The 111,595-nt window shown below is 70.5% G+C and carries 112 protein-coding genes (2 of these 112 cut by a window edge); 65 read left to right on the top strand and 47 right to left on the bottom strand.

Annotation, left to right across the window (positions count from 1 at the left end; all coding sequences use genetic code 11):
* Positions 1–1,674, top strand: partial view of a hypothetical protein gene (locus AC6RUA_RS01435; RefSeq protein ID WP_499814182.1) — the 3' portion only. It extends 393 nt beyond the left edge of the window; only the last 1,674 of its 2,067 coding nucleotides appear in the window; its start codon lies beyond the left edge, outside the window; its stop codon occupies positions 1,672–1,674.
* Between the two features lie 6 nt (positions 1,675–1,680).
* Here the strand turns inward: AC6RUA_RS01435 and AC6RUA_RS01430 are convergent, their stop codons facing one another.
* Positions 1,681–1,821 carry a hypothetical protein gene (locus AC6RUA_RS01430; RefSeq protein ID WP_499814181.1) on the bottom strand — a complete coding sequence of 47 codons (141 nt, stop codon included), beginning with the start codon at positions 1,819–1,821 and terminating at the stop codon, positions 1,681–1,683.
* Between the two features lie 199 nt (positions 1,822–2,020).
* Between AC6RUA_RS01430 and tbsP the strand changes: the two genes are divergently transcribed.
* From tbsP to AC6RUA_RS01400, 6 genes are all read left to right on the top strand, one after another.
* Complete coding sequence (gene tbsP / locus AC6RUA_RS01425) at positions 2,021–2,836, top strand: transcriptional regulator TbsP (protein ID WP_499814180.1); 816 nt, start codon at positions 2,021–2,023, stop codon at positions 2,834–2,836.
* Between the two features lie 76 nt (positions 2,837–2,912).
* The gene (locus AC6RUA_RS01420) at positions 2,913–4,604 is read left to right on the top strand and encodes a YcaO-like family protein (RefSeq protein ID WP_499814179.1); all 1,692 of its coding nucleotides are present in this window, start codon (positions 2,913–2,915) and stop codon (positions 4,602–4,604) included.
* A 157-nt stretch (positions 4,605–4,761) separates the two neighbouring features.
* Positions 4,762–6,171, top strand: coding sequence for a bifunctional metallophosphatase/5'-nucleotidase (locus AC6RUA_RS01415; RefSeq protein WP_499814178.1), 1,410 nt, complete (start codon positions 4,762–4,764; stop codon positions 6,169–6,171).
* A gap of 32 nt (positions 6,172–6,203) precedes the next feature.
* Positions 6,204–6,632: a universal stress protein gene (locus AC6RUA_RS01410; protein WP_499814177.1), complete on the top strand. Its 429-nt coding sequence runs from the start codon at positions 6,204–6,206 to the stop codon at positions 6,630–6,632.
* Between the two features lie 84 nt (positions 6,633–6,716).
* Complete coding sequence (locus tag AC6RUA_RS01405; protein ID WP_499815470.1) at positions 6,717–7,664, top strand: biotin--[acetyl-CoA-carboxylase] ligase; 948 nt, start codon at positions 6,717–6,719, stop codon at positions 7,662–7,664.
* A 68-nt stretch (positions 7,665–7,732) separates the two neighbouring features.
* Positions 7,733–8,977 (top strand): outer membrane protein assembly factor BamB family protein, encoded by a 1,245-nt coding sequence (locus tag AC6RUA_RS01400; protein ID WP_499814176.1) that lies wholly within the window; start codon positions 7,733–7,735, stop codon positions 8,975–8,977.
* A 20-nt stretch (positions 8,978–8,997) separates the two neighbouring features.
* Here AC6RUA_RS01400 and AC6RUA_RS01395 read toward each other — a convergent pair whose 3' ends face one another.
* On the bottom strand, positions 8,998–9,438 hold the full coding sequence (locus AC6RUA_RS01395; RefSeq protein ID WP_499814175.1) for a universal stress protein: 441 nt from the start codon (positions 9,436–9,438) through the stop codon (positions 8,998–9,000).
* A 126-nt stretch (positions 9,439–9,564) separates the two neighbouring features.
* On the opposite strand from AC6RUA_RS01395, the gene AC6RUA_RS01390 reads away from it, so the two are divergent.
* Positions 9,565–10,668, top strand: coding sequence for a DoxX family protein (locus AC6RUA_RS01390; RefSeq protein ID WP_499814174.1), 1,104 nt, complete (start codon positions 9,565–9,567; stop codon positions 10,666–10,668).
* Here the strand turns inward: AC6RUA_RS01390 and AC6RUA_RS01385 are convergent.
* Entirely contained in the window at positions 10,649–10,924 is a 276-nt protein-coding gene (locus AC6RUA_RS01385; RefSeq protein ID WP_499814173.1) for a hypothetical protein, read from the bottom strand. The two genes, AC6RUA_RS01390 and AC6RUA_RS01385, sit on opposite strands and share 20 nt — an antisense overlap.
* An 85-nt stretch (positions 10,925–11,009) precedes the next feature.
* Here AC6RUA_RS01385 and AC6RUA_RS01380 point away from each other — a divergent pair, with 85 nt between their 5' ends.
* Entirely contained in the window at positions 11,010–12,515 is a 1,506-nt protein-coding gene (locus tag AC6RUA_RS01380) for an RtcB family protein (protein WP_499814172.1), read from the top strand.
* Positions 12,516–12,582: 67 nt separating this feature from the next.
* Here AC6RUA_RS01380 and AC6RUA_RS01375 read toward each other — a convergent pair whose 3' ends face one another.
* Together AC6RUA_RS01375 and AC6RUA_RS01370 are read right to left on the bottom strand one after the other, a co-directional pair.
* Positions 12,583–12,819 (bottom strand): amphi-Trp domain-containing protein, encoded by a 237-nt coding sequence (locus tag AC6RUA_RS01375; protein ID WP_499814171.1) that lies wholly within the window; start codon positions 12,817–12,819, stop codon positions 12,583–12,585.
* Between the two features lie 42 nt (positions 12,820–12,861).
* Positions 12,862–13,233: a DUF7969 family protein gene (locus tag AC6RUA_RS01370; protein WP_499814170.1), complete on the bottom strand. Its 372-nt coding sequence runs from the start codon at positions 13,231–13,233 to the stop codon at positions 12,862–12,864.
* A gap of 108 nt (positions 13,234–13,341) precedes the next feature.
* Between AC6RUA_RS01370 and AC6RUA_RS01365 the strand changes: the two genes are divergently transcribed.
* Both AC6RUA_RS01365 and AC6RUA_RS01360 read left to right on the top strand, forming a co-directional pair.
* Positions 13,342–13,773: a nuclear transport factor 2 family protein gene (locus tag AC6RUA_RS01365; RefSeq protein ID WP_499814169.1), complete on the top strand. Its 432-nt coding sequence runs from the start codon at positions 13,342–13,344 to the stop codon at positions 13,771–13,773.
* Positions 13,773–14,006 carry a DUF8527 family protein gene (locus tag AC6RUA_RS01360; protein ID WP_499814168.1) on the top strand — a complete coding sequence of 78 codons (234 nt, stop codon included), beginning with the start codon at positions 13,773–13,775 and terminating at the stop codon, positions 14,004–14,006. The genes AC6RUA_RS01365 and AC6RUA_RS01360 overlap by 1 nt, the downstream gene beginning before the upstream one ends.
* Positions 14,007–14,060: 54 nt before the next feature.
* Here AC6RUA_RS01360 and AC6RUA_RS01355 read toward each other — a convergent pair whose 3' ends face one another.
* The gene (locus tag AC6RUA_RS01355) at positions 14,061–15,017 is read right to left on the bottom strand and encodes a zinc-dependent metalloprotease (RefSeq protein ID WP_499814167.1); all 957 of its coding nucleotides are present in this window, start codon (positions 15,015–15,017) and stop codon (positions 14,061–14,063) included.
* A gap of 93 nt (positions 15,018–15,110) precedes the next feature.
* Here AC6RUA_RS01355 and AC6RUA_RS01350 point away from each other — a divergent pair, with 93 nt between their 5' ends.
* Entirely contained in the window at positions 15,111–16,496 is a 1,386-nt protein-coding gene (locus AC6RUA_RS01350) for an NAD(P)/FAD-dependent oxidoreductase (RefSeq protein ID WP_499814166.1), read from the top strand.
* A 30-nt stretch (positions 16,497–16,526) separates the two neighbouring features.
* On the opposite strand, the gene AC6RUA_RS01345 is transcribed toward AC6RUA_RS01350, so the two are convergent.
* Entirely contained in the window at positions 16,527–17,477 is a 951-nt protein-coding gene (locus AC6RUA_RS01345; RefSeq protein WP_499814165.1) for a D-2-hydroxyacid dehydrogenase, read from the bottom strand.
* Between the two features lie 89 nt (positions 17,478–17,566).
* Complete coding sequence (locus AC6RUA_RS01340) at positions 17,567–18,283, bottom strand: fumarylacetoacetate hydrolase family protein (RefSeq protein WP_499814164.1); 717 nt, start codon at positions 18,281–18,283, stop codon at positions 17,567–17,569.
* A 194-nt stretch (positions 18,284–18,477) separates the two neighbouring features.
* Here AC6RUA_RS01340 and AC6RUA_RS01335 point away from each other — a divergent pair, with 194 nt between their 5' ends.
* Complete coding sequence (locus AC6RUA_RS01335; RefSeq protein WP_499814163.1) at positions 18,478–21,498, top strand: FAD-binding and (Fe-S)-binding domain-containing protein; 3,021 nt, start codon at positions 18,478–18,480, stop codon at positions 21,496–21,498.
* A gap of 52 nt (positions 21,499–21,550) precedes the next feature.
* On the opposite strand, the gene AC6RUA_RS01330 is transcribed toward AC6RUA_RS01335, so the two are convergent.
* The 3 genes from AC6RUA_RS01330 to AC6RUA_RS01320 form a co-directional block, all read right to left on the bottom strand.
* Positions 21,551–22,441, bottom strand: a complete 891-nt coding sequence (locus AC6RUA_RS01330; protein WP_499814162.1) for an aldo/keto reductase — start codon at positions 22,439–22,441, stop codon at positions 21,551–21,553.
* A 58-nt stretch (positions 22,442–22,499) separates the two neighbouring features.
* Positions 22,500–23,540, bottom strand: a complete 1,041-nt coding sequence (asd, locus tag AC6RUA_RS01325) for an aspartate-semialdehyde dehydrogenase (protein WP_499814161.1) — start codon at positions 23,538–23,540, stop codon at positions 22,500–22,502.
* 123 nt (positions 23,541–23,663) lie between these two features.
* The gene (locus AC6RUA_RS01320) at positions 23,664–24,833 is read right to left on the bottom strand and encodes a cystathionine gamma-synthase (RefSeq protein WP_499814160.1); all 1,170 of its coding nucleotides are present in this window, start codon (positions 24,831–24,833) and stop codon (positions 23,664–23,666) included.
* A 367-nt stretch (positions 24,834–25,200) separates the two neighbouring features.
* On the opposite strand from AC6RUA_RS01320, the gene AC6RUA_RS01315 reads away from it, so the two are divergent.
* From AC6RUA_RS01315 to AC6RUA_RS01300, 4 genes are read left to right on the top strand one after another with little or no spacing between them, the layout of a single operon-like run.
* The gene (locus AC6RUA_RS01315) at positions 25,201–25,725 is read left to right on the top strand and encodes a transcriptional regulator (RefSeq protein ID WP_499814159.1); all 525 of its coding nucleotides are present in this window, start codon (positions 25,201–25,203) and stop codon (positions 25,723–25,725) included.
* 51 nt (positions 25,726–25,776) lie between these two features.
* On the top strand, positions 25,777–27,015 hold the full coding sequence (locus AC6RUA_RS01310; RefSeq protein ID WP_499814158.1) for an alanyl-tRNA editing protein: 1,239 nt from the start codon (positions 25,777–25,779) through the stop codon (positions 27,013–27,015).
* Between the two features lie 59 nt (positions 27,016–27,074).
* Complete coding sequence (locus AC6RUA_RS01305; protein ID WP_499814157.1) at positions 27,075–28,229, top strand: acyl-CoA dehydrogenase family protein; 1,155 nt, start codon at positions 27,075–27,077, stop codon at positions 28,227–28,229.
* Positions 28,226–28,771 (top strand): HAD family hydrolase, encoded by a 546-nt coding sequence (locus tag AC6RUA_RS01300; RefSeq protein WP_499814156.1) that lies wholly within the window; start codon positions 28,226–28,228, stop codon positions 28,769–28,771. Before AC6RUA_RS01305 ends, AC6RUA_RS01300 begins: the two co-directional genes overlap by 4 nt.
* Before the next feature lie 32 nt (positions 28,772–28,803).
* Here the strand turns inward: AC6RUA_RS01300 and AC6RUA_RS01295 are convergent, their stop codons facing one another.
* Entirely contained in the window at positions 28,804–29,037 is a 234-nt protein-coding gene (locus AC6RUA_RS01295) for a DUF5822 domain-containing protein (protein WP_499814155.1), read from the bottom strand.
* A gap of 113 nt (positions 29,038–29,150) precedes the next feature.
* On the opposite strand from AC6RUA_RS01295, the gene panB reads away from it, so the two are divergent.
* Positions 29,151–29,963: a 3-methyl-2-oxobutanoate hydroxymethyltransferase gene (gene panB, locus AC6RUA_RS01290; protein ID WP_499814154.1), complete on the top strand. Its 813-nt coding sequence runs from the start codon at positions 29,151–29,153 to the stop codon at positions 29,961–29,963.
* Between the two features lie 169 nt (positions 29,964–30,132).
* Here the strand turns inward: panB and AC6RUA_RS01285 are convergent, their stop codons facing one another.
* Positions 30,133–30,903 carry an alpha/beta fold hydrolase gene (locus AC6RUA_RS01285; protein WP_499814153.1) on the bottom strand — a complete coding sequence of 257 codons (771 nt, stop codon included), beginning with the start codon at positions 30,901–30,903 and terminating at the stop codon, positions 30,133–30,135.
* Positions 30,904–31,056: 153 nt separating this feature from the next.
* Between AC6RUA_RS01285 and AC6RUA_RS01280 the strand changes: the two genes are divergently transcribed.
* Positions 31,057–31,305, top strand: a complete 249-nt coding sequence (locus tag AC6RUA_RS01280; protein ID WP_499814152.1) for a DUF7127 family protein — start codon at positions 31,057–31,059, stop codon at positions 31,303–31,305.
* Entirely contained in the window at positions 31,302–33,560 is a 2,259-nt protein-coding gene (locus tag AC6RUA_RS01275) for a CDC48 family AAA ATPase (protein ID WP_499814151.1), read from the top strand. Before AC6RUA_RS01280 ends, AC6RUA_RS01275 begins: the two co-directional genes overlap by 4 nt.
* A 37-nt stretch (positions 33,561–33,597) precedes the next feature.
* On the opposite strand, the gene AC6RUA_RS01270 is transcribed toward AC6RUA_RS01275, so the two are convergent.
* A complete protein-coding gene (locus AC6RUA_RS01270) occupies positions 33,598–33,840 on the bottom strand; it encodes a DUF7976 family protein (protein WP_499814150.1) in 243 nt (80 codons plus the stop codon).
* A 594-nt stretch (positions 33,841–34,434) separates the two neighbouring features.
* A complete protein-coding gene (locus tag AC6RUA_RS01265) occupies positions 34,435–35,193 on the bottom strand; it encodes an IclR family transcriptional regulator (protein WP_499814149.1) in 759 nt (252 codons plus the stop codon).
* A gap of 282 nt (positions 35,194–35,475) precedes the next feature.
* On the opposite strand from AC6RUA_RS01265, the gene dgoD reads away from it, so the two are divergent.
* Positions 35,476–36,672, top strand: coding sequence for a galactonate dehydratase (gene dgoD, locus AC6RUA_RS01260; RefSeq protein ID WP_499814148.1), 1,197 nt, complete (start codon positions 35,476–35,478; stop codon positions 36,670–36,672).
* Positions 36,673–36,801: 129 nt separating this feature from the next.
* Here dgoD and AC6RUA_RS01255 read toward each other — a convergent pair whose 3' ends face one another.
* Positions 36,802–39,939, bottom strand: coding sequence for a glycoside hydrolase family 2 TIM barrel-domain containing protein (locus tag AC6RUA_RS01255; RefSeq protein WP_499814147.1), 3,138 nt, complete (start codon positions 39,937–39,939; stop codon positions 36,802–36,804).
* A 128-nt stretch (positions 39,940–40,067) separates the two neighbouring features.
* On the opposite strand from AC6RUA_RS01255, the gene AC6RUA_RS01250 reads away from it, so the two are divergent.
* The 7 genes from AC6RUA_RS01250 to AC6RUA_RS01220 all read left to right on the top strand — a co-directional run bounded on the left by AC6RUA_RS01250 (position 40,068) and on the right by AC6RUA_RS01220 (position 47,982).
* Complete coding sequence (locus AC6RUA_RS01250) at positions 40,068–41,171, top strand: Gfo/Idh/MocA family protein (RefSeq protein ID WP_499814146.1); 1,104 nt, start codon at positions 40,068–40,070, stop codon at positions 41,169–41,171.
* Positions 41,171–41,923 (top strand): hydroxypyruvate isomerase family protein, encoded by a 753-nt coding sequence (locus AC6RUA_RS01245; protein ID WP_499814145.1) that lies wholly within the window; start codon positions 41,171–41,173, stop codon positions 41,921–41,923. Before AC6RUA_RS01250 ends, AC6RUA_RS01245 begins: the two co-directional genes overlap by 1 nt.
* 167 nt (positions 41,924–42,090) lie before the next feature.
* A complete protein-coding gene (locus tag AC6RUA_RS01240; protein ID WP_499814144.1) occupies positions 42,091–43,479 on the top strand; it encodes an extracellular solute-binding protein in 1,389 nt (462 codons plus the stop codon).
* Between the two features lie 148 nt (positions 43,480–43,627).
* Positions 43,628–44,653: a carbohydrate ABC transporter permease gene (locus AC6RUA_RS01235; protein WP_499814143.1), complete on the top strand. Its 1,026-nt coding sequence runs from the start codon at positions 43,628–43,630 to the stop codon at positions 44,651–44,653.
* Complete coding sequence (locus AC6RUA_RS01230) at positions 44,646–45,482, top strand: carbohydrate ABC transporter permease (RefSeq protein WP_499814142.1); 837 nt, start codon at positions 44,646–44,648, stop codon at positions 45,480–45,482. Before AC6RUA_RS01235 ends, AC6RUA_RS01230 begins: the two co-directional genes overlap by 8 nt.
* Before the next feature lie 10 nt (positions 45,483–45,492).
* Positions 45,493–46,620, top strand: a complete 1,128-nt coding sequence (locus AC6RUA_RS01225; protein ID WP_499814141.1) for an ABC transporter ATP-binding protein — start codon at positions 45,493–45,495, stop codon at positions 46,618–46,620.
* 180 nt (positions 46,621–46,800) lie between these two features.
* A complete protein-coding gene (locus AC6RUA_RS01220; protein ID WP_499814140.1) occupies positions 46,801–47,982 on the top strand; it encodes an ABC transporter ATP-binding protein in 1,182 nt (393 codons plus the stop codon).
* 65 nt (positions 47,983–48,047) lie between these two features.
* Here AC6RUA_RS01220 and melA (AC6RUA_RS01215) read toward each other — a convergent pair whose 3' ends face one another.
* Positions 48,048–49,355: an alpha-galactosidase gene (gene melA / locus AC6RUA_RS01215; RefSeq protein WP_499814139.1), complete on the bottom strand. Its 1,308-nt coding sequence runs from the start codon at positions 49,353–49,355 to the stop codon at positions 48,048–48,050.
* 165 nt (positions 49,356–49,520) lie between these two features.
* On the opposite strand from melA (AC6RUA_RS01215), the gene AC6RUA_RS01210 reads away from it, so the two are divergent.
* From AC6RUA_RS01210 to AC6RUA_RS01200, 3 genes are read left to right on the top strand one after another with little or no spacing between them, the layout of a single operon-like run.
* Entirely contained in the window at positions 49,521–50,924 is a 1,404-nt protein-coding gene (locus AC6RUA_RS01210; RefSeq protein ID WP_499814138.1) for an extracellular solute-binding protein, read from the top strand.
* A gap of 1 nt (position 50,925) precedes the next feature.
* The gene (locus AC6RUA_RS01205) at positions 50,926–51,846 is read left to right on the top strand and encodes a carbohydrate ABC transporter permease (protein WP_499814137.1); all 921 of its coding nucleotides are present in this window, start codon (positions 50,926–50,928) and stop codon (positions 51,844–51,846) included.
* 43 nt (positions 51,847–51,889) lie between these two features.
* Positions 51,890–52,774: a carbohydrate ABC transporter permease gene (locus tag AC6RUA_RS01200; RefSeq protein WP_499814136.1), complete on the top strand. Its 885-nt coding sequence runs from the start codon at positions 51,890–51,892 to the stop codon at positions 52,772–52,774.
* A gap of 145 nt (positions 52,775–52,919) precedes the next feature.
* On the opposite strand, the gene melA (AC6RUA_RS01195) is transcribed toward AC6RUA_RS01200, so the two are convergent.
* Positions 52,920–54,248 carry an alpha-galactosidase gene (melA, locus tag AC6RUA_RS01195; RefSeq protein ID WP_499814135.1) on the bottom strand — a complete coding sequence of 443 codons (1,329 nt, stop codon included), beginning with the start codon at positions 54,246–54,248 and terminating at the stop codon, positions 52,920–52,922.
* A 515-nt stretch (positions 54,249–54,763) separates the two neighbouring features.
* On the opposite strand from melA (AC6RUA_RS01195), the gene tenA reads away from it, so the two are divergent.
* Together tenA and thiD are read left to right on the top strand one after the other, a co-directional pair.
* Entirely contained in the window at positions 54,764–55,453 is a 690-nt protein-coding gene (gene tenA, locus AC6RUA_RS01190) for a thiaminase II (protein WP_499814134.1), read from the top strand.
* Positions 55,411–56,796, top strand: coding sequence for a bifunctional hydroxymethylpyrimidine kinase/phosphomethylpyrimidine kinase (gene thiD / locus AC6RUA_RS01185; RefSeq protein WP_499814133.1), 1,386 nt, complete (start codon positions 55,411–55,413; stop codon positions 56,794–56,796). The genes tenA and thiD overlap by 43 nt, the downstream gene beginning before the upstream one ends.
* A gap of 101 nt (positions 56,797–56,897) precedes the next feature.
* Here the strand turns inward: thiD and AC6RUA_RS01180 are convergent, their stop codons facing one another.
* From AC6RUA_RS01180 to AC6RUA_RS01160, 5 genes are all read right to left on the bottom strand, one after another.
* On the bottom strand, positions 56,898–57,785 hold the full coding sequence (locus AC6RUA_RS01180) for a class I SAM-dependent methyltransferase (RefSeq protein WP_499814132.1): 888 nt from the start codon (positions 57,783–57,785) through the stop codon (positions 56,898–56,900).
* Between the two features lie 4 nt (positions 57,786–57,789).
* On the bottom strand, positions 57,790–58,167 hold the full coding sequence (locus tag AC6RUA_RS01175) for a 6-pyruvoyl trahydropterin synthase family protein (protein ID WP_499814131.1): 378 nt from the start codon (positions 58,165–58,167) through the stop codon (positions 57,790–57,792).
* A gap of 81 nt (positions 58,168–58,248) precedes the next feature.
* Entirely contained in the window at positions 58,249–59,247 is a 999-nt protein-coding gene (locus tag AC6RUA_RS01170; RefSeq protein WP_499814130.1) for a zinc-dependent alcohol dehydrogenase, read from the bottom strand.
* 87 nt (positions 59,248–59,334) lie between these two features.
* Complete coding sequence (locus tag AC6RUA_RS01165; RefSeq protein WP_499814129.1) at positions 59,335–60,165, bottom strand: CDP-alcohol phosphatidyltransferase family protein; 831 nt, start codon at positions 60,163–60,165, stop codon at positions 59,335–59,337.
* Positions 60,162–62,144 (bottom strand): aldo/keto reductase, encoded by a 1,983-nt coding sequence (locus tag AC6RUA_RS01160; RefSeq protein ID WP_499814128.1) that lies wholly within the window; start codon positions 62,142–62,144, stop codon positions 60,162–60,164. Before AC6RUA_RS01160 ends, AC6RUA_RS01165 begins: the two co-directional genes overlap by 4 nt.
* Before the next feature lie 107 nt (positions 62,145–62,251).
* Here AC6RUA_RS01160 and AC6RUA_RS01155 point away from each other — a divergent pair, with 107 nt between their 5' ends.
* The 5 genes from AC6RUA_RS01155 (at position 62,252) to AC6RUA_RS01135 (ending at position 66,499) form a co-directional block, all read left to right on the top strand.
* Positions 62,252–63,394, top strand: coding sequence for a glycosyltransferase (locus AC6RUA_RS01155; RefSeq protein ID WP_499814127.1), 1,143 nt, complete (start codon positions 62,252–62,254; stop codon positions 63,392–63,394).
* A 32-nt stretch (positions 63,395–63,426) separates the two neighbouring features.
* Positions 63,427–63,801 carry a DUF7475 family protein gene (locus AC6RUA_RS01150; RefSeq protein ID WP_499814126.1) on the top strand — a complete coding sequence of 125 codons (375 nt, stop codon included), beginning with the start codon at positions 63,427–63,429 and terminating at the stop codon, positions 63,799–63,801.
* A gap of 64 nt (positions 63,802–63,865) precedes the next feature.
* Positions 63,866–64,552, top strand: coding sequence for a hypothetical protein (locus AC6RUA_RS01145; RefSeq protein ID WP_499814125.1), 687 nt, complete (start codon positions 63,866–63,868; stop codon positions 64,550–64,552).
* Between the two features lie 75 nt (positions 64,553–64,627).
* Positions 64,628–65,281, top strand: a complete 654-nt coding sequence (gene rdfA, locus AC6RUA_RS01140) for a rod-determining factor RdfA (protein WP_499814124.1) — start codon at positions 64,628–64,630, stop codon at positions 65,279–65,281.
* A gap of 195 nt (positions 65,282–65,476) precedes the next feature.
* The gene (locus tag AC6RUA_RS01135) at positions 65,477–66,499 is read left to right on the top strand and encodes an NAD-dependent epimerase/dehydratase family protein (protein WP_499814123.1); all 1,023 of its coding nucleotides are present in this window, start codon (positions 65,477–65,479) and stop codon (positions 66,497–66,499) included.
* Positions 66,500–66,584: 85 nt separating this feature from the next.
* Here AC6RUA_RS01135 and AC6RUA_RS01130 read toward each other — a convergent pair whose 3' ends face one another.
* A complete protein-coding gene (locus AC6RUA_RS01130) occupies positions 66,585–67,580 on the bottom strand; it encodes a zinc-dependent alcohol dehydrogenase (protein WP_499814122.1) in 996 nt (331 codons plus the stop codon).
* Between the two features lie 157 nt (positions 67,581–67,737).
* Here AC6RUA_RS01130 and AC6RUA_RS01125 point away from each other — a divergent pair, with 157 nt between their 5' ends.
* Positions 67,738–68,700: an aldo/keto reductase gene (locus AC6RUA_RS01125; RefSeq protein WP_499814121.1), complete on the top strand. Its 963-nt coding sequence runs from the start codon at positions 67,738–67,740 to the stop codon at positions 68,698–68,700.
* Positions 68,701–68,813: 113 nt separating this feature from the next.
* The gene (locus tag AC6RUA_RS01120) at positions 68,814–69,026 is read left to right on the top strand and encodes a DUF8074 family membrane protein (RefSeq protein WP_499814120.1); all 213 of its coding nucleotides are present in this window, start codon (positions 68,814–68,816) and stop codon (positions 69,024–69,026) included.
* A gap of 27 nt (positions 69,027–69,053) precedes the next feature.
* On the opposite strand, the gene AC6RUA_RS01115 is transcribed toward AC6RUA_RS01120, so the two are convergent.
* The 3 genes from AC6RUA_RS01115 to AC6RUA_RS01105 all read right to left on the bottom strand — a co-directional run bounded on the left by AC6RUA_RS01115 (position 69,054) and on the right by AC6RUA_RS01105 (position 71,398).
* The gene (locus tag AC6RUA_RS01115) at positions 69,054–69,410 is read right to left on the bottom strand and encodes a hypothetical protein (RefSeq protein WP_499814119.1); all 357 of its coding nucleotides are present in this window, start codon (positions 69,408–69,410) and stop codon (positions 69,054–69,056) included.
* A gap of 486 nt (positions 69,411–69,896) precedes the next feature.
* Positions 69,897–70,976, bottom strand: a complete 1,080-nt coding sequence (locus tag AC6RUA_RS01110) for an Mrp/NBP35 family ATP-binding protein (protein ID WP_499814118.1) — start codon at positions 70,974–70,976, stop codon at positions 69,897–69,899.
* Positions 70,977–71,065: 89 nt separating this feature from the next.
* Positions 71,066–71,398 carry a DUF7344 domain-containing protein gene (locus tag AC6RUA_RS01105; RefSeq protein WP_499814117.1) on the bottom strand — a complete coding sequence of 111 codons (333 nt, stop codon included), beginning with the start codon at positions 71,396–71,398 and terminating at the stop codon, positions 71,066–71,068.
* 170 nt (positions 71,399–71,568) lie between these two features.
* Here AC6RUA_RS01105 and moaA point away from each other — a divergent pair, with 170 nt between their 5' ends.
* The gene (gene moaA, locus AC6RUA_RS01100; protein WP_499814116.1) at positions 71,569–72,537 is read left to right on the top strand and encodes a GTP 3',8-cyclase MoaA; all 969 of its coding nucleotides are present in this window, start codon (positions 71,569–71,571) and stop codon (positions 72,535–72,537) included.
* Positions 72,538–72,624: 87 nt separating this feature from the next.
* On the opposite strand, the gene AC6RUA_RS01095 is transcribed toward moaA, so the two are convergent.
* Complete coding sequence (locus AC6RUA_RS01095) at positions 72,625–73,134, bottom strand: DUF6069 family protein (protein ID WP_499814115.1); 510 nt, start codon at positions 73,132–73,134, stop codon at positions 72,625–72,627.
* 195 nt (positions 73,135–73,329) lie between these two features.
* Between AC6RUA_RS01095 and AC6RUA_RS01090 the strand changes: the two genes are divergently transcribed.
* Genes AC6RUA_RS01090 through AC6RUA_RS01080 form a run of 3 tightly spaced genes read left to right on the top strand, consistent with a single transcriptional unit; the run spans position 73,330 to position 75,912 of the window.
* Positions 73,330–73,524 carry a hypothetical protein gene (locus AC6RUA_RS01090; protein WP_499814114.1) on the top strand — a complete coding sequence of 65 codons (195 nt, stop codon included), beginning with the start codon at positions 73,330–73,332 and terminating at the stop codon, positions 73,522–73,524.
* Positions 73,521–74,354, top strand: coding sequence for a beta-keto acid cleavage family enzyme (locus tag AC6RUA_RS01085; protein WP_499814113.1), 834 nt, complete (start codon positions 73,521–73,523; stop codon positions 74,352–74,354). Before AC6RUA_RS01090 ends, AC6RUA_RS01085 begins: the two co-directional genes overlap by 4 nt.
* Before the next feature lie 46 nt (positions 74,355–74,400).
* Positions 74,401–75,912 (top strand): amidase, encoded by a 1,512-nt coding sequence (locus AC6RUA_RS01080; protein WP_499814112.1) that lies wholly within the window; start codon positions 74,401–74,403, stop codon positions 75,910–75,912.
* Here the strand turns inward: AC6RUA_RS01080 and AC6RUA_RS01075 are convergent.
* Both AC6RUA_RS01075 and tmcA read right to left on the bottom strand, forming a co-directional pair.
* Positions 75,844–76,335: a DUF456 family protein gene (locus tag AC6RUA_RS01075; protein ID WP_499814111.1), complete on the bottom strand. Its 492-nt coding sequence runs from the start codon at positions 76,333–76,335 to the stop codon at positions 75,844–75,846. The two genes, AC6RUA_RS01080 and AC6RUA_RS01075, sit on opposite strands and share 69 nt — an antisense overlap.
* Positions 76,336–76,456: 121 nt before the next feature.
* The gene (gene tmcA / locus AC6RUA_RS01070; protein ID WP_499814110.1) at positions 76,457–78,781 is read right to left on the bottom strand and encodes a tRNA(Met) cytidine acetyltransferase TmcA; all 2,325 of its coding nucleotides are present in this window, start codon (positions 78,779–78,781) and stop codon (positions 76,457–76,459) included.
* Between the two features lie 280 nt (positions 78,782–79,061).
* Between tmcA and AC6RUA_RS01065 the strand changes: the two genes are divergently transcribed.
* The 6 genes from AC6RUA_RS01065 to AC6RUA_RS01040 all read left to right on the top strand — a co-directional run bounded on the left by AC6RUA_RS01065 (position 79,062) and on the right by AC6RUA_RS01040 (position 84,920).
* On the top strand, positions 79,062–79,391 hold the full coding sequence (locus AC6RUA_RS01065; RefSeq protein ID WP_499814109.1) for a 4Fe-4S dicluster domain-containing protein: 330 nt from the start codon (positions 79,062–79,064) through the stop codon (positions 79,389–79,391).
* A gap of 115 nt (positions 79,392–79,506) precedes the next feature.
* The gene (locus AC6RUA_RS01060; protein ID WP_499814108.1) at positions 79,507–80,358 is read left to right on the top strand and encodes an electron transfer flavoprotein subunit beta/FixA family protein; all 852 of its coding nucleotides are present in this window, start codon (positions 79,507–79,509) and stop codon (positions 80,356–80,358) included.
* Positions 80,359–80,360: 2 nt separating this feature from the next.
* Positions 80,361–82,067, top strand: a complete 1,707-nt coding sequence (locus AC6RUA_RS01055) for an electron transfer flavoprotein subunit alpha/FixB family protein (protein ID WP_499814107.1) — start codon at positions 80,361–80,363, stop codon at positions 82,065–82,067.
* Complete coding sequence (locus AC6RUA_RS01050; RefSeq protein ID WP_499814106.1) at positions 82,051–83,739, top strand: FAD-dependent monooxygenase; 1,689 nt, start codon at positions 82,051–82,053, stop codon at positions 83,737–83,739. Before AC6RUA_RS01055 ends, AC6RUA_RS01050 begins: the two co-directional genes overlap by 17 nt.
* A gap of 1 nt (position 83,740) precedes the next feature.
* Positions 83,741–84,127 (top strand): DUF8055 family protein, encoded by a 387-nt coding sequence (locus AC6RUA_RS01045; protein ID WP_499814105.1) that lies wholly within the window; start codon positions 83,741–83,743, stop codon positions 84,125–84,127.
* A 61-nt stretch (positions 84,128–84,188) separates the two neighbouring features.
* A complete protein-coding gene (locus AC6RUA_RS01040; protein ID WP_499814104.1) occupies positions 84,189–84,920 on the top strand; it encodes a GNAT family N-acetyltransferase in 732 nt (243 codons plus the stop codon).
* A 21-nt stretch (positions 84,921–84,941) separates the two neighbouring features.
* On the opposite strand, the gene AC6RUA_RS01035 is transcribed toward AC6RUA_RS01040, so the two are convergent.
* Positions 84,942–85,106 (bottom strand): DUF8014 family protein, encoded by a 165-nt coding sequence (locus AC6RUA_RS01035; protein ID WP_499814103.1) that lies wholly within the window; start codon positions 85,104–85,106, stop codon positions 84,942–84,944.
* A gap of 277 nt (positions 85,107–85,383) precedes the next feature.
* On the opposite strand from AC6RUA_RS01035, the gene rpl7ae reads away from it, so the two are divergent.
* The 12 genes from rpl7ae to AC6RUA_RS00975 all read left to right on the top strand — a co-directional run bounded on the left by rpl7ae (position 85,384) and on the right by AC6RUA_RS00975 (position 93,977).
* Positions 85,384–85,746 (top strand): 50S ribosomal protein L7Ae, encoded by a 363-nt coding sequence (gene rpl7ae, locus AC6RUA_RS01030; protein WP_499814102.1) that lies wholly within the window; start codon positions 85,384–85,386, stop codon positions 85,744–85,746.
* Positions 85,747–85,752: 6 nt separating this feature from the next.
* Complete coding sequence (locus tag AC6RUA_RS01025) at positions 85,753–85,977, top strand: 30S ribosomal protein S28e (RefSeq protein ID WP_499814101.1); 225 nt, start codon at positions 85,753–85,755, stop codon at positions 85,975–85,977.
* A 3-nt stretch (positions 85,978–85,980) separates the two neighbouring features.
* Entirely contained in the window at positions 85,981–86,157 is a 177-nt protein-coding gene (locus AC6RUA_RS01020) for a 50S ribosomal protein L24e (RefSeq protein ID WP_499814100.1), read from the top strand.
* Positions 86,154–86,633, top strand: coding sequence for a nucleoside-diphosphate kinase (gene ndk, locus AC6RUA_RS01015; RefSeq protein WP_499814099.1), 480 nt, complete (start codon positions 86,154–86,156; stop codon positions 86,631–86,633). Before AC6RUA_RS01020 ends, ndk begins: the two co-directional genes overlap by 4 nt.
* Positions 86,634–86,897: 264 nt before the next feature.
* Positions 86,898–88,745 (top strand): asparagine synthase-related protein, encoded by a 1,848-nt coding sequence (locus AC6RUA_RS01010; RefSeq protein WP_499814098.1) that lies wholly within the window; start codon positions 86,898–86,900, stop codon positions 88,743–88,745.
* Positions 88,746–88,875: 130 nt separating this feature from the next.
* Positions 88,876–89,085, top strand: a complete 210-nt coding sequence (locus tag AC6RUA_RS01005; protein WP_499814097.1) for a TOBE domain-containing protein — start codon at positions 88,876–88,878, stop codon at positions 89,083–89,085.
* 43 nt (positions 89,086–89,128) lie between these two features.
* Complete coding sequence (cofD, locus tag AC6RUA_RS01000) at positions 89,129–90,124, top strand: 2-phospho-L-lactate transferase (RefSeq protein ID WP_499814096.1); 996 nt, start codon at positions 89,129–89,131, stop codon at positions 90,122–90,124.
* Positions 90,121–90,900, top strand: coding sequence for a tRNA-dihydrouridine synthase (locus tag AC6RUA_RS00995; protein WP_499814095.1), 780 nt, complete (start codon positions 90,121–90,123; stop codon positions 90,898–90,900). Before cofD ends, AC6RUA_RS00995 begins: the two co-directional genes overlap by 4 nt.
* Positions 90,897–91,742 (top strand): triphosphoribosyl-dephospho-CoA synthase, encoded by an 846-nt coding sequence (locus AC6RUA_RS00990; RefSeq protein WP_499814094.1) that lies wholly within the window; start codon positions 90,897–90,899, stop codon positions 91,740–91,742. The genes AC6RUA_RS00995 and AC6RUA_RS00990 overlap by 4 nt, the downstream gene beginning before the upstream one ends.
* The gene (locus AC6RUA_RS00985) at positions 91,739–92,377 is read left to right on the top strand and encodes a DUF447 domain-containing protein (RefSeq protein WP_499814093.1); all 639 of its coding nucleotides are present in this window, start codon (positions 91,739–91,741) and stop codon (positions 92,375–92,377) included. The genes AC6RUA_RS00990 and AC6RUA_RS00985 overlap by 4 nt, the downstream gene beginning before the upstream one ends.
* Positions 92,378–92,498: 121 nt before the next feature.
* Positions 92,499–92,696: a 30S ribosomal protein S17e gene (locus AC6RUA_RS00980; RefSeq protein ID WP_499814092.1), complete on the top strand. Its 198-nt coding sequence runs from the start codon at positions 92,499–92,501 to the stop codon at positions 92,694–92,696.
* A gap of 105 nt (positions 92,697–92,801) precedes the next feature.
* Positions 92,802–93,977 carry a DUF63 family protein gene (locus AC6RUA_RS00975; RefSeq protein WP_499814091.1) on the top strand — a complete coding sequence of 392 codons (1,176 nt, stop codon included), beginning with the start codon at positions 92,802–92,804 and terminating at the stop codon, positions 93,975–93,977.
* Positions 93,978–94,043: 66 nt separating this feature from the next.
* On the opposite strand, the gene AC6RUA_RS00970 is transcribed toward AC6RUA_RS00975, so the two are convergent.
* From AC6RUA_RS00970 to AC6RUA_RS00915, 12 genes are all read right to left on the bottom strand, one after another.
* Positions 94,044–95,879 (bottom strand): acetyl-CoA carboxylase biotin carboxylase subunit, encoded by a 1,836-nt coding sequence (locus AC6RUA_RS00970; protein ID WP_499814090.1) that lies wholly within the window; start codon positions 95,877–95,879, stop codon positions 94,044–94,046.
* A 153-nt stretch (positions 95,880–96,032) separates the two neighbouring features.
* On the bottom strand, positions 96,033–96,221 hold the full coding sequence (locus tag AC6RUA_RS00965; RefSeq protein ID WP_499814089.1) for a hypothetical protein: 189 nt from the start codon (positions 96,219–96,221) through the stop codon (positions 96,033–96,035).
* Positions 96,222–96,391: 170 nt separating this feature from the next.
* On the bottom strand, positions 96,392–96,673 hold the full coding sequence (locus AC6RUA_RS00960) for a hypothetical protein (RefSeq protein ID WP_499814088.1): 282 nt from the start codon (positions 96,671–96,673) through the stop codon (positions 96,392–96,394).
* A 100-nt stretch (positions 96,674–96,773) separates the two neighbouring features.
* Positions 96,774–97,091, bottom strand: coding sequence for a DUF8022 family protein (locus tag AC6RUA_RS00955; RefSeq protein WP_499814087.1), 318 nt, complete (start codon positions 97,089–97,091; stop codon positions 96,774–96,776).
* 4 nt (positions 97,092–97,095) lie between these two features.
* A complete protein-coding gene (locus tag AC6RUA_RS00950) occupies positions 97,096–98,640 on the bottom strand; it encodes an acyl-CoA carboxylase subunit beta (protein WP_499815469.1) in 1,545 nt (514 codons plus the stop codon).
* Positions 98,641–98,994: 354 nt separating this feature from the next.
* On the bottom strand, positions 98,995–99,867 hold the full coding sequence (locus AC6RUA_RS00945; protein WP_499814086.1) for an ATP-dependent ribose-1-phosphate kinase: 873 nt from the start codon (positions 99,865–99,867) through the stop codon (positions 98,995–98,997).
* A gap of 181 nt (positions 99,868–100,048) precedes the next feature.
* Positions 100,049–100,426, bottom strand: coding sequence for a DUF7522 family protein (locus tag AC6RUA_RS00940; RefSeq protein ID WP_499814085.1), 378 nt, complete (start codon positions 100,424–100,426; stop codon positions 100,049–100,051).
* Positions 100,427–100,487: 61 nt separating this feature from the next.
* The gene (locus AC6RUA_RS00935; protein ID WP_499814084.1) at positions 100,488–101,561 is read right to left on the bottom strand and encodes a methionine synthase; all 1,074 of its coding nucleotides are present in this window, start codon (positions 101,559–101,561) and stop codon (positions 100,488–100,490) included.
* Positions 101,558–102,577 carry a 5-methyltetrahydropteroyltriglutamate--homocysteine methyltransferase gene (locus AC6RUA_RS00930; protein WP_499814083.1) on the bottom strand — a complete coding sequence of 340 codons (1,020 nt, stop codon included), beginning with the start codon at positions 102,575–102,577 and terminating at the stop codon, positions 101,558–101,560. Before AC6RUA_RS00930 ends, AC6RUA_RS00935 begins: the two co-directional genes overlap by 4 nt.
* A gap of 103 nt (positions 102,578–102,680) precedes the next feature.
* Entirely contained in the window at positions 102,681–103,346 is a 666-nt protein-coding gene (locus AC6RUA_RS00925) for a HemK2/MTQ2 family protein methyltransferase (protein WP_499814082.1), read from the bottom strand.
* Positions 103,343–104,782: a mechanosensitive ion channel family protein gene (locus tag AC6RUA_RS00920; RefSeq protein WP_499814081.1), complete on the bottom strand. Its 1,440-nt coding sequence runs from the start codon at positions 104,780–104,782 to the stop codon at positions 103,343–103,345. Before AC6RUA_RS00920 ends, AC6RUA_RS00925 begins: the two co-directional genes overlap by 4 nt.
* Positions 104,782–105,648: a 16S ribosomal RNA methyltransferase A gene (locus AC6RUA_RS00915; protein WP_499814080.1), complete on the bottom strand. Its 867-nt coding sequence runs from the start codon at positions 105,646–105,648 to the stop codon at positions 104,782–104,784. Before AC6RUA_RS00915 ends, AC6RUA_RS00920 begins: the two co-directional genes overlap by 1 nt.
* Before the next feature lie 289 nt (positions 105,649–105,937).
* Between AC6RUA_RS00915 and AC6RUA_RS00910 the strand changes: the two genes are divergently transcribed.
* The 3 genes from AC6RUA_RS00910 to AC6RUA_RS00900 all read left to right on the top strand — a co-directional run bounded on the left by AC6RUA_RS00910 (position 105,938) and on the right by AC6RUA_RS00900 (position 108,280).
* On the top strand, positions 105,938–106,084 hold the full coding sequence (locus AC6RUA_RS00910) for a hypothetical protein (RefSeq protein WP_499814079.1): 147 nt from the start codon (positions 105,938–105,940) through the stop codon (positions 106,082–106,084).
* A gap of 94 nt (positions 106,085–106,178) precedes the next feature.
* On the top strand, positions 106,179–107,750 hold the full coding sequence (locus tag AC6RUA_RS00905; protein WP_499815468.1) for a sodium/proline symporter: 1,572 nt from the start codon (positions 106,179–106,181) through the stop codon (positions 107,748–107,750).
* Between the two features lie 86 nt (positions 107,751–107,836).
* The gene (locus AC6RUA_RS00900; RefSeq protein ID WP_499815467.1) at positions 107,837–108,280 is read left to right on the top strand and encodes a hypothetical protein; all 444 of its coding nucleotides are present in this window, start codon (positions 107,837–107,839) and stop codon (positions 108,278–108,280) included.
* A gap of 37 nt (positions 108,281–108,317) precedes the next feature.
* Here the strand turns inward: AC6RUA_RS00900 and AC6RUA_RS00895 are convergent, their stop codons facing one another.
* The 4 genes from AC6RUA_RS00895 to AC6RUA_RS00880 form a co-directional block, all read right to left on the bottom strand.
* The gene (locus AC6RUA_RS00895; protein WP_499814078.1) at positions 108,318–108,992 is read right to left on the bottom strand and encodes a DUF655 domain-containing protein; all 675 of its coding nucleotides are present in this window, start codon (positions 108,990–108,992) and stop codon (positions 108,318–108,320) included.
* Between the two features lie 62 nt (positions 108,993–109,054).
* The gene (locus AC6RUA_RS00890; RefSeq protein WP_499814077.1) at positions 109,055–109,411 is read right to left on the bottom strand and encodes an RNA polymerase Rpb4 family protein; all 357 of its coding nucleotides are present in this window, start codon (positions 109,409–109,411) and stop codon (positions 109,055–109,057) included.
* Positions 109,412–109,705, bottom strand: coding sequence for a 50S ribosomal protein L21e (locus AC6RUA_RS00885; RefSeq protein ID WP_499814076.1), 294 nt, complete (start codon positions 109,703–109,705; stop codon positions 109,412–109,414).
* A gap of 109 nt (positions 109,706–109,814) precedes the next feature.
* Positions 109,815–111,595, bottom strand: the 3' portion of a protein-coding gene (locus AC6RUA_RS00880; RefSeq protein WP_499814075.1) for a DUF7282 domain-containing protein. Its footprint extends 478 nt past the window's final position; the window shows 1,781 of its 2,259 coding nt (coding positions 479–2,259); the start codon falls outside the window, past its right edge; it ends in the stop codon at positions 109,815–109,817.

Genomic DNA, 111,595 nt, shown 5'->3' with positions numbered 1-111,595 from the left:
ACGGCGGTCGAGGTGGGGTTCGTCCCCCGCGTCGCCGAGGCGGTCGAGACGGTCACCGTCCCCCGGACGCCGCAGGGGGTGGCGACGGCGGTGTCGGTGCTCGGAGCCGGCAACCGCACGGGCACCCCCGACCGGACGTTCCCGACGATGCGGGGGCCGGCGCCGCGCGTCGAGTTCGGTGCGGCGAACGTCCCCGCGGAGGTGTCTGACCGGGCGAGCCGGACCGGCGTCGAGGTGACCGTCCCCCCCGACCTCCGCTACCTCTTCGTCGTCGCCCCGCTGGCGACCTACCTCGACGCCGACGTGACGCTCGGCGAGGCGGGTCAGCCGGCCCTCAGTGCCGCCGGGGAGACGTGGACGCTCCCGCCGTTCCCCTCGTTCCCAGACCGGGTCTCGGACCTCCTCAGGCGGGTGTTCTTCCTCGACTGTCTCGCCCGAGCCGCGGGACCGTACGAACAGGGATTCGACCAGGCCGCCCTGTTCGAGGAGGTGGGGCTCGACGCCGAGACGGTGTACCCCCTGCCGCTGGGCGAACGGGTCGCGACGTACCTCTCGGCCCCGTTCGAGGCGGTGTCGGACCGGCTCCCCGAGTGGCACCTCTCGATGTACGTGAAGCCGACGTTCGAGCACGTCGCCGCGCTCCCGTACCTCGTCTCGGACCTGCCGTACGTGTTCCTCCCGGACGCCACCGACCTCGCGAGCGACGAGTGGCTCGACCGGTCGCTGGACGACTTCTACCGGGTCGGGCACGGGAACGTCGCCTCCATCGACCTGGTGCGGCCGACGCTCGGCCCCGGCCGGACGCACGGCTGGCTCGCCGACGGCGTCCCCATCGACGTGTTCAAGACGGTGACCGCGGCGTACGAGCACCGCGAGCGCTTCCTCGACGCCGCCGCCGAACCGCTCTCCGTGTTCGCGGTGCTCAACGACAGCCGGATGCGCGCGGAACACGACGACGCCGCGTCCCGCTACCGCGAACGGGCCGAGGAGTTGAACATCGACATGGAGGTCCGCGAGGACCTCTCGGTCGCCGAACTCGCGCGCGTCTTCGAGAGCCGCCACGACCTGGTCCACTACATCGGCCACTGCGAGACCGACGGCCTCCGGTGTACGGACGGCGCGCTCTCGGTGTCGAGCATCGACGAGTCGAACGTCCAGACGTTCTTCCTCAACGCCTGCGGGTCCTACTACGAGGGGATGGAACTGGTTCGCAAGGGGAGCGTCGCGGGCGGCGTCACGCTCAACGAGGTGCTCGACAGCCACGCGGCGACCGTCGGGACGACGTTCGCCCGGCTGATGACCCGCGGGAACTGCATCGAACGCGCGCTCGACAAGGCCCGCCGCCGCATCATGACCGGGAAGGACTACGCGGTGGTCGGCGACGGGACCCACGTGCTCACGCAGTCGTCGTCCATCGTCCCGGCGGACGTCGAACTCGAACGCCTCGGCGACGACGAGTTCCGCGTCACCTACCGGGTCGACGGTCCGCGTATCCCCGGCGCGACACACCACTGCTTCCTCCGCGACGACGACGGGAGCAGCCTCCTGCGGACGACCGAGGAGTACGTCATCGACGGGTCGAAGCTCCGGGAGTTCCTGAGCTACTGCGAGGAGCCGGTCGTCTACGAGGGCGACCTCCGCTGGGTCGAAGAAATCGAGGAGCTGCTGTTCTGACGCCGTTCAGGGACCGACGTTCGTCGTCCCCGTCGAGGAGGGAGTGACCGTGCCGACTTCGGCCGCCGCTCCCTGCGTCGCGAGCGTGACGAGCAACACGAGCGCCATCAGCACGACCCGCGGATGGCGTCCGGCGAACGATACCACTGCCCCGCCCGGAGGTGTATCTCCCCCCACACTACGTGGCATACTGTCACCATTCGGTCGCTACGATAATACATTGCGTCGGCTGTGGTCCGTTCGTGTTTACATCGGCTGTGGGCGGGCAATTCGCACGCGAGACGGCTTGGTTCCCGTATTTCCCGTTAGTATTAAATATCTATCCACCCCTTCCATAGGTATACGAATGGCCTCGAATTTACTCGAAGGAACGACGGAAGACGTTCTCCGCGCCGTCCTCGACCGAAGCGACGACGAACTGGTCGTAGTCGACCCGAGCGCGACGGTGCTCGAATCGCTCGTCGCGCTCGGCTCCGACGACGACGCGCTCCCGACGATGAACGTCGTCGCGGACGAGCGGCTGATGAAAGACGTGTTCGACGACTTCCTCGTCGCCTCCGAGGCGGCGGACCTGGTGACGGCCGACCGGCTCACGCTGCGCAGCCTGGCGTCCGACGTGGACAACACGCTCCTCGTCGGCGAGGAGGCGATCTACGCGCTCGTCACCGCCGACGACCACGTCGCGGCGCTCACGGCCGAGGACGACGGGTTCATCGCCGACGCCTACGAGACGTACCGCGCGCTCTGGGAGGACTCGGAGCCGTTCAACCTCCGGACGCCGGCGCTCTCGCGCATCCGCGACACGCTGAGCGCCGACATCGGCGACGCCGCCCGCACCGACTTCGACGGCGTGCTCGACTCGCTCGAGACCGCCCGCGGCGACGGCGACGGCCTCGACGAGGTCACCATCAGCCTGCTCGTCGCGGCGAAGAACGACGTGCTGCTGTACGACATCAGCAAGTGGGGCGAGGACGTGGGTATCGCCTCGAAGGCGACGTTCTCGCGGACGAAGACGCGCCTCGAGGACATGGGTCTCATCGCGACCGAGAAGGTCCCCATCGACGTGGGGCGCCCGCGTCTGCGCCTGAAGCTCGGCGACGACCGGCTCCGACGGGCCAACACCGACGAACTCGCGGGCGTCGCCCGCAGCATGCTGAACTGAGCGGACGAGAGCGCGACCGGCGACCGACCGACTGCGCTTCTTCGGCTTTTTCACCCCGCCACCCGACGGGTTCCGTATGGATATCGCCATCGTCGCCCCTGAACCCGCCGCAGCGGCGCTCTCCGGGGCGTTCTCCGACATCGACGCGAACGCGATGCGGGTCGAGGCGGGGCTGGTGGACGGGTTCGACTTCGCCGCCGTCGTCGGGACGGCCGGCGACGACCGCTTCCGGACGGCGAACGCCGCGCTCGACTCGTGGGTCGCCGTCGAGATCGGCGGCGTCGGCGGTCGACCCGTCGAGGGACTCAACGCGGCCGTCTCGCTGTTCTCCGCCGAATCGGGCTGTTACGACTGCCTCCGCGACCGGGCGGCCGCGAACGTGCCGGAGACCGACGCCGACCCGCAGGGGACGAAGAGCGCCGTCCGGTACGCCGGCGCGCTCGCGGGGCGACGCGCGATGCGCCAGTTCTCCGGCGAGGACCTCGGCGGGACGACCGTCGAGGTGCCCGGCCGGGAGCGGACGTTCCTCCCCTCGCCGGGGTGTGACTGCGGAGACCGCCCCGCGGGCTTCGAACTGTCGTTCCGCGACGCGAGCCTCGACGACGCCGTCGACCGGATGGACCGCGCGGTCGACGACCGCCTCGGCGTCGTCACCGAAATCGGCGAGCGCGAGTCGTTCCCCGTGCCGTACTACGTCGCCCGGACGACCGACACGACCGCGTTCTCGGACGCGCGGTGCGCCGAGTTCGCCGCCGGCGTCGACGCGGGCTGGGACGCCGCCTACGCGAAGGCCATCGGCGAGGCGCTCGAACGCTACTGCGCCGGCGTCTACCGGACCGAGCGCTTCCGGCCGGCCCCGACCGAGGGCGTCATCGACGCGGTGCCCGTCGAGCGGTTCGTCCGGCCGGCCGACGCGCCCACGCCGGCGCCCGACGAGCGGGTGCAGTGGGTCGACGGCCGCGACCTCCGGACGGGCGAGTCGGCGTCGCTCCCGGCGTCGTTCGTCCACTTCCCGCCGCCGGACGAGCGGTACAAGCCGGCCATCACGACCGGGCTGGGACTGGGGAACTCGACGGTCGAGGCGGTCCTCTCGGGGCTGTACGAGGCCGTCGAGCGGGACGCGTCGATGCTGGCGTGGTACTCGACGTTCGACCCGATGGCGGTCGACGTGGACGACGAGCGGTTCGAGACGCTCCGGAAACGCGCCCGGGCCGAGGACCTGTCGGTCGCGCCGCTGCTGCTCACGCAGGACGTCGACGTGCCCGTCGTCGGCGTCGCCGTCCACCGCGACGGCGACTGGCCGCGGTTCGCGATGGGGTCGGCCGCCTCGCTCGACGCGGCCGGCGCGGCGGCGTCCGCGCTGGCGGAGGCGCTCCAGAACTGGACCGAACTCAGGTCGATGGGGGGTGAACGGGCCGCGGCGCAGGAGGGGGCCATCGGCGAGTACGCCGAGTTCCCCGACCGGGCGCGCGCGTTCGTCGACGCCGAGGCGTCGGTCCCGGCCGCGGGACTCGGCGCGGACGCGGCCGGCGAGGCGGAACTGGAGACCCTCCTCGCCCGCCTCGCGGACGCGGGCCTCGACGCCTACGCCGCTCGGCTCACGACGCGCGACGTCGCTGCGCTGGGGTTCGAGGCGGTCCGCGTGCTCGTCCCGGAGGCGCAGCCACTGTTCACGGGCGAGGCGTACTTCGGCGAACGGCTGGAGCGCGTCCCCGAGTCGATGGGGTTCGAGCCCCGGCCCGACCGCGCGTACCACCCGTTCCCGTGACGGCGCGCTCCGTCCCGGCCGGCCCGACCGCCGGCACACGCGGTCGACCGGGGTCGGATTCCGGCGACCCGCCCGACGCTCGCGGCGAGGGACCCGCCGGTCGCCCGCCGGTGCGTTCTTCACGCCGCGTCCCGAATCGACACGCTCCACGCATCCGATGGTCCGCCTGCTCCACTACTCCGACATCGAGAACGTCTACGACGACCCCGAGCGCGCCGGACGGCTCGCGGGGCTGCTCTCCACGCTCGACGGCGAGGACGCGCTCGTCGTCGGGACCGGCGACGACACCGCGCCGGGCGTGCTCGCGCTCGTGGCGCGGGGGCGACAGGCGCTCGACTTCTTCGAGGCGGTCGGCACCGCCGTCGAGACGTTCGGCAACCACGACTTCGACTTCGGACCCGAAGAGACGCGCACCCTCGTCGCCGACGCCCCCCAGACGTGGGTGAGCGCGAACGTGTACGACGACCCCGACGCCTCGGAGCCGTTCGGGGCCGCCGAGGGGGTCGTCCCGTGGACGGTCGAGGCGGTCGACGGCGAGCGGGTCGGCTTCTTCGGCGTCACCGACCCGACGACGGACTCGCTCAACCCGATGGCGGCGGACCTGACGTTCACCGACCCGGTGGCGGCGGCCGAGCGCGCGGTCGACGCGCTCGACGACGCGGGGGCGGACCACGTCGTCGCCGTCTCGCACCTCGGGGCCGGCGACGACGACCTGGCGCGTCTCGACGGCGTCGACGTCGTCCTCGGCGGGCACGTCCACACGCGGCGGGTCGAGGCCGTCGCCGGGACGCTGTGCACCCGGCCCGGCGTGAACGGGACGGCGGTCGTCGAAGTCGACCTCGGGGCGGACGGCGCGAACGGTACGCTCCACGAACCCGCCGACGCCCCGGTTGACGAGCGCCTCGCGGACGCGCTCCGCGCCCGGATGCGCGCGTCCGGACTCGACGAGGTGGTGGGCCACGCAGCCACGCCCATCGAGCGGACCGAGGCGACGATTCACGGCGGCGAGTCGCGCGTGGGCAACCTCGTGGCCGACGCGTACCGGTACGCCGCCGACGCCGACGTCGGGCTCCAGAACGCGGGCGGCATCCGGCTGGGCGACCCGCTCGACGGGGCGGTGACGCTCGCGGACCTCGTCAGCGTCGTCCCGTTCGAGGAGCCGGTCGTGGTCGCCGAACTCACGGGCGGGGAACTGCGCGAGGCGTTCCGGCAGATGTCCGCGGCCGTCGTCGACTTCGGGGAGCCCGACTGGTGGCACGGCCACGTCAGCGGCGCGGAACTCGTCTGGGACGACGACGCCGGGGAACTGCTGTCCGCACGGGTCGGCGGTGACCCGCTCGACGACGACGCCATCTACCGGGTGGCGACCGCGGAGTACCTGCTCCACTCGGACCACGAGTTCCCCGCCATCGAGGAGCGCCACCGGGCGGGCGAGTGCGGCATCCAGCACGACGTGCTCGCCGAGTTCGTCCGCGCGGAGGGACTCGACCCGCGCGTCGAGGGGCGCATCAGGCGAGTCGGCGGCGCCCCGGCGGCGGACCCGGGCGTCGGCGGAGGAGAGGAGTAGCGTTTAGTCGCCCCCGCTCGACGGGTCGAGCGATGACGCTGGTCGTGGTGCCCGTCCGGTACCCGCTAACGAAACACTCGAAGGCGACGCTCTCGGAGGCGCTCCGCATCGCCGACGAGCGCGACGCCGAGTTGACCGTCCTCCACGTCGACCTCTACCAGGACAGCAACGAGGTGACGCGCACCGCGCTCAAGCGCGCGGTTCAGCGGGAGTTCGGCTCGCTCCCGAACGTCCGGTACGTGGTGCGCAAGGGGTTCCTGGTCGAGGAGACCATCCTCGACGAGGTGGCCGCCGAGGAGGCGGACGTGGTCGTCATCGGCGCGAAGCAGGCGAGCCGGTGGCGGCGGATGCTCCAGAAGGTGCTCTCGGACCCCGACGTGGAGGGGTACCTCCGCGAGAAACTCGACGCGACGGTCATCACCGTCCGGGCCGACGAGGTGGACCAGAGTGCGGTCGACTGAGACCGACACGCGGCCGGGCGCACGCCCGCCCCGACGAGCGAGGCGAGCGGGGCGAGGGGTGGACGGGTGAGCGACGGCCCGGGCCTGCCCGACACCCGGCGGGCGCTCCTCGACGCGCTGGCGGAGGGCCCCACGACCGGTCCCGCGCTCGCCGAGCGCCTCGGCGTCTCGCGCGCCGCCGTGTGGAAACAGGTCGAGGCGCTCAGAGACGCCGGCTTCGCCGTCGAGAGCGGGGACGAGGGGTACGCCGTGACGGACGTGCCGGCGTACAACGGCGAGGCACTCGCGTTCCGCCTCGACGCGTCGTTCGCCGTCGAGTTCCACGACGCGCTCCCGTCGACGAACGACCGGGCCCGGGCGCTCGCGGCCGACGGCGCGGACGAGACCGTCGTGGTCGCCGGCGAGCAGACGGCCGCGCGCGGTCGACTCGACCGGGAGTGGGCCTCGCCGCCGGGCGGCGCCTGGTTCTCGGTCCTCCTCCGGCCCGACGTCCCGCCGGCGCACGCCCCGGCGTACACGCTTGCGATGGCCGTCGCCGTCGCGCGCGCCTGTCGAGAGGCGGGCGTCGACGCGCGCATCAAGTGGCCCAACGACGTGCTCGCGGGCGAGGGCGGCGACCGCGGCGGGCGGAAACTCTGCGGCGTCCTCACCGAGATGGAGGGGGAGGCGGACCGGGTGTCGTGGCTCGTCGTCGGCGTCGGCCTGAACGCCGACGTCGCGGCGGCCGACCTCCCGCCGGACGCCGACGCGACGAGCGTCCGCGCGGAACGCGGCGAGGCGGTAGACCGGCGACTACTCGTCCAGCGGGCGCTGGAGGCGTTCGACGCCCTCCGGAGGGACCTCGACGGGGTGCTCCCCGCGTGGCGCGAGTACGCCGACACGCTCGGCCGGCGCGTCCGGGTGGAGACGCCCGGGGGAGTGGTGACCGGAGAGGCCGTCGACGTGGAGTTCCCCGGCGCGCTCGTCGTCCGGACGGACGAGGGCGACGTACGCGTGACCGCGGGCGACTGCGAGCACCTGCGGCCCGCGTAACCGCTCGCGTCGCCGCGGCGTCCCGCCCCCCCCGGGTGACTTTTGCTCGCCGGCGTGCTACCGCCGGTGTGTACCGACGCCGCCTGCTCGCGTCCGCCGGGTCCGCCGCGGCGTTCTCCCCGTTCGCGGGGTGTGCGACCCTCGACGACGCCGGCGGAGGCGGCGGTCGGACCGTCGCGCCGGACCTCCGGGGGACGCCGACGGCGACGCCCGACCCGCCGGGACCGCCGCGCTGGCGCGCCGACCTCGCAGACCTCGCGAGTGACGGCGGCGTCGAACGGACGGCGCTGACCGAGGGGACCGCCGTCGCGCTGACGGCCGGCGGGTCCGGGTCGTCCGTCGTCGCGTTCGGTGCGGCGACGGGCGAGCGACGCTGGCGGCGCGACGTTCCCCCGGCGGCCGCGTTGGCCGCGGCCGGCGACCGGGTGTACGCCGGTAACTGGTCGTGGTTCCGCGCGTACGACGCGTCCACCGGCGAGGAGCGGTGGCGCGTCGACGACGCCCCCTTCCCGCTCGTCGTCGACGGCGGGGCGTTCTCGACCGGGCAGGCGGGCGCGGCGCTCCGCGACCCGGCCGACGGGGCGGTCCGTTGGCGGCGCGACCCACCCCCCGACGGCGACCTGCCGTACCCGGTCGCGACCATCGCCGGGGCGCTGACGCTGGTCGACTGGGACGGGACCGTCGAGGGAGTGGAGGTGGAGACGGGCGAGCGCCGCTTCCGACTCCGCGCGTCCGGCCCGCTCACGCCGTTCCTCCACGCGCACGACGGCCGGCGACTCTGCGTCGGGACGGACACCACCCCGGAGACCCGCCGCGTGTTCGTCGTCGACGTGGCCGCCGGCGACCCCCTCTTCGAGGTCGAACCCGGCGGCTACTGGGCGGCCCCGGCGCTCGGGGGCGGGACGGCATACGTCGAGAACCGCGGCCCGGAGTTCACCGTTCTCCGGGCGCACGACGCCGAGAACGGGACGGTTCGCTGGCGGCGCGACGTCGGGATGGACGCCGCAGGGCCGACCGGTGCGTTCGACCTGACCGCGGGCGACCTGCGCGCGTTCGCCGCCGCCGACGGGACGACCCGATGGGTGGCGCGGCCCGAGGTGGGGGCGAACGACGCGGTCCGTCTGCTCGCGCGCGGGGAGGGGCTGGCCGCTCTGGGTCCCGACGGGGTCGTCGTCTACGACGCCGCGGACGGCGCGGAGCGCGCCCGCGTCTCACCCGACGGCGCGTTCGCGCCGCGGCGGGCGTCCGTCTCCGCCGACGGCGCGACGCTGCTCGTCCCCACCGAGGACGCGCTGTACGCGGTGGCGCTGTGAGGTCCGGTCACTCGGCACGTTCAGGACTCGACCCGGACCGTGAGGACGGGGACGGACGACCCCCTGACGACCTTCTCGGCGACGCTCCCCAGCAGGAGGCGGTCGATGCCGCCGCGGCCGTGCGTCCCCATGACGACGAGGTCACACCCCTGCTCCTCGGCGTAGCGGACGATCTCGCTGCTGGGGGTACCGTCGATGATCGCCGTCTCGACGGGCACGTCGAAGTCGTCCCCCAGCGCCTCTACCATCCGCACCGCGTCTTCGGCGTCGGCCCGGAGCATCTCGTCGACGCCCTCCCACGACGACTCCATCGGCATGCCGGCGTAGGAGGCCGAGTTCACGACGTACAGCGCGTGTACCGTCGCGCCGTGTTCGACCGCGAGGTCGATGGCGTGCTGGACCGCCCGCTCGACGCCGTCCGAGCCGTCCGTCGGGACGAGGATGCGCTCGTACAGGCCCATGTGAACGTCTGTCGTACCCTGTCGCTCGCGTCTCTTAAACGTTCGCCCCGAACCGGGTCGTGTCGTGCGTTTCCCGCTTCGGGACTCGGCGCCGGGTTTAGGTCCGGTGCGACGGACCCGTCCCGTATGGACACCAGGCGACCCGTGCTCGCGTGGAGCGTCGGGCTGGTCGGCGCGCTGGCGGCCGCGACGGGCGTCGCCGCGGCCCACGTCGAGTACGTCACGACGACCGGCGAGCGGGGGGACCCGGTGGCGTTCCTCGCGGCGTCGCTGTCGACCCCGTCGGTCGCGGGCGCGCTCCTCGTCGGTGCGCTCGCCGTGCTGGGAACGATGGTCGGCTACCTCCGCGTCCGACCGCTGTCGACCGACGTGCGCGCCCTGCGACGGGCGCTCGCGGACTACCGCGACCTGGTCCCGTGGCTGCTCCGACTCAGCCTCGGCCTGCCGATGGTCGGTGCCGGCTACACGGGTTACCTGTTCACGCCGCTCCTGACGGCCTCGGAGACGGCGATTCCGGCCCGGCTGTTCGGCGTCGCGGTCGGGTTTCTGCTCCTGTTCGGTCTCGCGACTCGGTTCGTCGCGGCCGTCGCGCTCCTCGTCTACCTCGTCGTCCTCCCGCTGCACCCCGAGGCGTTCTTCGCGTTCGAGTACGCGGCGGGTCTGCTCGCCGTCGTCGCCGTCGGCGGGGGGCGTCCGAGCGCCGACCACGTCATCCGGCGGATGGCGTCGAACGAGGAGACGGCGTACTCGCGGGTCGACCCGCTGTACCGTCGCGTCGCGGTGCCCGTCGGCCGGCGAATCGACGCCCTCCAGCCGTTCGTCCCCACCGTCGTCCGCGTCGGGATGGGCGTCGCGTTCGTCTACCTCGCGCTGGCGGAGAAACTGCTCGTGCCCGCGCGGGCGCTCGCCGTCGTCGCGAAGTACGACCTCACCGCGGTGCTCGCGGCGCCGCCCGAGTTGTGGGTGCTCGGCGCGGCGTTCACGGAACTGTTCATCGGCCTCCTCCTCGTCGTGGGTCTGTTCACGCGGGCCGCGTCCGCCGCGGCGTTCGCGGTGTTCACCACGACGCTGTTCGGTCTGCCAGACGACCCGGTGCTCGCGCACGTCTCCCTGTTCGGACTCGTCTCGGTCCTGCTCGTCACCGGCGCCGGACCGCTGGCGATCGACGCGCGACTCGCGGGGAGCGAGGCGGAGCGGGCCGCCCAGTCGCTCACTCGGACCGCCGGTTGACGGACCCGCGGCTCCCGACGAGCGCTTTCCGTCCGCCCGCCACCCCGAACAGGAACCCCGAGAGGAACAGGAGTTCGTTCCCGTAGTAGAACCCCCGCAGCACGCTGTCGACCACGTTCGTCACGGGTGCGGGCGCGGCGAGACCGAGCAGGAACAGCACGAGCGCGAGCACCGCGGCCAGTCCGGCGAGCCAGCTCGTGAGCCGGCCGGCGACGTACCCGACGACGAGCACCAGGAGGAGGGCGAAGAGGTCCATACCCCCCGATACTCGCTCCGGGGGGATAGTCGCGCCGCCCGGCGAGCCGACACGCTATTTGTGTGCGGCGAGCGAACCGTCGACTATGACCACACGCGAGTTCGGAGACATCGAACTGGAGCGCGTCCGCGAGCACGTCTGGGAGATGCCGCGCGAGGGCGAGATGCGCGTTCCCGCGCGCGTGCTGGCGAGCGAGGCGTTGCTCGAACAGGTCGCAGACGACAAGACGCTCCAGCAGTTGCGCAACGCCACCCACCTGCCGGGTATCACGACCCACGCCCTGTGCATGCCCGACGGTCACCAGGGGTACGGCTTCCCCGTCGGCGGCGTCGGCGCGACGGACACCGAGGAGGGGTGTATCTCGCCCGGCGCGGTCGGGTACGACATCAACTGCGGCGTCAGGATGGTGAAGACGAGCCTGACGTACGACGACGTGCGGGGCAAGGAGGAGGAACTCGTCGACAGCCTGTTCGCGAACGTGCCGTCGGGACTGGGCGGCGGCGGCGTCGTCGAGGACGACGTCGACACCGTCGAGCAGGTGCTGGCGCGCGGGATGGACTGGGCGCTCGAACACGACTACGCCGTCGCGGACGACCTGACACACTGCGAAGACGAGGGCCAGCGGCCGGACGCGCGTCCCGAGTTCGTCTCCGAGAAGGCGAAGAACCGCGGGAAGAACCAGCTCGGGAGCCTCGGGTCGGGCAACCACTTCCTCGAGGTCCAGCGGGTGACCGACGTGTTCGACGAGGCGGTGGCCGACTCGTTCGGACTGACGGAAGACCAGATAGTGGTGCTCATCCACTGCGGGTCGCGGGGGCTGGGCCACCAGGTCTGTTCGGACTACCTCCGGAAGATAGAGCGGGAACACGCCGACCTGCTCGAAGCGTTGCCCGACACGGAACTCGCGGCGGCGCCAGCGGGGTCGGCGTTGGCCGAGGAGTACTACGGCGCGATGTGCGCGGCCATCAACTTCGCGTGGGTGAACCGACAGCTCATCACTCACCGCACGCGCCGGGTGTTCGAGCGGGTGTTCCGCGACGACTGGGAGACGCTCGGGATGGACCTGCTGTACGACGTGGCGCACAACATCGCGAAGAAGGAGGTCCACGACGTCGGAGTCGACGCGGACGGGCGGGCGGTGGCGAGCGAGCGAGCCGTCGACACCGAGGAGCGCGAACTCTACGTCCACCGCAAGGGGGCGACGCGGGCGTTCCCCGCCGGCCGCCCGGAGGTGCCGCGGGCGTACCGCGACGTGGGTCAGCCGGTCATCATCCCGGGGAGCATGGGAGCGGGGAGCTACGTCCTCGTCGGCGGCGAGCGGTCGATGAGCGAGACGTTCGGGTCGACGGCTCACGGCGCCGGCCGGACGATGAGCCGGACGCGGGCGAAACAGGAGTACTGGGGCGAGACGGTGCGCGACGAACTCCGGGACCAGAACGCCATCTACGTGAAGGCCCAGTCGGGCGCTACCGTCGCCGAGGAGGCACCCGGCGTCTACAAGGACGTCGACGAGGTGGTCCGGGTGAGCCACGAACTCGGCATCGGCGACAAGGTGGTCCGGACCTACCCGGTGTGTAACATCAAGGGGTAGGTGGTCGTCGGCCGCGTCGGCTCCCCGCGACGGTCGGCACCGACTCGGTCGGTACGGGGGTGCGACGCTACTCAGGCCGCCAGTCCATCTTCACGGTCACGCTCTCGCGGTTCCCGCGCAGGAGCGAGGAACTCTCGCGCACGCCTACCTCGAACGCGATGGAACTCGGCGGCTGGACGGTCACCGTCTTGTTACCTACCCGAACGTCGCAGTCGCCGTCTCGTACCTCGGCGGCGAGCGCTTCGAGTCGGTCGGCGGCCTCCTCGCGCGTCAACTCCTCCTCCGAGATGGTCTTCTCTGCCATACCCGTGTTCCGGGAGCCACCGGAAAAAGCGCGCTGGCCCGCTCAGTAGAACCCGCCGGACCCGGACCCCGACGGACCGCGCGGGCCGTCCGGCGAGTCGGGCGTCGGCGGCCCGCGCCCCTCTGCGAGTTCGACGCGCTCGGGGCGGCGGGGGTCGAGTTCCTCTCCGTCCGCGAACTTCACGAACGAGAGGTAGAACCGCTCCCCGCACCCCTCCTCCCGGTCGCGCATCACCGACTCGTCGCCGCAGGTGAAGACGACGCCGTCGGCCGCCTCCACGTCGCCGTCCGGGTCGACGTACGCCCAGCCGTCGAACGGGTGGGGCGTGACCGCCTTGTCGGCGAGGTAGCCGTCGCGCTCCAGTTCGACGACCGCCTCACAGCGCGGACAGTAGTAGCTGACCGGGTATCCCATACCGGGTACAGGGGTCGGCGTCACTTCCGCCTGTCGGGGGCGTCGGGCGACCGGTCGCGCCGCTCGGGAGCGTCGCGTTGAAACCCCCCGCGGCCCACCGTCCGGACGATGACGCCAGGGACGACGACGCCAGAGGAGACGGTGCGAGCGTACTACGACGCCCTCCGCGCGGGCGACCCGCTCGCCCCCTTCTTCGTCGAGTCGCCCGACGTGGTGAAGTTCGGCATCGGCGAGCGACTGACGGGCTACGCCGCGGTGGCACGCGGCCTGCGCGAGCAGACCCGGACGACCGAGGACTGGACGGTCGAGAGCCGCGACCTCCGAACCGTCCTCCGCGACGGCGACACCGCGGACCCCGCGGGAGCGACCCACGCCGCCTTCTCCGACGACGTGCGGATGGCGTGGTACGACGCGGAGTCGTTCCGCGAGCACGACCACGAGACCCGGTGGAGCGGGACGCTCACCCGGGTCGGGGAGGAGGGAGCCGACCGCGAGTGGGCGTTCCTCGGGATGCACGTCTCGACGGGGTCGGACGCCTGATGGTCGGACCGAGCATCACGGACGAGGAGCGAGACGTCGCCAACAGGCGGCTGAAGATAGGGTTCGTCGTACTGGTGGCCGCCTCGGGGGGACTGGTCGCGTTCGAGGCGGGCGGGACGCCGCTGCAACTGCTCGCGGGTGTCGTCGGCGGTCTGGTCATCGGGGTCGCCCTCCTCTGGTTCGTCGTGCGGACGCTCCGGGAGTTCCAGCCGACCCGGAGACCCCGGCGGTAATCGCAGGCGTCGGACCCGGTTTCCTCCGCGTGGCGACCCCTCGCGTGCGGGTCGCTACGCCACCCGGCGCAGCCACAGGCCGGGGTCGTCGAGTTCCGCGTCGGTCGGGAGGTTCGTCGGCTGCTCCCACACCAGACTCGCCGTCGCCAGGTCGCGTTCGTCCGCGACGGCCTCGAAGAACGCGGCGCCCCGCTCGTACTGCCGGCGCTTCATGCCGAACCCGAGGAGGCGCTTGAGCAGGCGCGTTAGCGGGTCGCCGCCGCCGCGGCGCGCGTCGAGTTTCGCACGCAGGTCGGCGTACTCGTCGTCGAACGCGCGGTCCATCAGCAGTTCCGCGTACCCCTCGACGGCGGTCATGGTCGTGTTCAACTCCGCGAACGCGTTCCGGTCGAGTCGCCCGGCCGCCAGCGCGTCGAGACCCTCCTCCATGCGGGCTTCGAGGTAGCCGGGGAGCCACGGGGCGGCGCCGAACTCCGCGGCGTGCGCCACCTCGTGGAAGGCGATCCAGCGCCGGAAGCGCGGGTAGTCCACGTCGAGTTCGACCGCGACGCGCCGGATGTTCGGGCGGACGAAGTAGAGCCCGTGGTCCTCCGAGTCCGCGAGCAACAGCGGGTCGTACTGGCCGAGGACGTTGCGCGCGAGGAACGCGAGCGTCACCGCCATCGTCCCGGTGTTCACCGAGCGGGCCAGCCCGGGGAACACGCCGCCGCCGCGCTCCTCGATGGGGCGCATCACCCGGCGGAACGTGTCGACGTTCGCGTCGATCCAGTGGTGACGGTTCTGTACCTCGACCGACTCCGGTAGGTCGAACTCGACGCCGCTCGCGGTCCGGAGGCCGTCGCGCGCGGCGCGCACGTCGGCGCGGTAGCCGGCCCGCTCGGCGTCGGTCAGCCGGAGGTCGCCGGGCTCGCACCCTCCCTTCGCCGCCTCCGCGACGGCGTCCCAGTCGACGACGCCCGAGGGTGCCTCGGCCGCGTCGGCGATGGCCCGGATACTCCGCGAGATGTCCATACGGCCACTGGGGTGGGGGGCCGGATATGTCTTCTGCGCTCCGTCCGCGTCCGGTTCGGGGGCTTTATTAGCGAAACACGGTCCCTACCACGCATGCAACGCGTCGATGTCGCCATCGTCGGCGGCGGGCCGGCGGGGTCCTCGGCCGCCCACGCGGCCGCCAGCGGCGGTGCGGACGCTCTCGTGCTGGAGAAGGGGGTGCCGCGCGCGGACCGCGACCGCCTCGGACCGGACTCGACCGACGCCGCGGGTATCCTCGACTACTGGGTGGACATCATGGGCATCCACCCCGACGAGTTCCCCGACGGCGTCGTCCAGCAGACGCTCGACAGGGCGGAGTTCGTCGGCCCGACCGAGCGGTGTACGCTCCGCGCCACCGGAATCGACTCCTCGTACGACCGCTTCGGGTACACGATGCACCGCGCCCGCTTCGACGACTTCCTGCGCGACCGGGCGGAGGCGGCGGGCGCGGCGTACCGCGTCAAGGCCTCGGTCAGGGACGTCGAGACTGACCTCTCGGGCGCCGAGGGTCCCAGGCACACCCTCCGCCTGGCGTCGGGCGAGGACGTGAGCGCGGACTTCCTCGTGCTCGCGGACGGGCCGCAGCGCACCGTCACCAACCGGGTGCTCGACCGGTTCCTCCCGGCGGGCGAACAGGCCAGCGACCGCCTCGCCTCGACGCGGGCGAACCACATCGCCTACCAGGAGTACCGCCGCTTCCCCCGCGAGGCGTACGAGGACGTCTCGGGCGCCATCCGGTTCTGGTGGGGGGTCATGCCCGGCCACACCGCCTACCCGTGGGTGTTTCCCAACGCCGACGGCGTCTGTCGCGTCGGGTTGACGATGCCAATCGGGATGGACCTCGACGCCGTCGCCGACCGGGACGCGTACGCGCTGCTCCGGCCGGGGGACGAGCGGATTCCCTCGGGGGGCGAGTACATCCGGCGCCTGCTCGAACGGGAGTACGGCGACGAGTACGACGTCGAGACCGACTTCCCGCTGGTCGAGGACGCCGGCAAGTCGAAGGGGACGGAGACGTACCCCATCTCCTCGACGCGCCCCATCGAGTCGCCCACGGCGGCCGGCATCGCCGTGGCCGGCGGCGCGATGGGCGCGACATCCTCGTTCCACGAGGGCGGCGACCACGTGGCGGTCCGGACCGGCGCGATAGCCGGCGAACTCGCCGCGGTGGGCGACATGCGCCGGTACAACGAGCGGTGGCAGTCGGCTATCGGCGAGGAGGTCGTCCGCAACGTCGCCATGGCCGACATGTGCCGCGACTACGGTCCCGACGACTGGGACCACGTGTTCCGGACCGCCCGGGATATGCTCGCGGAGGAACGGGGGTTCGGCATGTTCGAGCAGAAGTTCGCCGCCGGCATCGACGCGTCGCGGCTCCTGTTCGGCTACAAGTGGCACAAGTGGCGGCTCCGCGGTGAGCGGTACGTCCAACTGCGCGAGGACGAGTACGTGTTCTGAGTCCGCTCTCCTCGCTCTCCCCTGCCGGACTCAGACGACCTGGTTCTCGAGGTTCTCGGCGCGTCCCGTCTCTTCGATGCGCTCGACGTTCTCCGCGAGGACGTCCGCGACCCGGTCGAAGTACTTCGGCGTGTGACCGGCGTTGTGGGGAGTGACGTGCACGTCGTCGAACCCCCACAGCGGGTGGTCCTCCGGGAGCGGTTCGGGGTCGGTCACGTCGAGGAACGCGCCCGCGAGGTCGTTCGCCCGGAGTGCGGACACGAGCGCGTCCGTGTCGACGACCGGCCCGCGGGCGATGTTCACGAGCGTCGCGTGCGGCGGGAGCGTCCGGAGCGCATCCTCGTCGACGAGGCCCTCCGTGGCGTCGGTGAGCGGGCACGCCAGCACGAGGTGGTCGGTCCGCGCGAGCGCCTCGTGGAGGTCCGAGAAGCCGAACACCTCCTCGGCCGGTCCGCCCTTCTCGGGCGAGTAGCGCACGCCGAGGCGTTCGACGCCGAACGGTTCCAGCCTCCCGAGAATCGCCTCGCCGATCGCCCCGAGGCCGACGACGGTCACCGTCGAGTCGTACAGTTCGCGGGTCTTGTACGAGCGCCACTCGCGGCGGTCCTGCTGGCGCGTCGCCCGTCGGAAGTCGCGCGCGAGCGAGACCAGCGCGCCGACGACGTACTCCGAGATGTTCGGCGCGTGGACGCCCGAACCGTTCGTGACGGCGACGCCCGCCTCGCGGAACGCGTCGAGGTCGAGGTGGCCCGTCCCGGCGTACACGCCCGCGAACAGGACGAGGTCGTCCGCGGCGTCGAGCGACGACTCCAGGGAGAACCCCTCTCCCGTCACCACGTCCGCGTCCGCGATGGCCGCGCGCTCCTCGTCGGGCGTGCGCGCGAGGACGACGTCGTGGTCGGGGAGGAGGTCCCGGAGCGCAGCGGCGTACTCGTCGGCCGGGTGTCCGTGTATCTTCTGGCGCGTGACGACGATGTTCATACCGGGCGCGACGCGGTGGGGTCACTTAGTCGCGCCGGGGGCGAGCGCGGCGGCCGGACGAGGGGGGAGCCGACGACGCCGGCCGTCGCTCAGCGCGGGTCGACGATGTCGTTCGCGAGCGTCCCGACGCCCTCGTACGTTATCTCGACGGTGTCACCCGGCTCGACCACGCCCGGGTTCGCGGGACTGCCGAACGCCACCGCGTCGCCCGGACGGAAGGTGAACCGCTGTGAGAGGAACGCGACCACCTCGTACGGGTCGAACAGCATCAGCTCCGTGTTCGACTCCTGTCGGCGCTCACCGGAGACGTCCGTGTGCATCGCCACGTTCGTCGGGTCGAGGTCAGTCTCCAGCCACGGGCCGAGCGGACCGGAGGCGTCGAACGCCTTGCGCGCGGTGCGCCCGGGCTGGTCGAGCGCGTCGAGGTCGTTCATCACGGTGTAGCCGCGGACCACGTCGGACACGTCCTCGGGGTCGAGTTCGCGACACTGCTCGTCGACGACGGCGACCAGTTCGCCCGCGTACGTGAGTTCCCCCGTCCACTGGGGGTACGGCACCGGGTCGCGGTGGCCGACGACCGACGCCGGCGGCTTGACGAAGAAGTCGGGCTCCTCGGGGCGGTCGTACTCCATCTGGTCGAGCGTCGCCGCGAAGTTCCGGCCGACGCAGTACACCGCCGACGGCTCGCACGGCGGGAGCAGGTCGCGGCCGTTCACGTCGTACTCGGCGTCGTTGGTCACGAGCGTCCCGTCGCGGAGTTCGCCCGCGCGTATCCCGTCCTGCGTTCGGACGCGTGCCAGTCGCATACCACTCCCCGGGGGGCGAGCGTGAAAGGCGTGCCGGAGTCGGACGACGCCGGCGTCGTCCGGACGCGACCGTCCGCCGTTCGGCCCGTGCGAGTCGGCGCGGGCGAGTGGACCCCGGTCGCGACGGTCGGGTGTCAGGCGGCATAGTTCCTTCCTAACAAATCACTTTAGTCCACCCGTTGCCACCGGCCGGTATGGCTACTGAGCGGGACGGAAGCGGGCCGGGCGTCTCGGCCGCCGCCCTGGGGTACGACCGGCCGGACGTTCCCGCGTACGAGGCGCTCGCGACGGCGTTGCGCGAGCGTGTCGACGGCGAGGTCCAGTTCGACGAGTACGCGCAGGTGCTGTACGCCACCGACGGGAGCATCTACCAGGCGCGCCCGGCGGGCGTCGTCTGTCCGCGCGACGTCGACGACGTGCAGGCGGCGATGCGGGTGGCGGCCGACCACGACGTGCCGGTGTTACCCCGCGGCGCGGGGTCGTCGCTCGCGGGACAGACCGTCGGTCCCGGCTGCGTCGTCCTCGACCTGTCGCGCCACATGGACGGGATACTCGACGTCGACCCGGGGGCGCGGACGGCGACGGTCCAGCCGGGGGTCGTCCAGGACCACCTCGACGACGCGCTCGCGGAGTACGGCCTGAAGTTCGCGCCCGACCCGGCCTCGTCGGCGCGCGCGACTGTCGGCGGCGGCCTCGGCAACAACTCCACGGGCGCGCACTCGGTGCGCTACGGCATCTCCGACGCGTACACCGAGGAACTCGACGTGGTGCTCGCGGACGGGTCGCTCATCCACACCCGCGAGGTCGTCCTCGACTCCCCCGAGTGGGACGACATCGTCGGGAAGGCCGACCGCGAGGCCGAACTCTACCGGACGGTCCGCGGACTGGTCGAGGAGCACGAGACCGAGATCGAGGCGCGCTACCCGGAACTCAAGCGGTCCGTCTCGGGGTACAACCTCCACAAGGCCGTCTACGAGACCGAGTCCGGCGAGGAGGTCATCAACCTCAGCAAACTGTTCGTCGGCGCGGAGGGGACGCTCGGCACCATCGTGCGGGCGACGGTCTCGCTCGTCACCCGGCCCGAGGAGACGGCGCTCGCGCTCTACTGCTTCGACGACCTCGTGGAGGCGATGCGGGCCGTCCCGGTCGCGCTCTCGTACCCGGTGAGCGCGGTCGAGTTGATGGACGACGAGGTGTTCCGACTCGCGCGCGAGTCGACCGAGTACGCCCAGTACGAGGAGCCGATTCCGGAGGGTACCGCCGCGGCGCTGATGCTGGAGTGGGACTCGGAAGTCGTCGACGACTTCCACGGCGCGGTCGCCGACACCACCCGCGAGTTCGTCACCGAGGGGGCGGCGTTCGACGTTATCGAGGCGTACGACGACGAGGAACAAGCCGACATCTGGAAGCTTCGGAAGGCCGCCATCCCGCTGCTGATGAGCCTGGAGGGCGACCCGAAGCCGTACCCGTTCATCGAGGACGCGTCCGTCCCGCCCGAGGAGTTGGCCGAGTACGTCACCGAGTTCGAGGCGGTGCTCGACGCACACGACACCTCGGCCGCCTACTTCGCGCACGCCGGCGCGGGGACGCTCCATATCCGGCCCATCCTCAACCTGAAGGACGCCGACGGCATCGAGGCGATGCACTCCATCGCCGATGACGTGACCGACCTCGTGGTCAAACACCACGGCTCCTTCTCGGGCGAGCACGGCGACGGCCTGGCGCGCACGGAGTTCAACCCCAAGATGTACGGGCCGGAGCTGTGGACCGCGTTTCAGGACCTCAAGGCCGCGTTCGACCCGGACTGGCGGATGAATCCCGGGAAGGTCGTCTACACCGACGCCGAGACGGCCGCGGACCGGGGCTACCCCGAGACGGCCGCCGACGCGGACATGCGCGAGAACCTCCGGTACGGCGCCGCGTACCAGTCGCTCGAACCCCAGACCGCGCTCGACTTCTCCGAGGAGGGCGGCTTCTCGCACCTCGTCGAACTGTGTAACGGCTGCGGGACGTGCAGGCAGACGCGGGGGGACGTGATGTGCCCGACGTACCGCGCCTCCCGCGAGGAGATTCAGACCACCCGGGGCCGGGCGAACATGCTCCGGGCGGCCATCTCGGGCGAACTCGACGAGGAGGAACTCCACTCCGAGCGGTTCCAAGAGGAGGTGCTGGGGCTGTGCGTCGGCTGCAAGGGCTGTCAGTCCGACTGCCCCACGGGCGTCGACCTGGCGAAGCTGAAAGCCGAGGTGAAACACCAGCACCACCAGCGCGACGGCGCGGGGGTTCGGGACCGGCTGTTCGCCGACATCGACGCCGTGAGCAGGCTGGGGAGCGCGCTCGCGCCGCTGGCGAACGCGGCGACGAGCGTCCCCGGCGCGCGCTGGGTCATGGAGCGCACCCTCGGTATCGCCGAGGACAGGAAGCTACCCACGTTCACGCGCGAGACGCTGTTCGACCGCTTCGAGGCCCGCGGCGGCCCGTGGGTGACCGAGGAGGCCGCCGAGGCGCGCGTCGTCCTGTTCCCGGACACGTACACGACGTACAGCGCGCCCGAAATCGGGATGGCGGCCGTCGAGGTGCTCGAGGCGGCCGGCGTCCGGGTGGAACTACCGACCGACCTCGCGCCGTCCGGGCGGGCGGCGTTCTCGGGCGGGTTCCTCGACAGGGCGCGCGAGCGGGCCGAACACAACGTCGCCGCCCTCGGAGACGCCGTCGCGGACGGCTACTCGGTGGTGTTCGTCGAGCCGTCGGACGCCGTGATGTTCCAGGACGAGTACCGCGACCTGCTCGACGGGGAGGCGGTGGAGGCCGTCTCGGCGGCCGCCTACGGCGTCTGTGAGTACCTCGACGCCGCGCGAGCCGACGAGCGTATCGAGTTCGCCCCCGTCGAGGAGTCGCTGGCGTACCACGGCCACTGCAACCAGAAGGCGACAAACAAGGACCACCACGCGGTGGGCGTGCTCCGGCGGGCGGGCTACGAGGTGGACCCGCTCGACACCTCCTGTTGCGGGATGGCCGGGAGCTTCGGCTACGAGCGCGAGCACTACGACCTCTCGAAGGCCATCGGCTCGCTGCTGTTCGACGCGGCCGACGCGAGCGACGCCGACACCGTCACCGCGCCGGGCACCTCCTGCCGGACGCAACTGTCCGACCGCGAGGGAGTCGAGGACCGACCCTCGCACCCGGTCGAGAAGTTGGCCGAGGCGCTGGCGTAACCGGCGGTTCCGAGGCGGCGGGGAACCGGACTGTGACCCCCCGTCCGGCGCCTCAGAACGGTCCCTGCCCCTGCGCGATGCTCTTCGCCGTGCGGAGCTTCGACGGCTGGCGGACCGCCAGCATCTCGGCGTCCGTGAGTTCGAAGTCGAACACGTCGAGGTTGGCCGCGAGGTGCTCGCGGCTCGTCGCCTTCGGAATCGCACAGACGCCCGACTGCTGGACGAGCCAGCGAATCGCCACCTGCGCGGGCGACTTCCCGTACCGCCGCCCGATGCGTTTCAGCCGGTCGTCGCGGAGCACGCCGCCCTGCCCGAGCGGGCTGTACGCGGTGACGAGCACGTCCTCGCGCAGGCAGTAGTCGAGCAGGTCGGACTGGTCCCAGTACGGGTGGTACTGCACCTGGTCGGCGAGGACGGGCGCGTCGGCGCGCTTGCGGGCGGCCTTCAGCCGCTCGGGGCCGAAGTTGCTCACGCCGAGGTGGTCCACCCTCCCCGCCTCGCGCAGGTCGGCCATCGCGTCTAGCGTCTCGCCCGTCGAGACCGACGCCGAGTCGGGCGCGAGTGGTTCGGGGATGTCGGCCCAGTCCGGGAGCACGTCGTCGACGAGCGGCATCCCGTCGTTCGGCCAGTGGACGTACAGCAGGTCCACCCGGTCGAGTCCGAGTCGGTCGAGGCTCGCCTCGACGCCCGCCCGAACGTCGGCGGCAGCGCGGTGGTCGCCGTCGAGTTTCGTCGCGACGAACAGGTCCTCGCGGTCGACGTCCGACCCGGCGATGGCGGCGCCCACGTCCGCCTCGTTGTCGTACGCCTGTGCGGTGTCGATGTGGCGGTAGCCCAGTTCCAGCGCGTCGGCGACCGTACGTCGACACTCGCGGCCCTCGAGCCGCCACGTCCCCAGCCCGACGGCCGGTACGTCTACGCCCTGCACGGTCACGTGTTCCATCTCCATCCTCGCGTTCCACGACCGTCGGGGTGAATAGTGTGCTGGCGGCCGCGCCCGCTCAGAGCCAGCCGTCGTTCGCGAGCAGTTCGCCGTTGAGCACCGACGCGCCGGCCGCGCCGCGAATGGTATTGTGCGCGAGGCAGTTGTACTTCACGCCGCGCGGCGTCGACTGCACGCCGCCGGCGACCACCTGCATCCCGTCGCCGCGCATGCGGTCCATCCGCGGCTGGGGACGCTCGGGGTTCTCCGGCCCGAACACGTGGATGAGCGGGTCCGGCGAGGAGTGGAGGTCCGCGCCGGGGTACGCCGCCAGCGTCTCGCGCACGTCCTCGGGCGAGGCGTCCTCGGCGAGTTCGGCGAACACGTTCTCCAGGTGGCCGTCGAGCGTCGGGATGCGGTTGCACGAGGCGGCGACTTCCACCTCGTGGTCGGCGAGTTCCGCGCCGTCGAACGAGCCGAGCAGCTTCCGGCTCTCGCGCTCCATCTTCTCCTCCTCCCCGCCGATGTGCGGGATGGCGTTGTCGAGTATCTCCATCGACGTGACGCCCGAGTAGCCCGCGCCGGACACCGCCTGGAGCGTCGAGACGTGGACGCGCTCCAGCCCGAACTCGTCGAGGGCGGCCAGCGTCGGCACCATCGTGATGGTCGAGCAGTTGGGGTTCTTCACGAGCGCGCCGTCCCACCCGCGCGTCTCCCGCTGGACCTCGATGACGTCGAGGTGTCCCGGATTCACCTCGGGGATGGTGAGCGGCACGTCGTCGGCCAGCCGGTCGTTCGAGGAGTTCGAGGAGACGACGTAGCCCGCCTCGCACAGGTCGGGTTCCACCTCGGCGGCGACGCCGGAGGGGAGCGAGGAGAACAGCAGGTCCAGGTCGTCCGGGAGCGCGTCCGCGCTGGTCTCTCTGACCGTGAGGTCGGCTACGTCGTCGGGGATGGGAGTGTCGACGCGCCACTTGGCCGCCTCCGCGTACGGGACGCCCGCGCTCGCGTCGCTCGCGGTGACGCACGCCAACTCGAACGTCGGGTGGTCGTCGAGCAACTGGATGAACCGCTGGCCCACTGCGCCCGTCGCGCCGAGGACGCCGACTCGGTAACTCATTGTGCGCCCGTCTGTCACACGTCCATAAGACGGTTCGGATTCGGGCGGGGACGGCGATGTTTGCCGCGAGTCCGGCGGCGGCGTGACCCCCGTCTGCCACCCCCTCGGACGCGAGCTACCGGGTCACAGCGCCGCGTCGAACGCGGCGTCGAGGTCTGTTTTCATGTCGTCGACGTGCTCGATGCCCACCGAGACGCGGACCAGGCCGTCGGTCAGGCCGGCGGCGAGGCGCTCCTCGCGCGGGATGGCGGCGTGCGTCATCGCCGCGGGCTGTTCGATGAGGCTCTCGACGCCGCCGAGGCTCTCCGCGAGCGCGAACACCTCCGTCTCCTCGACCACCGTCGAGGCCTGTTCGAGCGTGCCGTCCACCTCGAACGAGAGCATGCCGCCGAAGTCGTCCATCTGCTCGGCGGCGAGTTCGTGGTGCGGGTGCGACTCCAGCCCCGGGTAGTACACCCGGTCGACGGCGTCGTGGGCGTCCAGCCAGCGAGCGAGTTCCGTCGCGTTCTCGCAGTGCCGGTCCATCCGCACGGGCAGGGTCTTGGTCCCGCGGAGCACGAGGAAGCAGTCGAACGGCGACGGCGTCGCGCCCACCGAGTTCTGGTAGAATCCGACGTCCGCGTCGAGCGCCTCGTCGTCGGTGACGAGCGCACCGCCCACCACGTCCGAGTGGCCGCCGAGGTACTTGGTGAGCGAGTGCGAGACGATGTCGGCGCCGTGTTCGAGCGGACGCTGGAGGTACGGCGTCGCGAAGGTGTTGTCGACCGCACACAGCGCGTCGTACTCGTGGGCGATGGTCGCGAGCGCGCCGATGTCGTTCACGTTCATCAGCGGGTTGGTCGGCGTCTCGACCCACACGAGTTCCGTCGACTCGCGCATCGCGTCGCGCACCGCGTCGTGGTCGGTCGTGTCCACGAAGTCGAACGAGAGGTCGTACTTGTCGTACACCTGCGTGAAGATGCGGTGGGTGCCGCCGTACACGTCGTCGCCGGCGACGACGTGGTCGCCGGCCTCGAGCAGGTTCAGCACCGTGTTGATAGAGCCCATGCCAGAGGAGAACGCGCGGCCGTACGCACCCCCCTCCAGCGCCGCGAGGTTCGCCTCCAGGTCCGTCCGCGTCGGGTTGCCCGTCCGGCTGTACTCGTAGCCGCGGTGGTCGCCGGGGGCGTCCTGCTCGTACGTGGAGTTGGCGTAGATGGGCGTCATCAGCGCGCCCGTCTCCTCGTCGGGTTCCTGCCCGGCGTGGACGGCGTCGGTCTCGATGCGGAACGCGCGCTCCGAGTCGTCGTTCATACGCCACCGTCCGTCGGCGACCCGCCTGACTCTTGTCATCCGAGGCGACGCCGCCGTCGGGACGGGTTCGGTCGAGCGCGCCGGCTGAGCGTCCGCCGAACCGCCGTCTGGTGTCACTCGGGGGGTCACGCCGGTGAACCTGAACCGGGCGCCGCCCGTCTCGCTCTCGGTCAGCGCACACGTCCACCCGTACGCCTCGACGAACTCGTCGATGTACGCCAGTCCGAGTCCGTCCCCGCGCCTCCCGGAGTCGGTCGTGTACCCCGGCTCGAACGACGTCTCGTGCTCGTCGGTCGGCCGCCGAATCCGACCAGCGGCAACCGACGGAAACGCGGGTTTCAAATCGACAGGGCCGCTACAATGGCGTATGGCCAAGTACTCTACGGGGGGCGGCGGCGGCGGGGGGTCGGGCGACGCCTGCGAACTGTGCGGGCGAGAGGACGTGAACCTCACGCGGACGAACGTGGCGGGAGCGGACCTGCTCGTCTGCTCTAGCTGCGCGCCCCACGGCGAGAACCGCTCGACGGAGCGCAAGCAGTCCGAGCAGGAGGGCGGGTCGCGCGACGACACCGAGCCGAACCGGAGGAAGCGCGCCGCGCAGAACACCGCACGGATGCTCGACGCCTCCCAGGGGAACCGCAAGCGGTGGGAGGAGGAGGGGACCGACTACGAGGAGGACCGCCTCCCGTACCTCGTGAAGGGGTACGGCGAGCGCGTGGAGGCGGCGAGACAGGAGGCGGGGCTCACGTCCGAGGAACTCGCGGCCGAACTCGACGCCGACGAGGAGGACGTGCTCGCGGTCGAACAGGGTCGCGCCGCCCGCGCGGGCGTCGGCGGGTCGTTCGTCCGGGAACTGGAGGACAGACTCGACGTGCGCCTCGTGGAACAGTAAGCGACTGCCGCGGGCGACTCACTTTTCCCGTCCGGGCGTCCACTCGCGTGCATGAGCGGCACGCTGGCCCCCGCGGAACCCGGGGTCCGGGAGTTCGAGACGACGGTACACAGCGTCGACGGGACCGACGTCGTGCTGGACGAGACGTACTTCTACGCCGAGGCGGGCGGCCAGCCGGCCGACCGGGGGACGCTCGCCGGGGTCGAGGTGACCGACGTGCAGGCGGCGGGCGACGGGACGGTCGTCCACACGCTGGCCGAGGCGCCGTCGGCCGACCCGGGCGACACCGTGACGGGCGTCGTCGACGACGAGTTCCGGACGTACTGCATGCGGGCACACACCGCGAGCCACGCGCTGTACGGCGCGGGGCGCGACCTGCTCGACGACCTGGGGTACGGCGGGTTCGGCATCGGCGCCGTCCCGGAGGACCAGCGGAGCGACGGCGACGCCGTCAGCGGGAAGGTCCGGGTCGACTTCACCACTTCGACCGACATCGACGACGACGTGCTGGTCGAGTTGGAGCGGTTGGTCAACCGCGCGGTGTGGGACTCCCGCGCGGTGTCCTGGGAGGAGGTACCCGTCGACGAGGCGCGCGGCCGCGAGGAGGTGGCCTTCAACACCAAGACCGAGGAGGGCGTGATGGCCGACGCCGACGCGGTCAGGGTCGTCACCGTCGACGGCTGGGACTGGGCCGCCTGTGGAGGCACACACGTCTCGAACACGCGCGAAATCGGACCGGTCACCGTCCTCGACCGCTCGAACCCGGGCGAGGGACTGACGCGAGTCGAGTTCGCCGTCGGGCCGGCGGGCATCGAGCGCCGGGCGCGGGACCACCGGGCGGCGCTCGCGGCGGCGCGAGAACTCGGCACGAGCGTCGAGACGCTCGCCGACGAGGCGCGGCGACTGCGCGCGGAGCGCGACGACCTGGAGGCCGAACTCGCGGACCTCCGCGCGGAGGCGCTCGACGCCCGCCTCGCGGACCTCGACGGCGTGGAGCGCGACGGCCGGACGTGGCTCGTCGGGAGCGTCGACGGCTTCGACGCCAACGCGGTCGGCGAGCGGGCGAAACAGCGGGTCGACGACGGCGCGTCGGTCGTGGCCGTCGTCGGCGAGGGGGACGCGCCGTTCGTCGTCGTCGCCAGCGACGGCGACGTGGACGCGGGCGACGTCGTCGCGGACCTCACCGACGAGTTCGGCGGCGGCGGCGGCGGCGGCCCGACGTTCGCGCAGGGGGGCGGCCTCTCGGCCGACGCCGACGAGGTGGTCGCGGCGCTCCGCTCGCGGGGCTGACGCGGCGGTCGAACGCGAGAGAGAGACACGTTTTAACCCCGCGGCCCGCACTCGGGGGTATGGCGAACGCGTACTCGTACTCGCCCTCCGCGCTGTCTGCCGAAGAGCGGGCCGTTCGCGAACTCGTCCGCGAGTTCGCGGTCGAGGAGGTCCGGCCGGGCGCGCGCGAGGCCGACGCCGAGGGGGCGTTCCCCGAGGACGTCTGGGACGACCTCGCGGCCCTCGACTTGACCGGGCTGACGGTCCCGGCGGAGTACGGCGGCTACCACGCGGACCGCTCGACGTACGCGGTCGTGAACGAGGAGTTGGCGTACGGCCAGTTGGCCGTCGCGACGGCGCTGTCGGTCCACTGTCTCGCCACCTCCTGCATCGCCGAGTTCGGGAGCCAGCGCGTGAAAGACGAGTGGCTCCCCGAGATGGTCGACGGCCGCCCGGTGGGGGCGTTCTGTCTCTCGGAACCGGACGCCGGCTCGAACCCCGCCGAGATGTCGACCACCGCGACCCGCGAGGGCGACGAGTACGTCCTGACGGGCGACAAGCAGTGGATAACCAACGGCGCGCGCGCCGGCGTCTACGTCGTCTTCGCGAAGACCGACCGCGACGACCCGCGCTCCATCACGCAGTTCCTCGTTCCCGCGGACTTCGACGGCGTCGAGGTGGGACGCAAGGAGGAGAAACTGGGCCTGCGCGCGTCCGACACGGTCCAGATGCGGTTCGACGGGGTCAGACTCCCCGAGCGGTACCGGCTCACGCCCGACGGGGAGGGACTCGCCTCGGCGTTCCACGTCCTCACGGGCGGCCGCATCGCCATCGCGGCGCAGGCGGTCGGCGTCGCACAGGCCGCGCTCGACGCGGCGACGGAGTACGCGGGCGAACGGGAGCAGTTCGACCGGCCCATCGCGGCGTTCCAGACCATCCGCCACAAGGTCGCCGAGATGGCGACGAAGACCCAGGCGTCGCGTCTCCTGGTTCGGGAGGCGGCGCGGCAGTCGGACGCGGGCGAGGATTCTCGACTACTGGCGTCGATGGCGAAGTACTTCGCGAGCGAGTCGGCCGTCGACGTGACGAACGAGGCGGTCCAGATTCACGGCGGCTACGGTTACATGGCCGAGTTCGACGTCGAGCGGTTCTACCGCGACTCGAAGGTGACGACCATCTACGAGGGGACGACCGAGATACAGAAGAAGATCATCGCGCGGGAGCTGCTCGGATGACGGCCGCCCCGACCGCCGGCGGAACGTACGACGGGTACGACGCCGTCGTGTTCGACCTCGACGGGACGCTCGTCCACCTCGCGGTCGACTGGGACGCCGCCGAGGCGGAGGCGGCCGCGTTGTTCGAGCGCAACGGACACGACGCCGACGGTGAGGACCTCTGGACGTACCTCGACCGGGCCGACGAAGTCGGCCTCCGCGCCGAGGTGGAGGCGATACTCTCCGAGCACGAGTGCGACGGCGCGCGGCGCTCGCAGCGGCTCGCGCACGCCGACCACCTCCCGCTCTCGGTGCCGACGGGCGTCTGCTCGCTCAACTGCGAGGCGGCCTGCCGGCTGGCGCTCGACACGCACGGACTCGCCGACCACGTCGACGCGGTGGTGGGGCGCGACACCGTCGGAACGTACAAGCCCGACCCGGCGCCGCTGCTCGCGGCGCTCGACGACCTCGGCGTGTCGCCCGAGCACGCGCTGTTCGTGGGCGACTCCGAGCGGGACGCCGTGACGGCCGACCGGGCCGGCGTCTCGTTCGTCTACGTCTGACCTGACCGCGACAGCGCGCTCGATCTCCACGCTCACGCACGGTACGTCCGCGCGTACCAGAACACCGCGACGGCGGTGCAGAACCAGACGACCGCACCGACGCGGACGGCGAACTCCGCGCGGGCGTCCCACGTCGGGAGCGTCGTCGTCGTCGACAGCGCGGCGACGAGCGGTGCGCCGGCCGCGATGGTGAGGACGAACGTCGTCTGCATCACCCAGCCGAAGTCGACTCCGTCCGGGTCGGTCCGCTCGACGCGCTCGGGCACGTCAGCGGGTTCGCCGACGCGAGCAAAGGCCGTGTCGGTTCGCCCGCGACTCCCGCGTCCCCGCCGTCGTGCGGACCGCACGGATTTACGTCGTCGCTCTCGAAGACCCGCGCATGACGACCACGCGAACCCTCCGGGAGAAGGCGGGGAACGAGCCGATAACCATGCTCACGGCGTACGACGCACCCACGGCCGCCGTCGTCGAGGCGGCCGGCGTCGACGCCGTCCTCGTCGGGGACAGCATGGGGAACGCGGTGCTCGGCTACGACTCGACGCTCCCGGTGACGTTCGAGGAGGTGAAGAGCAGGACGGCCGCGGTGGCGCGCGCGACGGACGACGCCCTCGTCGTCGCCGACATGCCGTTCCTCTCCTTCGGCGTCGACGACGCCGAGAGCGTCGAGAACGCGGGGCTGTTGCTCAAGGAGGCGAACGCGGACGCGGTCAAACTGGAGAGCGGACCGCACACCGTCGAGTTGACCGAGCGACTCGCGGACCTCGGCATCCCGGTGATGGCGCACCTCGGACTCACCCCTCAGCACGTGAACCAACTCGGGGGGTACCGGCGTCAGGGCACCGACCGCGACGCGGCAGAGGGCATCCTCGAGCTCGCGCGCGACCACGAGGCGGCGGGGGCGTTCTCGCTCGTTCTCGAGCACGTCCCCGCGAACCTCGCGGCGCAGGTCACCGACGCGCTCGACGTTCCGACCATCGGTATCGGGGCCGGCCCCGACACGGACGGGCAGGTGCTCGTCGTCACCGACGTGCTCGGACTGAGCGAGCGGTCGCCGCCGTTCGCCGAGCAGTTCGGTGACGTGCGCGCCGAGATGGAGCGCGCCGTCTCCGGGTTCACGGCGGCGGTCGAACGCGGCGAGTTCCCGGGCGAGGAGCACAGTCACGTGGAAACCGGCGTCGACGACCTGTACTGAGCGGGGTGCTGACCGGCGGCCGAACGCGCCCCGGGACGCGTGGCCGCACGACCGCGTGGCGCCCCGGGGGGGGGGAATCAGGTCACGAGGAGCCTGCCCGCGTTCTGGTACCTAAACGCTCGTTCTCGTTCGTCTCACGGCCGGGTCGGCGGGACGCCCGTGCGCCGGGTCAGAGCCGGTCGAGGAGCGACTCGACGGCCGCGTTGAACGCCGTCGGCCGTTCGAGCATCGCGAGGTGGGCGGCGTCCTCGACGACGGCTAGGTCGCAGTCGGGCATCTCGTCCGCGAGGTACTCGTGGTAGTGGCGCGGCGTCAACTGGTCGTACTCGCCGACGACGGCGACCGCCGGCACGTCGACGGCGTCCACCCGGTCGCGGACGTCGAACGCGTGGCAGGTCCGGAAGTCGCGCTCGGTCACGGCGCGGCCCGTCTCGCGCATCGCCGCCGCCGACTGGTCGACGTAGCGTTCGTCCGGGTCGTGAAACAGACGGTCCTCGGCGTGGAGGAACTCGACCGCACGCTCGAAGTCGTCCGCCAGCCAGCCGAGCAGGTCGTCGAGGACCGCGAGCCGCGCGCCGGTCCCCGCGAGGACGAGTCCGTCGACCGGGAGGTCACGCTCGAGCGCGACCCACATCGCGACGGCCCCTCCCAGCGAGGTGCCGACGAGCGCGCGCGCGCCGACGGCTCGCGCGACGGCAGTCACGTCGTCGGCGTACGCCTCGAGCGCCTCCGGCCCGGCGGTCGCGTCGACGTCGTCGCTCTCCCCGTGGCCGCTCAGATCGAGCGCCGCAACCGAGGCGCGGTCGGCGAGCCGCGTCTGCGCTCGCCAGACGTCCGCCGTTCCACCGCTCCCGTGAATACAGAGGAGCGGTGGCCCGTCGCCGCCGCGGTCCGAGACGCGGTACGCCGTCTCCCGCCCCCGATGGTCGACCGTCTCCATACCGCCCCGTTCGGACCGGCGAGCATAAAGGCGTGCACCGGACGCTGTCGCGGTGAACCGCAACACGACCGCCAGTTCGACGAACCGGAAGACGACGCGGGACTAGCCGGGGAAACAGTTAAATACTCACGACGATTACTTGTCGTTAGCAAGATGAGTCAACGATACTCGACTGGTCGGCAAGAGCGGTTCGTGCGTCGCTACGAGTACGACGACGGGACCGTCGTGGCGGCCGACCTGAACACGGGGGAGGGAGCCGTCTCCGTCGACGTCGTCGACGAGACCGCCATCGTGGTCGTCGACCGCGAGGGGGGCGAGGACGAGTTCGAGTTCGACCTCCCCGGCCCGGCCGCAAGTGTTGACACCCACAACGGCGTACTCACCATCAGGGTCGAACGATGAAGCTCACCGTCAAACCGCTCAAGCAGAAGGACGCGGGTCGCCGACTGGCGGCCATCGACCGCGTCGCCGCCGACGAACTCGGCCTGTCCGGGGGCGACTACATCCGCATCTCGGGCGACTCGACCGCCATCGCGCGCGTGTGGCCCGGCTACCCGGAGGACGACGACACCAAGGTCGTCCGTATCGACGGCCAGCTCCGCCAGGAGGCCGGCGTCGGCATCGACGACCGCGTGGAGGTCGAAGCCGCCGACGTCGAACCCGCCCAGCGCATCACCATCGCGCTCCCGCAGCAGTTCGGCATCCGCGGGAACGTCGGCTCCATCATCCGGGACAAGCTCTCGGGCCAGCCCGTCACGCAGGGCCAGACTATCCGGTTCCCGCTGGGGCTGGGACTCATGGGCGGCGGCTCGCAGGCCGTCCCGCTGAAGGTCGCCTCCACCTCCCCGTCGGGGACGGTCGTCATCACGGACTCGACCGAGGTGGAGATAAGCGAGCGCCCCGCCGAGGAGATAACCGAGAGCGCCGCGGGCGACGCGGAGACGCCCGACGTGACATACGAGGACATCGGGGGACTCGACTCCGAACTCGAACAGGTCCGCGAGATGATCGAGTTGCCGATGCGCCACCCGGAACTGTTCAAGCGCCTCGGTATCGAGCCGCCGAAGGGCGTGCTCCTGCACGGCCCGCCCGGCACGGGGAAGACGCTCATCGCCAAGGCCGTCGCCAACGAGATCGACGCGCACTTCCACACCGTCTCCGGGCCGGAGATCATGTCGAAGTACTACGGCGAGTCGGAAGAACAGCTCCGCGAGGTGTTCGAGGAGGCGTCCGAGAACGCCCCGGCCATCATCTTCATGGACGAACTCGACTCCATCGCGCCCAAGCGCGAGGAGGCCGGCGGCGACGTGGAGCGCCGGGTCGTCGCCCAGCTCCTCTCGCTGATGGACGGGCTGGAGGAGCGCGGCGAGGTCGTCGTCATCGGCGCGACCAACCGGGTCGACGCCATCGACCCCGCGCTCCGGCGCGGCGGGCGGTTCGACCGCGAGATCGAGATCGGCGTCCCCGACCGTGACGGCCGCAAGGAGATCCTGCAGGTCCACACCCGGAACATGCCGCTGACGGACGGCGTGGACCTCGACGAGTACGCCGAGTCGACCCACGGGTTCGTCGGCGCCGACCTCGAGTCGCTGGCGAAGGAGGCCGGGATGAACGCGCTCCGGCGCATCCGTCCGCAACTCGACCTGGAGGCCGACGAGATCGACGCGGAGGTCCTCGAGTCCATCGAGATCACCGACGCCGACGTGAAAGACGCCATGAAGGGCGTCGAACCCTCCGCGCTCCGGGAGGTGTTCGTCGAGGTGCCCGACGTGGTCTGGGAGGACGTCGGCGGACTGGAGAGCACCAAGGAGCGCCTCCGCGAGACCATCCAGTGGCCGCTCGACTACCCCGAGGTGTTCGAGGCGATGGACATGGAGTCGGCGAAGGGCGTGTTGATGTACGGTCCCCCCGGCACGGGGAAGACCCTGCTCGCGAAGGCCGTCGCCAACGAGTCCGAGTCCAACTTCATCTCCGTGAAGGGACCGGAACTGCTGAACAAGTTCGTGGGCGAGTCCGAGAAGGGGGTGCGCGAGGTGTTCAGCAAGGCCCGCGAGAACGCGCCGACCATCGTCTTCTTCGACGAGATCGACGCCATCGCGACCGAACGCGGGAAGAACACCAGCGACTCCGGCGTGAGCGAACGGGTCGTCTCCCAACTGCTCACCGAACTCGACGGGCTGGAGACGCTCGAGGACGTGGTCGTCATCGCCACCACGAACCGGCCGGACCTCATCGACTCCGCGCTGTTGCGGCCGGGCCGTCTCGACAGGCACGTCCACGTGCCCGTGCCCGACGAGGACGCCCGCCGGAAGATCTTCGAGGTACACACCAAACACAAACCGCTCGCGGACGACGTCGACCTCGACAAACTCGCCCGCCGGACCGAGGGGTACGTCGGCGCCGACATCGAGGCGGTCTGTCGCGAGGCGTCGATGAACGCCTCCCGGGAGTTCATCGAGTCGGTGACTCCCGACGAGATCGACGACTCCGTCGGCAACGTGCGGGTGACGATGGAGCACTTCGAGGACGCACTCGACGAGGTGAACCCGTCGGTCACCGAGGAGACGCGCGAGCGCTACCGCGAGATCGAACAGCGGTTCCAGAACCGGGAGGCCCGCGAGGAGCGCGAGGCCGACCTCGGCCGCACGTTCCAGTAGTTCCGGCGGCCAGCCGGGTTCGGGGACCCGCGTCGACTCACTCCCGCCGCAACCCGCCGCGGTCCTTTATCTCCATGATGTGCCGGACGTTCCGGTAGATCTCTTCGGGCGAGGTGTCCTCGTCCGGGTCGTACAGGTCGGACACGCGGTACAGCAGTGCGGAAAGCTGCCTCGACTCGCTCGATTCGCCCCGAACGTCCTCCGCAACGCTACGGAGCAGGGCGCGGCGCGTCTCGTCCGGGTGGAACGCGTCGTCCGGGTCGCTCACGTCTCTCTCCACGCGACCGCGAAGCTAATCGCTTGCTGATTCGAGCGCCGAGCACTCGTAGGTCCTCGAACCAGATAGAAAAGGCAATATATTCTATGTACTTATCATAATCATATTATATTCATTACCTGTTCCGCGGCATGTCGTTCAGCGGGCCGCGAACGGCGAATAGACGACGAGAAGAGGGTGGAGCCGGGCCCGAAGCGGAGTCGGCTCCACGAGTTCCGTCGAGCCGGTATCGACCGAGAATTCCTCGCTCGCGGACCCCGTGAACGCGGTCGAGTCCACTCCTCGGTTCGAACCGAGCGAAGTACACTATTTCTGCTCGGATTCGAAATATAACAATATCTGAGTATATCTGTCCTCGGTGGGCGACTGGTCGGTCGACGCGTCTGGGAGTAGACGATTACAAATATACGGTTGTAATTCCTGTAGTGAGCCGGGAGCTACGGCGAGGCGCCGCCCGCGGAGCGAAGGCGCCGAGACCGTCGACGTCGGGCGCTTTCGTGTCAACGAGCGCCACCGTGCTGGGGGCCCGGTCCCGCAGAGCGGGGGCGACCGGAGCGGACGACGGGTCGACGTGGTAGGGGCCGGGTTGGTTCGGACTCACGAGGTCCTGATCTCCCGCTCAACGGTCTTGGCCGCGGAGATGACCAGGCCGACGACGTCCTCTTCGAGCCGCTTTCCCGACAGGTACTGGACGGTCCCGGTGGCGCTTATCGACCCGACGGGTCGCTCGGCGCCGTCGAGAATCGGCGACGCCACGCACTGGACTCCCTCGTCGAACTCCTCCCGGTCGAACGCGACCCGTCTGTCACGAATCGACTGGAGTTCCTCCTCCAGCGCCGACCGGTCGGTGATCGTCTTGTCGGTGAGCGCCGGGAGGCCAACCCTGTCGACGATTTCCTCCCGTTCGTCGTCGTCGAGGTACGCCAGAATCGCTTTTCCGCCGGCTGTCGCGTGCAGGGGGACGACGTCTCCCTCTTCCCGGCGCGCCCGGTCGCTCCTTTCCCGGTTGATGCCGAGCGCGTGGACGGCGTGATCGTTCTCCCGGACCAGGAAGTTCGTCGTGTGGCCCGTCGTCTCGGCGAGTTGCGTGACGACCGGTTCCACCACGTCGAACGGGAGCCGGTCGCGTGCCCGTCGTCCGAGCGCCAGGAACCGCAGGCTCAAGTGGTACTCGTCGCCGCGCCGGACCAGGTAGCCAAGCCGGGTGAGCGTCTGGACGTGCTTGTAGACGGCGCTCTTCGAGAGCCCGACCTCGCGGGCCAGTTCGCTGACCCCGCTTCCGCCGTCCGCCTGCACCTGCTCGATGATGTCGAAACACGTCGCGGTCGCCTTCACCATCGTCCCGTTCTTGGCCATGAACCCCGAACGGTATCCGCGAGCAAAAGCGTTCGCTATCGGAGAACGGTAGTGCCCCGTGTGGTCCGACTCGAGTCATCTTTCCCTGAATCCGGAACGAATAATAGTCGGATTGGGCCGTGACGACCGGCCCCTATTCACCGATGGGAAACGACCGGACGTCCGAACCGTTCGTCCCGCGGGGGAAAGAGTGAATGTCGACGCCCGACATCACTCGGCGGAGACGCCGAGACGGCGTCGTCCGTCCGCCCGGTCGCGCGACGACGGACGCACCGACAACCCATGCCATCAGACACGCACGCTTCCGACAACGAGGACACGGCGACGGGCCGAATCGTCGACTACGAACTGTTCGAGGTGCCGCCGCGGTGGCTGTTCTTGCGCCTCGAGACGAGCGACGGACTCGTCGGCTGGGGGGAACCGGTCGTCGAGGGTCGGTCGAAGACGGTTCGGGCGGCCGTCGAGGAACTCATGGACGGCTACCTCCTCGGCGAACCGGTCGCTCCGATCGAGGACCACTGGCAGACGATGTACCGCGGCGGGTTCTACCGCGGCGGGCCGGTGCTGATGTCGGCCATCGCAGGCGTCGACCAGGCGCTGTGGGACCTCAAGGGGAAACGCCTCGGCGCGCCGGTGTACGAACTGCTCGGCGGCGCGGCGCGCGACAGCATTCGGGTCTACCAGTGGATCGGCGGCGACCGCCCCTCGGAGGTCGCCGCCGAGGCCCGACAGAAGGTCGAGGCGGGCTTCTCGGCGCTGAAGATGAACGCGACGGAAGAACTGGAGCGCGTCGACGACCCCGGGACGGTCGAGGACGCCGTCGACCGACTGCGGAAGGTCAGGGAGGCCGTCGGCGACGGCGTCGACATCGGCGTCGACTTCCACGGCCGCGTCACGAAGCCCATGGCGAAACGCCTCGCGAAGGCGCTGGAACCGTACGACCCGATGTTCATCGAGGAACCGGTCCTGCCGGAACACAACGACGCGCTTCCGGGTATCGCGGCCCACACGACTATCCCCATCGCCACCGGCGAGCGGATGTACTCGCGGTGGGACTTCAAGCAGGTGTTCGAGGGCGGCGCCGTCGACGTGATTCAGCCCGACCTCTCGCACGCCGGCGGCATCACCGAGGTGAAGAAGATTGCGAGCATGGCGGAAGCGTACGACGTGGCGCTCGCCCCCCACTGCCCGCTGGGTCCCGTCGCGCTCGCGTCGTGCGTCCAGGTCGACGCCTGCACGCCGAACGCGCTCATCCAGGAGCAGAGCCTGAACATCCACTACAACGAGACGTCGGACGTACTCGACTACCTGGCCGACCCGAGCGTCTTCGAGTACGAGGACGGCTCCGTCTCCATCCCGCAATCTCCGGGACTGGGAGTGGAGATAAACGAGGAGTACGTCCGCGAGCAGTCCGAGAAGACGGTGAACTGGCACAACCCCGTCTGGCGGCACGAGGACGGCAGCATCGCGGAGTGGTAGGACCTCGACGGACCGCACACACCGACCCGACTCCCCTCCGGCAGTACCGGACGAGGGTCGTTCCGACCGGCGGGCGCACTTCCGCCCGCCCGAGCGTCTCGGTTTCGGCTCTCGGTTCTCCCGGGCGTCCTACTCGACCCGGTCCGTCTCGAACGGCCGGAACTCGAAGGAGAACGCCGTCTCCTCGGCCGGGACTCGGTACCGGTCGAGCGTGGGTGGTCCGCAACTCCCCGTCCCCAACCCGCAGTGCGCGTGGTCGAGCGACACCCACACCGCGTCGCGGGTGGGGACCTCGTGCCGGTGGTCGGCCGCCTCCAGGTCCTCGACGCTGTACCGGTGCGCGCCGAAGTCGAACGCGCTCGACCCGGTGACGCGGACGCCGACGCCCGCCTCGTCGGCGAACGTCACCCACCGCGTGTCGGTCCGGTTCCCGTTCTCCTGCGGGCGGACGTAGGGGGTGTGGAGCGCGTCGACCGAGCGCGCGTACCGCCCGAGGCGGGCGGCCGCCTCGCTGTCGACGTAGGACTCGCCCGGGCCGCGTCCGTACCAGGTCACCCGGTCGAAGGCGTCGGCGAGCGTCAGGTCGACCCCGACGCGGGGGAGCGACGGCAGGCGCGACAGGTCACCCTCGGGAGTGAGGCGGGTATCGACGGTGACCGCGCCGTCGTGGCCGACGGTGTACTCCTGTTCGACGCCGAACGCGTGGTCGAAGACGGGTGGAGCGAGGCGTCCCTCGACGGAGATGCGCACCCGCTCGTCACCCTCTACCTCGTGGTCCACCGCGTCGGCCCGGAACCCGAGGCTGTCGAGTCCGTGCTCGCGCCAGCGCTGCTCGAACCCGACGGTGCGAACGTCGTCCGCTTCCAGCGGCGTGCCGCTCTCGTACCGGTCGACCATCGTCGAGAGGAACACCCGCGAGAGCGGGAGCCCGCGGTCGTTGTCGGTCGGCGCGCGCCACAGGCCGACCCGCGGGCCGTCCTCGACGAGCGGTCGTCCCCGGTACGAGAGCGAGTCGACGACGCCGTGCGCCTCGTCGAAGACGAGTTCGAACTCCGCGCTCGAGACGACGAGGCCCTCGTCGGTCGACTCGCACGTCAGCGGCGCCGTCGTCCCGCCGGGGGGTCGGGCCGGGTCGCCGTCGGGCAGGTCGAACTCCGCCGTCGAGACGACGTGGCCGCGCTCGGCCCACGCCGCGTCGCGGGCGAGCGAGACGTCGAGCGCGAGGATTCGCTCGCCGGCCGCGCCGACCGAGTCGGGGTCCACGGGCACGTCGACGGCCGCCGTCTCGCCCGGGTCGAGCGAGGGGAGGTCGAGACTGCCGCTCTCGACGGTGCGGCCGTCGGCCAGTAGGCGCCACGTCGCGTCGAGGTGGTCCAGCGAGCGGAAGTCGTATCGGTTCTCCACGGTGAGTTCGCCAGACGCGGCGTCGCCGTCGAACGCGACCGGTTCGACGACCTTCTTGTACTCGGTCAGCCCCGGCGAGGGTTCGCGGTCCGGGAACACCAGCCCGTTGATGTTGAAGTTGGCGTCGTTGGGTTCGTCGCCGAAGTCGCCGCCGTACGCGAACCACTCCTCGCCGTCGTCGGTCGTCCGCCGGATACCCTGGTCGATCCAGTCCCACACGAACCCGCCCTGCAGTCGGTCGTGGTCGTGAAACATCTCCCAGTACTCCCGGAGGTTCCCCGGTCCGTTCCCCATCGCGTGGGCGTACTCACAGAGGATGACCGGGTGGTCGTACTCCTCCTCGGCGGCCCACGCCTCGAGTTGCTCCCACGGCGGGTACATCGGTCCGACGATGTCGGACACCTCCTGTTCCGTGTCGGGTTCGTAGTGGACGGGGCGCGTCGGGTCGCGCTCCCGGGTCTCCGCGGCCATGGTCCGGTGGTTGTCGCCGAACCCCGACTCGTTGCCGAGCGACCAGACGACGACGCTCGGGTGGTTCTTGTCGCGTTCGAGCATCCGGACCATCCGGTCGACGTACGCGTCCTCCCAGTCCGGGTCGTCGCTGAGGTGGTCGGTCGAGGGGGCGAACTCCATCCCGTGACACTCGATGTCCGTCTCGTCGACGACGTACAGGCCGTACTCGTCACACAGGTCGTAGAAGCGGCTGTCGTTGGGGTAGTGCGCAGTGCGGACGGCGTTGAGGTTGTGCCGCTTCATCATCTCGACGTCCTCGCGCATCGTCTCGACGGGGACGGCCCGCCCCCGGTCGGGGTGGAAGTCGTGGCGGTTCACGCCACGAATCGTCACCGCCTCGCCGTTGACGAGGAACTGCCCGTCGACGATTTCGACCTCGCGGAACCCGACCTGCTGTGTGACTACCTCGGTCGGTTCGCTCTCCTCGTCTCCGTCGAACACCGAGACGAGGAGGGTGTGACACGCCGGGGTCTCAGCCGTCCACTTCTCGGGGTCCTCGAGCGTCTCCTCGACGGTCACCGTGGTCGTCCCGCCGGGTTCGACGTCGGCCGACGACCGGAACTCCGCGACCGTCGCCCCGCCGGCGTCGAGGAGTCTGGTCTCGACAGTGGTGGCGTCCGCGGCGTCCCCCGCGTTACTCAGGTCGACGTCCGCCCGGAACTGCCCGTCGACGTACTCGTCGTCCAGACCCGCCCGCACGTCGACGTCCGAGACGTGCGTCTCCGGGACGGCGTACGCGTACACGTCCCGGAAGATGCCGCTGAGCCACCACATGTCCTGGTCCTCGAGGTAGCTCCCGTTCGACCACTTGTAGACGCGCACGGCGACGGTGTTCTCGCCGGGGTCGACGTGCTCGGTGACGTCGAACTCCGCGGGGAGGCGCGCGCCCTCGCTGTAGCCGACCCGCTCGCCGTTCACCCGGAGGTGAAACGCCGAGTCGACGCCCTCGAAGCGGAGGCGAACCTGTCGGTCGCTCCACAACTCGTCGACGTGGAACGACCGCCGGTACGTCGCAGTGGGGTTCTCCGTCGGGACGTGCGGCGGGTCGACCGGGAACGGGTAGACCACGTTCGTGTAGTGGGGCGCGCCGTGTCCGTCGAGTTGCCAGTTCAGCGGGACCTCGATGCGGCCCCAGTCGGTCGCGTCGTATCCCGGGGCAGAGACGCCCTCGGGCGCGTCGGCCGGCGTCTCAGCGAGGTCGAACTGCCACCGCCCGTTCAGCGACGCGACCCACGGCGACGCGCTCCGACTGCCGCTCAGAGCGGTTCCGCGGTCGGGGTACGGCAGGACGTCCGCGTGCGGTGCCAACCGGTTCCGTCCGACCGTCCCGGGGTCGGTCCAGTCGTTCATGCTGTCCGACACCGAAGCCGTCCGTTTATCCTTTCGGGTCCCTCCGCCCGCCCACCGGAGCACCGCCGACCGCGCGTTCGGTTGCCGCTTCAGGAACCGTTTTGTCTCGACCGACGCCGTTCGAAATCGTGACGTACAGCGTCGCCGTCATCGGCACTGGGACGGAACCGGACGACCCCGGGCGGGACGGGTACGCGATGGCGTACCACCACGCGGCGGGGTACGAGAAACAGGACGACTGCGACATCGTCGCGTGCGCCGACATCGTCCCCGAGAACGCGCGGGCGTTCGCCGACGAGTTCGGCCTCGACGACGACGCCGTCTACGAGGACTACGGGGAGATGCTGACGGCGGTGGAACCCGACGTCGTCTCCATCTGCGTGCCGCCCGCCATCCACGACGACATCGCCGTCGACTGCATCCGGAGCGGAGTCGTCGACGCCATCCACTGCGAGAAGCCGATGGCCGACACGTACGCCGGGGCGAAGTTGATGACGCAGGAGGCGGCGCGCCACGACGTTCAGCTCACCTTCAACCACCAGCGGCGGTTCAGCGACGCGGTCCGGACCGCGAAGGAACTCCTCGACGACGGCCAGATCGGCGACCTGACGCGCGTCGAGTTCGCCGCGCCGGTCGGCATCTTCGACTACGGGAGCCACTCGTTCGACCTCTGCAACTACTTCAACGACGAGACCCCCGGCTCGTGGGTGCTCGGTCAGATAGACTACTCCGAGGAGAACGTCCTGTTCGGCACGCACAACGAGAACCAGGCCATCGTCCACTGGGAGTACGAGAACGGCGTCCACGGCGTCGCGGCGTCCGACAGTACCGGGGGCGGCCCCGCCGACGCGTTCGCGTGCCACAACCGACTCGTCGGGACGGACGGCGTCATCGAGGTGGGCCCCGAGAGCGACGACGAGAACGAGGACCTGCCGGCGCTGCGAATCCGGCGCGACGGCGGCGACTGGGAGGCCGTCGACACCGAGGACGGCCTGCACGGCTGGGAGTTCGTCGACCGCGCCATCGCGGAGAACGTCCGGTGTCTCGACGAGGGGGAGACGCCCGAACTCTGCGCGGAGAACGCCCTCAACGCGACGGAACTCATCTTCGCGACGTGGGAGTCGTCCCGGCGCCGCGGCCGGGTCGACCTGCCGCTCGACATCGAGGACAACCCGCTGCAGGCGATGCTCGACTCGGGCGCGCTCACGCCGAACCCGGCGGGTGAGGACTGATGGTCCGCCTGTCCGTCTGCGTGGAGATGGTGTACGACGACGAACCGTTCGAAGACCGTATCCGCCGCGCGGGGCGCGCCGGCGTCGACGCCGTCGAGTTCTGGGACTGGCGCGAGAAGGACCTCGACGCCGTGGAGGCGGCCGCCGAGGAGGCCGGCGTCGACGTCGTCGCCTGCACGGCCGGCGGTACGCTGACCGACCCCGAGGCGGCCGACGACGCCGTCGAGACGATTCGCGAGTCGGTCGAGACGGCGGCCGAGCGCGGGATTCCGACGCTCATCGTGACGACCGGTCCCGACCAGGACGGACTGGACCGCGAGACGCAACACGGGACCATCGTGGACGTGCTCTCGCGGGTCGCCCCCGCCGCCGAGGACGCGGGCGTCACGCTCGCGCTCGAACCGCTGAACACGGTGGTCGACCACCCGGGGTACTACCTCACGACGAGCGACGAGGGGTTCGAAATCGTCGAGGAGGTGGACTCGCCGAGCGTCGCGCTACTGTACGACGTCTACCACCAGCAGATAACGGAGGGGAACGTCATCCAGACCATCACGGAGAACGTCGAACACATCGGTCACGTCCACGTGGCCGACGTTCCGGGGCGGCACGAACCCGGAACGGGCGAACTGAACTACGCCAACGTGTTCGACGCCATCGACGACGCGGGGTACGAGGGGTGCGTGGGCTGTGAGTTCTCGCCGACCGGCGACCCCGACGAGGCGATGGCCGGCGTACTGGACCTGAACTGAACGGGACCGAGCGGCACCGAATCGAGGCTCGGGCGGTGACCCCGCCCGGTGCGACGCGAGTCCGCTCGTGCGCCCGCCGTCGGGCGATGTTTCGGTTCGCCGTCCCGGTCGATTGATAATGACGTTCCGAAACATTCATACGTCTCTCTCGGTGAGAATCGATTGCAATGCCCGAGTCTACGGACCCGGATAGACGACGTCGTCAGTTCATCCAGTCGCTCGGCGTGGCAGGAGCGGCCAGTCTGGCGGGATGTAGCGTCAGCACCGGCGGAAGCGAGACCGAGACCGGCGGGGACAGCGGCGAGGGAACCGACGGCGGTGGCGGGAGCACCGGGACCGACGGCGGGTCCGGGTCGTCGCAGATGGCTCCGTCCGCGAACGGTTGGGGGTGGAACATCGCGGCCGAGTCGCTCCAGATGGCCGCCGAGACGTACAACGAGCAGAACGACGGCGAGATATCGGTCGAGGTGCTCGGCGGTGACGCCTGGGAGCAGCGGTTCCAGACGGCCATCACGAGCGGGACGGGCGCGCCCGACTTCTCGGTGGTCCAGAACTACGACGTGACGGCGTACGCCGACATCGACGGTCTCACAGACCTCACGAGCCGAATCGACGACGCGGACATACGCGACGACATCGTCGACGGGAAGTGGCAGACGGTCAGCATCAGCGGGAGCGACTACGCCCTCCCGTGGGACATCGGTCCAACCGGCGTGTTCTACAAGCGGGACAAGTACGAGGAGGCGGGCATCAACCCGGACGACATCACGACCTGGGACGCCTTCATCGAGGCCGGCAAGCAACTGCCCGACGACGTCGCCATGATAAACCTCCCGACGCAGGACATGTCCAGCATGTGGCGGATGCTGTTCCGCCAGCTTGGCGGCCAGCCGTTCACCGAGGACGGCGCCGTCAACATCGCGAGCGAGGAGAGCGTTCGCGTGGCGGAACTCGTCCAGCAGATGAGCGAGGCGGGCATCACCACGCGCATCGAGACGTGGTCCGGCGGCTGGTTCACCTCCTTCGCCGAGGGGTCGCTCGCCTCCGTCGCGACAGCAGCGTGGATGGACGGGACGCTCCGCGCCGAACTCCCCGACACGTCGGGCAACTGGGGCGTCTACAGGCTGCCGGCGTTCGAGGAGGGCGGCACCCGCGCCTCGAACCGAGGCGGGTCGAACATGGCCATCCCCTCCCAGATCGACGACGAGGCGGTCGTCGACCGGGCGTGGGACTACTGTCTCTGGGCGATGACCACTCCGGAGGTCCAGAACAACATGCTCGAGGAGTACGGGCTGTTCCCGTCGCTGACGACGGCGTACGACGCCGACATCTACGACCAGGAACTCGAGTTCTACGGCGGACAGCCGGTGTTCCGCCTGTTCGCCGACGTCGCGACGGAGATCGAGCCGTACCGGTACACCACCGACACACCGGAAGTGCAGGACGCTATCGAGACGGAACTCGGGCGCGTCATCGACGACGGGAAGGCTCCGAAGAAGGCGATGCAGGACGCCGCCCAGACCGTCGCGGACCGGACCGACCGCGAGGTAGTGTAACGGCCGCGACCGTCTGCCCCACTTCACAACGCACACTTCCCATGGACGACACAACGACGCGCCTCGGTACCGCGACGCCGAACGTCACGCCCGAACGGGACGTCAGGAGACCGGTCGCTACGCCGGTCTGGAGGGCAGAGTAGCCGCGATGGTGCTCAACTCCATCCAGTCGAGAGTCCAGTCGTCGACGGCGTACCGGCAGGCCTCCGACCAGGTCCGGTACGCCCGTCAGGGGCTCTCGGAGACGGTCCCGAACGTGCGGGGGCTGCCGTACGTGTACATCTCCCCGTTCTTCATCCTGTTCGGGATCTTCCTCCTGTTCCCGACGCTGTACACTATCTACCTCTCGTTTTTCAACTACGTCGGGGTCTCGAACGAGGTCCTGTTGACGGCGCGGATGGGGCCGCTCACGGTGACGATACCCCAGATAGCCGACCTGGAGTTCGTCGGCCTCTCCCACTACACGCGACTCGTGTTCAGGGACTCGCTGTTCCACACCGCGCTGTTCAACACCTCGTTCATCTTCTTCATCCAGGTGCCGCTGATGGTCGGTCTCGGACTCGCGACCGCCATCGTACTGGACTCGAAGTTCATCCGCGCCAAGAGCCTGTTCCGGACGCTCATCGCTCTGCCGGTCGCGACCGGCCTCGTGGCGTACTCGACCATCTTCCTCCTGTTGTTCAACGGCGACATCGGGCTGATCAACTACATCTTGGAGTCCATCGGCGTCGGCGCCATCCCGTGGCTCGGTGAGGGGCTCTGGGCCCGGATAACGCTCGTCATCGCGGTCACGTGGCGCTGGTTGGGGTACAACATGATCATCCTGCTAGCGGGGCTCCAGACGGTTCCCCAGCAGTTGTACGAGGCGGCGGAGATCGACGGGGCCACGCGCTGGCAGCAGTTCCGCTACGTGACGGTCCCGCAGCTCCGCCCCGTGCTGTTGTTCGTCGTCGTCTCCTCGACCATCGGCACGTTCCAGATCTTCGCCGAGCCGTACGTCATCACGGGCGGCGGCCCGGGCAACTCGACCATCACCATCGTCCAGTACATCTACAACCAGGCGTTCCTCCAGCTGAACCTGGGGTACGCCAGCGCCGTCTCGGTCGTCCTCGTGCTCATCGTGAGCGCCCTGTCGATCGTCCAGATCCAGTACGGAGGTGACGACGATGCGTGACGAGGAACGACGCGAGGCGCTCTGGAAGTTCGGCGGGTACATCTTCCTCCTGACGGTCACCGTCCTGGTGATGATCCCGCTCTACTGGATGCTCGTCGCGGCGACCATCCCGCAGTCGGAGTTCTTCACGTGGCCGCCGCGCCTGCTCCCGGGGACGCACTACCTCGAGAACTTCCGCGCGCTTCAGGAGAACGTCGACTTCCTCAACAGCATCTGGAACAGCATCATCATCTCGGTGTCGTACACGGCGCTGTCGCTCGTGCTGTGTTCGATGGCGGGCTTCGCGTTCGCGAAGTACGAGTTCCGGTTCAAGGAGCCGCTGTTCTACTTCATCCTGGCGACGCTGGTGCTCCCCATCCAGTTGCTCATCATCCCGCTGTTCCTGCTGATGGTCCAACTGGGGTGGACGAACTCGTACCTCGCGGTCATCCTGCCGTGGGCGGCGAACCCCCTCGGCATCTTCCTGATGCGCCAGAACATGAAGGCCATCCCCGACTCGCTCCTGGAGTCCGCGCGCATGGACGGAGCGACCGAGTTCCAACTGTACTACAAGATAGCGCTCCCGACGATGCTGCCGTCGCTGGCGGCGCTGTCCATCATCCTGTTCCTCAATCAGTGGCAGGCGTTCCTCTACCCGCTCGTCATCCTGCAGGACCCGCAGATGTACACCATCCCGCTCGCGCTGGCGGAACTCGTCGGTCAACAGCGGGTGTACTTCGACCAGATAATGGTCGCGACGTCGCTCGCGGTGACGCCCATCTTCGTCGTGTTCCTCACGATGCAGCAGTACTTCATCAAGGGAATCCTCTCGGGGTCGGTCAAACAGTAGGTGATCACGAATGGCAACAATCGACATCACGAACCTTCGCAAGGAGTTCGGCGACGACGGTGAACAGATACTCGCGGTCGACGACCTCGACTTGACCATCGAGGACGGGGAGTTCCTCGTCTTCGTCGGGCCGTCCGGCTGTGGCAAGACGACGACGCTCCGGTGCGTCGCGGGCCTGGAGGACGTGACCGAGGGGTCCATCGCGTTCGACGGTCGGGAGGTGACGGACCAGCGCGCGCGCGAACGGGACGTCGCGATGGTGTTCCAGAACTACGCGCTGTACCCCCACATGACCGTCCGGAAGAACATCGGCTTCCCGCTGCGCCTCTCGACGAAGCGGTCGAGCGAGGAGATAGACGCCCGCGTCGAGGAGGTGACCGAGTTGCTCGGTATCGACCGACTGCTCGACCAGCGCCCGAAGGAACTCTCGGGCGGGCAACAGCAGCGGGTGGCGCTCGGGCGCGCCATCATCCGCGACCCGGAGGTGTTCCTGATGGACGAACCGCTGTCGAACCTCGACGCCAAACTCCGGTCGACGATGCGGACGGAGCTCCAGGAACTCCAGGCGGAACTCGGCGTCACGACGGCGTACGTCACGCACGACCAGACGGAGGCGATGGCGATGGGCGACCGCATCGCCATCCTCGACGGGGGCGAACTCCAGCAGGTCGGCACGCCGAGCGACGTGTACCGGTCGCCGGCCAACGAGTTCGTCGCCGGGTTCATCGGGAGTCCCAGCATCAACCTGTTCACCGCCGACGTCGAGGGGAGCACGCTCACCGGTCCGGGCGGGTTCGAGTACACGCTGGCGGACGACTCGGTCGTCGCCGACCACGACCGCGTACGGGTCGGCGTCCGTCCGGAGGACCTGCGCCTCGACCCGGAGGGGAGCGTGCCGAGCGAGGTGACCGTCGTCGAGGAGATGGGCAACGAGAACTTCCTCTACACACAGATGGGCGACGTCGACCTGACCGCGCGCATCGAGAGCGAGGTGTACCCCGACGAGGGGGCGACCGTCGAGTTCGGGTTCGCGGAGGAGGACCTCTACCTCTTCGACGAGCGGACGACGGAGGCGATAAAGACCAAGACGACGGACACCGACGCCGGCTACGACCAGTACGTCCGAGCGGAGCGCTGAACGGACGACACGGCCCGTCGGCTCCGGCGACGCGCACCCGGCCCCGCGTCGTCCACGGAACCGGAGAGGGGTGTTGGTCCATCGCGCGCGGACCGGTGGGCCCGTCTCGACCGTCGCGGTGACGGAACCCCGACGGTCGGGGTCGAAAGGGTTTACCGGCGCCGTCCTACACCATCGTTCATGGGTGCTCTGGAGATCCGGAACCTGACCAAGGTGTTCGACGACGACGACGGGGACATCGTCGCCGTAGACGAGTTCGACGCCGCGATACGGGACGGGGAGTTCGTCGTCCTCGTCGGGCCGTCCGGGTGCGGAAAGTCGACGACGCTCCGGTGTATCGCCGGTCTGGAGTCGCCGACCAGCGGCGACATCGTCCTCGACGACGAGACGGTGACGAATCGGGAGTCGAAGAACCGGGACATGGCGATGGTGTTCCAGAACTACGCGCTGTACCCCCACATGACGGCGCGCGAGAACATGTCGTTCGGGCTGAAGATGACCACCGACATGAGCAAGTCGGCCATCGACGAGCAGGTGACTCAGACGGCGCGGATGATGGGCATCGAGGACCTACTCGACAACACACCCGACGAACTCTCGGGCGGGCAACAGCAGCGGGTGGCGCTCGGACGGGCCATCGTCCGGGAGCCGGAGGTGTTCCTGATGGACGAACCGCTGTCGAACCTCGACGCCAAACTCCGGACGCAGATGCGCACCGAACTCCAGGAACTCCAGCAGGAGTTCGGCGTCACCACCCTCTACGTGACGCACGACCAGACGGAGGCGATGACGATGGGCGACCGCATCGCCGTCCTCGACGGGGGCGAACTCCAGCAGATCGGGACGCCGCTCGAGTGCTACCACGAACCGGCGAACCGGTTCGTCGCCAGTTTCATCGGGTCGCCGTCGATGAACTTCCTCGACGTGGAACTCGACGAGAGTGGGGAGGTTCCCCGTCTCGTTCACGGCGAGTTCGCGTACGAACTCGGCGAGGAGCTACGCGCCGATGTCGCGGGCGCGGCCCCCGAGTTGACGCTGGGCATCCGACCGGAGGACATCGAGGTGGTCGAGGCGGACGAGCGCAACGCCGTCGAGACCACCGTCCAGGTGACCGAACCCCTCGGGAACATGACGTACCTCTACCTCGACATCGGTGGCGAGCAGTACACCGCGACCATCGACGGCGACCTGATGTTCACGACGGGCCAGGCGCTCGCCGTCAAGTTCCCTCAGGACCGCGTCCACGTCTTCGACCGCCGGACGGGCGAGGCGGTCCACAACCGCGTCCCCCCGGAGGGTACGGACGCCGACGTCGCGGGGTTCGAGGCCGCCGGCGCGGACGTCGGCGCGCGGTCGGAGTAGCGCAGCGTCCCTTCCGGTTCCGGTCTCCCGTCCCCGTTCGAGGCACTCGCGGCTCGCCCGCGACGTCACTCCAGCGCGGGGAGGTACGCCTCGTTGGCCTCGATGAGGTCCTCGGTCATGTCGTGAATCTCGTCCAGCGTGAGTTCCGCGGCGGTCAACGGGTCGAGTTTGACCGCTCGATGGACCTTCTCGCGGTCGTTCTCCAGTGCCCCCTCGACGACGAGGCGGTGGACGGCCGCGTGCTGGCGGGGGTAGGCGGCAACCTCGGTGGGGAGTTGGCCGACCGAACAGGGCCGGACCCCGGTCCCGTCGACGAGGACGGGCACCTCGACGCAGACGTCGGCCGGGAGGTTCTCGATGGCGTCGGTCTCGTTGGAGACGTTCAGGTTCATCCGCCGGGGAGTGTCGGTCTCCATCGAGTGGATGAGCCGCGAGGCGTACTCCTCGGAGCGGTCGGCCCCGACGTCGTCGAGGTCCACGTCGATGTCGGGGTCGTCGCGGTCCTCCGACCGCTGTTTCCACCCCTCGAGGTACGTCGCCGTCTCCATGCGCTCGGCGTACCCACTGCCCGTCATCTCCTCGATGGTCGCGTCGTCCGTTCGGAAGTACGGCACGTACTCGGACATGTGGTGAGACGACTCCGTCGGGAAGTAGCCGAAGTGGCGCATCATCTCGAAGCGGACGGTGTCCTCCTCGTACGTGTCGGGGTCGTCCATCGCCTCGCGGAGGTCGGGGTAGATGCTCTCGCCCTCGTGGGTCGCCTCGAGGAACCACGCGACGTGGTTGATGCCGGCGACCCAGTACTCCAGTTCCTCCTGGGGCACGTCGGCGTACTCCGCGAGCGCCTCGGCGGTGTGGGGGACCGAGTGACAGAGGCCGACCGTCTCGACGTCCGTCGCCTCGTACATCGTCTGACAGAGGATGGACATCGGGTTGGTGTAGTTGAGGAGCAACGCGTCGGGACACACCTCCTCCATGTCCGCCGCGATGTCGAGCATCGTCGGGACGGTTCGCAGGCCGCGGAAGATACCGCCCGGGCCGATGGTGTCGCCGATGGCCTGCTTCACGCCGTACTCCTCGGGGATGCGAATCTCGTTCTCGAACGGTTCGGTCCCCCCGACGTTCACCATGTTCAGCACGTAGTCGGCGCCCTCGAGCGCCTCGCGACGGTCGGTCGTCGCCTCGACGGTCGCGTCCAGTCCCTCGTTGTCGACGATGGCCTCGGCGACCTGCGCCGTCTGTTCGAGTCGGTGCTCGTCGATGTCCATCAGCGCGATGTCGCTGTCGGACAGTTCCTCGAACGAGAGGATGTCGCCGACGAGCGTGGTCGCGAACACCATGCTTCCCGCCCCGACGAACGCGATTTTCGGCATACGCCTCCACCAACTGCCGCACCCCATTAAAGTGTGAGCATTCGCGAATCCTCCGGGCTGATTTCAGCGTATCCGTTGCGTACCGGAACGAGTCGTTCGCGTAACCGTTACTCACCGAACGACGGAATTCTTTTGTAGGTCGGACGGGTACCGTCGCGGTGTACCATGGCAAACGATAGTGGACGACCACTCAGTCGACGGACCATTCTGAAAGGTGTCGGCGGGGCGGCCGGGACGGGCGCGCTCGCGTCGATGGCCGGGTGCGTCAACGGAACCGGCGCCGGGAACGCGGGTGGTGGCGGTGGCGGGAACGACAGCGGCACCAGCGGCGGGTCCGGCGGCGGAACGGCGGAGATCCTCTTCTGGATCGGGTCGGTCAACCAGGGGAGCCCGGACGCGAAGTTCCGCGACTGGTACCACTCCACCTACGAGGAGAACAACCCGGACGCGGAACTGACCATCTCGTCGTTCACGTACCCGGACCGCCGCCAGAAGTTCCTCACGGGCGGGCGCCAAGGGAACCCCGATTACATCGAAGGGGTCCTGAGCCACCTCAGCGAGTTCCAGAAGGCCGACCTGCTCGAACCGGTGACCGAGCGAGCGAAGAGCCTCGACCACTGGGACGGGTTCACCGACGGGGCCAAGGCGGCGGTGACGTACAAGGACGAGATATGGGCGGTGCCCTCGACCGGGAACGGGCGCGCGCTCCTCTACCGGAACGACATCTTCGACGAACTCGGGCTGAAACCGCCGGAGACGGTCCCGGAGTTCCACGAGGCGGCCCGGGCCATCAACGAGCAGAAGGACGACATCTGGGCGTTCCACAACTGCACGAAGGACGGGTCGGTCCGGGCGTTCCAGGAGTGGATGTCGCACGTCTACCAGCACGAGGACAACCTCTACACGCTGAACGGCGACTCGTGGGAACTCGTTCCGGCGGCCGAGACGCTCGGCGTCATCTTCGACAACTGGTACGCGAAGGTGTACACGGGCGACAACCCCCTCGCGAACCCCGACTCGCTGGGCACGGGCTGGCAGGTGAACGACTACGGCTACCTCAACGGCGACTACGCGATGATCGAGTGCGGGCCGTGGATCACCAACATGGTCAGCGACGACGAGATCGACGACAGCGAGGCGGCCAAGACGCGGATGAACGAGAACACGACGGTCAAACACCTCCCCCACGCCGACGGCGCGAACCGGGGAACCTACCTCGAGGTCAAGCCGATGATGGTGAACAAGCACTCCTCCAACAAGGACCTGGCGTGGGAGGGAGTCAAACACCGCACCAGCCTCGAGGCGTTCCGGAAGATGAAGGAGGTCGGGCTGAGCATCGCCACGCCGATGCACTCCGAAATCAGCACCACCATCGAGAGCGAGAACCTGGCCGCCTTCGAGGACGTCATCCAGACCGGCCGCCCGCTGGCGAAGATCAAGTGGGGGTCGGTCCGCACCGCGTTCTACGAGGAGATGCAGCAGGTCGCCTACGGCGAGAAGGAGCCGATGAAGGCGGGCGAGTCGCTCCACGAGAAACTCTCCGACCTCACCAGCGAACTGAGCGCCTGACATGGGTGTCGAGACGTCCACCTCGAGTGGGGCCGCTGGCTACCGCGAGACGTTCAGCGAGTTCGTCCGGGACACGTGGCTCGGGTACGCGTTCGTGGTGCCGACGACGGTCCTGCTCGGGTTGATCGTCCTGTACCCGACGCTCCGCGGCGTCGTCATGGCGTTCCAGGAGCTCTCGCTCCTGAGCCCCAATCAAGTCGCCTGGGTGGGCCTACAGAACTTCGGGCAGATGTTCGGGTCGGCGGCGTTCTGGGAGGCGCTGACGAACACCGTCGTCCTGACCGTCGCGGCGGTGTCGCTCGAGTACATCTTCGGGCTCGGTCTGGCGATGGTGCTCAAACAGAAGCTCCCTGGCATCAAGTTCTTCCGCAACTTCTCGATGGTGACGTGGGTGTTGCCCATCGTCGTGATGACCATCATCTTCCGGTTCATGATGCAGCCGGACTACGGGCTGGTCAACGTCGTCCTCTCGACGTTCGGCGTCGACACCGAGTACTGGTTCGGGTCGACGACGTGGGCGTTCCCGCTCATCGTCGTGATGCACGTCTGGCGGAACGCGCCGTTCTTCGCCATCGCGCTCATGGCGAGCATGCAGGCGATTCCCGAGTCGCTCTACGAGGCGGCCGAACTCGACGGCGCCGGGACGCTCCAGCAGTTCCGCTACATCACGCTGCCGAACATCTCGTACGTGTCGATGATCATGATCGTGCTCCACGTCATCTTCACGGTCAACGACTTCGAGATCATCTTCCTCACGACCGGCGGCGGTCCGCTGGGGTCGACCGAGGTGCTCGCCACGCACGTGTACAAACTGGCGTTCAACCAGTACACGCTGGGGTACGCCGCCAGCATCGGGTTCACGATGCTGGTCCTACTGATGGCGTTCACCGTCGTCTACGTCAAACTGGAGGAGATAGAATGACGCGACCGACGCATCTCACGCGTACCGACGGGAGGGGCCGATAATGGCGACGAGCGACGCGAACCTCGTCCAGCGGTTCGACGGCTGGCTCGACGAGGACATGTCGCCTCGGCGGGCGATACTCACCTACGCCGTCCTCGCCGTCTACGCCGTCTTCCTGTTCGTCCCTATCCTCTACGTCATGCTGTCGACGGTGCTGGGGGCGGGTGCGCTCTACTCGCCGGAACTGATTCCGAACCTGGGCGCGTTCACGCTCGAGAACTACGTGACGGTCCTCACGCGCGCGGACTTCATCCGCTACGCCGTCAACTCCATCATCGTGGCGGTGCTGACGACGACGCTCACGCTCGTCATGGGGACGCTCGCGGCCTACTCGCTGAGCCGCTTCGAGTTCCCGGGGCGCGAACAGCTCCTGCTCGGCTACCTCGTCACCCAGATGTTCCCGTGGGTACTGTTGTTGATCCCGTTCTTCCTGCTGATGTTCCAGCTCCGGCTCATCGACACGTACACGGGAATCGTCCTGGCGCACACCGCGTTCGCGCTCCCGTTCGCCACGTGGCTGCTCAAGGGCTACTTCGACGACATCCCCGAGTCGCTCGCCGACGCCGGTAAGATGGACGGCTGCTCGGAGCTACAGGTCCTCCGACACGTCATGCTGCCGCTGGCGAAACCCGGTCTCACCGTCGCCGGGTTCTACACGTTCGTCATCTCGTGGAACGACTACCTCGCGGTGTCGGTGCTCACGCAGACGGCGGCGGTCCGGACGCTCCCGTTCGGCCTCCAGTTGTTCCAGTCGCAGAACCAGGTCAACTGGGCCGTGACGCTCACCGCCGCGACGCTGACGATGCTCCCCGTCATCGTCCTCTTCGCGTTCGTCCAGGAGAAAGTCGTCGAGGGGCTGGCGAGCGGCGGCATGAAAGGCGCCTGAGACGGGCGCGACGGTCTCCCGTCTCGCGCTCTCCTCTCTTCCCTCTCTCGCCTCGGGGTTCTCGGGCGTCTCCCCTCGGTCACTGCCGGCTCGCTCGCGACTCCCGAGTACGGAGTACCGTTCTCTCGGGCCGTTCTCCGCCGTCCTACTCGTCGGCGAGGAGTTCGTCCGGGAGGTACGCGGCGTTGGCCTCCAGCAGGTCGTCGACCATCGCGTCCACCTCCTCGAGCGTGCACGCCGCGGACGTGAGCGGGTCGAGTTTGACCGCGCGCCGGAGCGCCGTCTGGTCGTGGTCGAGCGCCGCCTCGACGGCCAGTTCCTGCACGTCGATGGCCCGCCGGTCGAGCGCGGCGAGTTGCGTCGGGAGGTCACCCACGGAACAGGGGCGGACGCCGGTACCGTCGACCAGGCACGGTACCTCGACGCACGCCTGCGGGCGGAGGTTGGTGATGGCTCGAGTGTGATTGGGGACGTTGATGTTCATCCGCCGGGGGGTACCCGTCTCGATGGAGTGGACGATGCGCGCGCCGTACTCCTCGGAGCGCTCGATGTCCGTGTCCAACTCGTCGGGGTCCACCTCGTCCGCCTCCGCCTGGTAGTCGCACCAGTGGTCGAAGTACGCGCCCGTCTCCATCCAGTCGACGAAGTAGTCCTCGAACTCCTCGTCGACGACGAGCGACTCGATGACGTCCTCGTCCGTCCGGAAGTACGGGACGTACTCGCTCATGTGGTTGCTCGACTCCGTGACGAACCGGCCGAAGTGTCGGAATATCTCGAACCGAACGTTGTCCTGGTCGTACACCCCCTCGTCCGACAGCCCCTCGCGCAGCGCCGGGTAGAGGTCCTCGCCGTCCGTCTCGGCGTGAAGGAACCACGCCATGTGGTTGATGCCGGCGACCCAGTACTCCATCTCGTCGGGGTCGGTGTCCGTGTAGTTCGCGATGGCGTCGACGGTGTGGGGGACCGAGTGGCAGAGGCCCACGACGTCGACGTCCGTCGCCTCGTCGACGGCCCAACAGAGCATCGACATCGGGTTGGTGTAGTTGAGGAGCAACGCGTCGGGACACACCTCCTCCATGTCCGCCGCGATGTCGAGCATCGCCGGGGCGGTCCGGAGCATCCGGAAGATACCGCCCGGGCCGAGCGTGTCGCCCACCGCCTGGTTGACGCCGTACTCCTGTGGGATGCGAATCTCGTTCTCGAACGGTTCCCGTCCGCCGACGTGGATGGTGTTGACGACGTAGTCGGCGCCCTCGAGCGCCTCGCGTCGGTCGGTCGTCGCCTCGACGGTCGCGTCGAGACCGTTCGCCTCGACCATGTTCCGGGCCGCCGTGGCCGTCCGGTCGAGGCGCTCCTCGTCGATGTCCATCAGCGCGATGTCGCTGTCGGACAGTTCCTCGAACGAGAGGATGTCGCCGACGAGGTTGCGAGCGAACACGATGCTGCCGGCCCCGATGAAGGTGACCCGTGTCATACGTTCGTCCACCGATGCGACTACCTTAAATCGACCCATCGACGGGGGGACTCCTCGAACGGACTGTGCGTCCCCCGCTCCTCTCCTCCGGCGCCCGTTCGCCGTGTCGCGCGCTACACGAACCCGAACGCGTGCGGAGATTTCCAAGTTCAAATATGTCCTATATCATACAATATGTGTTATAAATAGGGGCCGACATCGTTCAACCGGTGGAACGACATCGTCATGTACAATAATCGAATTATCGTTTGACAATTGAATTTCTCGCCGGATATCGACGTATTCGGAGATTCTATCGGCCGAAGCTTAGACTATCTGTATAATAGACATTCGAGTATATAACTATGTTCTGACTGGTCGTCCGTCCGGGTCCGGCACGGGTCGACCGTCTCGCTCCGCGCCTCCCCGGACTCGAGGTCGTGACGGTTCGGACGCCGAGGAGACACGATCTCGGGGGATTACTGAGTTGTATTCGTTAGTTATATCTCGGTGGCGACGCACGCACGACCCGACGCATGGCGTTCAGCGACCACCTCCTCGACGCGGGCGCGGACCTCTGGCACGCGCAGAAGAACCACCCGTTCGTCACGGAACTGGCCGACGGAAGCCTAGACGGGGCGGCGTTCCGGACGTGGCTCGAACAGGACTACCGCTACCTGCTCGACTACGCGCGGACGTTCGCGACGCTCGGCGCGAAGGCGCGAGACGAGGCGACGATGGCACACTGCTTCGGGGTGGCGAACGCCATCGTCACCGACGAGATGGACCTCCACCGGTCGCTCGCGGCCGAGTACGGCCTCACGAGCGACGACCTCGCGAGCGTCCGGAAGGCGCCGACGTGCGAGGCGTACACGAACTACCTGCTCCGTACGGCGCGCGAGCGCCCCCTGGCGGTCGGGGCGGCGGCCGTCTACCCGTGCGGACAGGGCTACCTCGACGTGGCCGAACACATGGCCGACCTGGCCGACGACGAACACCGGTACACGCCGTTCGTCGAGAAGTACACGAGCGAGGCGTTCCGCGACTCGGTGGCGTGGATGCGCGCGTTCGTCGACCGCTGTGCGGCGGCGCACCCGTCGCTCCACGACGAGATGACGGACGCGTTCTCCCGGTCCGCGGAACTGGAACACGCCTTCTGGGAGATGGCGTACACGGAGGAGTCGTGGCCGCACGAGCGAGCGACGCGGGCGTCGGGCGAAGCGTGACCGACCCTCCCGTCGCTCTGACGGTGGCCGGGTCCGACAGCGGTGGCGGCGCCGGCGTGCAGGCCGACCTGAAGACGATGGAGGCGCTCGGCGTCTTCGGCACCAGCGCGGTGACGAGCGTCACCGCCCAGAACACGCGGGGCGTCGACGCCGTCGAGGACGTCTCGTCGGACGTGGTGGAGACGCAGGTGCGCGCAGTCGCCGACGACTTCGCCGTCGGTGCCGCGAAGACGGGGATGCTCAGCTCGGCTCCCATCGCCGAATCAGTCGCCGACTGCCTCGCGGACTACGAGTTCCCGCTGGTCGTCGACCCGGTGATGGTCGCACAGAGCGGCGACCGACTGCTCGCCGAGTCGGCCGAGCGGGCGCTCCGCGAGCGACTCCTCCCGCACGCCGCGCTCGCGACGCCGAACGTCCCCGAAGCGGAGGCGCTGACGGGAGTCGCAGTGGAGGGCGTCGAGGGGATGCGCGCCGCCGCCGAAGCCGTCGCCGCCGACGGTCCGGACGCCGTCCTCGTGACCGGCGGCCACCTCGACGGGGACGAACTCGTCGACGTGCTCGTCGTCGACGACGAGGTGCGGACGTTCCGAAAGGAGCGAATCGACACGGCGCACACCCACGGCAGCGGCTGCACTCTCTCGGCGGCTGTCGCCGCGGGACTGGCGGCCGGCGACGACCTGCCGACGGCCGTCGACCGCGCGGAGTCGTTCGTCGACCGGGCCGTCCGCTACGGCCTCGACGTGGGGAGCGGACCCGGCCCCGTCCAGCACCTCGCGGCGCTCCGCGACGACGCCGCGCGCCACGACGCGGTGGAAGCGGTGCGGAACGCCGTCGCCAGGTTCCGGGAGCGCGACGTCTCGGCGCTCGTCCCCGAGGTGGGCCTGAACGTCGCGTTCGCCACCCCGTACCCCACGGGGACGGCCGACGTCGCCGCCGTCGAGGGGCGGCTCCACCGGACGACCGACGGCGTCGCCGCCGCCGGCCCCGTCCGCCTCGGCGCGTCGAGCCACGTCGCCCGCCTCCTGCTCGCGGCGCGGGAGTACGACCCCGCCGTCCGCGGGGCCGTCAACGTCCGCCTCGACGACGCCGTCGCGGACGCCGTGACCGACCGGTTCGACGCCGTCGAGGTGGACCGAACCGCGGAACCCGACGCCGACCCGACCGAGGGCCGCGAGGGGGACACGATGGCGTGGACGGTCGAGCGGGCGATGGTCGGCCGCGAGTCGCTCCCCGGCGCGGTATTCGACCGCGGCGCCGTCGGCAAGGAGGCGATGTGCCGGCTGTTCGCCGACTCCCCGGAACGCCTCACGAATCTGGTTCTCCGGCTCGACGACGCCGTGTAGCGCGGCCAGCGTTCGGACGCTTACCCTCGGTCGTCCCCCCCCCCCTTCCCCCCGACTCTCGCGTCCTCCCCCCGCGTCGGACCGTCTCCCGCTCGGTGCTGTCAGGGGCGTCGGTACAGCAGGTCGTACTGGTGAGCGACGTACGTGAGTTCGCCGTCCGAGAGCTGTCGACGACGAGTCGCCAGCCAGTCGTCGAACTCGGTCTCGTCTCTCCCTCCACGCTCCGTCCCTCCGACCGCGTCGGCCACGAACTCGAGGATGCACCCGAGGAAGTGGCGCTCGTCGGCCGGGTACGCGCCGTCGACCGGGCGGACGATCCAGTCGGCGGCGGCGACCGCGAGCAGGTCGCCGTCGCGCTCGCGGAGGTGGTCGAGCAGGTGACGACCCGCCCGGCTGTCGCGACCGGCGAGCCCGTCGATCTGGGCGTGGTAGGCGTCGACCACCGCGTCGTCGGCCTGGTGGTCCGGCTGGAACAGCGAGACGCCGTCGAAGGTGATCGGCAGGTACGCAAGCCCCCCCGGTCGGAGCGCGCGTTCGACCGCGTCCATCCCGGCGGCGAGCGGAACCAGGTCGAACACCGCCTGCGCGACGAGCAGGTCGGCCGCGTGCTCGGGGAGCGACGTCGTCTCGTCCCCGTCGAGCAGGTCGCCGACGGCGAAGGAGACGCCGAGGCCGGCGACGTCGAACCCCTCCTTCCGACCGTCGGCGCTGGAGCGCTCCCGCACCGAGTAGGTCTCCGCCAACTCCTCCGGGAGCGTCCGACGTGCGTGACGCAGGACGCCCGGGTCGCGGTCGACTCCCCGGTACGTGCCCTCGGTGACGCCCCACCGGAGGAGCGTCGGGAGGAACGACCCCGTGCCCGCGCCGACGTCGACCACGTCGGGTCGCGCCGGGAGTTCGGTCAGCAGACGGTCGCGGACGCGCCGGGACCGTGCGCGCTCGTCGACCGTGCGCTTGCTCTGCAGGTACCGAACGTCGGCGTGGTCCACGGCCTCACAGCTCCCGTTCGTGGGCCGCCCACGCGTCGTCGTCCTCCCACATCCTGACGGTCAGCGCCGTCGCCACCTGGGGCGAGACGCGTTCCTCGACCCGGTCGGCGAAGTGGCGGGCGAACCGCTCGACGCTCGGGTTCGCCCCGTCGAACTCGGGGAGGTCGTTCAGGAGCGCGTCGCGGTACCGCTCCTCGAGGGCGTCGAGCGCGGCGTTCACGGCGTCGATGTCGACGAGGTAGCCGTACTCGCCGAGTTCGGGGCCGTCGAAGCGAACCTCGGCCCGGAAGCGGTGGCTGTGTACCTCCCCCTCCGGACCCGGGTCCGGGACGGTGAGGTAGTGCTGCGCGACGAAGTCACGACCGACCGATAGCGAGTACATACCGTACCGACTCGGGCGCGGGCGGCAAAACACCACGGGACGCACGCGAGCGACCCGCGTCCGACCGACCGGCCGCCCCGCTCACCCCCCGTAGGTGAAGAGGACGCCGATGGCGTCTGGACGCTCCCTGTCGAGCAGCGCGTACGCCCGTGCCGCGTCCTCGAACGGGAGTCGGTGGGTGACGAGGTCCGTCACGTCGAGGTCCCGTAGTCTCTCCCAGGCAACGTCGAGTCGGCGCTCTTTGGTCCACCGGCCACTGAGCGCCGGCGCGACGGTCGACACCTGACTCGAGACTATGGAGAGCCGGTCGCGGTGGAAGTGGTCACCGAGGTCCACGGGGGCCCGCTTCTCGCCGTACCAGGAGCCGACGACGATTCGGCCGGCGTAACCGACGTGGTCGACGGCGTCGTCGAGGGTCGCGGGCGACCCGCTGAGTTCGAGGACCACGTCGGCGTCCCCGTCCAGAGCGTCGGCGGCCGCCGCGGGCGAGAGCGCGTCGTCGACCCCGAACTCGCGGGCGGCCCGCCGACGGGCCGGGACCGGGTCGACGACCGTCAGCCGGGAGAGGGGGAACCGCGAGAGCAGCGCGGCCGTCAGCAGGCCGACGACGCCGGCCCCGAGCACGACGACCCGTTCCCCGAGTCGGGGGTTGGCGTCGTGGACGAGCGTCACCGCCGTCTCGACGTTCGGGAGGAACGGGGCTGCGTCCGTCTCGACGTCGGCGGGGAGCGGGTGGACGGCGGTCGGGTCGGCGACGAAGTGGGTCTCGTGGGGGTTGAACGCGAAGACGCGGCGGCCGAGCCAGGCGTCGTCGACGCCCTCGCCGACGGCGACCACCTCGCCGGTCGCGGTGTACCCGTAGCGGAGCGGGAAGGAGAGGTCGCCCGCGAGCGCGTCGATGGTCTCGTCGGCGGGGAGGTCGGCCGGCGCGTCCCCACGGTAGACGAGCAGTTCGGTGCCGGCACTCACGAGCGACGCGCGCGTCTCGACGAGCACCTCGTCGCGGCCAGGGGTCGGGGTCTCGCACTCCCGCAGTCGGACCTCTCGGGGAGCGACGAAGTACAGCGAACGGGTCGTCACGACCGGCGGGGAGGCCCCGCGGAGCGGTCACGGTCCCTCGCGTCCCGCACGGTACGTCTCATAACCGTGTTTGGTGTCGGCGGACCTTCACTGTTCACCCTCCTCGACCGGAACCGTCCCCGACCCCGGTGCCGGGGAGTGCTCGTCCGGGCGCTCCGGTTCGAGCCGACCCGAGACCACGAGCCAGTCGCGGCCGAAGACGGCCAGCGAGGGGACCATCGCGGCGGTGGCGAGCGGCACCGCCACGGTTCGAGGGAGCACCGGAACCAGCGTCGCGGTGACGACGACCATCTGGAGGGCGGCGAGCGGCCGGCGAACCCGGCTCGGCGGGAGCGGCGCCACGGGCCGCCCGCGGGAGCGCCGGTACGCCTCGCCGCCGCGGAACAGGTACCGGGCGGCGCCGATAGCGAGATACCAGACGGGGAGCCGTCCCCAACTGACGCCGACGAGCGGGACGACGAGGAAGCCGAGCGTGTCGAACGCGAGGTCCAACTTCGCGCCGAGCACGGAGTCCCGACCGGTCCGCCGTGCCACCCACCCGTCGACGTAGTCGAGGGCGGCGCCCACACCGTAACACAGCCCCGGCGCCCACCGGACGCCCTCGACCGGCGGGACGAACAGGAACCCGCCGGCGGCGGCGAACAGCATCCCGCGGACCAGCGTTATCGCGTTCGCCGGTCCCAGCGACTCCCGGAGTCGTCCGTCCGCGTCGTCGTTCCGAGTCAGGTGACGGCGGAGGAACCAGAGTTCGTAGGCGAGTATCCCGGCGGTGACGAGGACCCACTCGGCCCCCGCGTCCCCGCCGGCGGCTCCGCCGACGAGGTGGTACCCGGCGACCGCGAGGCCCGCGCCGAGGGCGCCGGCGAGCGCCCACTCGACGCGCAACCTGGTGCCCGCGGTTCGTGTCTCGCCGCTCATCGGGCGAACTCCGAGTCTGCCAGCCCCGCGATGCGCTCCCGCTCGGCGTCCGTGAGACGGAGCGCCGCCGCGCCGGCGTTCTCGACGACGTGCTCGGGGTCGACGCTCGCCGGGAGGGGAACGACCCCCCGCTCGACGTTCCACGCGAGGACGACCTGTGCCGGGGTGACGTCGTGGGCGTCGGCGACGGACGCCAGCGCCGGTTCGTCGAGCAGTCCGGGCGCCGACAGCGGCGAGTGCGCTAGCACGCGAATCCCCCGCTCGTGGCAGTACGCCACCAACTCGGCCCGCGGGCGGTAGGGGTGCCGCTCCACCTGTACGACGGCGGGCGGGACGCGCGCCGCCGCGAGCAGGTCGTCGAGCGTCTCCCGGTCGACGTTACAGACGCCGAGCGTCCGCGCGAGGCCGTCGTCGTGGAGCGACTCGAGACGCGCCCAGACGTCCGAGAGCGACACGTCCGCGGTCCGTATCTCGCCCGCGTCGTTCCGGGGGAACGTCCGGCGCTCCTGCTCGTCGACCGGATGGTCGGCGAGTTCGCCCAGCGGCCCGGTGTACGCCCACGACTCCGGCCAGTGGAGGGCGTAACAGTCGAACCGGTCGACGCCCAGGCGAGAGAGACTCGCCTCGCAGGCCTCGCGGACGTGGCGGTGGTTCGTGTTCCACACCTTGCCGACGAGGACGAGCGACTCGCGGTCCGGGCTTCCGGGGTCGTCGAGTATCCCTCCGATTCGGCGCTCGTTGCCGTACAGTTCCGCCGAGTCGAAGAGGCGGTAGCCGGCGTCGAGCGCCGCAGTAATCGAGTCGCGCCGGTCGACGTACTCGTCGTCGCGGTAGCGCGAACAGCCGAACCCGACCGGCGGGAGGCGGAGCGCGGCGTCGGCCCCCACTTCGGCCGGTGACGACGCCGGGAACGACGGCGGACTCCGGGCGTCGGGGAGCCCCTCCGGGACGAACCCGCAGTCGTCGACCGGGACCGGACCGCCGCGGTCGGCGGCGCGTTCGACGGCGTTACAGACGGCGACGACGTGCGCGCCCCGCCGGGCGGAGGCGGTCGACGGACGACCCCGCCGGAGCGACTCGGCGAGCGCGGCCGGGCCCGCGAGCGCCGCCGCCTCGCGGGGCGGGCGCTGGAGAGGGACCGGCGTGTACGTCCGTCCGGCGCGAGCGAACGCCACCTCGTGGGCGTCACCCCCGCCGAGACTCCCGGCGTCGGCGAGGTAACACGACCCGTCGTCGCCGTGGAGTTCCAGCCCGTAGAACTCCCTCGTCCGGTGCGGGACGTACGTGCTCGCCGTGAGCCGGGCGAACGGGCCGTCCGCGAGGTCCAGCGTCGCCTCGACGTGGGTGGGTCGGTCGACGTCGACGCCCGCCCGGTCGGGGTAGCGCGTCAGGGCGTCCGCGGCCCGGACGCGGGCGACCGGGCCGAACCACTCGGCCAGGAGCGTGAGGGGGTACACCGCCCCGTCGTAGAGCGGGCCGACGGCGAGGAACGACTCCGGCCGGTCGTGCCAGTCGGTGACGCGACCGACGTGGGCCGTCGCGGTGACGACGCCGACGCGGCCGAGGCTCCCGTCGGCGAGCCGTCGTCCGGCCAGCCGCTGGTGCTCGTTCCGGTGGTTCCGGGGCGCACAGCCGAGCGCGAGGCCCTCCGACTCGGCGAGCGCGACGAGTTCCCGCGCCTCGGCCGCGTCGAGCGCGAGCGGCTTCTCGCTGTAGACGCTCGCGCCGGCGTCGAGACAGGTTCGAGTGACGGCGGCGTGCGCCCCGTGGCTGGCGAGGTTGACGACGAGGTCCGGGTCGGCGGCGGCGACCATCGCCCCCGCGTCGTCGTGCCACGCACAGTCCCGCTCGTCGGCGAACGCGGAGGCCCGACCGGTGTCGCGGTCGGCGACCGCCGCCAACTGCAGGTCGGAATCGTCGTCGAACCCGGCCGCGTAGCGCGCCGCGACCGCCCCGCAGCCAACCAGCCCAACGTGCATGTACTACCCCGGGGCCGGCGGGCGAAAAACCTCCGCTTTGAGGAACCCGTCGAGAGCCACGGGTCGCGCCGCGACAGGGACTTGGTCGTGGCGCCGTAGTCCCCGGTGTGGCTCGCGTCGCCGTCCTCCACAACACGCTCGACCTCCGGGGCGGAGCCGACGTCGTCTGCCTCCACGCCTGTGCCGCGCTCGGAGCGGACCACGAGGTGACGCTGTACACGCTCTCGCGGACGACGCCCGAGGCGCTCGGTCGCCTGTTCGACGTCGACGTGGGGGACGACCTCCGCGTCCGAGCCCCGCCCGGGACGGCGCTCGTGGCAGGGGCGTTCGACGCCGTCGCCGGCCGCGTCGGTCCCCAACTCGCCGCCCGGAGCGTCCTCCTCGACCGGTTCTTCCGCCGCGAAGCGGGCGGGTACGACCTCGCGGTGAGCACCGCGAACGAGTTCGCGCTCCCCCTCCCGTCGGTCCAGTACGTCCACTACCCGCAGTTCCGCCTCGACCGCATCGACGACGGCGGCCGGTTGAACCCGCTCTGGACCCGTCTCGCGGGCGTCTCCCGGCTGGCGGCCGAACGCGACCCCGACTCCGGCGTCGCCGCCGCTCCCGACGCGACTCTGCTCGCCAACTCGTCGTGGACGGCGGACGTGGTCGAACGCCTCTACGGCCGACGACCGGACGTCCTCCACCCGCCGGTCGACCCGGTTCCCGACCCGCTGCCGTGGGCGGAGCGCGAGCGCGGCGTCGTCACCGTCGGTCGACTGGCCCCCGACAAGCGCCCGCTGGACGTCGTTCGCATCGTGGAGCGAGTCCGCGAGCGCGACCACGACCTCCACCTCCACGTCGTCGGGTCCGCGAGCCCGGCGTACCGCGCGTACGCGCGCCGGGTCCGGCGCGCCGCCGCGGAACGCGACTGGGTCCACCTCGAAGACGAGGTCCCGCGCGACCGCCTCGACGACCTCCTCCGCCGCCACCGCTACGGCGTCGCCGCCAAGCCGAACGAACACTTCGGGATGGCCGTCGCCGAGTACGTCGCCGCCGGGATGCTCGCGTTCGCCCCCGACTCCGGCGGGCAGGTGGACGTCCTCGACGGCCGCCCGGAGTCCCTCTTCGGGTCGGTCCCGGAGGGGGCCGACCGCCTCGCGGCCGCCGTCGAACGGGACGCACGCCCGTCGCTCCCCCGCGACCGGTTCGGCAGTGAGCGGTTCCACCGGGCGCTCCGTCGCCGGGTCGCCGGCGCACTGGCGAGGTAGGTTCAAGTCATGTGCGACCGAACCCCGTGGGTATGGGTACCGCGGACGCCACCGGAACGCGGTTCGTACTCCGAACCGACACGCTGACGCCGCTGCACTGGGCGGGAATCGCGCTCGCGGCCCTCTCCGGGGTCGTCCACCTCTGGCTGGGCGTCTCGTTCGCCCCGGAACCCATGGGCGTCGCGTTCCTCGTCGCCGCGCTCGGCTTCTTCGCCGGCATCGCGGGGGTCCTCCTCGACTACCGGCGGCGGCTGCTGTACCTGCTCGGAATCCCGTTCACGCTCGGGCAGATCGTCGTCTGGTACGCCGTCAACGGCCTGAAGCTCGCACCGGTCGACGTGACCGACAAGCTGGCGCAGGTGGTGCTGATCGTCGTCCTCGTCCTCCTCTACCGACGGGCGTCCTGACTGCTCGACAGCGGCAAGTCTTTCGTGCCGGACGGGAGAACGCCCGACGGGTGACAGAGCGCACGTGACCGACCGAGACGGACGAACCGGCGACCGGACCGGCCGCTGGGTCCCGCGGAGCGGTCTCGCGGCGGCGGTCGGCGCCCCGCTCTGGACGGCCGCGCCGTGGATTCGGCTGCTCGTGTTCGGCGACCGTCCGTACGTGGCGACGTGGGTCGACGTCGTCTCCCTCGTCGGGTGGGCGCTGATGGGGGTCGGGCTCGTCGGATTCGCAGCCGCGTTCCGCGGACGCTACGGCCGGCCCGGACGGGTCGGCGTCGCCGCGGCGGCGTCGGGGACGGCCCTCGTCGCCGTCGTGTCGCTCCGGTCGGTACTGGCCTTCGTCGCCGCCGGGTTCCGGCCCGTGCCGGCGACCGGAGAGGACCCGGCCGGACTGGTCCTCACGCTCGCGGTGACGCTGGGACTGGGGTTCACACTCCTCGGCGCCGGCGCCCTCGGCGTCGCGCTTCGACGCCTCGACGACCCGCCGGTCGTCGCGTCCGTCGCGCTCCTGTCGGCGTCGTCGCTCGCCGTGGTCCTCCTCCGGTTCCTCTCGCTGCTCCCGCTCCCGGTCGGCCGTCTCGTCGTGAGCACGAACCTCGTCCTCGTTCCCCTCGGCGTCGGCTGGACGGCGCTCGGCGGCGTCGTCTGGTCCCGGTCTCGACGGACCGAGTCCGGCGGCCGAGCGCCCCCGATGAGAGGCGCCGAATAACGGGTGTAGGGCTGTTATCTCCTCTCTCCGGCCGAACGGCAGGACTAAAGCGGGCGCGGGCCAACACGCGGCACGATGGGCTCCGACGAGACGGACCCGGAAGCGGAGCGGCCGAACAGCAAGGTCGCCCGCCTCATCGCCGAGTACGGGCTGGGGGAGGAGTTAGGCGCGCGGCTCGAGGAACTGTGGACGGGTGAGTCGACGGAGCGGCGGAGTCTCCGGGACCTCGCCCGCCTGTTCAACCTCCGACTCCTCGAGGCCGCGATGGTCGACGCCGGCGTGTCGACGCTCGACGGGGCGGAAGTCGAGAACCGCTACCGACTGCTCACGGACGACGGCGTCAGCAGCGGCGTGCGGACCGAGGTCCGCGGTCGGATGGAGCGCGACGGAATCGACGTCGAGCGGCTCGAACGGGACTTCGTCACGTACCAAGCCGTCAGGACGTACCTCAGGGAGTACCGCGGCGCGCGCTACGACCCGCCGAGCGACGCCGACCGGGTCGAGAAGGCGACCGAGAGCATTCGACGCCTCCGTTCGCGGATGAGGACGGTGACCGAGGGGAACCTCGGGCAGCTCCGGGACACCGGCCACCTGACCCTCGGGGAGTTCCAGCTGTTCGTCGACACGACCGTCCTCTGTGAGGACTGCGGCGCCCAGTACAGCGTCGACGAACTGCTCGACCGCGGCGGGTGCGACTGCGCGTCGTCGAACGGCGGGTCGGACGCGTAGGCGCCGCGGCTCGGGTCCGGGGGTACGCTTCTCCGCTTCCACCTGCGCGGGGTCGTGGACCGGTCGCCCCCGCCCCCTCCGTCCTGCGGTGCGGAACGTGCGCCCAGACGACTCGCCGCGGGTCGCTTCTCGCTCCTCGGTCTCCCTCGGTCGCACCGACCGTGGAGTTATGCCCGTCCCCGGAGACGACCGCCCGTGCACGTACTCATCGTCGGCGGGACCGGTCTCATCAGCACGGGCATCACGCGGCAGTTGGTCGACGCGGGCCACGACGTGACGCTGTTCAACCGCGGGCAGACGGACGCCGACGTCCCGGACTCGGTCGACCGGGTGACGGGCGACCGGACCGAGGCGGGGGCGCTCGACTCGGCGACCGCCGGTCTGGACGTCGACTGCGTCATCGACATGGTGGCGTTCGACCCCGCGGACGTCGAAGGAGCCATCGACGCGTTCGCGGGCCGGGTCGACCAGTACGTCTTCTGTAGCACGGTCGACGTCTACCACCGGCCGGTCGCCGACATGCCAATTGTCGAGTCCGCGCGGCGGGCGCCCCCCGTCAGCGAGTACGGCGCGAACAAGGCCGCCTGCGAGGACCTGCTGTTCGACGCCTACCGGACCGACGGGTTCCCGGCGACCGTCGTCCGCCCGTGGCACACGTACGGCGAGGGCGGTGGACTCATTGACACCCTGAGCAGCGGCACGGCGTACGTCGACCGCCTCCGCGAGGGGAAGCCCATCGTCGTCCACGGCGACGGCACGTCCGTCTGGGCGCCGTGTCACCGCGACGACGTCGCCGCCGCGTTCGTCGCCGCAGTGGGGAACCACGAGGCCATCGGCGAGGCGTACCACACGACGAGCACACAGCCGATGACGTGGAACCAGTACCACCGCCGCGCCGCGGACGCCCTCGACGCGCCCGAACCGGACCTGGTCCACGTGCCGACCGACGTCCTCCGCGAGGCGGTTCCGGACCGGACCGACGGCCTGCTCGACCACTACCGGTTCAGCACCGTCTTCGACAACGCGAAGGCCCGACGCGACCTGGGGTTCGAGCAGACGGTCGGCTGGGAGGAGGGGGTCGAGCGGACCGTCTCCTGGCTCGACGACCGCGACCGCATCGACGACTGGGAGACCGACGAGACGTACGAGCGAGTGGTGGAGGCGTGGCGCGACGCGGAGTCGTCGTTCGTCGAGGCGGTGCGCGGCGAGGAGCGGTAGCCTCGGCGGTCGACCGTCGCCGGGCCCGTACCGCCGCGGGAGCGCCCCGACAGCCGCCTCCGTCGACGGCCGCGTCGTCGGGCCGTCACCACACCAGTCGGACGCCCATCGCGTCGGTGCGGTCCGCCAGCAGCGACTCGTACAGCGCCGGCGCGTCCCCGTGGTCGGCGACGTGCGAGAACAGGTCGTGGACGGCGAGTCGGCCCTGCCGGAGGTACGAGAAGTACAGCCGCGCGTGTCGCGGCTTCGTCCACGGGTTCCCCGGGGTCGCGACCGGCGGGTGCGAGCCCTGGTGTGCGCCGATGACTTCGACGCTGGGCGCGTTGACGTGGTCGTGGAAGTCGAGCGTCGTCTCGCCGTGGGGACTCGACAGCAGGACCAGGCGACCCTGGTCGCGGAGCGCCTCGAACTCGCCCGGAATCGCGTCCGGGTTGCCCGTCACCTCGAGCGCGACGTCCGCGAGACCGCCGGCGGCGTCCCCGACGGCGGCGGCGGGGTCGGTCTCGGTCGGGTCGACGCCGACGACCGCCGGGTCCTCGGGGAGGTACCGGAGTCGTTCCGGGGCGAGGTCGACCCCGACGACCGTCTCGGCGCCCGCGAGCAGACAGAGGCGGACGGCGAACTGTCCGAGGATTCCGAGACCGTAGACGACGACCGTCTCCCCCCAGGCGACGCGTCCGCGGCGCAGTCCGTTCGAGACTATCTGTGCGATGGCGAACGGCGCGGCCTCCTCGTCGCTCACGCCGTCGGGGACGGGGACGCACTCCTCTGCGGTCGGCGTGACGAACGCGGCGTGGGGCGACCAACTCGCGACCCGCACGCCGGGTTCGACGTCGGCCTCCGCGCCGGCCTCGACGACGGTGCCGACGTTGGCGTAACCGGCGACGAACGGGAACGTTCCGTACTCGTCCCAGCGCGACCCCTCGGGATACGCTCCCGAGAGGATGGTGAGTTCGGTTCCGGTACTCACCAGTGACGTGTCCGTCTCGACGAGTACCTCGTCGGCCGCCGGCACGGGCCGCCCGCGGTCCTCGACGGTGACCTCGCGCGCCTCGGGGAAGACGACGGTCGGGTTCTCCATGGGGGTCCTGTTCGCTCCGATTACAAATCCTCTCGGGCTGCGGCGCTCGACGGACCGGTGCGAGGCGACGCGGTGCGCGCGGTCCCGTCGCCCGAACCGGCAACCGACGTGCGACTCGCACACAGTTTTGTGGTTGATGGGAGAACCCGCGAACGAGATGAACTACAGGAATCTCGGAGCGACCGGAACGAAGGTGTCGGAGCTCTGCTTCGGCACGTGGCGGTTCGGGCTGGAGGCCGACGACGGGACAGTCGAGACGACACGCGAGGAGGCGCACGAGTTGCTCGACGCGGCGTGGGACCACGGCATCAACTTCATCGACACCGCCAACGGCTACGGCGGCGGCCAGAGCGAGCGCTGGATCGGCGAGTGGCTCGACGACCACGACCGGGAGGACGTCGTCATCGCGAGCAAGGTGTACTGGGCACAGGAGAGCCGGTTCACCGAGAACCTCTCGCGGAAGAACATCCGGGCCGAGATCGAGGGGACGCTCGAACGGCTCGACACCGACTACATCGACCTCTACTACATCCACCGGTGGGACGACGACACGCCCGTCCGCGAGACGCTCCGCACGCTCTCGAAACTGGTCGAGGAGGGGAAGGTGAACTACCTCGGGGCCTCCTCGATGGCGGCGTGGAAGCTGACGAAGGCGCTGTGGACCAGCGACGTGGACGGACTCGAACGGTTCGACGTGACCCAGCCGCGGTTCAACGCGGCCTACCGCGACCCGGTCGAGGACTTCCTCGACGTCTGTGCCGACCAGGACATCGCGGTCTGTCCGTACTCGCCGCTGGAGGGCGGGTTCCTCACCGGCAAGTACGAGCGCGACGGCGACAACCCCGAGGGGTCGCGCGGCGACCTCCACTCGTGGGAGGGGTTCTCCGAGCGACAGTGGGCCGTGCTCGACGAGGTTCGGTCGGTGGCGGACGACCTGGACGCGACGCCCGCGCAGGTGTCGCTGCGGTGGCTCATCCAGCAGGAGTCGTTCACCTGCGTCCCCATCATCGGCGCGCGGACGACCGACCAGATGGCCGACAACGCCGGCGCGGCCGACATCGAACTGTCCGACGACCAGTACGACCGCATCGCGGCCGCCTACTCGAAGGACGAGAACTGAGCCGCGGTACCGTCTCCGCGTTCGCGACCGTATGCCCGACCCTCGCGTCCCGCGTTCGCGGCTCGGTGCGGCGCGGGGCGTAGCTTTTTGTCGGTCGCCCGATAGCACCGGTCGTGCAACTCGAACGCAGCGACCTGTCGATGTTCGTCTACCTGTTCGCGGTCGTCCTCTCGGGACAACTGGTCGTCGAGCAGGCCGGCGTCGACGGGACGGTCGTCGTCTTCGCGATAGCGGCCGTTCTGGCGGCGCTGTGGACGGTGTACTTCCGGTTCGCGATGGTACCGCGGCTCGCGTGGGGCCGGACCGACGACGAGGAGTGGGAGTGACGGGCGCTGCCGGCGCGGCCGGTCGAATCAGCCCTCGAGGTTCCCCTTCGAGTCCCAGATGTTCGTCATCAGGTCGGCGAACATGCTCGTCCGAACGGGGTACCCCTCCTGGTCCGTCTCGTCGATACTCGCCTCCAGCAGGTTCCCGACGAACTCGTCGTCGTAGTCCATGCTCTCCAGCGTCTCGCGCACGTCGAACGTGAGTCGGCCCTCCTCGTCCGTGTCGAGCCAGCTCTGCGTCCGCTGGCGCTCGTCGTACTCGATGGTGTAGGTCTCGCCGCCGACCAGTTCGTGGATGTGCGCCATCGTTCCGACTTCGTGCCACTCGCCCTCGGCTTCCACGTAGAGCGTCTCCTCCGAAATCTTCGTCTCGTGGCGTTCCATGCGGGCCTCTGAATCGCTAGCGTAGTTAAACTGCTGGGATACTGTCGGTCCGCCTCACGCTCCCGTCGACGTCCGCCGTCGGGCCGCGTCTCGAAGTCTCCGAGCAGTTGCACCTCGTGAACCGTTCCGGATTTCGAACACTGACCGGTCTCGGAATCGGAGGACGGCCGCTCGGGGGCTCTCTCGGGGTCGTTCGAGTTCCGATACCCTCTCGTGAAGGTAGAGAAACGCGAGTGGGGGTAATCGACGGCTCCGAGTGGCTCTCAGAGGCGCTCGACCCACCGGCGGTTCTCCGACGCACACGGTCCGCTCCGGTTACGGGTACGGGAGAGGGACCGCTCGTGACAGATTGATATGATACTATCTACGCTGGGTGGTCCCGCCGCGTCGCCGAACCCGACCGGTCGACGTGAATCGCGCGCGACGCTCAGACGTCGGAGCACGGCGGTCGTTGCGAACGAGGTGTAACCCCGGTGTCGGTCGTCGCTACTGCGTCGGAGCGTCTCGACCCGCGCGTGCGCTCGCCGCCCGCCGCCTGACGACGCCGACGTTGTTCGCCACGTTCTCGGTGACGACGCGGAAGGCGTCGGCCGTCTCGGAGTCGTCGCGCAAGACGACGGGTTCCCCGCCGTCGCCGCCCGAGCGCACCGCCGGGTCGAGCGGGATACCCCCGAGGAACGGGAGGTCGTTGTCCGCGGCGAAGTCGCGCCCGCCGCCCTTCCCGAACACGTCGTGTTCGCTCCCGCAGTCCGGGCAGACGAACCCGCTCATGTTCTCGACGATGCCGAGGACGTTCGTGTCGTGCTTGCCGAACATCCGGAGTCCCTTGTTCGCGTCGTCGAGCGCAACCTCCTGGGGCGTCGTGACGATGACCGCGCCGGTGAGCGGGAGCGTCTGGAGGATGGTGAGTTGGGTGTCGCCCGTCCCCGGCGGGAGGTCGAGCACGAGGTAGTCGAGTTCGCCCCACTCGACGTCCTCGACCAGTTGGGTGAGGAGTTTGTGGACCATCGGGCCGCGCCAGATGACGGGGTCGTCCTCGCCAACGAGGAACGCCATGCTCATCAGCTTCATCCCGTACTTCTCGGGAGGAACGATGGTCTCCTCGTTGGTCGCGCGCGGGGCCTCGTCGGCGTCGACCATCCGCGGGACGTTCGGCCCGTACACGTCGGCGTCGAACAGACCGACGCGCGCGCCCATCCGCGAGAGGCCCGCGGCGAGGTTCACCGCGACGGTCGACTTGCCGACGCCTCCCTTGCCGGAGGCGACGGCGACGACGTTCTTCACGCCCGGCAACACCTGTTCGTCGCCCCCGAGGTCGGACTCGACGCTCGCGCTCAGGTCGAGGTCGTAGTCGAACTCCGAGAGCGCGTCGCGGACCGCCTCCGCGATGCCCGTCTCCGTCGGTGCGTACGGCGCGCCGAGTGCGAGCGAGACGCGGATGACGCCCGCCTCGTCGTCGACATCGACGGCGTTGACGAGACCGAGCGAGACGACGTCGCCGCCGAGGTCGGGGTCCTCGACGGTCGCGAGGCGCTCGCGGACCGTGGACTCCGTGGGGTCGTCCATGTCCGGGTTCGGCGAGGACGGCGAATAAGGGTTTCCCACCGACCGGGCCCCGCACCCCGGACGGATTCGGCGTCGCCGGGTACTGCGGGCTAGCGAACGAGGATGTCCTGCTGTTCGAGGAGCGTGAGCGCGAACGCCGACGACGGGGTGTCGAGCCAGCGCGCCACGTCGTTCTCTTGGTCGTACTCGACGACGTCCGCGGCCTCGAGCCGCGGGAGGTGGCGGTGGTACAGCGAGAGATACGCGTCACGGACCGCGTCGGCCGAGATGTCGGGGAGCCGGGCCCCGTGTTCGCGCGAGACGACCTCGTCGGCGAGGTCGGCGAGGGTGAGCGACCCGTGAGCCGCGAGGAGCGTCACCACGCGCCGCCGGCGCGCGTCCGCGAGGGCGTGGAACACCCGATCGATCTCGTTCTGCTCCACGAATTAACATCTCGGTACTCCCCCCTAACTCTACTGGATATGGTGTCTGTGTGCTGATGGTTCTGTGGAGTCGACGGCGTCCCGTTCGACGGGAGGCACGTAACCGTACGACGTTACGTCCCGTCGACTACTCCCGCAGATTCAAGTACATTCGGCCGCAGTATCGACGTATGTCGGCCCCACTCGCGGACGAGTTCGGACGGGAGGTCACCGGGGTCCGGGTGTCGCTCACCGACCGGTGTAACTTCGACTGCGTCTACTGTCACAACGAGGGGCTCGGCGACACGCGCGGCCCGATGGAACCCGGCGACGACGAGATGAGGACGGACGACGTCGTCCGGTTCCTCGAGGTCGCGGCCGAGTTCGGCGTCGACGCGGTGAAGTTCACCGGCGGGGAGCCGATGCTGCGCGAGGACGTCGAGGAGATCGTCGCGCGGACGCCGGACTCGATGGAGACGTCGATGACGACCAACGGGACGTTCCTCCCCGGACGGGCGGAGGCGCTCGTCGACGCCGGCCTCGACCGCGTGAACGTCTCGCAGGACGCGCTCGACCCGGACGAGTTCGCCGAGATAACCAAGTCGGGTGCGTACGACCGGGTGATGGAGGGGGTCGAGGCCGCCCTCGACGCCGGACTCGCGCCGGTGAAGCTGAACATGGTCGTGTTCGAGCACACCGCGGGCTACGTCGAGGGCATGGTCGAACACGTCGCGGACAACGAGGGCCTCCAGCTCCAGCTCATCGAGTACATGCCGGAGCTGACGGGCCGGCCCGAGTGGAACATCGACATCGGGCGCGTCCACGACTGGCTCGCGGACATCGCCGACGAGGTGGAGCACCGCGAGATGCACGACCGGAAACGCTACTGGGTCGACGGCGGGATGGTCGAGATCGTCGACCCGGTCGAGAACGAGTCGTTCTGCGCGAACTGCGGGCGCGTCCGCGTCACCCACGAGGGGTACCTGAAGGGCTGTCTCAACCGCAACGACGACCTGCGGCCGATGGGAGAGATGACGAAGCCCGAGATACGCGAGGCGTTCCGCGAGGTGGTCGCCGAGCGCGTCCCCTACTACGGCGAGTACCTCGTCGAGAACGACCGGGGCGAGTGGGAGATAAACGAGAAGTACATCGGCGCGTAACCCGGCGCTCCGCCGTCCGCCGCTCGGGTCCGTCCCGCGCGCCCTCCGACCGCCCGTGTTCGGCCGACTGCGCACGTCGGGCGCGCGTCACGGCGTCCGGTCACTGCCTCGTCCCTCGTCGCGTCCGTCGTTCCGCCCCTCTCCCTCCGCGTTCTCCTCCGGTCCGCGCAAGCCGGTGAGTGCGGCGACGACGACGGCCGCGACGCCCACGTTCGCGACCGCGAGGAGCGCGATTCCGGCGGTCGTCGCGCCGGGGAGCGTGGGGGTGACGGTGACGAGCGGCACGAACGACGCGACCAGCACCGCGGCGGCGAGTCGCCTGAACGTTCGCTCGGGCGTGGGCGAGAGCCACCGCAGGACGCCGTACACGCCCGCGGCGCCCAGCGCGGCGGCGGCGGCCACGCCGAGCATCGTGCGCGGCAGCAGCGGCGCGAACGCGGCGTCGTCGCCGAGCAGGAGGACGGCCGCGAGCCTGACGGCTCCGGCGACGGCGACGGCGGCCCCTGCCGCGAGCGCCCACCGGCGAGCCGCACCCGGCCGTCGGTCGTCGGTCTCGCCCGGCGCGTCGGTCCGGGACGAGGCGGTCGCGGTAGTCATAGTGTGACGTACGTCATACGATAGCATAAACCGCACCGTCGCCGGTTCGTCGGCGGGAGTCGGTCGAAGGTTCGGTACCGGTCGTCCCGGCGTCCCCCTCCACACGGACGGAGAGCGTTCAGGAACGCGGATGAGTCGGCGTCGGGGCCGCACGCGGGGGAGTAGGGCTAAGCGTCCGGCGACCGCAGGTCGGACATGGCGTGTCCACACCTGCAGTACCGCGACGGCGACGACGACCGCCGGTTCGACACCGAACGCGCGTACTGCACGGTCGTCGCCGAGTTCGTCCAGCCGGTCCGCGCCGACGTCTGTACCGAGCGGTACGGGCTCTCCCCCGAGCGCGACTGCGAGTACTACCGCGAAGCGGCCGGACTCGACTGGGACGAATGACGTATCAGGAGTACCTCGACGGGAAACCCGTCGTCGTCACGGCGGCACTCACCGGCGGTATCCACGGGAAGGAGGCGACGCCGGAGTTGCCGGAGACCCCCGCGGAAGTCGCCGCCGACGCGGCCGCCTGCGAGGCCGCGGGTGCGAGCGTCCTCCACCTCCACGCCCGGCGCGAGAACGGCGAGCGCGCCTTCTCGACCGAGCGGTTTCAGGCGGTCGCCGACGCCGTCCGCGAGGCGACCGACGACGTCGTCCTCCAGCACTCGACGGGCGGCACCGCCGCGCCGGACGCGCTCCGGGCCGAACCGCTGCGCACCGACCCCGCCCCGGAGATGGCGAGCCTCGACATGGGGCCGATGAACCGGGGGCGGCGGCTCACCAGCGAGAACACCCGCGACACGATAGACGGTCTCCACGCCGAGATGCGAGAGCGGGGCATCAAGCCGGAACTGGAGGTGTTCAACAACGGCCACCTCAACGAGGCGCTCCGTATCGTCGACGACCTGGCCGCCCCGCCGTATCTCAACCTCATCTTCGGCCCGGGAACGCTCACGCCGCCGTCGCCGCGTAACCTCCAGAACATGGTGGACGGCCTGCCCGACGGCGCGGAGTTCAACGTCATCGGGTTCGGCCGACACCAGCTTCCGCTCACCACGCAGTCGCTGCTCCTCGGCGGGCACGTCCGGGTCGGCCTCGAGGACAACGTCTACCTCCGGCGGGGGGAGCGTGCGACGAACGAGGCGCTGGTCGCGCGGGCCGTCCGAGTCGCCGAGGAACTCGGACGCCCGGTGGCGTCGGCGGCGGAGGCGCGCGACCTGCTGAACCTGTAACGGCCCCTGCCAGAACGCCTTTCAACGACCCCCCAAAGGCTCGGGCATGGACGACACGCCGGACCGGACGCCGGGGAACACGCGGGGGGTAGCGTCGAACGGCCGAGGGTCGACCGACGCACGGGAGACTGCCCGCCGGTACGCGTCGCGAGTCCGGGAACTCGAGGGGGACGACGTCGACCCGGCGTTCCCGCCGGTCGAGGCGTCCGAGCGCGAGGACCCCTACGACGCCTTCGCCACGCCGGTCGCCGCCCCGGAGTCGTTCGACGGGCCGCTGGCCGGGCTCCGCGTGGCGACGAAAGACAACGTCGCGGTTCGCGGCGTCACCCACCGGGCCGGGACCGGGGCGGTGGCGTGGGAGCCGACGAACGACGCGGCGGTCGTCGAGCGCCTCCGGGCCGCGGCCGCGGACCTCGTCGCCACGACCCGGATGGACCCGTTCGCGCTCGGGACGACCGGCGAGGCCTGCGCCGCGGGACCGACCGAGAACCCCGCCGCCCCGGACCGCGTCCCCGGCGGCTCCTCCAGCGGGAGCGCGGCGGCCGTCGCGGGCGACCTGGCCGACGCCGCGCTCGGAACCGACACCGGAGGGAGCGTTCGGGTGCCCGCGTCGTTCTGCGGGGTCGTCGGCGTGAAGCCGACGTTCGACCGGGTGCCGCGGACCGGCGTCCTCGACCTCGCGCCCACGCTCGACCACGTGGGCGTCCTCGCGGGCGACGTGCGGACGGCGGCGCGGGTACTCGACACCGTCTCCGGACGCGACCCGCTCCGGCCCGCCGGCGCCGCAGCGAACCGGACCGAGGCGACCGCGGCGCTCGACCGGGAACTCGGCCGCTTGCGGGTCGGCGTCCCAGAACAGTTCGTCGACGCGGCCGACCCGGCGGTGCGCGCGCGGGTCGAGCGAGCGCTCGCCGGCCTCTCGCGGCGCGGCGGCGTGACCGTCGCGCGCGTCGACTTCCCGGAGCACGAGGACGCCGGATTCGTGAACCAGCTCCAGACCGCCGCGGAGTTCGCCGCGGTGCTCGACGCGGGCGGCCAGCCGCTCGGGGACGGCCGCGACTCGACCGACCGGGAGGCGCTCTCGACTGCGCTCGACGCCGACGTGTCCGAGCGCGTCGAGCGGCTGGTCGCCGTCGGCCGCGCGCTGAACGCCGACTGGCCGGGGGCGTACGCGGAGGCGTGGGACGCCCGTCGACGCCTCGTCCGGCGAACGCAGGCGCTGTTCGACCGGGTAGACGTGCTGGTGACACCGACGACGCCCACCACCGCGCCCGCGTTCGGGGCCGTCGGGGACGGACCGGAGGCGGCGATGGACGTGACCGACCCGCTCGTCAACACCGCGCCGTTCAACTGCACCGGCCAGCCCGCGGTGTCGGTGCCGTACGGGAGCGCCGACGGCGCGCCGGTCGGCCTCCAGGTGGTCGCGCCCGCCGGCGCGGACGAGCGCGCGCTCTGCGTCGCCGCGGCGTTCGAGTGGCTGGCGTGGACCTCACAGCAGGAAGACGAACACGACGAACGCGACGAGCATCGAGCCCGTGAGCAGGAACTGCGCGACTGACGACGCGAGGAGACCGCCGGCGGTCCAGACGGCCGCGACCGCCGCCGTCCGGGGGTCCTTCCCGCGCGAGAGTTCGGCCGCGAGCACCACCCCGACGGTGCCGACGACGACGCCGAGCGGGCCGACGAGGAACAGCAGGAGGACGGACGCCAGCGCCGCCGCGACGACCGTCGTCGTCTCCGCGCCGCCCGCCTTCGAGGCGATGGCGCCGCCGAACTGTTCGAGCAGCGCCGTCACGACGCCGACGACGGTCAGCCCCGCGAGCAGCCAGAGCGACAGCGACGGCGCGTCCGGCGGGGCCGCGAAGTAGTAGAGGTAGACGCCGGCGAGCGAGAGCAGTCCGGCGGGGAGCAGCGGGAGGAAACTCCCGGCCACGGCCGCGACGAGGAGGAGGAGGGCGACGGCGGTGACCAACTCGACCATGTCCCCAGTGTGTCGTCCGCGGGGATAAGCCGCGTGGCTCCGGGTCGGCGGGACGCTCGGTCGCGCTCGGCGTCGGTCGCCGTCGTCGGAATCGGTCGTCACTGTCACCCGTTCCTCGTCGTCACTCGTCGTCGTACCGCGCGCGTTCTTCGCGCGCGACCTCCCCGCCGTACGCCTCGACCAGCGGGCGGTAGGCGGCGCCGAGTGCCCGCATGCACTCGCCCGCAGAGTGGTAGCTCAGGTCGGTCGCCACCGTCCCCCACGGCCGTGCCTGCAGGACTTTCTCGACGAGCAGTCGCTCCTCGCGCGGGTCGAGGTCCGCCGCGCGCTCGAACAGGTGGGCGAGCGCGAGTCGCCGGAACGGCCGCGGGGCGGCGTCGTACAGGCCCGTACCGTACGCCGCTCCGACGACGACGCGCCACTCGTAGTCGGAGCAGTCGACGAGCGGCACGGGGTCGGCGTCGCACGCCCGGAGCGTCGCCCGAACCACGTCGGGGTCGGCGCCGCGGAGCGCGTCCGCCAGTACCGCCCCGACCCGGTCGCGGAATCGGGTCGCTGTCCGGTCGTGGAGGGCGCGCCCGGCGTCGGTCGTCGGGCGGAGCATCACCGCCGAGTGCTCGCCGCTCGCGTCGTTTCGCGTCGTCGAGAGGTGGACCGCCCGGAACCCGTTCGTCGTCCAGAACCGGAGCAGGTCGGGCGTCGCCCCGAATCCCGTCGAGAGGTAGTCGACCTCGTCGTCGCGTTCCGCCGCCACCTCGCGGAGCAGGCGCGACCCCAGTCCGCGCGAGCGGACCGCGTGGTGGGTGGCGATGCGCATCACGCGGGACCCGACGGGGACGCCCGCCTCTGGGTCGCGCAACTGGCTCGTCAGCACGTCCGGCACCATGTTCCCGCGGACGCGCTCGCCGCGGTACATCCCGGCGCGCGTGTCGGCGTCCAGACCGCCCTCGCGGGCGAGCAGCGCGACGCAGACGATTCGACCCTCGTAGACCAGCGCGCGCAGCGAGAGGTTCGGCGCGTCGAGCAGGCGCGCGAGGTCGTTCGGCTCGGTCCGGTAGTGCGCGAGCACGAGCAGGCCGAACGCCTCCCGGAGCAGGTGCTCGTCGGCCGCGAGGTCCGCCGCGGATACGGCACGGTACCGCGTGGACTCGGGGGTCGCGTCCGCGACGGCCTCCGTGACGGGCGGGCGGGCGTCGAGCAACAGCGCGCGGAACGCCCACGCCTCGACGGGGTCGTCCCGGGCGTAGCGGACGGGTTCGTCCATCCGGACCTCCGTCACGTGCGCGTCGGCGTCGGCCAGCCGGTCGCGGAAGCGGACCGAGAACCCCCGGCCGGCGCCCTCGTAGCCGTGGACGGTCGTGACGAACGCCGCGGCCGGCGCGTCCAGGAACGATTCGAGCAGGCGGACCGGGAGCGCGGCCGCCTCGTCCACGACGACGGCGTCCGCGTCGGCCGCCTCCGGCGCGGCGTCCGCGGGACGCGCGAACCGGACGCGTCCGCCGTCGGTCGCCGTCAGCGTCCGCTCCTCGTCGGCGTCGAGCGCTCCGACGTCGGAGAGGAGCGCCCGAGCGCGGTCGAACAGCGCGGCGGCCCCCTCGAACGTCGGCGCGGTGACGAGCACGTCCCGGCCCGCCAGCGCCAGCGCGCCCGCCGCGAGGCCGGCCGCGCTCGACTTCCCCCGGCCGCGGTCCGCCTCCACGACGACCGCCTCGCCCGGCGCGCGCAGGCGCTCCAGTTCGCGGACCGTCCGCGACTGGTCGCGGGTGAGACACGCCTCGTAGGCGGCGGTCGGGAACGAGCGGTCGTCGGGGACCGTCGGACCGGGCGCCGGCGGCGGCGCGTCCGCGCCGGTCAGCCCGTCGCGCTCGACCCGTCCGTGGTCCGCGTCGGACCCCGCTCGGTCTGCTCCGCCCGCCCCGGCGTCGTAGATGGCGACGCCGGGGTGCTGGCGGAGCGTCTCGACGAGCCGCGAGCGGAAGCGCCCCGTCACGTCCCCCACCTCGAACGGCGGGACGGCGAGCGACTCGTCGAAGTCGTCGCGCCGCGCCGGCCAGTCGTCGAGCGGCGGCGCGAGCAGGAGGTACAGGCCGCCGCCGTCCACCGCGCCGACCGACTGTCCGAGGCCGTTGGGCGAGAACTCCGCGAACGCGTCGAAGACGACCGCATCGCGGGTCGTCCCGAGCAGGTCGTCCGCGTGTTTGGGGCGCAGGCGGTCGTACCTGAACCCCTCTCTGGTCGTCAACAGCGTCGCGTCCGCGGGGTCGACGTCGGCCGCGTCGAGCGCCGTGTACGCCGCGTCGATGCAGGCGTTCCGCTCGCCGTGGACCACGAGGAGTCGCCGCTGGTTCGTCCGCTCGGCCTCCGCCCGGAGCGTCGCGGCGAGGCCGGGGAGGTCCGTCGGGGGAGCAGCACCGCCGGCCGCGCGGCCCCCGTCCTCGGGAGTCATGCCCCTCGATTCCGTCCCGTCGGGGATGGGTCTTTCCGTCGGTCGCCGCGCGCCTGCCGGGGCGACGGCTCCCCTGGCGGGGGCGGGTCGCGCCCGACCGTCGGTCGACCGGGTGGGCGGCGGTAGCGCGTCAGCACCCGCCGCGTCGCGTCGGTCCGCTTCGCGGTCTCGTCGACCGTGCAGGGGATGTTTCGCCCGTCCGGGTCCTCGCTGCGCGGCGCTCACCGACCCACGGCGTGCGAGGGTTTAACTACCACGAATGAAGTGACTATAGCTGGCAATGCCCATCGACCCGAACTTCGAACAGAACCGAGAGGTCGCCGAGGAGCACGAGGGACACAAGGTGTGGGGACCGGTGGAGGACCCCGAGAAGGCGGGCATTCACGGCACCCACGTCGCCGTGGACTTCGACATCTGCATCGGCGACGGGGCGTGCGTCGACGACTGCCCCGTCGACGTGTTCGAGTGGGTCGACACCCCCGGCCACCCCGAGAGCGAACTCAAGGCCGACCCGACCCACGAGGACCAGTGTATCGACTGCATGATATGCGTCGACGTCTGCCCCGTCGACGCCATCGACGTGGACGCCGGCCGCGCCGGCCGCCTCTGAGCGGGCGGCGAGTCCGGTCCCGCGGCGCCGTCCCAGATACCGGGGGGCGGCCCGCCCGTGCCGGAGGAACAGTTAATTACGTGTGAACGATAGTGCGCGATGGATACCGTTGACAATGCACACAGCCGTACTCACCAAAGGCGTCCCGGACTTCCGGGAGGGGAAGGTGTCGTTCGACGAGGACGGCCACCTCGAACGCGGCAACACCCCGACGGTGATGAACCCGAACGACGAGCACGCCCTGCGCGCCGCGCTCCAGACGCGGGTGCGCCACGGCGGCCGAACGAGCGTCATGAGCATGGGTCCGCCCGGCTACAAGGACGTCCTCAGGGAGGCGATGGAGTCGGTGTACGCCGACGACCTGTATCTGGTCTCGGACAAGGCGTTCGCCGCCGCCGACACGTGGGCGACGGCCATCACGCTCGCCACCGCCATCGAGCGACTGGGCGACCCGCCGTTGGTGTTCGCGGGGTTCAAGACGGCGGACGGGGAGACGGGTCACACCGGCCCGCAGGCGTGCTGGTGTCTCGACCGGCCGCTCATCACGCACGTCGTCTCGCTCGACGTGGACGAGGAGGCGGGACGGGTGCGCGCCAAGCGCCTCGTCGAGGGCGACATCGAGGAGATAGAGACGGTGGAGGCGCCGCTCCCGGCGTTCGTCGTCACCGACCCGGAGTTCGAACCGTCGTACCGGACGGCCACCGACCGGCTCGAGCGCAAGCGCCTCCGCGCGTCGGCCCGGGAGCGCGCCCCCGACTTCGAGGACGACCTCACGATGTGGAACCACGAGGAGTTGAACCTCGACCCCGACTACGTCGGTCTCAACGGCTCGCCCACCATCGTCTCCTCGGTCGACCCCATCCCGAAGCCGGCGTCCGAACGGGACGCCACGCTCGTCTCGCCCGACGACCCGGCGGCGATGGACGACGTGGTCTCGGAACTCGCGCCGTTCGCGGGGGGTGACTGACCGTGCCGGACGTCGACCCCGGGGAGTACGAGGTGTCGGAACTCGGCCCGATGCTGCAGGACATCGACGACGCCGAGGAACTCCGGGAGATGCTGAACGCCGAGCGGGCCGGTCAGGACCGCCCCGCCGTGATTACGGTCATCGAGAGTCGCATCGAGACCGTCGAGGGGGACGACGGAACCGACGACGGCGAGTTCGACCTCGACGAGATGAGCGCCGCCGACGTGGCCAACGCGGTCCGCGGCGTCGACGACCCCGACCGCCTGCGCGACCTGCTGGAGCGCGAGGAGGCGGGACAGGACCGCGACGCCGTGACCCGGCAGATTCGCCGGCGAATCGACTCGCTGGAGGGCGCCGACGAGGAGGCGGACGTCGACGAGGAGGAACCGGAGACGCCCGAGGAGCGCCACCCCGAACTCGACCACCCGACCGCCGACAAGCAGTACGTGAGCGAGTTGACCGACGGCACGTACCGCGACATGTGGGTGTACTGCGAGACGCAGGCGGGCGAACTCCTCGACGTGTCGCTGGAGATGCTGGGGAAGGCCCGCGAGTTGATGGACGGGTACAACGACGAGTACGGCGACGACGGCGGCTCCGAGGACGTCGTCGCGGTGCTCGTCGGCGACGACGTGGCGCGCCACGCCGAGACGTGTATCGCCTGCGGCGCCGACCGCGTGGTGTACCACGAGGACGACCGCCTCGCCCGGTTCCGCCACAAGCCGTACACGGAAGTCGTCGCGGACATGGCGCGCTGGACCGACCCGGCGTGGCGTGAGTACGACGAACCGCGGTACGTGCTGTTCCCGGCGACGAACAACGGCCGCGACCTCTCCGCGCAGGTGCAGGCCGAACTCGACTCCGGGCTGGCGTCCGACTGCTCGGGGCTGTACATCGAGGAGTCGGTCATCTCCAACCCCGTCAAGACCGGGTCGCCGGGGTCGAGTCGGACGTTCGAGCGGGTGCTCCACATGAAGCGGCCGGACTTCTCGGGGTTCGAGTACTCCACCATCCTCTGTCTGGACAACCCCACCCGGGAGTTCCACCCGCAGGGGGCGTCGGTCATCCCGGGGAGCTTCGACGTCCCCGACCCGGACCCCTCGCGCGAGGGCGAGGTGACCGAACACGACAGCGACCTGCCCGACGACTGGTTCCGCGTCGACGTGACGGAGTTCGACAGGCTCGACGGCGGCGTGGACCTGAGCGGGCACGACGTCGTCGTGGCCGTCGGCCGCGGCATCGGCGACGACCCCACTCGGGGTATCGAACTCGCGCTCGACCTGGCCGACGCCTTCGAGGACGCCGACGTGGGCGTCTCGCGCGGCATCGTCACCGGGTCGTACAACTTCGACGGCCACGTCGAGCGCTACACCCGCGAGGAGCGACAGATCGGCGAGACGGGGCAGGTCGTCGCGCCGCCGGTGTACGTCGCCGCCGGCATCTCCGGGGCGGTCCAGCACAAGGTGGGGTGTGACGAGTCGGAGACCATCGTCGCCATCAACACCGACCCGGACGCCCGCATCCGCGACTGGTCGGACTACTTCATCGAGGGGGACCTGTTCGAGGTGCTCCCCCGGCTGACGGAGGCGGTGAAGGCGGGCGAAGTCGACCTGGAGGCGGTCGCCGACGGCGGCACCGCGGAGGCGGGCGGCGGGGGGACCGAGGGCGACTCGTCGGCCGCGGCGTCGGGGGGTGAGCGCGGTGAGTGAGCCGCTGGCGGGCGCGTCCGAGCACTTCGAGGCGGTCGTCGTGGGCGCGGGACCGGGCGGGGCGGCGGCCGCGGCGGCGCTCGCGGACAACGGCGTCGAGACGCTCGTCCTCGAACGCGGCGTCGAGGCCGGGTCGAAGAACGTCTCCGGGGGCCTGCTGTACGCCGAGGAGTCCGCGCCCTACACGCTGGACGACCTGTTCCCGGGCGTCCGCGAGGAGGCGACGGAGCGGCCCGTCACCCGCAACTACATGGACAACGTCGCCGACCGGAAGGTCCACACGGTGAACCTCAAGCGGGTCCACGACCACGACACCGAGTGGTGCGACTCGGTGCTCCGCCGGCGGATGGACTCGTGGCTCGCCGACCGGGTCCACGAGCGCACCGCCGCGACGGGCGGCGGCCTGCTGACCGACGTGCGCGTGAACGGCCTGCTCCGCGAGCGGGGGAAGATAGTCGGCGTCACCTGCGACGAACTCGACCCCATCAGCGCGGACCTCGTGGTCGCCGCCGACGGCGTCAACAGCGAACTCGCCCGCGACGCGGGACTGATGGACTGGGACGACCCCGGCGACTGGTTCCAGGGGGTGAAGGCCGTCGTCGAGATGGACCCCGACGAGATAGCCGACCGGTTCGACGTGAGCGAGGACGAGGGCGTCGCCCGCCTGTTCGGCGGCGACCTGTTCGGGGGAGTCCGCGGCGGTGGCTTCCTCTACACCAACCGCGACTCGCTGTCCATCGGCTCCGTCTTCCACCTCGACAGCCTCGCGGCCGAGCGGGCGGAACCGCACGAACTGCTCGACGGTCTGCTCACCCACCCGCACCTCGGGCAGTTCCTCCCGGACGACTACGAGGAGCGGGAGTACTCCGCGAAACTCGTCCCGGACTCGAAGAAGGTGGCCCACCGGTCGCCGCACCGGGACCGACTCGTGCTCGTGGGCGACGCCGCGGGCCAGATGCAGGCGCAGGGTCCCATCATCAAGGGGATGAACCACGCGGTGACCGCGGGCGGTCTCGCGGCCGAGGCGTACCTGACGGCGAAGGCGCGCGGCGACCCGGAGGCGGCCGGCGAACTGTACGCCGAGAAGCTCCGCTCGGAGGGCGTGATGGCCAAACTCCGCCCCCGCCGGTACGACGCCACGAGGCGGGTGTCGGAGCGCGAGGACGTGACGAGCGTGCTCGACAGCGTGCTCTCTTCGCCGCTCGGACGGGCGGGTCTCTCTGCGGCGGGCGGGCTCACGGAACGGCTGTTCAACTCGCCGTTCCTCCTCGGCGCGCTCCCCGACACGAAGGCCGGCTACGTCACGGTCCCGACGATGCTCGCCGAGGCGCTCGGCGAGCCGGCGACCGGGCGGAACGACGCCGACCCGCCGACGCTGGAGGAGCGAATCGGCGAACTCACCTACGACACGGACGTGGGCAACCCGCACATCGAACTCGTCGACGACTCCTACGAGGCGAGCGGCGTCGCCGTGACCGCCTGCCCGGTGAGCGCCGAGGGGTTCGGCGGCGGGTGCTACCGCGAGGAGACGGTGCGGACGAACGGCGAGGAGGAACGGGTCGTGAGCCTCGACACCCAGCCGTGCGTGGAGTGCGGCACCTGCGCCGTCGTCGCCGACACGCGGTGGCGACACCCCAGCGGCGGGAAGGGCGTCGAGTTCGACGAGGGATGAGATGACCGGGACGACGGACGCGCGCGCCTCCATCGAGGCGCTCGCCGCCGAGGCCCGACGGGCGCGCGAGACGGTCGACCCACCGGTCGACCCGCCGGACGAGGAGCGGGCGCTCGCGGCGCTTCGCGACGGACTCGGGGCGGTCCTCTCGCGGTACGTCGCGGCTCGGACGGGCGAGTACGAGCGGCTCTCGACGGCCCAGCACGAGGCGCTCCACCGGGCGACGAACGACTGGCTCGCCGTCTACGCGCGGTGTTACGGCGCCGACGTCGACCCGGACGTGACGGTGCGCGCCGTCGCGGAGGCGGTGCTCGACACGCGCGACATCGGGACGGCCGCGCGCCTCCTCACGCACGTCCCGGACGGGGCGACGACCTCCGGCGAGTGACCGCCGCGCCCGTCAGTATCTGGAAACCTCATTTAAGTTCGTGTACTAACTATCGGCAGGCATGGAGTTGACCGACCGACTGTCGTTCGACACGGAGGACCGACGCGACCTGTACGAGTACGTCGAACAGCGCGGGCGCGTCCGCGAACGGGAGGCGCGCCAGGCGCTGAACATGGACCCGACCGCGTTCGGTCACCACCTCACGGTACTCGTACGGGACGGCTACCTCCGACACGAGAACGGCCACCTGTCGGTCCCGTACGGCGAGGAGGACGCCCACGAGTACGACGTCGACGGCGTCGAGTACGCCATCCGCGTCGCCGAGCAGGACGACCTGCCGGGGCTCGTCGACGTCATCCGGTCGGTGACGGGCGACGGGAGCTACATCGAGGCCGAGACGGTCGCGGACGTGCTCGACCACGAGCAGGTCGTGCTCCGGCACAACGAACTCCGCTCGCGGATGGTGTTCGTGGCCGCCGTCGACGACGAGGTCATCGGCTGGGTCCACCTCGACCTCCCGGAGGCGGAGAAACTCGGCCACACCGCGGTCCTCACCGTCGGCGTCCTCGACGAGTACCGCGGGCACGGCATCGGGACGACGCTGCTCGAACGCGGCGAGGAGTGGGCGCGCGACCGGCGGTTCGAGAAACTGTACAACAGCGTCCCCGCGAGCAACGAGCGCGCCATCGCGTTCCTCGAAGCCCACGGCTGGGAGACCGAGGCGGTCCGCGAGGAACACTACAAGATGGGCGAGGAGTACGTCGACGAGGTCATGATGGCCAAGCGGCTCTGAGTCCGGTTCGACCCGTCCGACTCACGGCCACTCGGCGTCGCTCCCGTCGAGCGGCGTCGCGACCACGCCGTCCCGCTGGACGAGCGCACGGGCGTGGTCGGCACAGACGTCCCGGTCGGCCGCCCACGGGACGTGGAGGCGGACCGCCGCCTCACGCGCACACCCCTCCTCGGCACAGTCGGGCATGGTCTCTCCTTCGACCCGGGACGGCTTCGACCTGTCGCCCGCCGCCGCGAGCGCCGACCGTCCGGTCGGCCCCGGCTTCGTACCTCGGACCGACCACCGCGAACGTGCGACTGACGGGCGTGTCGACGGGTCACACGGCCCGGTCGCATTGAACACGTTTATACAGGCCCGTGGCAAACCCGTGTAGTACGAACCGTTCGGGGTCGTGACCCTCTCCGTCGTCAGGGCTTTACAACGGCGGGGAAGTCGAGCCGCCGAACGGGAGGAGAACCCACCAATGTCAGTTTACGTCGACTACGATGTACCGGCGGACCTCGCGGAGCGAAGCCTCGACGCGCTCGAGGTCGCCCGCGACACAGGCACAGTGAAGAAGGGAACCAACGAGACGACCAAGGCCGTCGAGCGCGGCAACGCCCAACTCGTCTACATCGCCGAGGACGTCGAACCCGAGGAGATCGTGATGCACCTCCCCGAACTCTGCGAGGAGAAGGGCATCCCGTACGTCTTCATCGACACGCAGGACGACGTCGGCCACGCTGCCGGCCTCGAGGTCGGCTCGGCCGCCGCCGCCGTCACCGACGCGGGCGAGGCCGAGGCGGACGTCGAGGACATCGCGGACAAGGTCGAGGAACTGCGGTAATCCACCATGTCGGCCGAAGAACAAGAGAGCGGCTCCACGTCCGCCGAGGTCATCGAGATCGTCGGCAAGACCGGGATGCACGGCGAGGCGATGCAGGTCAAGTGTCGCATCCAGGAGGGCGACAACCAGGGCCGCATCATCACGCGGAACGTGCTCGGACCCGTGCGGGAGGGCGACGTGCTCCAACTGCGCGAGACCCAGCGCGACGCGGACTCCATCGGAGGTCAGTAACCAATGCCACAGGAACGGAACTGCGACTACTGCGGGTCGGACATCGAACCCGGCACGGGGACGATGTTCGTCGCTCGCAACGGCAGCATCACCCACTACTGCTCGGCGAAGTGCGAGAAGAACGTGGACCTCGGGCGCGAGGCCCGCGACGTGGAGTGGACGGAGGCCGGGCAGGAGTGAGCCACCACGACGAGCGCACGTTCGTGATGGTCAAGCCCGACGGCGTCCAGCGCGGCCTGATCGGCGAGGTCGTCTCCCGGTTCGAGGAGCGCGGTCTGAAGCTCGTCGGCGCGAAGCTCATGCGGATTGACGAGGACCTCGCGCACGAGCACTACGGCGAGCACGAGGGGAAGCCGTTCTTCGACGGACTCGTCGAGTTCATCACCAGCGGCCCGGTGTTCGCGATGGTCTGGGAGGGCGCCGACGCGACCCGACAGGTCCGGAAGATGATGGGCGAGACCGACCCCGCCGAGTCCCCGCCCGGCACCATCCGGGGCGACCTGGGGCTCGACCTCGGGCAGAACGTCATCCACGGCTCCGACCACGAGGACGAGGGCGCGAACGAGCGCGAGATCGACCTCTTCTTCGACGACGAGGAACTCGTCGACTGGGACCTCGACACCGCCGAGTGGGTGTACGAGGACGAGGACCACTGAGTCCCTAGAACTTCTCCGTCCCCCCTCCGCGGATTGTCGCCGAACGGAACGGTGTTCACGGCCTGAGTCACGGAACCCCGCCCGCAGACGGGCGGTGTGGTCGGTGTCGCACCCTACTCCCGAGTTGCGAGTCCACGCCCACGGCCGCCGCGGACGGGCGATGCGTTTATCGAGCGGGACACGTCAACTCACACCATGGTCGGCGTGTGTGGCGCGGTGGGAGCGGGACACCGGTCAGTCGACGACGTGGCGGGCGGCTTGGTAGTGACTGGGCGAGAGACCACGGCCGAGTACGCGGACGACGTCGTCGACCTTCGTGGGCTGTTCGTGCCGGGGTACGGACGCGAACAGCCCCTGGTTCACGAGGGGGACGTACACCTGTGGGTGTGGGGGGAGATATACGGTCGAACGACCGCCGGTGGGTACCGCTCCCGCCCGGACACCGACGCCACCGCGACGTATCTCGCGGGACTGTTGGAGCGAGAAGGGTGGTCCGTCCTCCCCCGTCTCAACGGCGACTTCTGTGCCGTGGTGTACGACCGGTCGGAGCGGACGGTCTCGATAGTCGTCGACCGACTGGCGACCCACGACGTCTACTACACCCGCTCTGCGGACGGGACGTTCGTGTTCTCCTCTCAGCTGCAGGCGCTGTCGCGCTATCCCGGTTCTGCCCCCCGTTTCGACATCGACTACCTGACCGAGTTCTTCACGCTCTACTCCGCACTCGGGACAAAAACGCCGCTGGCGGACACGGAGATGGTTCCGCCCGGGAGCGTGCTGACGGTCGATATCGAAACAGGAACCGTCCAGACGCGTCGGTACTGGCGACCCCGTCACGACCCGGTCGACAAGCCGTTCTCGTACTTCGTGGACGAGTTCATCGCTCGGTTCCGGGCGGCGGTCGCCGACCGCGTTCGTCCGGACGAGCGGTACGGGGTCTTCGCCAGCGGAGGGAGCGACTCGCGGCTCATCGTGGCCACGCTCGACGCTGCCGACGTGACCGCGTACCACATGAACGACTGGATGAACCGGGAGGCCCGGACGGCGCGGCGCGTCGCGACCGTCGCGGACCGGGAGTTCGAGTTCCTGCACCGGACGCGCCGGCACTACGTCGAGGCGCTCGAACGGACGCCGCGGATCTGCAACTTCGTCGGCCACTTCATCGAGGGCGACCCGCTCCTCTTCATGGACCGGCTGAGCGACGAAGTCGACGTGGTCGTCGACGGCCACTGGGCGGACGTGTTCTTCGGCGGTCACCACGTGCCGAGACGCCGCTTCGCGGTCCCAGCCGGCGTTTCGGGTCGGGCGACGCTGTCGACCGGGATTCCCTTCGAACAGCCGATTGGGACGCTCGACGAGTACCTCGAGAGCATGCTGACGACGACGCGGTTCGACGGCGAACGACCCGCGTACCTCAGGGGTGCACGGCCGGTCGAACGCGTCCTCCGCGAGAACGTCAGTCGGCAGGGCGGCGGGTACGACCACCACGGCGTCCGCCACGCCTCGCTGCGGGACCTCACGCTGTGGGGGTGGGTCGTCCCCCGAACGAACGTGATGACGGCGTTCAAACTCCAGAGTATGCGCCAGCACGTCCCCTACCGGAACCCGTTCCTCGACAGTCGGCTCGTCGACCTCGCGCTCTCGATGCCGGTCGAGTTCCTCCTGCGCCGGGACGTCGTCGGTCGCGCCGTGACCCGGACGAACCCGGCGCTGGCGAGGCTCCCGCACGCCAACACCGGTGTCCCGCTCACGTACCCGTTCTGGGGGCGCGCCGCAACCAAGTGGACGCGAGCGCTGGCCAAACGCCTGAACCTCGAAGCGGAAGCGAGCGCACTCCTCGGCCTCGCCCCACCGACGGAGCCTCCGCCCGCTCCGCACCTCTCGCACGGGTCGTGGGGGAACAAGCCGGAGATACTCAGGGACGGGGCGTTCCTCGACGCGCTTGAAGCAGCGGAGGAGACGATTCGCGCGCTCCCGTGTCTCGACTGGGCGGACGCGCGGGCGTGTTACGAGGAGCACCGTGCGGACGGCTCTCGAACGCTGGAAGTGCTCAAACTGCTGACGTTCGTCGGGATGCCGGTCACCCGTCACGTCGCATCTCGGGTCGAGTGACGGCTGGAAGGTCGCTCTCGACGGTCGCTGGTCCCGGAAGCGGCCGGCCGCGGCGACCTACCGCTCGTGCGTCGGGCACGGGTCGCTCGGACCGGTCACCGTTAAGCAGTCCGCCGGCCAACACGTTCGCGTGACGCTCAGCGCGCGAAACCGACTCACCGGCGCCGTCACGTCCGTCGAGACGTCCGGTCTCACCGCCGAGGTGACTATCGAACTCGGCGACGGGCAAGAGGTCACCGCGGTCATCACGAAGAACTCCGTCGGGCGAACGCGTCGCTGCGACACACGGGACGGACCCGCGCACGGCCCGGCGTCGTCGCGAACTCCCAGCGAGTTCTGACGACAACGACAGCACTCAAACCCACGGGGAACGGACCCAGGGTATGGTCACGTTCCTCGCCGGCGGCACCGGCACGCCGAAACTCCTCGACGGTGCCGCGTCGGTCTTCCCCCCGGCGGAGACGGCGGTCGTCGGGAACACCGGCGACGACGTCGAACTCGGGGGGCACCTCGTCTGTCCCGACATCGACACGGTGCTGTTCGCGGGCGGCGGCGTCCTCGACCGGGAGCGGTGGTGGGGCATCGCGGACGACACGACGGAGACGCACGCGGAACTCGACCGTCTCGCCGACGCCGCGGGGCTGGAGTCGGGGCCGCGCTACCTGCCGGACGAGGCGCAGACCGCCGGGCGCGACATCGCCCGCTGGCGGCGCTTCTCGGGCGTCGCGGAGTTCATGGAGATCGGCGACCGGGACCGGGCGGTCCACCTCACGCGCACCTCGCTGCTCGACGAGGGCTACACCCTGACCGAGGTGACGCGGCTGCTCGCGGACGCGTTCGGCCTCGACGTGGACCTCGTCCCGATGAGCGACGACCCCGTGGCGTCAATCGTCCACACGCCCGCGGGACCGATGCACTTCCAGGAGTTCTGGGTGGCGGAGCGTGGCGACCCGACGGTCGAGGACGTGGAGTTCCGCGGCGCGAGCGAGGCGAGCGCGAGCGACGCGGCGCTCGACGCGTTCGGAGACGACGTGGTCGTCGGCCCGTCGAACCCCGTCACCAGCATCGGCCCGATGCTCGCGGTGCCCGGCGTCGAGGCGGCGCTCGACGCGACCACCGTCGTCGCCGTCTCGCCGTTCGTCGAGGACCGGGTGTTCTCCGGGCCGGCGGCCGACCTCATGCGCGGTATCGGCGCGGACCCGAGCACGGCGGGCGTCGCGGAGCGCTACCCGTTCGCGGACGCGTTCGTCCTCGACGACGAGGACGGCACGGACCTCGACCGGCCGGTCGTCCGCACCGACACGCGGATGGACGACGCGGCCGACGCCGAACGGGTCGCCGCCGCGTGTGCGGAGGCGCTGGAGGTGGCGCGCGGATGAGCGGCTCCGACGGCCCGCCGTTCGACCCGCCGCTGGCGCTCGCGTCGCTGTCGGGCGCGTCGGACGCCGAGTGGGCGCTCGCCGGCGCGGAGTACGCGGGCGCGGCGTTCCTCGGGGGACTGGCGCTCGACGGTCCGGCGCGCGCGGCGGCGCTCTCGATGACCGACCGCGAGCGGGACGAGTTCCTCCCGTCGGACCCGTCCCGCTGGCTGGACCGACAGCTCTCGGCGCTCGGCGAGGCGGACCTCCGGCCGGGCGTGAACGTCCGGAGCACGACGCTCGACCCGGTACGCGCGGCCGCGGCGGTGTGTGCCGAGCACGGAGCGATGCTCGAACTCAACGCCCACTGCCGGCAGGCGGAGATGTGCGACGCCGGGTGCGGGGAGGCGCTGCTGGCCGACCCCGAACGGCTGGCCGCGCAGGTCGCCGCGGCGGCCGGGACGGGCGCGACGGTGAGCGTGAAGGTCCGAACCGAAGTCGAGGGGGTCGACCTCCCGTCGGTCGCCCGTTCGGCTGTGGACGCGGGAGCGTCCGTCGTCCACGTGGACGCGATGGACTCCGAGACCGTCGTCGGTGACGTCGTCGAGGCGGTCCCCGAGGCGTTCGTCCTGGCGAACAACGGCGTTCGCGACCGCGCGACCGTCCGCGAGTACCTCGCGCACGGCGCCGACGGGGTGAGCGTCGGGCGACCGAGCGACGACCCGCGCGTGCTCGAACGCGTCTCCGAGGCGCTCGCGTCGGTCGAGGGCGACGCCGAGCCGGGTGCCCGGCCGTGAGGACACCGGCCGCGAACGCCGAACTCGCGCTGTTGCTCGAAGTCGCGGGGACGCCGAAACCGGGCAACGTCGACCGGCACCGCGACCTGTCGGACCTCCGGTTCGAGCACTTCCTCGCGGGCGCGGTGGGCGCTAGACCGGGGTTAGAGCGGGCCGCGGCGGGCGCGCCGGTCGGCGAGTCGTTCGCGGCGGCCGTCGAGGGGATGAGCCAGCAGTCGGGCGGGAACACGCAGTTCGGCTGCCTGCTGCTGCTCGTTCCGCTGGTTCGGGCGGCGGCGGACGGAGACCTCACGCCCGAGGGAGTCCGCGCGGTGTGCGACGCGACGACCGTCGAGGACGCCGCAGAGTTCTACCGCGCGTTCGAGCACGTCGACGTGGCCGTCGGGGACCCACCCGAGGACCTCGAGGAGTTGGACGTGCGCCGCGGCGGCGACGCGGTGCCAGAACTCCGCGAGCGGGGACTGGCGCTCGCCGACGTGATGGAACGGTCGGCCGCGGGGAACGGGGACGAGGGCGACGCGAACGCTCGCGAGTGGCGCGACGGCTTCCCGCGGACGTTCCGGGCGGCGGAGCGACTCCTCGCCGACGACGGCCCCGTGACCGACCGGACCGCGCGGGCGTTCCTGCACCTGCTCGGCGAGGCGGAGGACACGCTCGTGCGCACCCAGCACGGTCCCGACGTCGCTGCGGCGGTCCGCGACCGCGCGGCCGGCGTCGAGTCGCTCGCGGAGGCCGAGGAGTGGGCGGAGGAACTGGTCGCGGACGGCGTCAACCCCGGCACGACCGCGGACCTCACGGCGGCGGCGCTGTTCGTCGCGCTCGAACGGGGGCTGACGGTGTGAGACGCGAGCGAGGGGGACCGACCGACGGGGAAGAACCACCCGCGACGGCGGACGCCGACTGGCCGGCCCCGCTCCGGGGAGTCACCGAGTCGGTCGTGGCGACGCTCGGGCCGAACGACCGCTGGAACGTCGCCGCGCTCGGCCTCCACGAACCCGACGACGACCCGGTCCGGGCGCGGACGTGGGGGCGGACCCGGACGCGCCGGAACTTCGCCGCGCGCGGCGAGGGCGTCGTCCAGTTCGTGACCGACCCGCGGGAGTTCGTCGACGCCGCCGTGACCGTCCGCGAGGAGGACGACCCGGTGCTCGACTCGGCGGACGCGTGGGCGCGGGTGTCGGTCGAGCGGATAGGCGACGGGGAACGCGGCGGCACCGAGTGGGTCGACTGGCACCTCCGCCCGGTCGAGTCGGCCGTCGTCGGGGGCGGCGTGCGGACGGTCAACCGCGGGTTCGGCGCCGTGGTCGAGGCGACGGTGGCCGCCTCCCGGCTCGACGTCGACGCGTACGAGACGGACCGACTCCTCGACAGACTGTCGTACTTCGAGGGGGTCGTCGAGCGGTGCGGCGGGGCGACCGAACGGGAGGCGTTCGCCCGACTGTCGGCCGAGACGGGGTGGCGCGGCGAGCGGGAGTGAGGCGTCGCCCGCGGGTCGCCCCGCTCCCGTCCGGCGACAGCGCACGTCCGCGGCCGTCGGTCCCCCGGCGGTCTGAGCGCGGAACGAACGCTTTTAGTGCGCAATGGGCAAACCCACACCCATGGCGATCAAACCGAAGTACGTCAAACAGCTGGCGACCATCCTGCTCGAGAAGTACCCCCAGTCGTTCAACCAGGACTTCGAGACGAACAAGGAGAGCGTGACGGCGCTCACGAACGTCGAGTCGAAGGGCGTCCGCAACCGAATCGCTGGGTACATCACGCGCAAGAAGTCGGCCACGACCGAGCAGGCGGCGTAGTCGGGCTCAGTTCTCGTCGGGACCGAGGTCACGCATCGCCCGCCAGCGGCGCGGCCCGCTCGGCGCAATCGACACCTTCAACGACGCGCGGGTCCGCCACCCGGTATGTCCACCTCCTCGCTCGCGGAGCGACTCGGCACGTCGCCGGTCCGCGCGTACCTCCTCGGGGTCGGCGGCGCGGTGCTTGCGCTCGCGCTCGGCGTGGTGTTGTTCCCCGAGACGGTGTACGACGGCTTCGTCTGGCACTACTTCTGGGGACCGGTGCAGGCCGACGCCAACTCCGCGCTGTGTGCGATTCGACAGGGCGGGGAGACGATGTACCTGTTCTCGCAGTCGGAGTGCGCCGCGGCGACCGAACCGGTCGCCGAACCGGGGTACACGTTGGTCTCGGAGGTCGGGTACGTCGTCGTCCTGCTGGTCGCGCTGTCGGGCGTCCTGCTACTGCTCCGCCGCCTCGACGTCGCCCGCGACGTGCGGTTCTTCCTCGCGCTCGTCCCGTTCTTCGTGTTCGGCGGCGCGCTGCGCACCGTCGAGGACGCCGACGACGCCATGGCCGAAGCCGCGCTGTTCCCCTACCCGTGGAACACGCTCATCATCTCGCCCATCATCTACTTCACCGTCTTCGTGCTGGCGCTCGCGGCGGTGGTAGGCTGCGTCGCACTGGCTCGCCGCGGGGCCGTCGACGACTACTACCGCCCGCTACTGGGCGTCGGTGTCGCGCTGAACGCGCTCACCATCGGCTACCTCTTCGCGCTGGGGCTGACCGACGGGACTCCGGTCGATTTCTACCCGCAGGTGCTCGTCGCGATGCTCGCGCTCACCGCGCTCTCGACGGCCGTGACGTGGTACGCGACGAAGGCGTTCGTGCCGTGGGTCCACCGCGGCACGGGGCTGGCGGGGCTCGTCGTCATCGGGGCGCACGCGCTCGACGGCGCGGCAAACGTCATCGGACTCAACTGGATGGCCGCGCTCGTCGGCGACGTCGGCCTCGCCCCCCGCCCGCCGGGCGTCATGGGGAACCTCGTCCCCAAACACCCGGTGAACGCCGGCATCGTCGCGTTCTCGCAGTCGACGTTCCCCGATGCGGTGCTGTCGACGCTCGGCGACGCGTGGCCGTTCCTGCTCGTGAAACTCGTCGCCGCGACGGCCGTGCTCGCCATCTTCGAGCGGGAGATGTTCGAGGAGTCGCCCCGGTACGCCGTCCTCCTGCTCATCGCCGTCACCGCCGTCGGGATGGGGCCCGGCACGCGCGACATGCTGCGGGCGACGTTCGGCGTCTGAATCCGAACGACCGGCGGTTCCCCGTCGCGTTTCGTCGGTGTCCCCCTCCCGGACCTGTTTCGACGTCTACTCCAGAACGATGAGCACGTCGCCCATGTCCACCGAGTCGCCCTCGGCGACGAGCACCTGACTCACGGTCCCGCCGTAGTCGGCGACCACGTCGTTCTCCATCTTCATCGCCTCCAGCACGCAGACCACGTCGCCGGACGCCACCTCGTCGCCCTCCGCGACGTTGACCGAGAGGATAGTCCCCTGCATCTCCGCCTCGATGGCCTCGCCGTCGCCCTCGACGACCACCTCGTCGTCCTCGTCGTCGGCCGCCACGTCCGGGCGGTCCTGTCGACCGGAGTCGTCCGACGGCGTCGGGATGGCGGGCGCGCCACGCTCCTCCAGGCTCACCTCGAAGCGCTTGCCGTTCACCTCGACGGTGAACTCCCGCTCCGTCGTCTCCTCGTCGTCCTCGTCGGTCGCCGCGCTCTCGGTTCCCCACCGGTCTTGCGCCTCGGCGATGCGCTCGTCGGCGAGTTCCTCGTCGAGGTACTTCGTGGTGTGCGTGCCCGCGAGGAACCGCTCGTCGGTCAGCATCAGCCGGTGGAACGGGACGATGGTGACGACGCCCTCGACGTCGTACTCCGCGAGCGCGCGCTTCGAGCGGGCGACGCACTCCTCGCGGTCCTCGCCCCAGACGACGAGTTTCGCGATCATCGAGTCGTAGTCCGTGACGATGTCGTCGCCCTGCCGGAGCGCGTCGTCCATCCGGACGCCGATGCCGCCCGGCGGGTCGTACGTCTCCAGGCTACCGGAGTTCGCGGGCGCGAAGTCGGCGGCCGCGTTCTCCGCGTTGATGCGGAACTCCATCGCGTGCCCGTCGAGTTCGACCGCCGACTGTTCGAACCCGACCGCCTCGCCGGCGGCGATTCTCAGTTGTTCTTTCACGATGTCGATGCCCGTCAGTTCCTCGGTGACGGTGTGTTCGACCTGGATGCGCGTGTTGACCTCAAGGAAGTAGAAGTTCGCGTCCGGCCCGAGCGGCTCTTCCCCCCGGTCGGGGTCCTCCTCGACGAGGAACTCGACGGTCCCCGCGTTGGTGTAGTCGGCCGCGCGAACCCCTCGGCGGGCCGCCTCGCCGATACGCTCGCGCAACTCGTCCGTGAGCGCCGGCGACGGTCCCTCCTCGATGACCTTCTGGTGACGGCGCTGGAGCGAGCAGTCCCGCTCGCCGAGGTGGCGGACCTCGCCGTCGGCGTCGGCGAGTATCTGAACCTCGATGTGGCGGGGATTCTCCAGGTAGCGTTCGAGGTAGACCGAGTCGTTCGAGAAGTACGCCTCCCCCTCGCGCTTGGCCGACTCCAACTGCTCGGCCGCCTCGTCGACCGACTCGACCACCTTCATCCCGCGGCCGCCGCCGCCGCCCTCCGCCTTGATGGCGACCGGGTAGCCGTGTTCCTCGCCGAACGCCTCCACCTCGTCGACGTCCTCCACCGGGTCGGTCGTCCCGGGGACGATGGGGACGTCCGCCTCCTGCATCACCTTCCGGGCCTGCGTCTTCTCGCCCAGCGTCTCCATCGACTCGCTCGACGGCCCGACCCACGTGACCCCCTCCGTCGCCTCGACTCTCGCGGCGAAGTCGGCGTTCTCCGCGAGGAAGCCGTACCCCGGGTGGATGGCGTCCGCACCGGCCTGCCGGGCGGCGTCGACGACCGCCTCCTGATCGAGGTACGAGTCGGCGGCGCGCGCGGGACCCACGTTGTACGCCTCGTCGGCGTACCGGACGTGACCCGAGTGCTTGTCCGCGTCCGAGTAGACCGCGACCGTGCCGATGCCGAGTTCCTCGCAGGCCCGCATCACGCGGACCGCGATCTCCCCGCGGTTCGCCACGAGCACCTTCTCGAATTCGGTCATTCTTGCGCGCCACTTCCGGCGGACGTCTACTCAAACCGTCGGTTCGGTCACGGCTGGAGACGGTGCGTCACCCCGCTCGCCCCGCTCACGGCGGGTCGGACTGTCGAAAACAGCACCGTCGGGTGCGGGGGCCGCGGACGCGACCCGCGTCGCTCACGTCGGGTCGTTCCCGTAGTAGAACAGGAGCGCCCCGATTCCCGCGACGAGCGCTACCACGAGCGTCCACAGCGGGGGGAGAATCGAGTCAGCGACCTCCGCCGCGTCGAGGACGTACAGTAGTCCCATGATTACGAACCCGGCGGCCGAGAACCAGCCGGCGGCTCCCATTCGGTTGTCGTCCATTCTGGTGGTCCCGCGTGCTTCTGCTTGGGCCATGTTCCCAAATCACCATGAACGAACGTTAAGTATGCGGACCGGCGCGACGAACTGGCACCGAACGTCGGTGTTAGACGCCGGTGGCTGGTCGCTCGCCGGTACCCACCGGTGTACCTTGCGGACCGCGAAACGTCCACTTACCGTGAGGAGGACGTCGCTCGCGACGTCCCGAAGCGGTACCCGAGCGCGAACGTGAGGAGCGGAACGACGACGGCCGACAGCACCGACAGCGTCAGGCTGTACGCCGCGACCGTCCGGCCGACCGTCCCGACCGTCGGGAGCCACCACGGGAAGCCGCCGGCGCCGGAGACGACGCCGTCGACTACGGTACCGAACGCGGCCCGGAGGGCTATCGGGAGCAGGACGAGGAGGGCGAATCCGACGGCGTAGCCGAGTCGAGCGCGGGGGAGTCGTTGCACGGTCCCCACGTCTCGCTCGCGCGCCTTCGGTCTTCCCGTGCGCTCGGCCCGTCACGCTCCCAGGAGGCTGGGAGGGGCCTCGGGCCGCCTCTTCGGCGATTCAGAACCGGTCGGTCCGGCCCGAAGCCGTCCACGCGTCCCTCGGCGCACCCGTCGGGACGCGCGCGGCGCGGCCCTGGAGGGCGTCGGTCCGGCCGGCGAACGACCACCGTCTCCCCTCCCATCCCGGCTCACCTCCCTCCGCGGCTGCGGCGGCGGCCGCCTCGCCGTCGCGCAGGTGCGCGCCCACGGCGGCGGCGATGGCGGCGGCCTCCGCGGGGTCGGCGTCGTCCGGGATTACGAGGCCGAGCGCCGGGTCGTCGTCGGGTTCGGGGTCGGCCGAGTCCGTCCGTTCGGCGGCGTCGTGCGCGTCGTCCATAGGGTCAGATGGGGATGTTGCCGTGTTTCTTCTCGGGGAGCGAGTCGCGCTTCGAGCGGAGCAGTTCGAGGTCCTCGATGAGTCGTGGCCGGGTCTCCGGGGGTTCCAGCACGTCGTCGACGAACCCCTTGTCCGCGGCAGTGTACGGGTTCGCGAACTCCTCGCGGTACTCCGCGATGAGTTCCTCTCGGCGGGCCTCGGGGTCGTCGGCCTCGCTCAGTTCCTCGGAGTAGAGGATGTTCACCGCGCCCTGCGGACCCATGACGGCGATTTCGGCCGTCGGCCACGCGTAGTTCACGTCGCCGCCGATGTGCTTGGAGGCCATCACGTCGTACGCGCCGCCGTACGCCTTGCGCGTGATGACCGTGAGCAGCGGCACCGTCGCCTCCGAGTAGGCGTACAGGAGTTTCGCCCCGTGGCGGATGATACCGCCGTGCTCCTGGTCGGTGCCGGGCATGAACCCGGGGACGTCGACGAAGGTGAGGATGGGGACGTTGAACGCGTCACAGAAGCGGACGAAGCGCGCCCCCTTCTCGCTGGCTTCGATGTCGAGCGTCCCGGCGTTGACGCGCGGCTGGTTCGCGACGACGCCGACGCTGTGGCCGTCGAGCCGACCGAACCCGGTGACGAGGTTCTTCGCGAAGTCGGCGTGCGTCTCGAAGAACGAGCCCTCGTCGACCACCCGGTCGACGACGTTCGTCACGTCGTACGGCTTGCGGGGCTGGTCGGGGACGATGTCGGTCAACTCCTCGTCGGCCCGCTCCGGGTCGTCCCACGGGTCGACGCGCGGCGGGTCCTCGACGTTGTTCTGCGGGAGGTACGACAGCAGCCGCCGCATGTCGTCGAGCGCGTCCTCCTCCGTCTCCTCGGCGAAGTGAGCCACCCCCGAGGTGGAGGCGTGCGTCTGTGCGCCCCCCAACTCCTCGAAGGTGACCTGCTCGCCCGTGACCGTCTCGATGACGTCGGGACCGGTGATGAACATGTGGCTGGTGTCCTTCACCATGAAGATGAAGTCGGTGATGGCGGGCGAGTACACCGCGCCACCCGCGCACGGCCCCATGATGGCCGACAGTTGCGGGACGACCCCCGACGCCTCCGTGTTGCGCCGGAATATCTCGGCGAAGCCGGCGAGCGAGCCGACCCCCTCCTGGATGCGTGCGCCCGCCGAGTCGTTCAGGCCGACGACCGGCGCGCCCACGTCCATCGCCTTGTCCATCACCTTGCACACCTTCTCGGCGAACACCTCGCCGAGCGACCCGCCGAAGACGGTGAAGTCGTGCGCGAAGACGAACGTCTTCCGCCCGTTGACCTCCCCGTAGCCCGTCACGACGCCGTCGCCGTAGACGCGCCGCTCCTCCATCCCGAACTTGTGGGTGTCGTGGGTCCGGAACTGGTCGAACTCGTGGAACGTGTCGTCGTCGAGGAAGTAGTCGATGCGCTCGCGCGCCGTCATCTTCCCCTTCTCGTGCTGGCTCTCGATGCGCTCCTCGCCGCCGCCGAGCAGCGCCTCCTCGCGGCGCTCGCGGAGTTCCTCGATACGGTCGTCCATCGTCATCGGGGACCACCACCCCCGCGCGTCGGTGTCGCGCTCACGGACATTCGTTGGCGTGTGGTGCGACGACGCGCTCCAAAAGGGTTCCGTCACGGGAGACGGTGCGCCGCGGTGGTCCGGAGAGCGACGAGCGCGCGGGAACGGAGTCGTTCGTGGCTCCCCCGAGAGTGGACCCGGTGTACCGGAACCGCGGCGGGGACGACGGACCGACCAACCCGCGCCGCCGGAGCGGCGCGTGGACGGACGGCGACCGACGGGTCGGCGCGACCGCTCGACGCCGTTCGTGGGGAGGTTCGCCGGCCGGGCGACGGGCGGAAACGACTCGGAGGGGCGACCTGCGGACCGGGGCGCTCACCCGGGCCGAGCCGCGAGGAGCGACTCGACCCGCTCCCACGTCAGTTCGGGCCGCGTGCCGACGCACCGAGAGGCGATGGCCCCGCAGGCGTTCCCGACGGCCAGCGCCCGGTCGTACCCCGCGTCGTCGTCGCGCGCGGCGAGGAAGCCGGCGGCGAACGCGTCGCCCGCGCCCGACGTGTCGACCGGGTCGACGTCGAACCCGGGGTGGTCGTGCGACCGGTCGTCGGTCAGCACCTCCGCGCCCGCCTGTCCCCGCGTGACGACCAGCGTCGCGTCCGAGTGGAGGCAGTCGGCCCAGCCGCCGTCCGCGAGCGCCACCGCCTCCCGTCGGTTGAGAAAGACCAGGTCCGCGAGCGCCAGCGCCGCCGAGAAGTCCCGCTCCCCGAACCGCCGTCCGGGGGCGAAGCTCACCGTGACGCCGCGCTCGCGCGCTCGTTCGGCCAGCGCGGCCGCGACGGTCGGCGGCTGGTTCGTGAGGTGGAGCAGGTCCGCTTCGAGCGCGTCCGCCGGCAGGTCGGCGGCGGCGTACGCCTCGTTGGCCCCCCGGTTCGACAGCACCATCACCTCGCCGTCGCCGTCGACGACGAGGTACTTGGTCGTCGTCTCGCCGTCGACGGTCACGAGCCGGGTGTCGACACCCGCTCCCGCGAGTTCCCGGCGGGCGAGCCGTCCGGGTTCGTCGCTCCCGACGGAACCGAACACGGTCGCGTCGTGGCCGAGTCCCGCGAGGTTCACCGCGACGTTCGCGGCGCTGCCACCGCCCGCCCGGTGGCACCGCTCGACGACCACCTCCCCGTCGGGGGCCGGGAGGCGGTCGACGCACAGCGTCACGTCCCAGTTGACGTGGCCGACGCACAGCACTCTCATACCCGTGCGTCTCGGAGGGAGGTCGCCACTCGGTTCCGCGTCGCGAGGGCGGCGCGTTCGCTGGGGCCGACGCCGGCCGCCCCGCCCGATTCCGGCGCCGCAGTCTCCTCCGTCCGGTCGAAGCGGTGACTGCCCATCGTTCCTCCGTTCACTCCATCCCGACTTTAGTGGTACGGCGGCGCTACTCCAGCAGGTCGAGGAGCGCGCTCGCGCACTCGCCGGCCCGTTCGACGGTGAGCGTCTCGGCGGTCACGAACACGCCCTCGTCGTCGCCGGTCACGCGCACGAGCGTCCCGTCGGAGAATCGCCGGAGGGTGTACTCGTACTCGCCGAGTTCCGAGTCGGCGTACGCCGTCTGCGCGCGGAACCCGTCTCGGGCCTGCTCGACGAACCCGACCAGGTCGGCGTCGGCCGACAGGTCCGAACGGAGGTACACCTGCTCGTGGTCCTCGGGCGTGAAGTACGTGATGCTGCGCAGGCGGTCACCGACCGAGGTTCGCGCGACCCGTTCGAACTGCTCGGCTTGGTCGGCGGGAACCAACGTATCGACAGTACTCATGTCACTAGTTACCACGACCTTGTGGGGAAAAACTTCGCGGCTGGCAGACGAAAGGCCGGTATCAGTCGGCGGTCGGGGTCGCTCGCTCGACGTCTATCTCGCCGGCGTCGAGTTCGGCCTCGACTTCGCGGGCGGCCTGCACGAGGTTCTCCATCTTCCCGTACGCGATCTCGCGGGGGAGGAGCTTCAGCCCGCAGTCGGGCGAGACGGTCAGTTTCTCCGGCGGGACCACCTTCAGCCCCTGTTTGACGTTCTCCTTGATATCCTCGACCGGTTCGACTTCGGCGGTGTGGGCGTCGACGACCCCGAGCGCGAGGTCCGGCGCGAAGTTCCCGTCCGCGAAGGTGTCTATCTGTTCGTAGCCGCCGTTGCACAGTTCGACGTCGAACTCGTCGATGGGGAAGTCGTTTATCTCCGGGTAGACGCGCGAGTAGTCGCCGTAACAGACGTGCAGGCCGATACGTACCTCCTCGGGGATGTCGGCGACGATGCGGTCGAGACACTCCCCGACGATGGCGTGGTCGTCCGGCGTCGTCGCCAGCGCCGGTTCGTCTATCTGCACGTAGCGGGCGCCCGCCTCGACCAACTTCTCGATTTCCTCGTTCACCAGGTCCGCGAGGTCGTACGCGAGTTCCGCGTCGGAGTCGTACGCCTCGTTGAACGCCCAGTTGGCCAGCGTGTACGGGCCGGTGATGGGCACCTTGACCGGGCGGCTGGCGACGGCGTCGGTGAACTCGAACTCGTCGACGAGCCACGGGTCGGCGTACGACACCTCGTCGACGACCGAGGGCTTGTCGAAGTAGTTGTGCCCCCACACCTTCACCGGGCCGTTGAACTCGTAGCCGTCGATGCGGTGCGCGAAGAACTCCACCATCTCCTCGCGCCGCATCTCGCCGTCGACGACCGTGTCGAGACCGGCGCGCTCGTGTTCGTGGGTGATGACGCGACAGGCGTCGTCGTGCGCCTCGGTCAGGTCGGCCGCGTCGAACTTCGACTCCTCGTCCTCGGCGAGGTCGGTCGCCCGATTGAGCCACTTCGGTTTGGGGTACGACCCGACGACGGTCGTGAGCAGGAAGTGGTCCGTCGGGTGGTCGTCGGGCCGGAACTGCTCGCGGTTCTCGGGGTTCCGGCTCACAGTTCCACCTCCTCCGTCCGGGCGAGGCGAGCGCCCTCCGCGAGCACCGCCAGCTTCTCCTGGTGTCTGTTCACCGGCAGGTAGAACGGTTCGGTGTTGTGGCTCACGTACGTCGTGTCGAACGTCTGTGCGGGCACCCGGTCGTGGACCCAGGCGACCCGCTCGGCGACCGTCTCGGCGTCCTCGACGCGGGTGTTCTGGCCGTCGACCAGTCCGAGCGCGATGTCGTCTTTCGTGCCGTACTCGTTGATACACTCGAACGTCGCCTCGCGGTCGGCGGCGACCACGTCGAAGCCGATGGCGTCGACGTCGGCGTCCATCAGGTGCGCGTACGGCTTCTCCTCGAACGCCTCCCAGTAGGTGTGGACCACGACGTCGGCGTCCGTCGCGGCGGCCACCTCGTCGACGGCCGCGCCGGCGCGTTCGTCGAGTCCGTCGCCGGGCGGCGTCGTCACGAGCGACGGTTCGAGCAGGTAGAGCGTCTCGTGGGCCGGGAGCGCCTCCACCTCGCCGGCGAGGAACTCCGCGAGCGCCGCGAGGAACGACTCGTCGTCGCCGTAGTACTCGTCGGTCGCCAGGTCGAACAGCGTGTACGGGCCGGGGAGGACCGCCTGGAGCGCCCCGGCGTCGGCCCCGAGCAGGGTCGCCGCCGCGTCGAGGTCGGCCGCCGCGTCGCCAGAGAACGCGAGTTCGCCCGTCACGCGCGGGTCGCGGTAGAAGTTGTTGTTGTCGTAGTACCGGACGATGCCACCCGTCTCGACGTTCTCGTGGACCGTCAGGGGATGCGCCAGCATGTCGTCCCAGCGGGCCTGTCCCTCGACGATTCGGTCGAGACCGGCCTCTCGCTGGTCGGCGAGCACCTCCTCGCGGACCCGTTCGTACGCCTCGGCCACGGCCGGGGACTCGTCGCCGGAGACGAGGTCCCCCTTCTGGTGGCCCTTCAGCTCGGAGAGTTCCGATTTCGCCCAGTCCGGGAGCGGGAACAGTCCCGGGCTGGTCGCGACTACGTCGGTCATCGTCCCCAGTTCGAAATGCCGAGGCATAATACTTGCTAAAGCATTTTATTCGCAGTAGTTATCCAAACGGGGGGCGCGCTCCTCCCGCTCGGCGGCGGGCGCGTTACGACCCGCCTCTCGGCGTCAGCGCGAGAACGGAGAGCGTCTCGTACGGGTACGACTCCTCGGCGACGGTCTCGGCGTCGAAGCCGCACTCGACGGCGTACTCCACGACGGCCCCGAACCCGGTGAGCGAGGAGACGAGCAGGAGGACGCGCCCGCCGGGTCGGAGCACCCGACCCACGTCGTCGAGGAACGGTTCGATGAGCGCGCGGCCGGACTCCCCGCCCGACAGCGCCACCTCCTGCCAGTCGTCCCACTCGGCGTCCGGGTCGGTCGGGAGGTACGGCGGGTTGAACAGCACCGTGTCGAGCGAGTCGGCGCGGAACCCGCCGACCAGGTCGGCGCGCACCGCCTCGACGCCCCGCTCGCGCGCCCGCCGGCAGGCGTGGGGGTTGACGTCGCTCCCGAGCACCCGGTCGGCGTCGCCGCGTTCGCGGACTCGCTCCGCGACCCACCCCGAGCCGGTACCCACCTCCAGCACGACGCCCCGCGCGCGCTCCACCGCCGCCGACGCGAGCAGTCCGGAGTCCTCCGCGGGGGCGTACACCGGGTCGTCGACCCCCCGCCGCTCCGCGAGGGCGTCGCGGCTGGTTCGCTCGCTCTCGTCGTCTCCGTGGGTCTCCCCGGTTCCGTCGCGCTCGCGGGCCTCGCCGCCGTCGTCCGTCATCCGTCGTCTCCCCCGCCGTCGGTCGCCGGGTCGGACTCCCCCTCGACGCCGTCGACGTCGGTCGCCGGGTCGCCGTCTCTCGCGTCGTCCTCCTCGGTGTCGTCGCCGGTCTCTTCACCCTCCCCGGACTCGTCGGTTGCCTCGTCCGTGTCCGCCTCTCCCTCTGCGTCCATCCCCTCGCTCGCGCTCCCGCCACCCGCGTCGCCGTCGGCCGCCCCGAACGCCGCCGCGTCCGCGGCAGCGACGCGGAACCCGTCCGTCTCGGCGCGCCCGGACAGTTCGCGCTGCGGGAACGGAATCTTCACCCCCGCTTCGTCGAACGCGCGCTTCACGCTGGTGATGACGTCCGTCCGGGCCTTCCACATCTTCCGGGCACTCGGCGTGTCGATGTGGAACCGGAGTCGCAACACGACGGCGGAGTCGCCGAACTCGGTGAGGACCACCTCCGGGTTCGGCTGGTCGAGTAGCAGGTCTTGGTCCGCCATCGCCTCCTCCGCGAGTTCGACGGCCTCCTCGATGTCGGTGGTGTAGTCGACGCCCACGTCCAGGTTGAGCCGGAGCCGTCCCCGCCGGGAGCGGTTGACGACCTCCTCCGACGTGACCACGTCGTTCGGAATCATCACGAACTCGCCGTCGAACGTCCGTAGCTGGGTGTTGAAGATGTTCACGTCCCTGACGATTCCCTCCCGCTCGTCGATGACGACCCAGTCGCCGAGTTCGAACGGGCGGGCGAACAGTACGACGAATCCGGCGAGCACCGCGCCGAGCGTCTGTCTGGCCGCCAGCCCGAGGACGACTCCGGCGACACCCGCGCCGACGAGGAGTCCGCCGATGTTGACGTTCCACAGTGAGAACACGACGAGGACGGCGAGGCCGTAGATCCCCACCTGGACGGTGTGGTGGAAGATGCTCTGCTGGTGTTCGGTGATGGTGCCGCGCTCGTGTGCGAGTTCGGCGATGGCGCGCTTCGTCAGCCGCGTCACCACGTACGCCCCTCCGAAGACGACGAGGGTGAACACGAACAGGACCACGTCGCCGGACTCGACGTTGAACTGCGCGAGGAGGTACGCCATCTCGTCCAGTCCGCGCCAGACGAACACGAGGAACACCCCGACCGCCGCCGTCAGGACCGCCATCACCGCCGTCTGGGTCGACTCGACGAGCGTCTCGTCGAACCGGTCCTTCAGCGACTCGCCCGCGCGGCGGACGAGGACGCCGACGACGAACAACAGCAGCAACGCTCCGACCGTCGCGAGGAACTGCGACCCGAGCGTGGGAACCCACGACTGGACGGTCTCCGCGAGCGGGGTGGCCCCCTCCAGCAGGTCCGCGCCGCTCACGGTCGTCCCGCCGCTCTCGTTGCCCGGCGCGCTCGCGGTGATAGTGCCGTTCGGCGTCGCCGTCCCGTTCTGGAGGGTGGCCCCGTCTCCCCCCATCACTGCCCCTCGCCGACGGCGCTCACCTCGCGCGCCACCTCCGCCAGCGCGGCGAACGCCGCGGGCGGGAGGTCGCCGGGCCGGGCCGACATGACGGACTCGTCGGCGGCCGCGACGACCGCGTCCGGGTCGGCCAGTCCTGAGATGTGAGCGGTGTTGCGCACGGCGTTCCGGACCGTCTTGCGCCGCTGGGTGAACAGCGCCTTCACGAACCGCAGGAAGAACGCCTCGTCGTCCACCTCGTACTCGGGCGTCCGGGGCGTACAGCGGACCACCGCGCTGTCGACGCGCGGCTGCGGGTCGAACGCCTCACGGGGGACGGTCTCGACGAGTTCGACCGCGGCGTAGTGCTGGGCGCTCACCGACAGCCGGCCGTACTCGGGCGTCCCCGGTTCCGCCACCATCCGCTCGGCGAACTCGAGTTGGAACATGAGCACGAGCGGTCGCGCCAGCGGCAGCAGGCGGAAGGCGACCTCAGAGGAGACGCCGTACGGGAGGTTGGAGACGCAGGCGGTGAACGCGGGGAACTCGACGGTCAGCGCGTCCCCCTCGAGTACTTCGAGCCGGCCGGCCGCCACCTCGTCCGCGAACTCCTCGCGGAGGAACGCCGCGAGGGTCGCGTCCCGCTCCACGACGGTCACGCGCTCGCCCACCGCGAGCAGGCGGTCGGTGAGCGCGCCGGTGCCGCCGCCGATCTCGAGCAGGTGCGAGCGGTCGGCGTCCGGCGGGAGGTAGCCGGGGAGACGGTCGAGCACCCGGTCGTCGACGAGGAAGTGCTGGTCGCGGTCGGGGTCACCCCGGACTCCGGCGCGCTCCCGGAGCCGGTCCGGGTCGCGAGCGCCGGACTCGGAGGTGGGGTCGGTCATCACCCGGCGTTCTCGGTCGGCGGCCGTAAATCCGTCTATCGACCGGACGGTCGACGCGCTCCCCCCGGACGCCGCGACCGGCGGGCGGGTCGCCCTCCCCCGCGCGTCGGGGACGACGCCGAACGTCGACCCGGTTCACGCGCCGCGGTCGGCGTCCGCCCCGGACGAGCGCATCACTGGTACCCGGGCGTGTCTGATTGTCGAGAGAACACGTCGAACAGCCATCGTATCGGATGGTATATCGGTTTGTTCGATGCATTTATGCAATTCCACCATGGGTGGGCAGACGATGCAAGAGGCGAACAGCGTCGACCTGGTGCTCCTGTTCGGGCCGTTCGTGGTGTACTTCGGGATGCTCGTGGTCTACTACGTCTGGGAGGGGCGGCGGGAGCGGCGCCTCCACGAGAAGTACGGTACGGAGGGCGAGCGTGCCTGAAGGAATCGCCGGCGGGGCCGGGACGTGGGTGCTCGCCGCGTTCGGCGCGTACCTACTGGTCCTCCTCGGTATCGGGTTCTACTCCTCGCAACTGATGGACTCGGTCGACGACTACGTCATCGGCGGTCGGGAGATCGGTCCGGTCGTCACCGGCTTCTCCGAACGCGCCTCCGAGATGAGCGGGTGGCTCACGCTCGGCGTCCCCGGAGACGCGTTCAACACCGGCGTGATGGCCTTCTACAACGGTCTCGGGATGATTCCCGCCGACCTCTTCGCGTGGGCCGCGCTGGCCAAGCGCCTCCGGAAGTACTCCGAAATCGTCCGCGCGGTGACGCTCCCGACGTTCTTCGCGACCCGCCTGCAGGACGACACGGGGCGCGTGAAGGGCGTCTCCGCGGTCATCCTGATGCTCTTCGAGGGGGGCTACGTCGGCGCGCAGATCGTCGCCGCCGGGACGCTCTTACAGGTGCTGACCGGCGTCTCACCGCTCGTCGGCATCGTCGTGGGCGGGATAATCGTCGTCGGCTACACGATGCTCGGCGGATACTTCGCCGTCGCGTGGTCCGACTACTTCCAGGGGGCGATCATCCTCGCCGCGTTCATCCTCCTCCCGACCATCGCGTTCACCTCCTACGGTCTCCCGTTCGACAACCTCGCGTCGATAGGCGGCGGCCTCTCGAGCGTCACCGCCGGGATGACCGGGTGGGCGGCCGTCTTCGGTATCGTCAGCTACGCCGCCATCGGCCTCGGCGTCCCCGGCAACCCCCACGTGATGGTCCGGTTCATGGGAATCGACCGGGTGGCGAACGTCCGCCTCGCGGCGCTGGTCGCCCAACTGTTCATGTTCGTGGCCTACATCGGCGCCGGCCTCGTCGGTATCTACGGCCTCCTGGTCTTCGGGCAGGGCGCCATCTCCAACACGGACAACGTGATGCCGATGCTGACGCTCGACCTGTTCCCCGGCCCGGTCGCGGGCATCGTCCTCGCGGCCGCGCTCGCGGCGATGATGTCGAGCGCGGACTCGCAACTCCTCGTCGCCACGAGCGCCATCGTCGAGGACGTCTACCACGGGTTCGTCGACCCCGACGCGAGCCAGGAGACGCTCGTCCGCTACTCGCAGGTCGTGACGCTCGCCCTCGGTGCGGCGAGCATCGGCTTCGCGTACGTCGCGCGGACCACGCCCATCTACACGCTCGTGCTCGACTACGCGTGGGGCGGGCTCGGTGCCGCCATCGGCCCCACGCTCATCGCGGCCCTGTGGTGGAAGCGCGTCACCGCCGAGGGGTCCGTCGCGAGCATGGTCGTGGGCGCGGCGACGATGGTCGTCTGGACGCAACTGCCGACGGTTCTCGGACTGATCGGCCTCGGCGGACTCGCCGAGGGGTCGGGGTTCGTCGCGAACTTCATCGGCGTCTACGGTCTCTTCCCGGCGTTCATCGTCTCGGTGCTCACGCTGGTCGTCGTCTCGCTGCTCACGCGCCCGCCGGAGGGCGTCGACGACCACTTCGACATCTTCGACAAGCCGCTGTCGGTCATCGAGCGGGAGGAGACCCCCTCGCCGGGGTACGCGACGGACGGCGGCCGCGACTGCTCGCCGAAGGTCATCACCGAGACCGACAACGTCCGCGCTCACGTCGCGGCCGCGGACTACTGGGAGGCGGAGTGACCGACCCGGGAGCGGTCGCCACGGACTCGGCCGACCCGGAGGCGACGCTTCGCGAGCGACGCGGGACGGGACGCGACGAGGCGACGCTGCCCGTCGTCCCGCCGGCGGTTCGGCGCGACGACGTCCGCTCGGCCGGTCGAGTCGGGGCGGTCGCCTACCCCTACCGGGTCTACGAGGCGTCGGTGACCGTCGGCCGTCCGCTCCTCCCCGACCGGGAACTCTCGTACGCCGTCAGCGTCGACCGGTCCCGCCGCCTCGTCGTGCGGGCCGACGAGGTCCCGGACGTCGAGACGCACACCGTCGAGGACGTCCTCGTCCTCCCCGAGGAACTCCCCGCGGAGCGCTGTCGGGAACGTGCGCGCGACGCCGTCTTCGAGTGGACGATGCGGAAGTTCGCGCTCGGGAGCGCCCCCGAGATAACGTTCCCCCGTCGGGTCGACGCCCACAAACTCTACTGGCTCGCCTCGCGCCCCGACGGGGACGTCATCGTCGACAGCGTCCGCGGCGACGAGGCGCCGCTCGAGGACTGAACACCGGGACCCGCGAGCCGCGAGCGTGCGAGGCGGGTCACTCCTCCCGCTGGACTCCGCTCTCGATGCCGACGAACGTGCGGTACTTCAGGTCCTCGTCCCGGAGTTCCTCGAGGATTCGCTCGACGAGCACCTCCTTCGGGCGGTGGAGCCCGGAGACGCGCTCCTCCAGTTCCTCGAACGACTCGAACGGTCCGCGCTTGCGCTCGTCGAGCACGTTGTTACGGAGCTTCTTCCCGATACCGGGGAGGAGGTTCAACTGGTGGAGACGCAGCGTGATGGGCTGGGCGTCGTTGTAGAAGTCGACGAACCGGCGCTCGTCCCGTTCGATGATCTCGTTGACGGCGTACTCCAGTTCCTGCGTCGCTCCCCGCGTCAGGTCGTCGTACTCGATGCGGCGGAGGCGCGTGACGAGGTCCGGGTCGGGGTCGGGGGCGACGACGACGCGGTCGGCGATGCCCACGTCCGCCTCGTCGGCGAACGTCACCTCGAACAGCCGGAAGTCGCGCTCGCCGAGCGCGTACCCCACCGGCGACTTCTTGTACTGCGGCCGGTCGTCGTCCGGACGGCCGTTGGGCAGGTAGTCCAGCAGTACGGCGTACGTGTCCCGGTCCGTACCCCCGCCCGCGTCGGTCGACGCGCCCGACTCGTCCGACTCGGGCGCGTCGACGGACTCGCCGTCGGCGTCCGCGTTCCGCTCGTCGTCAGTCATACTCACTGATAGGCCGGGGAACTCCTTAAAAGGTGGTCGCCGCCGCCCGCCGAGCGCGCCCGTCAGGCGTACTTCGCGACGACGTCGAGAATCTCGTCGAGTTCCTCGCCCGAGAGCGAGTACCGCTCCTGTGCGTACACCGCGCGGAGCTCCGTCCGGTCGCGCGGCAGGAGGTCGGTTATCTTGTACGCAGTGGCCTCGTTGACCTTCTCGAGTTCCCGCAGTTCCGCGACCAGTTCGAGCGACTCGGCCGCGTCGAGCACCGCGAAGCGGTTCACGTGCTCGATGGCGCGCGCGAGTTCGTAGCGGAGTTCGCGGTCCTCGTCGGCCGCGCGCTCGGCCTCGACGTCGGCGAGGATGTCCTTCGTCTCGGAGACGGTGAGGTACTCCTCGTCGAGCTTCTCTTTGAATATCGTCATCTACTCGCTCTGTGCGCGCAGGTGGGCCGGCTTGGCGATGATGGTCTTCGTCTTCCCGCCGTCGGTGATCTCGACCTTGAACGCGGTCCCCTGTTTGTCCACGACCTCTCCGGTGTGTCCGTTGAACCGGGGGTGGAACCGGCCGTCCGGCACCGAGGGGTCGAGCGCGAGGTGGACCTTCTGTCCGTTCTCGAACTCGGCGATGGAGCGCTGCGGCGGCGAGGTCCCGCGCTCGCGGGGGTTGTTCGACAGCTTCCCACGCGTTCCGTGGAGCGGTCCGTTGGAACTCGGCATAATCGTAGAAGGTGGTTTCGTGGGTTCGGGTATAAATGGTGCGTTCTCGGTCTCGCGTGTGTCGGCGTTACACGGGTGCGGACGCGACGGAAGTCGAGTGGGGGAGCCGTTACCCGTGGAGGACGCTCGGTTCGGAGACGCGAGCCGGTTCGTCCTCCCCGCCCTCGGTGGCGTCAGGCAGGGTCACGGAGACGGTGTGCTCGCCGGGGCCGACGCTCACGACGCGCGAGTCGACGAGCACCTGCTCGTCGGCCGTCTCGGGCGAGAACCCGTCGTCGGGCGTCTCGTAGCTCACGAGCGAGAGCGTCAGGTTCGAGCACCCCTCGGCGACGGTGAACGCGACGGACGCGACGTCGCCGTCCCGCCGAACGTGTTCGGCGTCGACGCACGACCGGACGTCCGCACTCGCCCACGCCGACCCCCGTTCGGTGATTCCGTCCTCGCTGTTCCCGAGCGCCCACCGCAGGAGACGGTCCTCGTCGGCGTAGAGGCGGTCGGCCGAGAGCGACTCGATGGGTCTGCCGGCGACCAGGTCCACCTGGTAGTGGACCGTTCGGGGCTCGGAGGCGTCGCCCTCCACGGTCGCCTCGTCGCGTTCGTCTTCGTCCTCGTCCTCCACGGTGACCTCGGCGTCGTCGGCGAGCGTACCGCCCGCGAGGTCGGTGTACGGGCCGTCGGCGGTGGCGTCGGTGGCGACGAAGTCGTACTGCCGGTCGCCGTCCGTGTCGCGGTACGGTGTCGCGACGAGCGTCCGGTCGCGCGTGAGCACCATCCGGTCGAACGTCCCCCCGGGCACCTGGTACGCGCTGATACGGACGTGCTCGTGCGTACCGGGGGCGAGGTACTCGGAGACGCCGATGACGCCAGAAGGACCCCCGGAGCGGGCGGGGTCGCGAACCGCGACGAAGCCGCCCTCGGACAGCGTCACCGAGTCGACGACGACCGTTCGGCCCGCAGTCGTCTGGTTCGGGAACGTCAGCGACGCCGAGGGCGGAACGGTCACGTTCGCGCGGTCGACCGCTGGTCTGTGCGCCGCTCCGTACGGGTCGTCGCCTGAGCCGAGGTCCGGCCGGCCGTCGCGGTCGGTGTCCCGGTACGCGACCACCGCGAGCGGCCGCGACTCCGCGAGGGGGGAGTCGAGACCGACGGTGACGTTCCGGCGGTCGCCGGCGGGGAGCGGGTCGGAGACGCCCAGCAGGTCGCCGTGGGCGGCGTGTACCCCGAGGAACCCGCCGTCCGGGAGCGAGACCGACGCGACGGTGACGTTCTCCCCCGCCGACCGCTGGTCCGGGAAGTCGAGACCCAGCGCTTCGGCGGTCCCGCCGGGGCCGTACGTGGCCCGGACGGTCGACGACTCGCCGGACTGGAGGCTCCCGAGGTCGTAGTACAGCACTCCGGCGGCGTCTCCCCGTTCCTGTGAGGCGTTGTAGAACTCGGCTTCCGGGTCGACCTCGTACCCGTACGCGGACCCGTACGCCGGGTTCCACCGGACGAACGCCACGCGAGTCGGCCGCGTCTCGGCGGTGGTCACTCCGGTCAGTGTCGGCCCGTCGGCCCGTTCGCGGGTTCGCCACGACTCGAACGCGGGCTCGTCGACGGCCGTCTCGGTCGTAGTGGCGTTCCCGGACCGCCAGACCGGTCCGCCGTCCGCGGCGGCGAGCTGGTAGTCGAGGAGGAACCTCACGCGCACGTCGTGTGCCGCCCCGTCGGCGTTCTCGACGTCCACATCGAAGGCGGCCTCGCCGCCGTCGAGCCCGACGGTCTGGGTGACGACGACCCCCTCGGGAAGCGTCCACTCTGTGACGATCGTGTCCCCGTCGACGGCGGGAGGCGCGGTCACGTACTCGTCCATGTTCCTCGCGCCCACCACGTCCGTCCCGGTGACGTAGT

The organism is Halorarum sp. SLYT50, from assembly GCF_059821265.1.
This window is presented reverse-complemented; position numbering and strand designations above follow the sequence as displayed.

Coding starts and splice junctions, on each gene's coding strand:
- tbsP (WP_499814180.1), top strand. CDS start 2,021: ATGGCCTCGAATTTACTCGAAGGAACGACGGAAGACGTTCTCCGCGCC.
- AC6RUA_RS01420 (WP_499814179.1), top strand. CDS start 2,913: ATGGATATCGCCATCGTCGCCCCTGAACCCGCCGCAGCGGCGCTCTCC.
- AC6RUA_RS01415 (WP_499814178.1), top strand. CDS start 4,762: ATGGTCCGCCTGCTCCACTACTCCGACATCGAGAACGTCTACGACGAC.
- AC6RUA_RS01410 (WP_499814177.1), top strand. CDS start 6,204: ATGACGCTGGTCGTGGTGCCCGTCCGGTACCCGCTAACGAAACACTCG.
- AC6RUA_RS01395 (WP_499814175.1), bottom strand. CDS start 9,438: ATGGGCCTGTACGAGCGCATCCTCGTCCCGACGGACGGCTCGGACGGC.
- AC6RUA_RS01390 (WP_499814174.1), top strand. CDS start 9,565: ATGGACACCAGGCGACCCGTGCTCGCGTGGAGCGTCGGGCTGGTCGGC.
- AC6RUA_RS01385 (WP_499814173.1), bottom strand. CDS start 10,924: ATGGACCTCTTCGCCCTCCTCCTGGTGCTCGTCGTCGGGTACGTCGCC.
- AC6RUA_RS01380 (WP_499814172.1), top strand. CDS start 11,010: ATGACCACACGCGAGTTCGGAGACATCGAACTGGAGCGCGTCCGCGAG.
- AC6RUA_RS01375 (WP_499814171.1), bottom strand. CDS start 12,819: ATGGCAGAGAAGACCATCTCGGAGGAGGAGTTGACGCGCGAGGAGGCC.
- AC6RUA_RS01370 (WP_499814170.1), bottom strand. CDS start 13,233: ATGGGATACCCGGTCAGCTACTACTGTCCGCGCTGTGAGGCGGTCGTC.
- AC6RUA_RS01365 (WP_499814169.1), top strand. CDS start 13,342: ATGACGCCAGGGACGACGACGCCAGAGGAGACGGTGCGAGCGTACTAC.
- AC6RUA_RS01360 (WP_499814168.1), top strand. CDS start 13,773: ATGGTCGGACCGAGCATCACGGACGAGGAGCGAGACGTCGCCAACAGG.
- AC6RUA_RS01355 (WP_499814167.1), bottom strand. CDS start 15,017: ATGGACATCTCGCGGAGTATCCGGGCCATCGCCGACGCGGCCGAGGCA.
- AC6RUA_RS01350 (WP_499814166.1), top strand. CDS start 15,111: ATGCAACGCGTCGATGTCGCCATCGTCGGCGGCGGGCCGGCGGGGTCC.
- AC6RUA_RS01345 (WP_499814165.1), bottom strand. CDS start 17,477: ATGAACATCGTCGTCACGCGCCAGAAGATACACGGACACCCGGCCGAC.
- AC6RUA_RS01340 (WP_499814164.1), bottom strand. CDS start 18,283: ATGCGACTGGCACGCGTCCGAACGCAGGACGGGATACGCGCGGGCGAA.
- AC6RUA_RS01335 (WP_499814163.1), top strand. CDS start 18,478: ATGGCTACTGAGCGGGACGGAAGCGGGCCGGGCGTCTCGGCCGCCGCC.
- AC6RUA_RS01330 (WP_499814162.1), bottom strand. CDS start 22,441: ATGGAACACGTGACCGTGCAGGGCGTAGACGTACCGGCCGTCGGGCTG.
- asd (WP_499814161.1), bottom strand. CDS start 23,540: ATGAGTTACCGAGTCGGCGTCCTCGGCGCGACGGGCGCAGTGGGCCAG.
- AC6RUA_RS01320 (WP_499814160.1), bottom strand. CDS start 24,833: ATGAACGACGACTCGGAGCGCGCGTTCCGCATCGAGACCGACGCCGTC.
- AC6RUA_RS01315 (WP_499814159.1), top strand. CDS start 25,201: ATGGCCAAGTACTCTACGGGGGGCGGCGGCGGCGGGGGGTCGGGCGAC.
- AC6RUA_RS01310 (WP_499814158.1), top strand. CDS start 25,777: ATGAGCGGCACGCTGGCCCCCGCGGAACCCGGGGTCCGGGAGTTCGAG.
- AC6RUA_RS01305 (WP_499814157.1), top strand. CDS start 27,075: ATGGCGAACGCGTACTCGTACTCGCCCTCCGCGCTGTCTGCCGAAGAG.
- AC6RUA_RS01300 (WP_499814156.1), top strand. CDS start 28,226: ATGACGGCCGCCCCGACCGCCGGCGGAACGTACGACGGGTACGACGCC.
- panB (WP_499814154.1), top strand. CDS start 29,151: ATGACGACCACGCGAACCCTCCGGGAGAAGGCGGGGAACGAGCCGATA.
- AC6RUA_RS01285 (WP_499814153.1), bottom strand. CDS start 30,903: ATGGAGACGGTCGACCATCGGGGGCGGGAGACGGCGTACCGCGTCTCG.
- AC6RUA_RS01280 (WP_499814152.1), top strand. CDS start 31,057: ATGAGTCAACGATACTCGACTGGTCGGCAAGAGCGGTTCGTGCGTCGC.
- AC6RUA_RS01275 (WP_499814151.1), top strand. CDS start 31,302: ATGAAGCTCACCGTCAAACCGCTCAAGCAGAAGGACGCGGGTCGCCGA.
- AC6RUA_RS01265 (WP_499814149.1), bottom strand. CDS start 35,193: ATGGCCAAGAACGGGACGATGGTGAAGGCGACCGCGACGTGTTTCGAC.
- dgoD (WP_499814148.1), top strand. CDS start 35,476: ATGCCATCAGACACGCACGCTTCCGACAACGAGGACACGGCGACGGGC.
- AC6RUA_RS01255 (WP_499814147.1), bottom strand. CDS start 39,939: ATGAACGACTGGACCGACCCCGGGACGGTCGGACGGAACCGGTTGGCA.
- AC6RUA_RS01245 (WP_499814145.1), top strand. CDS start 41,171: ATGGTCCGCCTGTCCGTCTGCGTGGAGATGGTGTACGACGACGAACCG.
- AC6RUA_RS01240 (WP_499814144.1), top strand. CDS start 42,091: ATGCCCGAGTCTACGGACCCGGATAGACGACGTCGTCAGTTCATCCAG.
- AC6RUA_RS01235 (WP_499814143.1), top strand. CDS start 43,628: ATGGTGCTCAACTCCATCCAGTCGAGAGTCCAGTCGTCGACGGCGTAC.
- AC6RUA_RS01230 (WP_499814142.1), top strand. CDS start 44,646: ATGCGTGACGAGGAACGACGCGAGGCGCTCTGGAAGTTCGGCGGGTAC.
- AC6RUA_RS01225 (WP_499814141.1), top strand. CDS start 45,493: ATGGCAACAATCGACATCACGAACCTTCGCAAGGAGTTCGGCGACGAC.
- AC6RUA_RS01220 (WP_499814140.1), top strand. CDS start 46,801: ATGGGTGCTCTGGAGATCCGGAACCTGACCAAGGTGTTCGACGACGAC.
- melA (WP_499814139.1), bottom strand. CDS start 49,355: ATGCCGAAAATCGCGTTCGTCGGGGCGGGAAGCATGGTGTTCGCGACC.
- AC6RUA_RS01210 (WP_499814138.1), top strand. CDS start 49,521: ATGGCAAACGATAGTGGACGACCACTCAGTCGACGGACCATTCTGAAA.
- AC6RUA_RS01205 (WP_499814137.1), top strand. CDS start 50,926: ATGGGTGTCGAGACGTCCACCTCGAGTGGGGCCGCTGGCTACCGCGAG.
- AC6RUA_RS01200 (WP_499814136.1), top strand. CDS start 51,890: ATGGCGACGAGCGACGCGAACCTCGTCCAGCGGTTCGACGGCTGGCTC.
- melA (WP_499814135.1), bottom strand. CDS start 54,248: ATGACACGGGTCACCTTCATCGGGGCCGGCAGCATCGTGTTCGCTCGC.
- tenA (WP_499814134.1), top strand. CDS start 54,764: ATGGCGTTCAGCGACCACCTCCTCGACGCGGGCGCGGACCTCTGGCAC.
- AC6RUA_RS01175 (WP_499814131.1), bottom strand. CDS start 58,167: ATGTACTCGCTATCGGTCGGTCGTGACTTCGTCGCGCAGCACTACCTC.
- AC6RUA_RS01165 (WP_499814129.1), bottom strand. CDS start 60,165: ATGAGCGGCGAGACACGAACCGCGGGCACCAGGTTGCGCGTCGAGTGG.
- AC6RUA_RS01160 (WP_499814128.1), bottom strand. CDS start 62,144: ATGCACGTTGGGCTGGTTGGCTGCGGGGCGGTCGCGGCGCGCTACGCG.
- AC6RUA_RS01150 (WP_499814126.1), top strand. CDS start 63,427: ATGGGTACCGCGGACGCCACCGGAACGCGGTTCGTACTCCGAACCGAC.
- rdfA (WP_499814124.1), top strand. CDS start 64,628: ATGGGCTCCGACGAGACGGACCCGGAAGCGGAGCGGCCGAACAGCAAG.
- AC6RUA_RS01130 (WP_499814122.1), bottom strand. CDS start 67,580: ATGGAGAACCCGACCGTCGTCTTCCCCGAGGCGCGCGAGGTCACCGTC.
- AC6RUA_RS01125 (WP_499814121.1), top strand. CDS start 67,738: ATGAACTACAGGAATCTCGGAGCGACCGGAACGAAGGTGTCGGAGCTC.
- AC6RUA_RS01115 (WP_499814119.1), bottom strand. CDS start 69,410: ATGGAACGCCACGAGACGAAGATTTCGGAGGAGACGCTCTACGTGGAA.
- AC6RUA_RS01110 (WP_499814118.1), bottom strand. CDS start 70,976: ATGGACGACCCCACGGAGTCCACGGTCCGCGAGCGCCTCGCGACCGTC.
- moaA (WP_499814116.1), top strand. CDS start 71,569: ATGTCGGCCCCACTCGCGGACGAGTTCGGACGGGAGGTCACCGGGGTC.
- AC6RUA_RS01095 (WP_499814115.1), bottom strand. CDS start 73,134: ATGACTACCGCGACCGCCTCGTCCCGGACCGACGCGCCGGGCGAGACC.
- AC6RUA_RS01090 (WP_499814114.1), top strand. CDS start 73,330: ATGGCGTGTCCACACCTGCAGTACCGCGACGGCGACGACGACCGCCGG.
- AC6RUA_RS01085 (WP_499814113.1), top strand. CDS start 73,521: ATGACGTATCAGGAGTACCTCGACGGGAAACCCGTCGTCGTCACGGCG.
- AC6RUA_RS01080 (WP_499814112.1), top strand. CDS start 74,401: ATGGACGACACGCCGGACCGGACGCCGGGGAACACGCGGGGGGTAGCG.
- AC6RUA_RS01075 (WP_499814111.1), bottom strand. CDS start 76,335: ATGGTCGAGTTGGTCACCGCCGTCGCCCTCCTCCTCCTCGTCGCGGCC.
- tmcA (WP_499814110.1), bottom strand. CDS start 78,781: ATGACTCCCGAGGACGGGGGCCGCGCGGCCGGCGGTGCTGCTCCCCCG.
- AC6RUA_RS01065 (WP_499814109.1), top strand. CDS start 79,062: ATGCCCATCGACCCGAACTTCGAACAGAACCGAGAGGTCGCCGAGGAG.
- AC6RUA_RS01060 (WP_499814108.1), top strand. CDS start 79,507: ATGCACACAGCCGTACTCACCAAAGGCGTCCCGGACTTCCGGGAGGGG.
- AC6RUA_RS01045 (WP_499814105.1), top strand. CDS start 83,741: ATGACCGGGACGACGGACGCGCGCGCCTCCATCGAGGCGCTCGCCGCC.
- AC6RUA_RS01040 (WP_499814104.1), top strand. CDS start 84,189: ATGGAGTTGACCGACCGACTGTCGTTCGACACGGAGGACCGACGCGAC.
- AC6RUA_RS01035 (WP_499814103.1), bottom strand. CDS start 85,106: ATGCCCGACTGTGCCGAGGAGGGGTGTGCGCGTGAGGCGGCGGTCCGC.
- rpl7ae (WP_499814102.1), top strand. CDS start 85,384: ATGTCAGTTTACGTCGACTACGATGTACCGGCGGACCTCGCGGAGCGA.
- AC6RUA_RS01025 (WP_499814101.1), top strand. CDS start 85,753: ATGTCGGCCGAAGAACAAGAGAGCGGCTCCACGTCCGCCGAGGTCATC.
- AC6RUA_RS01020 (WP_499814100.1), top strand. CDS start 85,981: ATGCCACAGGAACGGAACTGCGACTACTGCGGGTCGGACATCGAACCC.
- cofD (WP_499814096.1), top strand. CDS start 89,129: ATGGTCACGTTCCTCGCCGGCGGCACCGGCACGCCGAAACTCCTCGAC.
- AC6RUA_RS00995 (WP_499814095.1), top strand. CDS start 90,121: ATGAGCGGCTCCGACGGCCCGCCGTTCGACCCGCCGCTGGCGCTCGCG.
- AC6RUA_RS00980 (WP_499814092.1), top strand. CDS start 92,499: ATGGCGATCAAACCGAAGTACGTCAAACAGCTGGCGACCATCCTGCTC.
- AC6RUA_RS00975 (WP_499814091.1), top strand. CDS start 92,802: ATGTCCACCTCCTCGCTCGCGGAGCGACTCGGCACGTCGCCGGTCCGC.
- AC6RUA_RS00970 (WP_499814090.1), bottom strand. CDS start 95,879: ATGACCGAATTCGAGAAGGTGCTCGTGGCGAACCGCGGGGAGATCGCG.
- AC6RUA_RS00965 (WP_499814089.1), bottom strand. CDS start 96,221: ATGGACGACAACCGAATGGGAGCCGCCGGCTGGTTCTCGGCCGCCGGG.
- AC6RUA_RS00955 (WP_499814087.1), bottom strand. CDS start 97,091: ATGGACGACGCGCACGACGCCGCCGAACGGACGGACTCGGCCGACCCC.
- AC6RUA_RS00950 (WP_499815469.1), bottom strand. CDS start 98,640: ATGGACGACCGTATCGAGGAACTCCGCGAGCGCCGCGAGGAGGCGCTG.
- AC6RUA_RS00945 (WP_499814086.1), bottom strand. CDS start 99,867: ATGAGAGTGCTGTGCGTCGGCCACGTCAACTGGGACGTGACGCTGTGC.
- AC6RUA_RS00940 (WP_499814085.1), bottom strand. CDS start 100,426: ATGAGTACTGTCGATACGTTGGTTCCCGCCGACCAAGCCGAGCAGTTC.
- AC6RUA_RS00930 (WP_499814083.1), bottom strand. CDS start 102,577: ATGACCGACGTAGTCGCGACCAGCCCGGGACTGTTCCCGCTCCCGGAC.
- AC6RUA_RS00925 (WP_499814082.1), bottom strand. CDS start 103,346: ATGACGGACGACGGCGGCGAGGCCCGCGAGCGCGACGGAACCGGGGAG.
- AC6RUA_RS00920 (WP_499814081.1), bottom strand. CDS start 104,782: ATGGGGGGAGACGGGGCCACCCTCCAGAACGGGACGGCGACGCCGAAC.
- AC6RUA_RS00915 (WP_499814080.1), bottom strand. CDS start 105,648: ATGACCGACCCCACCTCCGAGTCCGGCGCTCGCGACCCGGACCGGCTC.
- AC6RUA_RS00910 (WP_499814079.1), top strand. CDS start 105,938: ATGCAAGAGGCGAACAGCGTCGACCTGGTGCTCCTGTTCGGGCCGTTC.
- AC6RUA_RS00905 (WP_499815468.1), top strand. CDS start 106,179: ATGGACTCGGTCGACGACTACGTCATCGGCGGTCGGGAGATCGGTCCG.
- AC6RUA_RS00895 (WP_499814078.1), bottom strand. CDS start 108,992: ATGACTGACGACGAGCGGAACGCGGACGCCGACGGCGAGTCCGTCGAC.
- AC6RUA_RS00890 (WP_499814077.1), bottom strand. CDS start 109,411: ATGACGATATTCAAAGAGAAGCTCGACGAGGAGTACCTCACCGTCTCC.
- AC6RUA_RS00885 (WP_499814076.1), bottom strand. CDS start 109,705: ATGCCGAGTTCCAACGGACCGCTCCACGGAACGCGTGGGAAGCTGTCG.